Origin of the sequence: Kiloniella sp. EL199 (genome assembly GCF_900313065.1) — a bacterium.
Classification (GTDB): Bacteria; Pseudomonadota; Alphaproteobacteria; order Kiloniellales; family Kiloniellaceae; genus Kiloniella.
Genome location: NZ_OMPU01000004.1, coordinates 230686 through 346028 on the forward strand (window position 1 = coordinate 230686; position 115343 = coordinate 346028).

General features: G+C 43.9%; 92 protein-coding genes (2 of these 92 only partly in view). 35 read left to right on the forward strand and 57 right to left on the reverse strand.

Translation table 11 applies throughout. The features are described from left to right. Both D9A03_RS01740 and phnN read left to right on the forward strand, forming a co-directional pair. Positions 1-877 carry the 3' portion of an alpha-D-ribose 1-methylphosphonate 5-triphosphate diphosphatase gene (locus D9A03_RS01740; protein ID WP_120495513.1) on the forward strand. Its footprint begins 266 nt before the window's first position, so only the last 877 of its 1143 coding nucleotides appear in the window; the start codon falls outside the window, past its left edge; the stop codon is at positions 875-877. Between the two features lies 1 nt (position 878). Further along, on the forward strand, positions 879-1481 hold the full coding sequence (phnN, locus tag D9A03_RS01745; RefSeq protein WP_120495514.1) for a phosphonate metabolism protein/1,5-bisphosphokinase (PRPP-forming) PhnN: 603 nt from the start codon (positions 879-881) through the stop codon (positions 1479-1481). 6 nt (positions 1482-1487) lie between these two features. On the opposite strand, the gene D9A03_RS01750 is transcribed toward phnN, so the two are convergent. The 6 genes from D9A03_RS01750 to ltaE form a co-directional block, all read right to left on the reverse strand. Next, entirely contained in the window at positions 1488-2189 is a 702-nt protein-coding gene (locus D9A03_RS01750; RefSeq protein ID WP_162937919.1) for a DUF1045 domain-containing protein, read from the reverse strand. Between the two features lie 21 nt (positions 2190-2210). Continuing rightward, positions 2211-2855 carry a chloramphenicol acetyltransferase gene (locus D9A03_RS01755; RefSeq protein WP_120495516.1) on the reverse strand — a complete coding sequence of 215 codons (645 nt, stop codon included), beginning with the start codon at positions 2853-2855 and terminating at the stop codon, positions 2211-2213. 1 nt (position 2856) lies between these two features. Next, complete coding sequence (gene phnE, locus D9A03_RS01760) at positions 2857-3663, reverse strand: phosphonate ABC transporter, permease protein PhnE (protein WP_120495517.1); 807 nt, start codon at positions 3661-3663, stop codon at positions 2857-2859. Between the two features lie 94 nt (positions 3664-3757). Beyond that, positions 3758-4774 carry a phosphonate ABC transporter substrate-binding protein gene (gene phnD / locus D9A03_RS01765; protein WP_120495518.1) on the reverse strand — a complete coding sequence of 339 codons (1017 nt, stop codon included), beginning with the start codon at positions 4772-4774 and terminating at the stop codon, positions 3758-3760. 68 nt (positions 4775-4842) lie between these two features. Further along, positions 4843-5670: a phosphonate ABC transporter ATP-binding protein gene (phnC, locus tag D9A03_RS01770; protein WP_120495519.1), complete on the reverse strand. Its 828-nt coding sequence runs from the start codon at positions 5668-5670 to the stop codon at positions 4843-4845. Between the two features lie 171 nt (positions 5671-5841). After that, positions 5842-6915 carry a low-specificity L-threonine aldolase gene (gene ltaE, locus D9A03_RS01775; protein WP_216825352.1) on the reverse strand — a complete coding sequence of 358 codons (1074 nt, stop codon included), beginning with the start codon at positions 6913-6915 and terminating at the stop codon, positions 5842-5844. Between the two features lie 370 nt (positions 6916-7285). Between ltaE and D9A03_RS01780 the strand changes: the two genes are divergently transcribed. After that, on the forward strand, positions 7286-8548 hold the full coding sequence (locus tag D9A03_RS01780; protein ID WP_120495520.1) for an MFS transporter: 1263 nt from the start codon (positions 7286-7288) through the stop codon (positions 8546-8548). A 95-nt stretch (positions 8549-8643) separates the two neighbouring features. Here the strand turns inward: D9A03_RS01780 and D9A03_RS01785 are convergent, their stop codons facing one another. Together D9A03_RS01785 and D9A03_RS01790 are read right to left on the reverse strand one after the other, a co-directional pair. Next, positions 8644-9621 (reverse strand): CoA ester lyase, encoded by a 978-nt coding sequence (locus D9A03_RS01785; RefSeq protein ID WP_120495521.1) that lies wholly within the window; start codon positions 9619-9621, stop codon positions 8644-8646. A gap of 159 nt (positions 9622-9780) precedes the next feature. Next, positions 9781-10437, reverse strand: coding sequence for a response regulator transcription factor (locus tag D9A03_RS01790; RefSeq protein ID WP_216825353.1), 657 nt, complete (start codon positions 10435-10437; stop codon positions 9781-9783). A gap of 245 nt (positions 10438-10682) precedes the next feature. On the opposite strand from D9A03_RS01790, the gene D9A03_RS01795 reads away from it, so the two are divergent. From D9A03_RS01795 to D9A03_RS01805, 3 genes are all read left to right on the forward strand, one after another. Next, positions 10683-11882 (forward strand): malate--CoA ligase subunit beta, encoded by a 1200-nt coding sequence (locus D9A03_RS01795; protein ID WP_120495522.1) that lies wholly within the window; start codon positions 10683-10685, stop codon positions 11880-11882. Further along, positions 11879-12769 carry a succinate--CoA ligase subunit alpha gene (sucD, locus tag D9A03_RS01800; RefSeq protein ID WP_120495523.1) on the forward strand — a complete coding sequence of 297 codons (891 nt, stop codon included), beginning with the start codon at positions 11879-11881 and terminating at the stop codon, positions 12767-12769. Before D9A03_RS01795 ends, sucD begins: the two co-directional genes overlap by 4 nt. A gap of 389 nt (positions 12770-13158) precedes the next feature. Further along, a complete protein-coding gene (locus D9A03_RS01805) occupies positions 13159-19749 on the forward strand; it encodes a DUF5801 repeats-in-toxin domain-containing protein (RefSeq protein WP_120495524.1) in 6591 nt (2196 codons plus the stop codon). A 65-nt stretch (positions 19750-19814) separates the two neighbouring features. Here the strand turns inward: D9A03_RS01805 and D9A03_RS01810 are convergent, their stop codons facing one another. The 8 genes from D9A03_RS01810 to D9A03_RS01845 form a co-directional block, all read right to left on the reverse strand. Then, entirely contained in the window at positions 19815-20609 is a 795-nt protein-coding gene (locus D9A03_RS01810; protein WP_120495525.1) for a nuclear transport factor 2 family protein, read from the reverse strand. A 158-nt stretch (positions 20610-20767) separates the two neighbouring features. Further along, positions 20768-22318 (reverse strand): S8 family serine peptidase, encoded by a 1551-nt coding sequence (locus D9A03_RS01815; RefSeq protein WP_120495526.1) that lies wholly within the window; start codon positions 22316-22318, stop codon positions 20768-20770. Then, positions 22318-22935 (reverse strand): zf-HC2 domain-containing protein, encoded by a 618-nt coding sequence (locus tag D9A03_RS01820; RefSeq protein WP_120495527.1) that lies wholly within the window; start codon positions 22933-22935, stop codon positions 22318-22320. The genes D9A03_RS01815 and D9A03_RS01820 overlap by 1 nt, the downstream gene beginning before the upstream one ends. Positions 22936-22937: 2 nt before the next feature. Beyond that, complete coding sequence (locus tag D9A03_RS01825; protein ID WP_120495528.1) at positions 22938-23489, reverse strand: RNA polymerase sigma factor; 552 nt, start codon at positions 23487-23489, stop codon at positions 22938-22940. A gap of 12 nt (positions 23490-23501) precedes the next feature. Further along, positions 23502-24671: a hypothetical protein gene (locus D9A03_RS01830; protein WP_162937920.1), complete on the reverse strand. Its 1170-nt coding sequence runs from the start codon at positions 24669-24671 to the stop codon at positions 23502-23504. After that, positions 24607-26694 (reverse strand): hypothetical protein, encoded by a 2088-nt coding sequence (locus D9A03_RS01835; RefSeq protein WP_162937921.1) that lies wholly within the window; start codon positions 26692-26694, stop codon positions 24607-24609. Before D9A03_RS01835 ends, D9A03_RS01830 begins: the two co-directional genes overlap by 65 nt. A gap of 180 nt (positions 26695-26874) precedes the next feature. Then, positions 26875-28230 (reverse strand): hypothetical protein, encoded by a 1356-nt coding sequence (locus D9A03_RS01840; protein WP_120495531.1) that lies wholly within the window; start codon positions 28228-28230, stop codon positions 26875-26877. Between the two features lie 269 nt (positions 28231-28499). Then, positions 28500-28901 carry a VOC family protein gene (locus tag D9A03_RS01845; protein WP_120495532.1) on the reverse strand — a complete coding sequence of 134 codons (402 nt, stop codon included), beginning with the start codon at positions 28899-28901 and terminating at the stop codon, positions 28500-28502. A 173-nt stretch (positions 28902-29074) separates the two neighbouring features. On the opposite strand from D9A03_RS01845, the gene D9A03_RS01850 reads away from it, so the two are divergent. Continuing rightward, positions 29075-29281, forward strand: coding sequence for a hypothetical protein (locus D9A03_RS01850; RefSeq protein WP_120495533.1), 207 nt, complete (start codon positions 29075-29077; stop codon positions 29279-29281). A 35-nt stretch (positions 29282-29316) separates the two neighbouring features. Then, a complete protein-coding gene (locus D9A03_RS01855) occupies positions 29317-29850 on the forward strand; it encodes a hypothetical protein (protein WP_162937922.1) in 534 nt (177 codons plus the stop codon). Positions 29851-29880: 30 nt separating this feature from the next. On the opposite strand, the gene D9A03_RS01860 is transcribed toward D9A03_RS01855, so the two are convergent. The 7 genes from D9A03_RS01860 to D9A03_RS01895 form a co-directional block, all read right to left on the reverse strand. Next, positions 29881-30492, reverse strand: coding sequence for a hypothetical protein (locus tag D9A03_RS01860; protein ID WP_120495535.1), 612 nt, complete (start codon positions 30490-30492; stop codon positions 29881-29883). After that, the gene (locus D9A03_RS01865; RefSeq protein ID WP_120495536.1) at positions 30476-31186 is read right to left on the reverse strand and encodes a response regulator; all 711 of its coding nucleotides are present in this window, start codon (positions 31184-31186) and stop codon (positions 30476-30478) included. Before D9A03_RS01865 ends, D9A03_RS01860 begins: the two co-directional genes overlap by 17 nt. Before the next feature lie 7 nt (positions 31187-31193). Continuing rightward, the gene (locus D9A03_RS01870) at positions 31194-33386 is read right to left on the reverse strand and encodes an ATP-binding protein (RefSeq protein ID WP_162937923.1); all 2193 of its coding nucleotides are present in this window, start codon (positions 33384-33386) and stop codon (positions 31194-31196) included. Between the two features lie 1010 nt (positions 33387-34396). Next, positions 34397-34966 (reverse strand): sarcosine oxidase subunit gamma, encoded by a 570-nt coding sequence (locus D9A03_RS01880; protein ID WP_162937924.1) that lies wholly within the window; start codon positions 34964-34966, stop codon positions 34397-34399. Further along, the gene (locus tag D9A03_RS01885) at positions 34959-37910 is read right to left on the reverse strand and encodes a sarcosine oxidase subunit alpha family protein (RefSeq protein ID WP_120495540.1); all 2952 of its coding nucleotides are present in this window, start codon (positions 37908-37910) and stop codon (positions 34959-34961) included. Before D9A03_RS01885 ends, D9A03_RS01880 begins: the two co-directional genes overlap by 8 nt. Then, positions 37907-38212, reverse strand: a complete 306-nt coding sequence (locus D9A03_RS01890) for a sarcosine oxidase subunit delta (protein WP_120495541.1) — start codon at positions 38210-38212, stop codon at positions 37907-37909. The genes D9A03_RS01885 and D9A03_RS01890 overlap by 4 nt, the downstream gene beginning before the upstream one ends. An 11-nt stretch (positions 38213-38223) precedes the next feature. Next, complete coding sequence (locus tag D9A03_RS01895; RefSeq protein ID WP_120495542.1) at positions 38224-39477, reverse strand: sarcosine oxidase subunit beta family protein; 1254 nt, start codon at positions 39475-39477, stop codon at positions 38224-38226. Between the two features lie 87 nt (positions 39478-39564). Between D9A03_RS01895 and D9A03_RS01900 the strand changes: the two genes are divergently transcribed. Beyond that, a complete protein-coding gene (locus tag D9A03_RS01900; protein WP_120495543.1) occupies positions 39565-40554 on the forward strand; it encodes a GlxA family transcriptional regulator in 990 nt (329 codons plus the stop codon). 114 nt (positions 40555-40668) lie between these two features. On the opposite strand, the gene D9A03_RS01905 is transcribed toward D9A03_RS01900, so the two are convergent. The 6 genes from D9A03_RS01905 to D9A03_RS01930 all read right to left on the reverse strand — a co-directional run bounded on the left by D9A03_RS01905 (position 40669) and on the right by D9A03_RS01930 (position 48355). Then, positions 40669-41682, reverse strand: a complete 1014-nt coding sequence (locus tag D9A03_RS01905; RefSeq protein ID WP_120495544.1) for an Ldh family oxidoreductase — start codon at positions 41680-41682, stop codon at positions 40669-40671. A gap of 48 nt (positions 41683-41730) precedes the next feature. After that, positions 41731-42432, reverse strand: a complete 702-nt coding sequence (locus tag D9A03_RS01910) for a DUF3726 domain-containing protein (RefSeq protein ID WP_120495545.1) — start codon at positions 42430-42432, stop codon at positions 41731-41733. Beyond that, entirely contained in the window at positions 42432-44141 is a 1710-nt protein-coding gene (locus D9A03_RS01915; protein ID WP_216825355.1) for a hypothetical protein, read from the reverse strand. Before D9A03_RS01915 ends, D9A03_RS01910 begins: the two co-directional genes overlap by 1 nt. Positions 44142-44210: 69 nt before the next feature. Continuing rightward, the gene (locus D9A03_RS01920; RefSeq protein WP_120495546.1) at positions 44211-45770 is read right to left on the reverse strand and encodes a BCCT family transporter; all 1560 of its coding nucleotides are present in this window, start codon (positions 45768-45770) and stop codon (positions 44211-44213) included. A gap of 112 nt (positions 45771-45882) precedes the next feature. After that, positions 45883-46878 (reverse strand): membrane dipeptidase, encoded by a 996-nt coding sequence (locus tag D9A03_RS01925; protein ID WP_120495547.1) that lies wholly within the window; start codon positions 46876-46878, stop codon positions 45883-45885. A 28-nt stretch (positions 46879-46906) separates the two neighbouring features. After that, the gene (locus D9A03_RS01930; RefSeq protein WP_120495548.1) at positions 46907-48355 is read right to left on the reverse strand and encodes an aldehyde dehydrogenase family protein; all 1449 of its coding nucleotides are present in this window, start codon (positions 48353-48355) and stop codon (positions 46907-46909) included. Positions 48356-48517: 162 nt separating this feature from the next. On the opposite strand from D9A03_RS01930, the gene D9A03_RS01935 reads away from it, so the two are divergent. The 3 genes from D9A03_RS01935 to D9A03_RS01945 all read left to right on the forward strand — a co-directional run bounded on the left by D9A03_RS01935 (position 48518) and on the right by D9A03_RS01945 (position 52127). Next, entirely contained in the window at positions 48518-49456 is a 939-nt protein-coding gene (locus D9A03_RS01935) for a LysR family transcriptional regulator (RefSeq protein WP_120495549.1), read from the forward strand. 39 nt (positions 49457-49495) lie between these two features. Next, positions 49496-50506, forward strand: coding sequence for an Ldh family oxidoreductase (locus tag D9A03_RS01940; protein WP_120495550.1), 1011 nt, complete (start codon positions 49496-49498; stop codon positions 50504-50506). 220 nt (positions 50507-50726) lie between these two features. Then, positions 50727-52127 carry a Xaa-Pro peptidase family protein gene (locus D9A03_RS01945; RefSeq protein WP_120495551.1) on the forward strand — a complete coding sequence of 467 codons (1401 nt, stop codon included), beginning with the start codon at positions 50727-50729 and terminating at the stop codon, positions 52125-52127. Positions 52128-52202: 75 nt separating this feature from the next. Here D9A03_RS01945 and D9A03_RS01950 read toward each other — a convergent pair whose 3' ends face one another. The 5 genes from D9A03_RS01950 to D9A03_RS01970 form a co-directional block, all read right to left on the reverse strand. Further along, on the reverse strand, positions 52203-54623 hold the full coding sequence (locus D9A03_RS01950) for an FAD-dependent oxidoreductase (RefSeq protein WP_120495552.1): 2421 nt from the start codon (positions 54621-54623) through the stop codon (positions 52203-52205). Positions 54624-54628: 5 nt separating this feature from the next. After that, the gene (locus D9A03_RS01955; RefSeq protein WP_120495553.1) at positions 54629-55936 is read right to left on the reverse strand and encodes an FAD-binding oxidoreductase; all 1308 of its coding nucleotides are present in this window, start codon (positions 55934-55936) and stop codon (positions 54629-54631) included. A 109-nt stretch (positions 55937-56045) separates the two neighbouring features. Next, positions 56046-57587 (reverse strand): trimethylamine methyltransferase family protein, encoded by a 1542-nt coding sequence (locus tag D9A03_RS01960; RefSeq protein WP_120495554.1) that lies wholly within the window; start codon positions 57585-57587, stop codon positions 56046-56048. A 56-nt stretch (positions 57588-57643) separates the two neighbouring features. After that, complete coding sequence (locus D9A03_RS01965) at positions 57644-58441, reverse strand: phosphate/phosphite/phosphonate ABC transporter substrate-binding protein (protein WP_120495555.1); 798 nt, start codon at positions 58439-58441, stop codon at positions 57644-57646. 4 nt (positions 58442-58445) lie between these two features. Then, the gene (locus D9A03_RS01970; protein ID WP_162937925.1) at positions 58446-59387 is read right to left on the reverse strand and encodes a fatty acid desaturase; all 942 of its coding nucleotides are present in this window, start codon (positions 59385-59387) and stop codon (positions 58446-58448) included. 117 nt (positions 59388-59504) lie between these two features. Here D9A03_RS01970 and D9A03_RS01975 point away from each other — a divergent pair, with 117 nt between their 5' ends. From D9A03_RS01975 to D9A03_RS02005, 7 genes are all read left to right on the forward strand, one after another. Further along, positions 59505-60392 carry a helix-turn-helix transcriptional regulator gene (locus tag D9A03_RS01975; RefSeq protein WP_120495557.1) on the forward strand — a complete coding sequence of 296 codons (888 nt, stop codon included), beginning with the start codon at positions 59505-59507 and terminating at the stop codon, positions 60390-60392. A gap of 380 nt (positions 60393-60772) precedes the next feature. Next, the gene (locus tag D9A03_RS01980; RefSeq protein ID WP_120495558.1) at positions 60773-62425 is read left to right on the forward strand and encodes an ABC transporter substrate-binding protein; all 1653 of its coding nucleotides are present in this window, start codon (positions 60773-60775) and stop codon (positions 62423-62425) included. A gap of 95 nt (positions 62426-62520) precedes the next feature. Next, the gene (locus D9A03_RS01985; RefSeq protein WP_120495559.1) at positions 62521-63558 is read left to right on the forward strand and encodes an ABC transporter permease; all 1038 of its coding nucleotides are present in this window, start codon (positions 62521-62523) and stop codon (positions 63556-63558) included. A gap of 10 nt (positions 63559-63568) precedes the next feature. Further along, on the forward strand, positions 63569-64720 hold the full coding sequence (locus tag D9A03_RS01990; RefSeq protein ID WP_120495560.1) for an ABC transporter permease: 1152 nt from the start codon (positions 63569-63571) through the stop codon (positions 64718-64720). Between the two features lie 23 nt (positions 64721-64743). Then, positions 64744-66840, forward strand: coding sequence for an ABC transporter ATP-binding protein (locus D9A03_RS01995; protein ID WP_216825356.1), 2097 nt, complete (start codon positions 64744-64746; stop codon positions 66838-66840). A gap of 73 nt (positions 66841-66913) precedes the next feature. Further along, the gene (locus D9A03_RS02000) at positions 66914-67831 is read left to right on the forward strand and encodes a GlxA family transcriptional regulator (RefSeq protein WP_162937926.1); all 918 of its coding nucleotides are present in this window, start codon (positions 66914-66916) and stop codon (positions 67829-67831) included. A 126-nt stretch (positions 67832-67957) separates the two neighbouring features. Next, complete coding sequence (locus D9A03_RS02005; RefSeq protein ID WP_120495563.1) at positions 67958-69301, forward strand: FAD-binding oxidoreductase; 1344 nt, start codon at positions 67958-67960, stop codon at positions 69299-69301. 244 nt (positions 69302-69545) lie between these two features. Here the strand turns inward: D9A03_RS02005 and D9A03_RS02010 are convergent, their stop codons facing one another. Together D9A03_RS02010 and D9A03_RS02015 are read right to left on the reverse strand one after the other, a co-directional pair. Next, entirely contained in the window at positions 69546-70949 is a 1404-nt protein-coding gene (locus D9A03_RS02010; RefSeq protein ID WP_120495564.1) for an MmgE/PrpD family protein, read from the reverse strand. Positions 70950-70968: 19 nt separating this feature from the next. Then, the gene (locus tag D9A03_RS02015) at positions 70969-71820 is read right to left on the reverse strand and encodes a nitrilase-related carbon-nitrogen hydrolase (RefSeq protein WP_120495565.1); all 852 of its coding nucleotides are present in this window, start codon (positions 71818-71820) and stop codon (positions 70969-70971) included. 232 nt (positions 71821-72052) lie between these two features. On the opposite strand from D9A03_RS02015, the gene D9A03_RS02020 reads away from it, so the two are divergent. Both D9A03_RS02020 and D9A03_RS02025 read left to right on the forward strand, forming a co-directional pair. Continuing rightward, positions 72053-73075, forward strand: coding sequence for a GlxA family transcriptional regulator (locus D9A03_RS02020; RefSeq protein WP_120495566.1), 1023 nt, complete (start codon positions 72053-72055; stop codon positions 73073-73075). A gap of 134 nt (positions 73076-73209) precedes the next feature. After that, positions 73210-74766: a trimethylamine methyltransferase family protein gene (locus D9A03_RS02025; protein WP_162937927.1), complete on the forward strand. Its 1557-nt coding sequence runs from the start codon at positions 73210-73212 to the stop codon at positions 74764-74766. A 65-nt stretch (positions 74767-74831) separates the two neighbouring features. Here the strand turns inward: D9A03_RS02025 and D9A03_RS02030 are convergent, their stop codons facing one another. Continuing rightward, entirely contained in the window at positions 74832-75512 is a 681-nt protein-coding gene (locus D9A03_RS02030; protein WP_216825357.1) for an aspartyl/asparaginyl beta-hydroxylase domain-containing protein, read from the reverse strand. Between the two features lie 164 nt (positions 75513-75676). On the opposite strand from D9A03_RS02030, the gene D9A03_RS02035 reads away from it, so the two are divergent. The 5 genes from D9A03_RS02035 to D9A03_RS02055 all read left to right on the forward strand — a co-directional run bounded on the left by D9A03_RS02035 (position 75677) and on the right by D9A03_RS02055 (position 81095). Continuing rightward, on the forward strand, positions 75677-76567 hold the full coding sequence (locus D9A03_RS02035) for a LysR substrate-binding domain-containing protein (protein ID WP_120495568.1): 891 nt from the start codon (positions 75677-75679) through the stop codon (positions 76565-76567). A gap of 283 nt (positions 76568-76850) precedes the next feature. After that, on the forward strand, positions 76851-77078 hold the full coding sequence (locus D9A03_RS02040; RefSeq protein ID WP_120495569.1) for an amphi-Trp domain-containing protein: 228 nt from the start codon (positions 76851-76853) through the stop codon (positions 77076-77078). Between the two features lie 155 nt (positions 77079-77233). Beyond that, a complete protein-coding gene (locus tag D9A03_RS02045; RefSeq protein ID WP_120495570.1) occupies positions 77234-78421 on the forward strand; it encodes an aminotransferase class I/II-fold pyridoxal phosphate-dependent enzyme in 1188 nt (395 codons plus the stop codon). Then, the gene (arnA, locus tag D9A03_RS02050) at positions 78418-80436 is read left to right on the forward strand and encodes a bifunctional UDP-4-amino-4-deoxy-L-arabinose formyltransferase/UDP-glucuronic acid oxidase ArnA (RefSeq protein WP_120495571.1); all 2019 of its coding nucleotides are present in this window, start codon (positions 78418-78420) and stop codon (positions 80434-80436) included. Before D9A03_RS02045 ends, arnA begins: the two co-directional genes overlap by 4 nt. After that, the gene (locus D9A03_RS02055) at positions 80436-81095 is read left to right on the forward strand and encodes a hypothetical protein (RefSeq protein WP_120495572.1); all 660 of its coding nucleotides are present in this window, start codon (positions 80436-80438) and stop codon (positions 81093-81095) included. Before arnA ends, D9A03_RS02055 begins: the two co-directional genes overlap by 1 nt. Here the strand turns inward: D9A03_RS02055 and D9A03_RS02060 are convergent. The 7 genes from D9A03_RS02060 to D9A03_RS02090 all read right to left on the reverse strand — a co-directional run bounded on the left by D9A03_RS02060 (position 81035) and on the right by D9A03_RS02090 (position 89967). Next, the gene (locus D9A03_RS02060) at positions 81035-82051 is read right to left on the reverse strand and encodes a lysylphosphatidylglycerol synthase transmembrane domain-containing protein (RefSeq protein WP_162937928.1); all 1017 of its coding nucleotides are present in this window, start codon (positions 82049-82051) and stop codon (positions 81035-81037) included. The two genes, D9A03_RS02055 and D9A03_RS02060, sit on opposite strands and share 61 nt — an antisense overlap. Positions 82052-82094: 43 nt before the next feature. Continuing rightward, the gene (locus tag D9A03_RS02065) at positions 82095-83372 is read right to left on the reverse strand and encodes an ATP-grasp domain-containing protein (protein ID WP_120495574.1); all 1278 of its coding nucleotides are present in this window, start codon (positions 83370-83372) and stop codon (positions 82095-82097) included. Next, positions 83362-84249 (reverse strand): glycosyltransferase family 2 protein, encoded by an 888-nt coding sequence (locus D9A03_RS02070; RefSeq protein WP_120495575.1) that lies wholly within the window; start codon positions 84247-84249, stop codon positions 83362-83364. Before D9A03_RS02070 ends, D9A03_RS02065 begins: the two co-directional genes overlap by 11 nt. Before the next feature lie 254 nt (positions 84250-84503). Beyond that, positions 84504-86678 carry an OsmC domain/YcaO domain-containing protein gene (locus D9A03_RS02075; protein WP_120495576.1) on the reverse strand — a complete coding sequence of 725 codons (2175 nt, stop codon included), beginning with the start codon at positions 86676-86678 and terminating at the stop codon, positions 84504-84506. 361 nt (positions 86679-87039) lie between these two features. Beyond that, entirely contained in the window at positions 87040-87819 is a 780-nt protein-coding gene (locus D9A03_RS02080; protein ID WP_120495577.1) for an ATP-binding cassette domain-containing protein, read from the reverse strand. Between the two features lies 1 nt (position 87820). After that, entirely contained in the window at positions 87821-88948 is a 1128-nt protein-coding gene (locus tag D9A03_RS02085; protein ID WP_120495578.1) for an ABC transporter permease, read from the reverse strand. A 68-nt stretch (positions 88949-89016) separates the two neighbouring features. Then, positions 89017-89967 (reverse strand): sugar ABC transporter substrate-binding protein, encoded by a 951-nt coding sequence (locus D9A03_RS02090; protein ID WP_120495579.1) that lies wholly within the window; start codon positions 89965-89967, stop codon positions 89017-89019. Between the two features lie 187 nt (positions 89968-90154). Here D9A03_RS02090 and D9A03_RS02095 point away from each other — a divergent pair, with 187 nt between their 5' ends. Continuing rightward, positions 90155-91153, forward strand: a complete 999-nt coding sequence (locus D9A03_RS02095; protein WP_120495580.1) for a LacI family DNA-binding transcriptional regulator — start codon at positions 90155-90157, stop codon at positions 91151-91153. Between the two features lie 40 nt (positions 91154-91193). Here the strand turns inward: D9A03_RS02095 and D9A03_RS02100 are convergent, their stop codons facing one another. The 3 genes from D9A03_RS02100 to D9A03_RS02110 are packed head-to-tail and all read right to left on the reverse strand — an operon-like array spanning position 91194 to position 94432. After that, entirely contained in the window at positions 91194-92351 is a 1158-nt protein-coding gene (locus D9A03_RS02100; RefSeq protein ID WP_120495581.1) for a Gfo/Idh/MocA family protein, read from the reverse strand. An 11-nt stretch (positions 92352-92362) separates the two neighbouring features. Continuing rightward, positions 92363-93256, reverse strand: a complete 894-nt coding sequence (locus D9A03_RS02105) for a sugar phosphate isomerase/epimerase (RefSeq protein WP_120495582.1) — start codon at positions 93254-93256, stop codon at positions 92363-92365. A gap of 30 nt (positions 93257-93286) precedes the next feature. Continuing rightward, positions 93287-94432, reverse strand: coding sequence for a Gfo/Idh/MocA family protein (locus tag D9A03_RS02110; protein WP_120495583.1), 1146 nt, complete (start codon positions 94430-94432; stop codon positions 93287-93289). 90 nt (positions 94433-94522) lie between these two features. On the opposite strand from D9A03_RS02110, the gene iolD reads away from it, so the two are divergent. From iolD to D9A03_RS02130, 4 genes are read left to right on the forward strand one after another with little or no spacing between them, the layout of a single operon-like run. Continuing rightward, positions 94523-96439, forward strand: a complete 1917-nt coding sequence (iolD, locus tag D9A03_RS02115; RefSeq protein ID WP_216825358.1) for a 3D-(3,5/4)-trihydroxycyclohexane-1,2-dione acylhydrolase (decyclizing) — start codon at positions 94523-94525, stop codon at positions 96437-96439. Next, positions 96436-97422: a 5-dehydro-2-deoxygluconokinase gene (gene iolC, locus D9A03_RS02120; protein WP_120495584.1), complete on the forward strand. Its 987-nt coding sequence runs from the start codon at positions 96436-96438 to the stop codon at positions 97420-97422. Before iolD ends, iolC begins: the two co-directional genes overlap by 4 nt. A 42-nt stretch (positions 97423-97464) precedes the next feature. After that, positions 97465-98307: a 5-deoxy-glucuronate isomerase gene (locus D9A03_RS02125; protein WP_120495585.1), complete on the forward strand. Its 843-nt coding sequence runs from the start codon at positions 97465-97467 to the stop codon at positions 98305-98307. Next, positions 98304-99134: a class II fructose-bisphosphate aldolase gene (locus D9A03_RS02130; protein WP_120495586.1), complete on the forward strand. Its 831-nt coding sequence runs from the start codon at positions 98304-98306 to the stop codon at positions 99132-99134. The genes D9A03_RS02125 and D9A03_RS02130 overlap by 4 nt, the downstream gene beginning before the upstream one ends. A gap of 93 nt (positions 99135-99227) precedes the next feature. Here the strand turns inward: D9A03_RS02130 and D9A03_RS02135 are convergent, their stop codons facing one another. Continuing rightward, complete coding sequence (locus D9A03_RS02135; RefSeq protein WP_120495653.1) at positions 99228-100364, reverse strand: phytanoyl-CoA dioxygenase family protein; 1137 nt, start codon at positions 100362-100364, stop codon at positions 99228-99230. Between the two features lie 133 nt (positions 100365-100497). On the opposite strand from D9A03_RS02135, the gene D9A03_RS02140 reads away from it, so the two are divergent. After that, entirely contained in the window at positions 100498-101520 is a 1023-nt protein-coding gene (locus D9A03_RS02140) for a LacI family DNA-binding transcriptional regulator (RefSeq protein WP_120495587.1), read from the forward strand. A 200-nt stretch (positions 101521-101720) separates the two neighbouring features. Here the strand turns inward: D9A03_RS02140 and D9A03_RS02145 are convergent, their stop codons facing one another. The 5 genes from D9A03_RS02145 to D9A03_RS02165 form a co-directional block, all read right to left on the reverse strand. Next, complete coding sequence (locus tag D9A03_RS02145) at positions 101721-104102, reverse strand: DUF1989 domain-containing protein (RefSeq protein WP_120495588.1); 2382 nt, start codon at positions 104100-104102, stop codon at positions 101721-101723. After that, the gene (locus D9A03_RS02150) at positions 104099-104482 is read right to left on the reverse strand and encodes a cupin domain-containing protein (protein ID WP_120495589.1); all 384 of its coding nucleotides are present in this window, start codon (positions 104480-104482) and stop codon (positions 104099-104101) included. The genes D9A03_RS02145 and D9A03_RS02150 overlap by 4 nt, the downstream gene beginning before the upstream one ends. A gap of 4 nt (positions 104483-104486) precedes the next feature. Beyond that, positions 104487-106457 carry a proline/glycine betaine ABC transporter permease gene (locus tag D9A03_RS02155; protein WP_120495590.1) on the reverse strand — a complete coding sequence of 657 codons (1971 nt, stop codon included), beginning with the start codon at positions 106455-106457 and terminating at the stop codon, positions 104487-104489. After that, on the reverse strand, positions 106457-107485 hold the full coding sequence (locus D9A03_RS02160; protein WP_120495591.1) for a glycine betaine/L-proline ABC transporter ATP-binding protein: 1029 nt from the start codon (positions 107483-107485) through the stop codon (positions 106457-106459). The genes D9A03_RS02155 and D9A03_RS02160 overlap by 1 nt, the downstream gene beginning before the upstream one ends. Before the next feature lie 91 nt (positions 107486-107576). Beyond that, positions 107577-108518, reverse strand: coding sequence for an ABC transporter substrate-binding protein (locus D9A03_RS02165; RefSeq protein WP_120495592.1), 942 nt, complete (start codon positions 108516-108518; stop codon positions 107577-107579). 259 nt (positions 108519-108777) lie between these two features. On the opposite strand from D9A03_RS02165, the gene D9A03_RS02170 reads away from it, so the two are divergent. After that, entirely contained in the window at positions 108778-109719 is a 942-nt protein-coding gene (locus tag D9A03_RS02170) for a LysR substrate-binding domain-containing protein (RefSeq protein ID WP_120495593.1), read from the forward strand. A gap of 138 nt (positions 109720-109857) precedes the next feature. Next, on the forward strand, positions 109858-110511 hold the full coding sequence (locus D9A03_RS02175; protein WP_120495594.1) for a helix-turn-helix domain-containing protein: 654 nt from the start codon (positions 109858-109860) through the stop codon (positions 110509-110511). 83 nt (positions 110512-110594) lie between these two features. Here the strand turns inward: D9A03_RS02175 and D9A03_RS02180 are convergent, their stop codons facing one another. The 4 genes from D9A03_RS02180 to D9A03_RS02195 form a co-directional block, all read right to left on the reverse strand. Beyond that, positions 110595-111635: a DUF3445 domain-containing protein gene (locus tag D9A03_RS02180; RefSeq protein WP_120495595.1), complete on the reverse strand. Its 1041-nt coding sequence runs from the start codon at positions 111633-111635 to the stop codon at positions 110595-110597. Between the two features lie 11 nt (positions 111636-111646). Then, a complete protein-coding gene (locus D9A03_RS02185; protein WP_120495596.1) occupies positions 111647-112612 on the reverse strand; it encodes a PDR/VanB family oxidoreductase in 966 nt (321 codons plus the stop codon). Then, positions 112609-113217, reverse strand: a complete 609-nt coding sequence (locus D9A03_RS02190; RefSeq protein ID WP_120495597.1) for a dimethylamine monooxygenase subunit DmmA family protein — start codon at positions 113215-113217, stop codon at positions 112609-112611. The genes D9A03_RS02185 and D9A03_RS02190 overlap by 4 nt, the downstream gene beginning before the upstream one ends. 85 nt (positions 113218-113302) lie before the next feature. After that, the gene (locus D9A03_RS02195) at positions 113303-114436 is read right to left on the reverse strand and encodes an aminomethyltransferase family protein (protein WP_120495598.1); all 1134 of its coding nucleotides are present in this window, start codon (positions 114434-114436) and stop codon (positions 113303-113305) included. A gap of 163 nt (positions 114437-114599) precedes the next feature. Between D9A03_RS02195 and D9A03_RS02200 the strand changes: the two genes are divergently transcribed. Further along, positions 114600-115343: the 5' portion of an ammonium transporter gene (locus D9A03_RS02200; RefSeq protein ID WP_120495599.1), read on the forward strand. The gene runs 615 nt beyond the window's last position; 744 of the gene's 1359 nt are visible here — the first part of the coding sequence; its start codon is at positions 114600-114602; the stop codon falls past the right edge of the window.

Consider the following 115343-nt stretch of genomic DNA (forward strand, 5'->3'; position numbering starts at 1 on the left):
TGCGGGGATAACAACTGTCTTTGATGCCATTGCAGTGGGCGATGTAAACGAAGGAAGTAGCCGGGTTAAACGACTGGAAGAAATGGTCGGTAGTTTAATCCACGCTAATCGCGAGAACCTGTTACGTGCTGACCATCTTATACACTTACGGTGTGAAGTCAGTTACGCCGACATGGCCCCGGCTTTGGACAAGTTGTCTCAGAATAATCTAGTACGCATGTTGTCGGTCATGGATCATACGCCCGGGCAAAGACAGTTTGTTTCCCTTGATGCCTATTATATTTATTATCAGGGAAAATATGGCCTTAGTGACGGAGAAATGGAAAAATTCATATCTGAAAGGCGACTGGACCAGGAAAAATACAGCCAAAAGAACCGTAAACACGTTGTCGGCACAGCCCATGACAAAGGTTTTGCCCTTGCCAGTCATGATGATGCCACTGAAACGCATGTGGAAGAAGCCGTATCTGATGGTATGACGGTTGCAGAATTTCCTACCACACTCGAAGCAGCCAGAAGTTCACATAATTCAGGTTTGGCGGTAATGATGGGCGGCCCCAATGTGGTTCGGGGAAAATCTCATTCAGGTAACGTTTCAGCAGGCGAACTGGCTAAAGAAGGATATCTGGATATAATCTCTAGCGATTACGTTCCTCATAGCCTGTTACACGCCGCTATGTTGCTCTATGAAGATTTTGACGCCTACGATCTTCCCAAATCCATTCAAACAGTCACCAAGACACCAGCTGAACGCGTTGGCTTAACTGATCGAGGCGAGATCGCCTTGGGAAAACGTGCAGATCTTATTCATGTCCATCACTCGCACCACCACCCTGTTGTAAGAGGGGTATGGCGCGAAGGAAACAGGGTTTCTTAAAATGGAAACAGGTTGGCTTTATCTTGTTGTAGGACCAAGCGGTGCGGGCAAGGACACTTTGCTTGATGCCGCGCGTCAACGCTTTGGTAATACTACAAGCGTCATTTTTCCAAGACGATCAATTACCCGCCCCCAAAATGCTGGTGGTGAAAATCATCTGGGTCTCTCGGTCGAAGAGTTTACTCGTAAAAAACGGGCGGGTATCTTTGCCCTTTCGTGGGATGCGCACGACTTAAAATATGGTATTCCCAGATCGATCAATGACGAATTGTCCGAAGGCAAATGCGTCGTTGTCAATGTGTCTCGAAGCGTTTTAAACGAAGCACGTAATGAATATCCAAACCTCAGAATTATCTCGATCACAGTTGATCCCGATATTCTTTCTCAGCGATTACACGCTCGTGGCCGGGAAGGTGCAGCCGATATTCAAAGAAGGCTTGACCGCGCCAAATCATATCGCGTACGAGGCGATGATGTAATTGAAATCGATAATAGCGGTGCGCTTGAAGAGGCCATTACAAACTTTGTTATGGCGATTGAAAATCCCTATTTACAGACCAATCATCCCTATCGCTATACTGAATCGCCAACACTTCAAGGTTAATTCTAGTCAGCTGATAGCTGAAAGTTTGTAACGGGAGATTTCTTCAAATTTCCCACCTTGCCCGGGGTCGCCAAAAAGGGCGATTTCATCAATGACAAAGGGTTCATTACACAAACCTTCGCAGTGCTTTTCAAGTATTGCCTGATATTTGATCAGGTCCATTCCCTCAAGCTTGTCACTCAATGTCAGATGAAAACGGAACTCTTCCATCACAAAAGGGTATCCCCACCTTAGCAGCAGCTGTTCCTGAATCGTTGTCAGGCCAGTTTGCCGCCGTCGATCAAGCTCTTGTTTGTCAGGTGCCAATCTAAAATTGTCTAAAGCTCTCATACATTGTTCTGCTAAATCCGGAACTTGACTTTCCGGGTCATCAGGGACAAGCGCAAGAAAACGACCTATGGACCTTATGGAAAGAGGTCCGCAAATAATCGGCCGAACTTTGGTAACAAAAGACTTAAGAGATTTATCTAAAGAATCTAAATTACGATTTTTCCGTAACTTAAAAGGTGATCTTAATGTTCCATGAAAAGAATATCGTCCAGATCCTTGTGTGATATTCTCAATCTCTTGAGCGTTCATCCCCTCAACATTCGGCCTTGGAATATCTTCGTGAGAAACAGGATTAAAACCAAACCAGGCATTACCAAATTGCCCCAGCTTACTATCAAATCGCGGTGCATAATAAATGGCATATCGTTCGTGGATCATCATTTATCCCTACAATTCTGGTTATAGTTCAGGATCATATTTCAAACAAAATTCATCAATCGTAAGTTTTCTGAAATCGTTTAACCGATCAGTCAAAAGAAAATGATCCCAATCCCACCATTTGATACGCAAGAGTGCTTTTTGGATAGGTAACTCAAACCGTGACCGAATTTCCATCGCCGGAACACCGGCGACAATTGAATAGGGCGCAACATCTTTGGTTACAACCGCCCCTGAACCAATTACAGAACCAGTGCCGATGTGAACGCCACCTTTGACAATTGCGCCATGACCAATCCAGACATCATGATCAATATGGACAAGAGATGAACGGCGCCAATCAAAAAAATTGACATCATCATCCCCCATATCATAGGCATCACTTCGATATTGAAAATGGTGCATGCTTGCCCGGTCCATAGGATGTTGCCCAGGATTAAGCCGGACAAAAGCGGCAATATTTACAAACTTACCTATCTGGCTGTATATAATATCGCTGTTATTCACGACATAGCTATAGTCATCCAGCCTGCTTTCAACAATCTTGGTCCCCTCCCCAACCTCAGTCCATTGCCCCAAATGGCTATCCAATACGACAGCACTATCAGAAATGGTCGGCTGTTCGGAAAGTTGTTTTTTAGTATGAGATTGGGTTTGGAAATACATCTTAGATAACCAGTTTTCTTAAGCGCTGTGACAGAATATCCAACAGGCTAACCGAGATGATAATCAGAATGATAACGGCTGCAGTTTCGGCATAATAAAAACCACGAATGTTTTCCCACAGGACCATACCAATCCCACCAGCACCAACAATACCAAGAACTGTTGCGGAACGAACATTGGATTCAAAACGATACAGTGAGTAAGAAATCCAGAGCGGGAGAACCTGGGGTATAACACCAAATATAACTTCCTGCAGACCTGTTGCACCTGTTGCTCTAATTCCTTCTACAGGACTTGGATCAATCGCTTCTACAGCTTCCGAGAACAGCTTGGCCAAAACACCTGTTGTATGAATCCACAAGGCAAGAACACCCGCAAATGGCCCTAGACCGACAGCAACAACAAACAGCATGGCAAATACCATTTCATTGATCGCACGGGCAGCATCCATAAGACGACGTACAGGCTGAAAAACCCACCATGGAACAATGTTTTCCGAACACAAAATGCCAAACGGTATTGAACAGACAATACTGAGTGCTGTTCCCCAGATAGCGATCTGAATAGTAATCCAGATTTCTTCAAGATACATTTTCCACTGCGACATATCCGGTGGGAAGAAACCAGACGCAAACTGGCTCATGTTTTCTGCATTTTCAATCAGATCCCAAGGCCGCATATCGGCCCCTTCCCATGACAGCGCAAGTAATGCAAAAAAGACAGCCCACATAATTAGGCTACCAATGGACCGCTTCAAATCATGAGCAGGAATTTCGATGGATTTTTGAGTTTCTGAAAGATTAGACATCGGAAAAAAATCTTTTATTAATGAAGGGAATAACTGTTCTTAAGGAACAGAAAAACGGTGCTCAACAAGAGCACCGTTTTTGTATTGTCGTCGCTTATTGTGCAGCAACCAGAACTTTCAGATCAGAAAGTTTGTTGTTAATTGCCAGTAGCTTTTTCTCTTTATCGTCAGCTGCCAGGCCTTCGTTTCCTTCGATCTTCAGCTTGTTTTTGAACAGAGCCAACTGACGTACAGGATATAGCTGTGTGTTGTTACTTTCCATAAACAGTCCCTGACCATCAGAGATACCACCCAGAACTTCTCTGGCGCGGGCTGTATCGCCAATACGACCATAACCCAGGAAGAATGCTTTAATACGAGACTTTAGTTCTTTGGACATATCTTTGCGATAGACCATTGGATCTGACGGGATCAACGGAGATGTCCAGATGACTTTGATTTTTGCAGCAGCATCCGGTGCTTTTTTCATAGAGCGGCCAATTTGCTCTGAATTGTTTGCGGCAACATGAACCTGCTTATTGGCAGTCGCCATCAGGTTGGTTTCGTGGTTTGCATTACGAACAGTCTTGAAACATTCTTTTGGATCCACACCATTCTGGGCAAAGACATAGTATGAAGGAACCAGAAAACCGGATGTAGAGTTTGGATCGCCGATACCAAAGTTCAATGACTGATCACATTTAAAGATATCTTCAAGACTGTTAATATCTTTGTTATCTACATGCGTAATGATGTGAGAGTAATAACCTTGGCTTCCGTCAGCTTTGGATGTCTGTACGAAAACCTCGCCACCGGAACGATCAACTGCTTCCATACCGGATTTGTTACCAAACCAGGCCAGATGAACTTTACCAAAGCGCATGGCTTCGATAACACCCGCATAGTCGGGGGCAAAGAAAGGCTTCACCTTCATACCAAGTGCAGCTTCCATGTCCTTCATCAAAGGAACCCACTGCTCTTTCAGGTTAGAAGTTGATTCTGTTGAAATAATCCCGAAGTTAAGTTCCGTAGGATCTTTTTCAAGAGGCTTGTAGTTAGTCTCAGCCTGAGCAACACCACCAACAAGTGCTGTTACTGCAACGGCAGCAGAAGCGATTAGTTTGCGAACCATTTTACCTGTTCTCCTAGTTTAAAAAGTACGTAAATGCCAGATACATGAGGACCTTCAGGTCGTAGCTTTCAAGCCACTGCCTGTTCTGGAAGTGATGTCACAACAGGCTCTTCCTGTTGCTTGGAACCTAGCAATTCCAAACTGTCATCACCGTAAAGTTGTTCGAGAAGTTTCGGCGTCAATCGTTTTGAATCGCCGTCAAAAATAATTTCACCGTTCCGCATGGCAATTGTGCGTGGGCAATAGCGAAGCGCATAGTCAACCTGATGCAAAGAAACAAGAACAGTCACTCCGTCTTCCCTGTTCACATTTTCCAATGTATCCATTACTTTGCGTGCAGATGACGGATCAAGAGAAGCAATTGGCTCATCCGCCAAGATAACCTGTGCGCCCTGTGTAATAGCACGGGCGATAGCGGCACGTTGTTGTTGTCCTCCGGACAAGGTGGATGATCGCTGTTCAGCAAGATTATCAATGCCCACTCGTGCCAAAGCCTTCATGGCAACCATTTTCTCTGCACGTGTAAACAAACCCAAGGTGCCCCGCCACCTTGGAATTTGCCCTAAAAGGCCAATAAGTACATTTGTCAGAACAGAAAGGCGGTTTACCAGATTAAACTGTTGGAAAACGACCCCTACATCAGAGCGCGCAGAACGGACACCGCGTCCTAGTTTCCCGTTCTCCTGAATGGTTTGATCAAGGACTTCGATTTTACTGTTATCACTATCGCTTTTCATCAAGCCCGAGATATGTCGGATCAGGGTAGATTTACCGGACCCAGAAGCCCCGATCAGGGCAACCATCTCACCCTTATCAATCTGTAAATCCAGTGAATTCAGAGCTTTCTTGCCCTTTGTGAAGGTCTTATTAAGACCTGATACCTTGATCGCAACCATGTAACTTGCACCATAAACGCTTGAATGTTTGTTGATGCAACTCTGCCGCCTTTCAAAGACTCTTGCGTGATGGTTGTTTTAAGATTCTGTTAACGTCCTTCTTTTTTCCTGCACAAGAAGGGGATCTTGTCTAGATGAATTTCGACTGTATCAATCACGCGTAAAGAAAGATCATATCTTCATCTGATAAAAAAATCGGGTTTTTTCAATAAAGAGTTCTATTGCTTCATTTGAAATATCCATGTGAGTAACCAAGCGTATTTCAGGAACTTGTGCACCGATTAGAATACCTTCTTCGAAGAGATAATCACACAGGGGTTGATGTTGCTCCTTACCCGGGTTCATAAAGACCATGTTTGTTTCAACTGTTGATAAATCAACTGTCACTTCTGGAATAGATTGTAATCCCCGCGCTAACTTCATAGCTTTGTTGTGATCATTTTCAAGTAAGGGAACATGATGTTCCAGAGCATAAAGACCACAGGCAGCTAGCACGCCAACCTGTCGCATCCCACCACCCAATAGCTTTCGCATTCGTTTTGCACGTTTAATTAGATACTCAGATCCGCAAAGAACAGATCCAATCGGTACTCCCAACCCTTTGGAAAGGCATATAGAGATAGAATCAACAGGTTCACACAACGTTTTCAATGACAGATTCAAGGCCGTAGCAGCATTGAATATACGTGCTCCATCAAGATGAACCGATAAGTTATTCTCGTGAGCAACCTTAGCCAGAGCAGCGATACGTTCTGGATTTTGCACACGTCCAGACACTGTATTTTCAAGACATAGTAAACGACTGATTGGACAGTGGAAATCATCTGGCTTTATCGCATCTTTAACCTGTTGAGGATCTAAACCACCCGAATTATCGGTCGGCAAGGGAAAGGGAGAAATTCCACCGAGTACGGCAGCTCCACCGGCCTCGTCAATAAAGATGTGGTATTCGTCCCCTGCTATATATTCATCACCACGCCCGCAATAACTCAAAAGAGCTGCGAGATTGCTTTGGGTTCCAGTAGGAAAAAACAGAGCATTTTCCATGCCAGCCATTTCAGCAAGTTTACGCTCAAGCTCTGCCACAGTTGGATCATCATCATAGACATCATCACCCACTTTGGCCTTCGCCATAGCCTCAAGCATTCCTTTACTCGGTCTCGTGACGGTGTCACTACGAAAGTCAGCAATCAGACCTGAATTCGAACCGATCTGATCTTTGCGATCCAGCATACTTGAGTACATACAAACACTCCTACAACATTTAAGATCAGCCAATTTTATCTATGGAATCTTGAGACACTCAAATGAGCTCTTTGAACGCTTAAGATACGGCCTTTTCGGGACAACTATCAAGATAACAACCAAGAGCCTTAAATGCTCCTGAGTCATATGCCTTAAGAAGAACGAGGGAAAACGATAAACAGAGCTATAAACTTTGTCACGGCAGGAAGTCACGATTGAGGTAATTTTTTTTGTTCTCCAACATTCAAGTGATAACCTTGAATTAAAATCCAAAAATCAAATAAACAATTAGGCAGAATCACCCAAACTGATATTAGATAGATACTCAGAACACTCCTCTTCTGTTCCTATTCAGCGGTAAAGACATAGTATGTGGCAAACAATCAGGTCAATTTCCTCACTCCTTTTTAGTTTTGCCATGCTCATGCTTGGCCAAGGTATGATCAACACATTGCTAGGTCTTCGAAGCCGAATTGAAGGTTTCTCAACCGAGACCACAGGCCTGATTATGACTGGTCAGTTTGTAGGTATGTTGATCGGTGCTGTTTTTGCCATACGCGTTATCGCCGCTGTTGGGCATATTCGTTCCTTTGCCGCCTTTGCTTCAATCCTATCTGTAGCTGTCCTTGCCCATGTTCTTTTTGCCGATCCGATTTTCTGGTTTTTCCTGCGAATTGTGACTGGCTTTTGTATGGCTGGAATGATTATGGTGGTCGAAAGCTGGGTGAATGAAAAATCCAGCAATGAAAACAGAGGAAAAATTCTCTCCCTCTATATGATAACGAACTATATAGGGTCTGGTTCAGGGCAATTTATGATGCTCTTGGGGGATCCCGCCCAATTCCAGCTCTTCGTTATTGCCTCCATGGTTTATTCTTTTGCGTTGGTTCCACTTCTCCTAACCAGAGCAACAGCCCCGACACCAAGTTCTCCAAAACGCATGGCTTTCAAAAAACTATTTCTGGTCTCACCAGTTGGTGTATTTGGAACAGTGTGTGCTGGTATGTCCAACTCTTCCCTGAACAGTATGGGGGCCGTTTTTGGCAAGGATGTTGGCCTTACTATACCTCAGATTTCAACCTTTATGGCTGCCGCGATTTTTGGCGGTATGCTGTTACAATTCCCTATAGGACGAATATCAGATCGTTTTGACAGACGAACAGTTCTCATCGTTTCATCGCTTTTAACAATCGGATCATGTTTTGCCGTTATCTGGGCCACAGGACAGAGCTTTATTATCTTAATTGCAGCCATTGCGATCTATGGGGGCATGTCCTTTACCATATACCCGATTTCTGCGTCACAGGTTAACGACATGGCAGATAGAAAAGAGTTGGTTCAAGTCTCTGCCGGACTATTGATCGCCTATGGCGTTGGCGCGAGTTTGGGGCCAACAGTCGCCGCACAGTTTATGGCTTTTACGGGCCCCGAAGGTATATTTATGTTCTTTGTTCTAAACAACAGCCTGTTGGTAATCTTTACCATTATCCGTATTTTCCAACGCCAAAGACATGTAGAGAATAAAGCACCGTTCTTACCCTTGGGCGGTAACGGCATGAGCAGTAAACAGCTTTATACCGCCGCGATCAAAGCCGAGACATCTGTGAAAAAAGAAACCAATACAGAGAATTAATCAAATTGAAATCGACCAACAACTGACAGAAACAAGATATCAATCCGGGAAACAATGGTGGCACTGTTCGCTCAAACAGCGCCACCAAAAAAATACTACCTTGACGCGATTTGTTGCGATTTTCCGACCAAGACTTCTGCTTGACGAATAGATGCGTAATCAATCAGTCTCCCATCAAGAGAAACAGCCCCTTTCCCTTGGCGTTCGGCTTCGGCCATAGCATCGAGAATACGCTTGGCACGGGTTACTTCTTCATCACTCGGGCTCATTACTTCGTTTGCCAGATCAATTTGTGACGGATGAATAGCCCATTTGCCTTCGCATCCAAGAACTGCTGCGCGTCTTGCCGCTGCCTTGAAACCTTCCGGATCTGAAAAATCCCCAAATGGCCCATCGACAGGTCGCAATCCATTGGCCCGAGCAGCGACAACCATTCTGCTAATTGCGTAGTGCCACATGTCCCCCCAATGCGTAAGACGATCCCCAGACAAATCAGGATCCGTTAAAACGGCATAATCTTTATTTACACCACCTATCATTGTAGTTCTTGCGCGTGTCGATGCAGCATAATCAGCCACTCCAAAGTGAAGAGATTCATTTCGGCGACTTGCAGAGGCAATTTCGTTCACATTCTGCATGCCGAGAGCTGTTTCAATGATATGTTCAAAACCGATGCGCTTTTGATACCCTTTTGCATCTTCGATCTGGGTAACAAGCATGTCTATTGCATAAACATCGGCCGCGGTTCCTACCTTGGGTATCATAATTAAATCAAGGTGTTGGCCAGCCTGTTCAACAACATCGACAACATCACGATACATGTAATGGGTATCAAGCCCATTAATACGAATGGACATGGATTTTCCTGTCCAGTCGAGATCATTTAAAGCTTGAATAATATTTTTCCTGGCTTGCTCTTTTTCATCAGGAGCAACAGCATCTTCCAAATCAAGAAAAATAACATCGGCATCTGATTTTGATGCTTTTTCAAAAAGTTGCGGTTGACTTCCGGGTACGGCAAGCTCACTTCTGTTTAGCCTTGCTGGGGCTTGATCTATTATTTGAAAACTCATTTTTGGGACTTCCTATTCCAATTATTACAGGTCTAGGAGCGGAATTAACCGGGCAAAATATCTTTGCTGTCAACCATGATTTTTTCCTTCACTACGTGAAGGATTTTTTTGAGAAATTCAATTTCTGGATTCTCTGGAAAATTCCAACTTTAAAAACAATTATTCCTCTTGCTCATTCTGAAGAGAAACACGCGTCGAATAATAATAGGCAATAGCCTGTGATCTATTAGTTACAGAAAGTTTGTCGAACAAGTTTCTCAAGTGGAACTTTACCGTATTCAAAGAAATATCATGATCACGGGCAAGCTCCTTGTTGGTTCGACCTTGGGCAAGAGAAACCAATAATGTTCGCTCTCGTTTTGTCAGAGATCTCATAGGGTCCTGGCGTAGATCACGCACATCGACAAAGGGGAACACCATACCTCCTTTGGCAATATCTTCAACAATATCCAATAGATATTCCGGCGGCTGAGAACGCGAGCAATATCCCGCTGCTCCTGCTGCCATAGCTTGTTTTGGAATATCCTGATGATCTCCCTGAGCATAAACGACAATACGAGGAGGTTTTTCCTGATTTCGAATAATTTCAATTAACCGTTCCCCCCCCAACATTGGCAATGACCAGTCAACAATACCAACGGTGAAAGTTGAAAGTAACGTGATCTCAAGAAAGTTCTCGGCTGATCCGACAGAAGCCACAAGACTAAAACGAGAATCACGATCAAAAAACTCTGACAAGGCAGAAAGCATCAATGGGTTACTATCCGCCAAAGCAACTTTGATCGGTTCTATATCGACTTTCCCTACATTCGGCAAAATCCTGACCTTTCATACAAAAACCACCCATAAGAATAGTATATTAAATTAGATTTTGATCAAAACCAATTATTAAGTATTGTTTTTTACCTACTCATATAGATGCTCAAAAGCAGTATTTTAGAGTGTTGTATCAATTTCAAAATCATCGTTTCATGTTTGAAACTTATCGGTTTGCTAATACCCAGCTCCCGGTTTGTAAAGATACTAGGCAAGTTGAACAGAAAATTTGAAAAGGAAAATTCATGGATATCCATGAGTATCAAGCAAAAAGTATCCTTGCGAACTTTGGCGTCACCATTCCACGTGGAGGTCTCGCCTATAGTCCCGAACAAGCAGCTTACCGCGCCCGAGAAATTGGTGGAAACAAATGGGTCGTCAAGGCCCAGGTCCACACTGGTGGTCGTGGCAAGGCTGGTGGTGTTACCTTGTGTGAAAATGAAGAACAGGTGTTTGATGCGGCAGACAAAATGTTCGGAAAACGCCTGGTAACAAATCAAACAGGTCCTGACGGAAAATTCATTTATCGTGTTTATGTAGAGGGCGGTGTCCAAATAGAACGTGAGATTTATCTCGGTTTTGTCCTAGATCGCAAATCTGAAAGAATTATGATTGTCGCCTCTGCTTCTGGCGGTATGGAAATTGAGGAAATATCTGAAAGCCATCCAGACAGTATCATTAGATCCATTGTTGAACCTGCAGTTGGCATGCTTGACTTTCAGGCTCGAGAAATAGCCTTTAAGCTAGGTGTGGATCCAGCACAAATTCCACAAATAATTGAGACGATCATCGGTTGTTATAAGGCTTTTCGTGAACTTGATGCTACAATGGTTGAAATCAATCCATTGGTTGTGACAAGTGAAGGTGCAATTATAGCTCTTGATGCTAAGATGACCTTTGATGACAATGCTCTCTTTCGCCATCCAGACATTTCAGAGTTGCGTGATAAATCCCAAGAAGATCAAAGAGAGTCAAAAGCGTCTGACAGAGGTTTGAATTATGTTGCGCTAGATGGTGAAATTGGCTGCATCGTAAACGGTGCAGGGCTTGCCATGGCAACAATGGATATTATTGAAGTATCCGGCGGTCGCCCGGCAAACTTTCTGGATATTGGTGGCGGAGCATCACCGGAACGCGTTGCCAAAGCCTTTAACCTCGTCATGGCTGATGGTAATGTCAAAGCCATTCTTGTCAATATTTTTGCTGGTATCAATCGTTGCGACTGGGTTGCAGAGGGTATTGTACAAGCCTTACAAAACACTTCGATTGATGTTCCTGTTATTGTTCGTCTGGCAGGCACCAAAGTTGAAGAAGGTCGCAAGATATTGGCCAGTAGTGGTTTACCCATCATTCGAGCAAGTACCTTAGCCGAAGCAGCAGAGCGTTCTGTGGAAGCATGGAAAAATACTGACAATGTTCAAGTTCTTAATGAGGTAGTATCATGAGCATTCTATTAAACCGTGAGACAAAAGTTCTCGTACACGGAATTAGTGGTAAGATTGCCAGATTCCATACAAAAGAGATGATAGAATACGGTACGAATGTTGTTGGTGGGGTAGTTCCAGGAAAAGGCGGAGAAAGTGTAAATGGTGTTCCTGTTTTTGATACCGTAAAGGACGCTGTCAAAGAGACAGGAGGTTCAGCTTCTATAGTATTTGTGCCCCCTCCCTTTGCAGCAGATTCTATAATGGAAGCAGCTGACGCCGGTATTGAATTCTGCGTCTCCGTGACTGACGGTATTCCTGCGCAAGATATGATGAGCGTAAAGCGTTACATGCGTCGTTATCCAAAAACAGAGCGCATGCGTTTAACTGGCCCCAATTGTGCTGGGACAATCACGCCAGGCGAAGCCTTGCTCGGCATCATGCCAGGACACATCTATATACCAGGTTCTGTTGGTATTGTTGGTCGTTCGGGAACATTAGGTTACGAAGCAGCATCACAAATGAAAGCACTGGGTATTGGAGTTTCCACAAGTGTAGGTATTGGTGGTGATCCTATCAATGGTAGCTCATTCAAGGATATTCTGGAACTGTTTGAACAGGATCCAAAAACAGAAGCTGTTGTCATGATCGGTGAAATTGGCGGACCACAAGAAGCAGAAGCTGCTGATTTCATCAGAGATCACATGACCAAACCCGTTATCGCTTATGTTGCGGGACTAAGTGCCCCCAAAGGACGGACAATGGGCCACGCAGGTGCAATCATTACGGCCTTTGGTGAAAGTGCCAATGAAAAGGTGGGTATCTTGCGCGAAGTCGGAGCTTCGATTGCCCCAGATCCATCCTTGATAGGAACTACGGTTGCTCAATCCCTATCCAAAGCTTCTTAAAGTCAATATAAGTTAAGAACAATGCTGTGCGTACCCTTTTGAGTTACGCACAGCTTTTAATTGAAAAATATAAATAAATTTAACTAATAAATAAAATGCACTACAAAAACATCACCTAATAACAATCAACTTTAATAATTAAACAAACATTCAAAAACAAAACATATAAATAATTACACATAAAATCATTATTACGAACATTTTCTTATAATTTTTAAAATAATACGTAATATAACGAAAAAATCATACACTTGTATGTAGTATTTTTAATATTAAATCTATCTAAAATTTTAAATACTGTTATTATATTCGAGTCATTTTCCTCAACCGTGGCCTGACTGATTTGCCTGAGGGGGCAGCGCCAGTACCAAGAGCCCGAGGAGGCTAGAATGTCAGATTCAAACACACCCCGTAATTCCGGTGACACTACCCCTGAAATCGAAGTGTTAGAGCAAGAACCTATTCTTGCTGTTGGCCAAGAGGCTACAGAGCTTTCGATTGATTTACCCGCGGTAGGTACTTCTCAATCTATTACGGCACAAGCAGGGCAACGTTTACAGTTAAACTTTGATGCCACCCAAGCTGCCGCCGTAGTTGATGGACAAAATCTTGTTTTGAATTTTGACCTTAATGGAGACGGTACACCGGAAAGTAGTATCGTCTTTGAAAATCTGGCCGGTGATTTTGGTGATGGAGAGGCCCCTCTTCTAGTCATTGACGGTACTGAAGTGGCCGCCAGTCAGCTAATAGGACTTGTCCTTGCTCAGGCCGGAGATCTACCACTTGAAACTGCGGCAGGAGCCGGGGCAGCTGGTGCAACTGGCGGTGGCGGTAGCGTCTATAGCGAGGACACCGGTAGTGTTATCGATTTGTTGATTGCTCAAGGTGTTATAGGACCAACTGAACTTGATTTTGGCCTACTTGGTGCCGGAGATGATATCACAGACCCTGCAGAAGGAGCTTTTGACGTAACCTTTATTACAACGATTACTGAAATTCCGGACAACGAGCTTGGCGGTATATCCGGCACTTTTGCCGGCGGATTTGAAGATTGGTTACCCAATCAGAATTTACCTTGGGGTGATTTAAATAAAGACGATAATCCCTTTGGCGGTGAAGGTGGAGAAGACTCCCTTGAAATTGCAGCAGCTCCGATGCAGGTCGTGTTTACCTTTACTCCCGCTGATAATGAAACCTTGGACTTTGTCGTTCTTGATGCCTTACCAGATGGCGCCCGCTTGTTCATTGGTGGGTCAGAATTAGGCGATGAATATACAGGCACATTCCCTGCTGTTATCTCTCCTGATGATTTAGGAGATGTTTTTATTCTGCCTCCACCAGATTCAGATGAAGATATAATTGTATCTGGCACAGCAGTTATTACCGATCCAGATTCAGGTTTATCAGCTGTGCTTCCTTATTCTGTCGAGGCCATTATTGATGCCGCAGCAGACATGCCACTACTATCGCTAGGGCGTGATGATGGCGGCGAAGGTGGTGAAGGCGGTGAACAAGACTACCCTGATATCCAGATTAGAGATCAAATCAAAGATATACCGGATGATAACGATAATGAAGTCTTCTTGGATGGCGGTAAAAATGGTGTCATTAGCGAAGAAAGTATCATCAAGCTTCCTATTAATGCAGAACTTTGTGATAAAGACGGCTCAGAAACACTAACACTAGTTCTTTCTGGTATTCCTGCCGGGTTTACAATCAACGAAGATTGCACAAAATTACCTGAAGGTTGGGAAATATTCGGACCAATTTCCACTGATGTATCCGATCCGACCAATGAAGAAGAAGACGATGAAAACCCCAATGGGACAGTTCAATACATCGTTCGTTATACAGAGGATCTTCCCGACCCGGATGATCCGGATCTTGATCCATCTGAAACAATTGACTTCACAATGTTTAGCGGTTTGGTCGCTTTCAACACCAACGACTACACAACAACAGGTGTTGATGTTGAAGGAGGTGAAGGTGGTGAAATTCCGACAATCCCAACATTGCTAACGGACGAACAATACCCTTATCCATCCCCTGACACAGAAGATGGCGGCCGTTATGTAGAAGGTCCTACGCATACAAATGGCCCTGTTGTCATTACCGTACAGGCAATTGCTGAAGAACAAGAAACTGATATTGGTACGGATGAATTAACGCTGGAAAATAATACTGCCTTTGCAGAAAGCAGCTTTATCTTTGATATCCAGGAAGATATCCCCGAAATCGATACGAAAATTGCCATTAGTATTGATGAAACAGATGGTGATCAAACCAATGCCGAAAAACGTGTAACAAATGATGTCGCCGGCGTTTCGGAAGCGCAAAGTCATCTTGCAACAATAATGAGCAACGATGGTGTCACGCCACCAGATGCAATCAGCCAAGGATTCAGACCAATTAAAGATGCCCTGAATCTATTTACTGATGGATCAAACGACGAAGTTGATGGTTCTGACGGTGCGTCCGATACAGATAGCCCTTCAAGCCCCAGTCTTTCGCCACCTGACGATCTTGAAGATATTCGCTTTATTGATTATTACGGCCAATACAGCGGTGTTAATACTACTGATGGATCACCTATTTACCTCTATTCCTCTTCCTCTGATCCATCGGTCGTCTATGGTCGGACTTCAGGTGTCAGCGGTGATCTTGCTTTTGTCGTAACCATCGGATCAGACCTGCTCAATGGTGAAAATGATATTGATATCTATATTGAGCAATATGAGTCGTTACAGCATCCCAATACAAAAGATCACGACGAAACAATCAGCTTTAATCTCAAATACTACGCTACAGACGATGAAGGAGATCAAAGTGAAATTGGACGTTTAAAAATCAAAGTGGATGACGATGGCCCGGAAATTAGCGGCCACGAATTTCTCTGCGTTGATGAAACTGACTTTGATAACGGATCAGTCATTTCCGACTTTGGACAGTTTGATACTTTTGATTTTGGTGCGGATGGCCCGGCAGTCGATGATATCCACATTGATATGTTTTCTCTTGGCACAATCAGAACAACGCAAGGGAACTATCCGGTTAGCACAAACCAGACTGACGACACCTTGATTGGTACCGCTAATGGTGAAGTAGTTTTCAAATTTACAGTCAACCCGGATGGAACCTATAACTACGAACAATACGAAGCTTTGGAACACTGGAATCCCTATAGCCATAATGAACCTCTTGGAATGTTATTTACTGTTAAGATTAAAGACGGTGATGGCGATAGAGATTATGGTAAGGTTCTGCTGAAAGTTCTGGATGACGGTCCTGATATTGGTGGTCAGGAAATGGTGATGGTTGATGAGACTGACCTGAATACCAGTGCATCAATAAAGGATGGCGGTACTTTTGATATCTTTAATTTTGGGGCAGACGGACCGCAAACAGACTATCCCTGGACACCTCATAATGATGCCATCAGAATTTACGCCAACACCAGTGGCATAACGACCTCGGAAACCGACACGCCAATTACAACATCACAAAGTGGCAATGTTCTCACCGGATGGGCTGCAGGTGATGTGGCTTTCACCTTTACGGTTAACCCTGATGGAACTTATGAATACGAGCAATTTATAGCGTTAGAACATCCGGATACAGAGGATCACAATGATCCGCTACCAATGAAATTCCACGTCAAACTTGTTGATGGCGATTGGGACTTTGATTGGGGCTCAGTAGATGTCATTGTTAAGGATGATGGCCCCTCTATATCCGTTAATCCGCCAGATGAATTTGTTCTTAATGGCAGCTTTGAGGATGGCCATACTTTAAGTGGTGCAAATTGGGATGTATTCCAAAATCTAAGCGACGGGTCTTGGAGTAATGGTGGCGATGGTCAACCAGGTTTTGAAATTCAGCATGGTGGCGTCGCAGGACCAGCCCAGCATGGAGATGCCTTGCTCGAACTCGACGCACATCAAAACTCAATTGCGCAGCAAGATATCTCGGGCATGACAACAGGCGAAGATTACGTCCTGACTTTCCACTATCGCCCACGGGTTAATAACGGCACCGATACCGATGATGTGATTATCAACTGGAATGGTGTCCCCGTTAAGGATGTTACCTCTACTGACGCCCCTGGCGGCTGGACGAAATTTACTGTTGTCGTAACGGCAGGTGCAGGCAGCAATAATCTCGCCTTTGAAGGTACAGGAAAGAATGAAAGTCTGGGTGGATATATTGATAACGTCTCAATTACCCATGCCCTTTGCGTTGATGAAACAAACCTTGATCAGGACGATAGTTTTGACTTCTCTGGACGTTTTACCAGTAGTTTCGGTGCCGATGGTCCTGGTAGCCTGACATATACTGTTTCTGCCACAAACGGAACAGATTCTGGGCTGGTAGATACTGAAACCGGCAGTCCTGTACTTCTTTATACCCAAGGCGGTAATGTTCATGGTCGTGTTGGCGGCTCAGATGGTGATGTAGTTTTCAAGGTATCCGTTGATGGTAACGGAGTTGTTTTGCTAGATCAGCAACGCGCACTTGAACACCCTGATGCTGACAATCCAAATGATGCAATAAGTTTGGCATCAGGCCTGATCAACCTGACTGGCAAGATTGCCGATAGTGATGGAGACCATGATGAAGCAGTTCTTGATCTTGGGGCATCACTTTATTTCAAGGATGATGGACCTGTCGCAATTGAAGACAAGGTTAACCTTGTGGCTCTGCCAGAGAAAACACCACCACTCAATATCGGATTTGTCATTGATGAAAGCGGATCCATCGGTCAGTCAAACTACCAGACACAAGTCAATGGCGTTCGCGGCTTTATTGACAAATTGGTAACAGAAAGCACTGCGCTGGAAACATTAGCCTTCTCGCTGGTAACTTTCGGTACAAATGCCGAAGATTATGGCACCTTTGTTTTTGATGGCTTTGCTGGTGGAACCCTTGATCTGGATGATTTCAAGCGTCTCAACAATGACGGTACTTTGTCATCAACAACGCTCGATGATCAGCTTACAGTCATTCACGGTGCTTATGACGGTTCAGGTTCAACAAACTATGATGCCGGTATGGTATCCATGTTCGGAACAAGTTCAGAATATCTGGACAATCCTGTGATGGCCTTACCATCTTTTGAAAATCATCTCTATTTCATCAGCGATGGTGCACCAAACTATACCAGCACAAGTAATATTGATGAAATCGATAGTAATATTGCAACTGCAATTGTCGACAATAACATTCAGGTTACGGGTATTGGAATTGGTCAGAACTCTTCGATTGAGGACGGTCTGGAAGATTATTTCCTCAACACAGGTGGTGGCGATGCTGTTAATCCTTCTATCCCGTCTAGTCTCTATAGCTTTGTCAGCGTTCCCGATTTCAAGGATCTGGCGAATGCTCTGGGGGGGACTCTTGGCGGTGTAAATGCCAGTGGCAATCTGCTTGCCAATGATCAACCGGGTGCAGATGGGCTTGGTGCAGTTGCCATTACCGAAGTTCTCCATAATGGTATCCCCTATACTGATGCCGGGGACGGTAGCAGCGATGGTATAATCACCATTGCCTCAACTAAAGAAGGCGGCAAGCTTGTGGTTAATACAACCACAGGCGATTACACCTATACCGCACCAGAATCTGCCAGCAGTGATTTTGAAGAAACCTTTACCTACACAATGGTTGATGGTGACGGAGACTCTTCTTCTGCTGATCTGAAAGTCTGTGTAACTCTGCCAGAACCAGTTGATGCAATTGATGATATCATTCTGACAAATATCACATCCGGCGATATCCACATCCCGGATTCAGCCTTGCTGTTTAATGATAAGACCAATTCGGATACATCCCTAATCGATGTTGATAATCCAGTAAACGGAACGGTTAGTGAAAGCGGTGAAATTGTTACCTTTGTACCGGACGGCATGGATATCTCAAGTCTAGGATTTGGATCTGGCAGTACGGTTCAAACTATTTCTGAAAGGAATTATGGATCTGATGGATATTTCTACCATGATCCTCCTGGACCATTTAATGATCACATAGATAATTATGAAAGTAATAGTGATCGGGATACATCAGGCTCTAATCGCTCAACACAGCTGAATCGTTCAAACTGGATCAGAGATGACAGTACGCCAGCCGATGAAGTAGTTCACCTGCTTAATATCAATGGACGTATTAGAGACGCCAGTGACAGAGGTTGGCGTTCAACAACAAGGCGCTATGATCGAGATAGCTATCAGATAGCTCTTTTAAGCGGGGAAACATTCTCTCTCGAGAGCTTTACCGGACATCCAAACCTTAAAGTCGTTCTCTTTAGCCCTGGTGGATCGGTTATAGATTATGATTTTAACCCAGGTGAGAGTTATACAGCTATAAGCTCTGGAGACTACTATATCCGTGTCCAATCAACAGACAGTAAAAATGGTAATTCAACCCGTACTCGAGATTATGAAGCAGAGCTTTCTATTGAAAGTACTGATCTCGTTCAAGTACAAGATGGTGCTTTTGACTACACAATATCAGATTTAATTACATCTGATACGGCAGATGTATCCGTTGAATATCAAGATGGTAATACCATTACCGGAACTGATGATGGTGAAATTCTTGTCGGTGGTGATAGCGATGATACCCTTATCGCTGGCGGCGGAAACGATACTCTGATTGGTGGAGCAGGATCAGATACACTAACAGGTGATGCCGGAGCCGATACCTTCCTCTTCTTTGGTCAGATCGTCGGTGTTGATGTTGATACAATCACAGACTACGACAAAGCCGAGGGTGACATTCTTGATATCAGTGACCTGATTATTTTTGATGACAATACAGATGTCGTTGCAAGCTTTGTTCGGGCCACAGATACCGGACCAAGTACATCACTGGAAATTTCCAGCGATGGTGTGACCTATACAGAAATTGCTGTCATGGAAAATGTTGTAGCAACTGACATCCTGACAGTCGTTCTGGATACTGACGAACATGTTATTGTCGTTGGATAAACCGCAACACTATCAAAACAAGAACCCCCGCAGTTAATGCGGGGGCTTCTGCTTTTTATGAAAGTTTATGGCCTGAAAACTTTCCAGCCATCATCTGTTTTTAACCAGAAAGCGCCCTGCCAAATTGAAGAACGTCCAGTGGCAACATCGGTTTTCTCTTCGAACTCAATGGGTCCATGACCTTTACTATTCGCAACCTGATACGCACGACCACCCAGAATTTTATTTACTTGAATATTTTTGGATGATTTGACCGTGTACTTGCCACTCAATAATTCAGCAACCATCCCCTTGATCATTTCTGGCGGTGGGCCATCCGCTAGCTTCAAGTCAGTCATCATTGGCTCAAAGAAAGCAATATAAGCTTCTGTATCTTGATCAACGGCTGCTTGATACATCACTTCAATCGCTTCAAGTAATCCATCATCAGTGGTTATTTCGCCCGTCAAATAACTGAATGCCGGTTGAGGACCGGCTTGAAAAACGGCACTTTGTTCCCCAGCCCCTTTTTGATGTAATTCAGCCAATACATTTTGATTTTTGCCCGGCTCTTCAGGAAAATCGCCCTGGCAAGCAACAAAAACTTCTGCACGTCCAGTAGCCTCTGGATCATCCGTAACCAATTCAATTTTGACATCGTTATCCCCTTCGAACAAAAAGTTAGCGGGGATGGCATTAAAGTGTGACCCCTTATGATTTATAAGGATTACATCGTTAACCCGGACAGTTAAAGTTGCTGCATCACTGCCTTGCAGTGCAACAGTTGTAATTTCTTTACAGGCGTGCGCAGGCATTGCTGTTATCCCTATTGATCCCATTGTTACCAAAGCCAAACAAACAGGTTTTATGCTTTTAAACATGATATTTCCTTCTCATTCCTGACATCAGAGCCAAACTAAATCTGATGTCAGCATTTGATGTTTTGTTCACAACTAGGTCGAAACAATAAAAGTAACGGTTCAAATAAAAATAATTTTCTTCTATCTCATTGTTTTATATTCAATAAATAATTCAAATCTTAACATGTCCCTTTCAAAAGTCCTTCACCGTATACAGGATCTTTTCCGGGATCACCGAGGTCGGTTAAGGAAAAAGACAAAGCCCGCGACAAAACTTGGCGGGAAATTTTTGGATTGTTTTTCAGAATAAGAGCCGCGACAGCCAAAGCATGGGGCGTTGCGAAGGATGTGCCTGATACATAGGCCCCTTTGTTATCAGGAATCGCAGACCAGATATCAACACCCGGCGCAGAAAAATCAATAAAGTCACCCTGATTGGCATCGCGATAGATTTTTCGCCGGGAGTCAATCGCAGTAATGGTGAAAACACCGTCCAAGGCAGCAGGATAATTTTCCGGGGCTTCCGGACCTTGATTGCCAGCACTTGAAAAGACAATTGCCCCCTTCTCAAGCGAAAGAACAAACCCTTTGTTCAGAACTCTGTTCGCTATGGCTGTACTGAGAGAAACATTAATCAATCGCACCTGATTGGAAAGCAGCCAATCCAGACCCTGTAACACAGCAACAGTACTGGCCAACTGGTCACCTGAATGTGATAGCCTCAAAACCACCGCATTATATAATGTTGTCCCAGGGATCAAACCTTGATAGCCTCGTTCCGGATCATTGCCGATAAGAATAGATCCGATTGAAGTTGCATGGCTGAGATCAATAGTTTGAGTACCCAAAAAACTGCGAGATACAATCGATTGCTCAACGAATGCAGTATGATGCTGATCAATTCCACCATCCAGCAATCCAACGGGGAAGCCAAGCTGCGTATTCTGACACCCACTTTCATGCCCCCAACCAATTGTCTTTTGCGCATATAAACGCGGTTTGGCAGAGGAAGTAAGATCATTATTAAAATCGATCTCGGCATCCGGGAAAACGGCTCTGAGTTCTTGAATAACAGTTGTCGCATTTGCCGTACGAGTCTGAATAAGAACAGACTGCAAGGCATTTAGATTGTACACATCAACAACAGGTAAACCGCGTCTTTGCAGTTCTGATCTTACCGGGTTTTCCTGTGTATTCTCCACCAGAATAATAACATCCTGCACAACAGAATTATCGGCAGAGGTAGTATTATTCGACGGGCAAATGCGAACACTCAACCCGGTTTTATCAAACATATGCCCTTTATTCTTTTGATAAAATACAAGGTCGTAAGCTGTATTGAACGCAATATTTTTCTTAGGCAGATAACCGGAAATTCTCGTCTGGTTTTTATTCAATATTTCTAGCTCAATCAACATACCAGCATTATTCAATCCAAGACGGCTGTCCTTTGGAATTTGATCCAGGTTCTTTCCCTGAATAGTAAGTATTGTTCCCGGGCGAACACAACTTGCCCTGAGCTCTGAGAAAATGATCTCGCCCGGCTGCACGTTATGTGGCAGTACAAGAGGTGAGCGATCAGCAGGATTGGCCGTACCCGTCGCCCTTGAACCCTCTAATACCGGAGTTGTTTTTCCCGCAGGATCAACCGTGGTTTGAGCAGGAAGGTCTTTTGGCAATCCGACTGAAAGCAGAAGGAAGCCAAGGAAAGTCATAGAATGGCGCAACATCACTTCCCACCGCTTTCTCCGACATCACGTTGTACGGTTTCCACCAAATTTTTATGGGCCAGAAGTTTCGAGATAACGGCTTCCGGATCTTTGGGAACAGAGAGCTTGTAAATACCAAGTGCAGAAGGTCCGTCAACAATGCGGGCATCAACAGCCAACAGCAGTTCACGGATATTTTCTTCCTGTGCCTCGGGCACAAAAGTAACCGAGAGTACAGGCCCGCGAACAGGCGCAACATTACCACCACTTGCAGCAATCAGATCATTGTTCTGTTGCCAGAGCGGTACGACATAAGCAGTTTGAACAAGCAACATAATACAGGCTGCAAATGCTGCGATCCGCCAAACACTACTTTTGACGTTATCGTTTTGTGGGATTTTTTGTGTCTGAGCGGTTTTTTCTTTCGCAAGATCCCGCTGTAAACGTTTCAGCCCAAACCCACCCGGAGATATGCCAAGATCCTGATTGTGTACTTCATCTCTCATGCTTTCGAGAAAAGTACATTCCTCACGAAGGGCCTCATCTTCAGCCAAGGCTTTTTTGACGACTTCAAGCTCTTCGCCCTCAAGGGTCCCATTGACATAGAACGGTAAGAGCTCTTCAATTTCCTTTTTCATGTTCAGCCTCCCATACGGTTGGACAGGCAGCGTTTCATCGCCTGTTTGGCATGGAACATACGGGTCTTAACGGTGTTTTCCGGGCAATCCACAATCAGTGCAATCTCTGAATAGGGAAGATCTTCGAAAAATGCCAGTTGCATCACAGCACGTTGAACTGCTTTTAGAGTATCAAGGCAAAACTTGATATGGTCACTTTTTTCAGCAGTCAAAAGACACGCCATTGCGTCAGGACTATCATCCGCAGTTTCCGGAAAGTTGTCACTATCCATTGGTATGTCTGTTCTTTTACGCATCCGATCCACCGTCTTGTAGTACGCTATTCCAAATAGCCAGGTTGATACTTTAGAACGACCCTCAAAGGTTTCGGCTTTGCGCCAAACCTCTAAAAAGGTTTCGTTTAGTATGTCGGCTGCTTCGAATGAATCGTTCAATTTTGATTTAATAAAATGATACAGGCGTTTTTCAAACAGATTATAAAAATCAGCAAAGGCGGTTTCATCGCCTTTGCTGATACCTTTTAGTAGAGAAAATGCTGTATCGTTTTCTGTCATCAAAAAAGATCTCTATGGCATATATATCAATTGACGGGGCGAAGACCCAATAACGCGTCCCTCTTTATCAAAAGCACGCAATCGCCAGTCATAACTTTCACCAGATGTCAGATTATCCAGTGAAAAAGCGGAAAGCTTAAGTTTTAAATCTTTCGCGGATACAACTTTCCCTGAAATCATTTTACTGTGGCCCGGATTAAATATTTCTACCTGATAGGCAAGAGCACCAGGAACATTTTCCCACGCAAAAACCGTATCCTGACTAACCCTTGCACCATTTCCGGGGCTTAGGGTTATCAGATTATCTTCTGGTCTGTTGGTTGTGCCTTCTAGAACAAAATACCTCAATACAGGAAGTTCAGCGATACCATCTGCATCTTCAACACTGAAGGTTAGTAAATAGAGACCGTTCTTTGCTGTTGGCAAGGCCGGACTTACTATTCTGGTCCTGCCCTGTCCTGAGCTAACAACCTGTTGGCGGACAACTTGCAGGATACGCCCACGCGCATTGCCAAGACTTGCAGTGGGATCAATTATTCGCCACTCCCCTTTCAAAAGGCCGCTGCTGCGAAAATTGATCTCTGCAATAGCCCTTCTGGTATCGCCCTTTGCGATTACGTCTGTTCTGGCGTCATTATCAAAACGCAAATCAATACGATTAATGCTGAGCGCACCGCCTTGGCCCGTACCGGCAAAAACCGAAAGCCTTGCTAAACCAGTTGTTTGAGTATCCGTAAAGGTTCTGGAAATTAAAACAGATCCTGCAGGAGCTTCAGCTATTTTTCTGGCCAAAGCCGGAGAAATAGAGAGAACTTCGCTAAAACGTAGTGTTTCACTTTGCGGAGGGCTCAGGGTTGACTGCTTAAGCAAAGTACCGCCAAGTGTGGCGACATTCGTACCGTTAATTTGCAAAACGGCATTTGCTGAGCTAACAGGAACAGTTGACGGGCCGGTGGGCTCGAACCTTGTAACATTCCAGGTCAGCGACAAAGCAGACGCGCCTTTGACATTAACATTTGCACGTTGAGGCGTCACAGTAACCGAGCTCACATTGGCTTCGGCAACCATTGGCGCAGTTAGTCCTGCCCCGGATATGACACCCGTGACCAGAACGGCCTTAATAGCGAAGCGAAAATGGTGCTTTAACACGCAAAACCATGTAGGCTTGATACTCTGTTTCATTTTGAGCACTGTCTGTGTTTCCATTGAATTCCTCCATTGATCCTCTCAAGGCCAATGCCAAACCTGGGCGATTGGTGCGAGGTTGAAGGAAGGTCCATTCTACCTCGCTATTAACGATATGACTATCAGATGAGTCGCCGCTACCGTTCGCAAGGTTCAAATTATAATCAAAATTCAAGTCAACTTTATCCGGAACAAGCTCTGCTGTTGCCCCCAGATAAAGGTTTGTACTAAAGCTGTTTTTATCTGTATCAAGATCCTCAAACACACCGAATTGCGTACCGCCATTAACATCCAGCCGATCAGAAACAATCCAACCTACGTTAAAACCTGTCAGGTTGTTAACCGTATCACTTGATACATTGGTATAATCATCAAAACGGGAATAGCTATGGGATGCGGACCAGTACCAGTCATCATAGTTAGCCCCACCGCCCAGTGTAATAGAAGAAGACAGATTATCCGTATCCCCTCCTCCGTAACCAGCTGGCGTTTTCACACGCCCCAGACTGGCAAGATAACTGTTCATAAAAATATAGGGTGTCCCCAGCCATTCCGTCGATCCAGTTTGCTGATCAAAGGAATAATTCAGACCAAAATCAATACTCTTCAAACGATCTGTTGGAACGTTGGCGAGATCATCAACATTGTTGGTTTCATGAAGCGCGTATATATTCGCCGATAAAGCCCCCCAATAAAGGTTGGTATAGGCAGAATAAGCGTCACGATCAGAAACCAGTCCCGGATTTGCCAAGCTTTCAAAGAAAGTATCAACGCGATCATACCCAAAACCGACATCAATATTCAATACGTCATCCCATATAACGGGAGCTTCTTCAAACAAGCCGTGTTCTACCAATAAAGAAACAGCATCACTACCATCTTTTGGGGCATCGCCATTATCACCGTCCAGATCAAACAGAGCGTGCGCATACTGTGCTTTTAAACGGGTTCTGTTTTGCCCAAAGCTTTTCTCCAGGCCTACCCCCCAACCAGAACCGGAAGCGACACTATCCAGATCGGAAAGGCCAATACCGCTGCCCTCGCCCTGACCATCATAATAGGTGCCGGTTAGTTTCAACGCATCCACATCTGTTGAAAAAGGCTTTACCGCCAAACTAACGCCTTTCAGACGGTTGTCTGTGTTGTTAAGGCCTGACAGATCCGCAGCACCAGAAACGGATTCAGTCCCAAAAGCAAAACCTTGTGCTTCGATCCTGCTGTCACTTGTACCAAGCCGTGCGGAAGCCCCACGACGATAAAAATCAGAAACAAGAAGTGTTTCCAACCCGGTATCATGATGGCCGAGTGAAAAACCACCGGCTAGGGTATCGCCCTGATATTCGGCGTTTATATCGTATTCGCCTAAATCAACAGCACGTTCGGTCTGGGCAAAATCAACATCACTTTGCACAAGGTAATTTGCATGACCATCAACGGTCCACTTCCCGGCAGCAAAGCCCGTGTTGATATCACCACTTCCCGATAGCGTTGAACGATTGGTGTCATGCCCAATATTTTGTTGTACAACACGCCGACTGAATTCGGTTAAGGTATCAGCGCGAAAATAAGCAGAGCGAAGCAAACGTTCTGCCATTTCAATTTCCGGGGTATTTTCATTCAGATCAGAAACATTACCAACAGGCGCCGCGCCGTTACCATTAATGCGAAAAGTCCATTGTTGCCGAACCTCTGATGTACCATCAGGGTTTAGTGTTACCAATTTCAGTGTGTGCTCGTTTCCATCAAGGGCTTGAAGAGGCCTATAGATAAAATCCACCCCATCAAGCGAAAGCAATGATGTAATATCAATACCATCCAGCTCTACACCAAGTTGGGTTAAGGTTATGACATCTAGGTCATCAGGAAGATCGATTACTATTTCTGCATCAGGCGCATCAGGCGGTGTAAAATTTGCGGTCCAATCAGCCAGACTTGGTGCAACAGATAAAAACGGCAAAACCATTGCCGCTATCAGAGTACCAAAACCGTACCGCATCTTTTTTCTCGTCTTCAAATGCACGCCCAAACATTCCCCCAAGGCAGACTTCGTACAATTTACACCAAAATACTATAGAAATCAGTATTTTGAACAATCATCCAAAGTGTATCAATTGTATCAATTAAAGATGAACTGTTTCTTTAAACAAAAAAGTATAGCAGAGCCATGTCTCAGACTCTGCCATACTCAATCCATTTACATTTATTGTGGTGTCTGAATTTTCAGACGTTTCGGTCTTTCTGTTTCTTGTGTTGCCTTACCAAGGGGCGCTCTTTGTGGTTTTTTCTGCAGAGTACCGCGTGCATCCGGCATCGTATCACCGCCCTGATTTTGATAACCGCCAAGTTTGGCGCCACTACCATTCACAGCTACCTGAGGCGTACAGCGATGCTTGAATGTTGCAGAACCAAACTCTTTCCAGGGACCGTAACTATCACTGTTCTGATTTTTGACCTGCGCTTGAATAGTCAGTGCATGTTCGTAGGTTTTATTAATCATTTTCCACCACTTGAATTGGTGATGATTATACATTTTATCAATCAGGGGATAATCGAAATCGAAGTGCCTGTTAATCTGGCTTTCAGAATCATAGCTGCCTAGATACACATTAGGAAGCACGAAGTTTCCTTCACTGTTTTTTACACCAATTTTAAAACGGACAGTTCCTTTACCTGCTCCCTTATAGTTCACACGGATTTTAGGATCAGGCGTGCCTTCGGTACATTTCCCGATGTGATGCGGCATGTTGGGTTGGAATGTTGCCTGATTCAAAAGCAAAGACTGATTATTATTGTATTGTGGGTTATTACCCATCTGTCCCACTTGTGCATTTAAAAGAGGCTTATCCGTAAGCGTGGGATCTCCCTTATACTTCACTTGTATGGTGAAGTTTTTCGTTTCAAAGCCTGCTTTATATGTGTACTGACCAAAATTCTTTAATTCTTTATTACACCACCCAGCAAGAGAGACAGGCCTTTGCAACACGACTTCCTGATCATTTTTATAAAAATCAACCTTGGACCCTCCTCCTTGTAGATGAGATTGTAATTTTTTATTGATCTCTTCCAATGGATTAACACGAATGGCCGGGTGACCATTTTTTATTTGATTTAAAGGGACAGTAAAGATTTGTTTACCACCACCAGCGCTTTCCGTAAGCCATTTCCCTAAACCAATTCTGTATTTATAACTAACTAGTATATCACTTTTATAAAGACTTGATCCTTCATTGATTTTATCAGCGGCCATACCGAGAGGGCCAAAATGAATATTTGCATTACTAAAATTGATCTTTTTATCATCGCCACACTGAACAAAGCCATCAGCTTCGATCTCAATCGATGACTCTTGAACCTGTAAATTAACGTTGTTTACAGACTTACTTCCTGAAGTATTTTTTACATTAATAACTGCTGCATACCCGGGAAAACTTAAATCAACATTCTGTACATACTCAGAATTTCCGCTGGATGCAGCAAAAGCAGCATTAGAAGCCATTGCACTCGCCCCGAGTGCAACTGCACTTGCGCCTAGAAGTATTTTTTTAAATCTATTCATTTTGATCTCCTGCTTTATCAATCTACGTTTTCGAGCAACGCAATGTTGTCGTTACAGGGTCTGACGGTATGAAAACGGGAAAGGTTCAAAATGAATTACAAAAAATTTCAGATAATGATTTTATATGTATCTGATTGTTCCCAAGACAGACGCCCTGACACTCGGGACAAATAATCCAAAGTATCAGGGCGTCATTATCATCGATAACTTTATCAATTATATTTCAGTGAAGGTATCTATTGTATCAAACAGATAGCTTTCAAGACCAATCAAGCCCCCATAGGTGTGCAGATTTCAATAAGTGTCCCGGCTGTATCACGTAAATAGGCGACTGTCTGTCCCCATGGTTTCTCATGCGGAGCTGAAATTGCGACAGCACCAGCCTTTATTGCATCATCCCATTTTTGATGAATTTGATCAGTCACAAAGACCATCGTTTGGCCAAATGGCAGATTGCTGACTGCTAGTTTCTGATAATCTCCCTTGAGGCTATCCTTGCCCATTATATGGGAAGCAACACCAAGAATGGCGCCTTCAGTTTCAAGCTCTCCATAGAGCAAAGCGTCATGCTCTTTGTATTCCATACGAACTTTCAAATCAAAAGCCTGTTGATAAAAATTCAAAATTTCCTGAACGTCATCGACATAAATCACAACAAATCCAAGTTTCATAATAATCCCCTCTGCTCAAATTGATTCACTGAATTCTTACCTGCAAGCCTCTACGTCGTTTAAACATGTTATACGGTTCAAAAAAATAAATCTCTTTTGCAAAAATATTTTTGAACTATTCAAGGTATGCCTACGACGAAACTTTTGTAACAGCAAAAACAGGAGTTCTGAGAATGTATATTCACCACCCAAAAAAAGAAGACCAAAAGAATGGTTTCGTTGATTTTTCAGACTTATTTGACGACATCGTTCCTTTCTATGAAATCAATAAAAACAAACAGCCCTATATAGAAAACAGACATCATCTTCTTGATGGAAAGACACAGCAGTATCTATCAAACAGTATAATTGATATTCACGAGTCACCAATTAAGCTGTAAACTTTCGAACAGAACGCATGAAAAAAGGCTTACCCATGTTGAAGAAAACACTTTTTGGCATTTCATTCTCAGTTTTGGGAGCATTCTTTACTCTTGCCCCCAATGTATTGGCAAACGAACAAAAACCTGCCCTAAAAGATTTCAGTAAAACATGCGAAACCAGCAGATACGTGCAACCGATTGGCGAGTTTTCCGTTGATGTTTATTGTGACGACGCTCTCGGCACAAATATCTCTGTTGTGAAGTTGAAGTTTGACGCCCCTATGGTTGGTCCTTACACCTTAACAAAAAGAACCTGGCAAGGAGGAGACTGGGCTTTCTCTATTACCAGTTTCATGTGGGGAACAGATAAAAAATCTCTTTATGTTGCAACAGAGGGATATAATGGTTCAGGCAAAGCCTATTACCTAAATGTCGAGACACAAACCAGTCATGAGATATGGTCAATGTCGCCCGGAGATTGCGGAAGCATATTAAAGGGGATGGATAAGAAAAACATTATCCTAGAGAATGTTCCTTGCTCAGGAAATAAAGCTCAAGAGATTAAACTACCCATTCCAGCGAATTAATGTATCTGTCTATCTCATTAGCAAACAAAATCACCGATAAAACCCGAATATTCGCCAAAAATTCATCCAGCTATAGATGAAACCGCCCTGGTCTAATGGCCAGGACTTGAGGCGAAGAACAAGTTTGTTTTGTTGTTCACTACCATCAGGAAACAACATCGTTGTAACAACTGAAGCTTTTGCATCTTCATCCTTGGATTGAATGATATACGCTCCCTCGCCGTAGAAATCTGCGACATATCTTTCAGATGAGATTTTATTCAAAACAAGTTTATCAGCTCCATCAGGCAAGATAGCATTAACTTCCCAATCTTTCGTATAAACAGATACGTCACTAATTGTAACCTTTTCGGGGATATCAGGCATACCATCCCCGATACTCACATGGAGCTTAAACACAAGCTTCTGTCCCGTTCCAGTAAGATCAGTGGCACCTGTTTTTTCCGATATCTCCATATCATTCACAGCAATAAAATCTATTGCCAGAGATTTGGCAAAACTAGCGTACTGTTCACCCTTATAGTGATAGCCAGGTTGCTCACTTTCTCCGCAACCAAACAGACTGGTAAAAACCAAAACAGGCACAAGTTTCTTCAAGTATGATTTTTTTGGTACGTAGCTTTTTCTATGATCCGAACACATAACCGATGCCTCTTACTGTGCGAATGATTTCAGGTTTTGTCGGGTTCGTTTCAATCTTTCGACGAAGACGAGAAATACGAAGATCAATAGATCGATCAAACGGTTCCCACCCTCTGTCATGCGCTTGTTCCAATAGCTGATCACGATTTAAAACACGTCCTGCGTTTTCAGAAAAAACACGCAAGAGGCTAAATTCCATAGCTGTTATGGCAATTTCATTATTTTCAACATCAAAAAGCTGTGCACTATCAAGATCAAGTCGGCATAAACCAAATTGCACAGATCCTTTTGTTTTTGGTGACGTTTGCTCTGCGAGCGCGCCAGGCCTTCGTCGTAAAGCTGCCTTTATTCTTGCCTCTAGCTCGCGTAAATCAACTGGCTTGGCAAGGTAATCATCCGCCCCCATTTCCAACCCAACAATTCGATCTACAACTTCTGATGCAGCAGTCAGCATAATGACGGGTACATCAGAGTTATTTCGTAGATTACGAAGAGCAGTCAAACCGTCTTCGCCGGGCATATTAATGTCCAGAATGACTAAATCAGGGGAATGCCTTTCTGACGCTTCGTGCATAGTTTTAGCACCAGCAGATTCAATAATTTCATAGCCACGATCATTTAAATATTCAGCAACCATTTCACGTAAATGTGGTTCATCATCGCAGACAATAATTTTGTAACCATTTGCACTCATGTAAAAACTATTTCCCTGTTTTTTGAATAAGTGATCGCATCATATTGACAAGCTCTTCCGGAGAGACTGGCTTCTCCAAATGTAATTGTCCCGAATTCTCAATAAAATCAGCAACTCCCGGGCTCATTGAATCACCTGTTACAAAAGCTGTTTTTGCTGACATCTCGGGAAATTCAACAGCAATACGTTGCAAGAAAGCCATACCATCCATACCAGGCATTTTAACATCACTTAAAATTGCATCGTATGAATGCACCTTTAGTTCGGAAAGAGCATCTTTGACTGAATTAACTGCTGTCACTTGATAGCCATCTTCCCTCAGAATTTCACTAATAAGATCTGCTACATCGACTTCATCATCAACGATCAAAATACTTTGTTTTAAATGCTTTTCATCATGTGGATCAGGAGCAATTTTATTCTTCCCTACCACTTCAGAAGCTTTCATTCGAACGGAAAAACAAGTGCCGCCTTTTGCAGACGATCGGAAGGATAAATTTCCATTATGGGCATCTACGATGCGATGGCAAAAAGCAAGTCCAACTCCCGTTCCGCTTCCAACATCTTTTGTTGTAAAAAAGGGTTCAAAAATTCTGGCCTGTATCTCTTTCGGAATGCCGATACCATTATCAATGACATCAACGATAACTTCGCCTAATAAATCATCAAAAGAAGATCGAATAACAAGTTTTCCCTCGTCTCCCTTTTCAGACAGGGCGTGTTCTGCATTCACAATCAAATTGGTAAAGACCTGTGCCATTTGATCATGGTCAGCAACAACAAAAGGCAAATCATTCGCCAGAGACAAAGATATCTCTGCACCAGAAACTTTCAATCCATACCCGGCAACGTCCAGAGCAACTTCAACCGCTTCGTTCAAATTACAGTTTTCAATCTGCATTGGACGTTGTCTGGCCATTGCCAAAAAAGTTTTAACAATTTTGGCACAGCGCTCTGCGGCGATAGCAATCCGGTCAACTCTTCTTTTAACTTCGGGATCATCTGTTTTATCCTGAAGCATCAAGGCATAACCCACGACAATAGAGAGCGGATTATTCAATTCATGGGCAACGCCAGCGAGTAATCCACCCAAAGCAGATATTTTTTCATTCTGGTGCGCAATTTCCCGCTGTTCTTCCAACTCTTTTTGCATTTGCAATTGTTCGGTAATATCGCGCGTTGACGAGACAATTACATCTTCGCCTTTATAATCAGTAACACGGGCAGAAGTCAGGCCTTGCATTATTGATCCATCCCTGCGGCGAAACTGAACCCTGTAGTCATCCAGTGTTCCACTCGGCAGCAAAGCCTTGAGATAATCTTCGCGATCCTGCGGTTTGATAAAGAAGCTTTTTGCCGTTTCAATATCGCCAAATCGATCACGCGAAGCAGGCGGACAATATATTATTTTTCCATCAGAAACTCGTGAAACCAAGAAGTTTGCGGGACATGCTTCAACAATTTTGTGGAGCAGCATATCCGCTTCACGACTGGCCTCTTCCATTTCTCTCTGTTTGGTAATGTCTTTTACCGTAACAAGATAACCACCAAATCCTGTTTCATGCGTTGACCCAAGAAACAAACGGCCATCCGGTCGTGGTATTTCAAGGTCTTTCGCATAGCTCGTAATACTTGAGACAATTTTCTCTATCCAGTCTTCTAATGTAAGACCAAGGGGAAGTGTAAACCCATCCGAAGAGGTTAAATCTCTGGTTATATCCCGTATATTTCGCCCGGGACGTAATGGATTATTGTCGGGCATGACCAGATCTACATATTTCTTGTTTGATAAAACAAAACATAGATCTGCATCATAAAGAGCAATACCAACATCCAGGGATTGTATGGCATCCAAGAGAACTTCAGCATTGAGATATGACTGTGTTTTCTTTTCCGTTTCCAATTGGAAAGGAGCTTTCAAATAACAGGTTCCACCTTCGGGCGTTTTATAGTGGGAGAATAAAAACTTGTTGCCGGAAACATTCTGTCTGACAAAGCCAGAATGATCAAAACGCCATTGATGAATAGTACCCTCTATTTCTGGTGTCTTCTGAAAAGAAGCCAACGCCTTCTCAAGGACAAACTTTTCGACTTTAGAGCCTATTAATGATTGTCGTGTTTCTTCGTTTAATGACAGGAAAACATCATTGATCGAAAGCAATCTCCCGGCTTTATCAAAGGTCGCAAACCCAGTCTCCATTTGAGATCCCTTTTGTAATTTTGCCTCAAAAACAGACTTCACTCTACCATTCTCTTTCATTTACGAGCCTAGATGCTGCAACTTATCAAATCACACTAGAAGATGAAGGTATCTGTAAGATGTCTGAGTATTTATTCTTTGTATCAATTGTAACATTACCTGCTAGGAGCTGGAACAAAAGCTAATTAAATTACTTTTCACTCCAGTATCAAAAGGTCACATCTCTCTCCAATAATCACGAATAAAGTAATCACTCAAACAAGACATCAGAATGATACAAACGCGCGATACACTCTACAAAACATTGGATATTTAACCACTAAACATATAATTCAAGACACTAAATTCAGGAGTATTGATATCGTGAAGTCAGAATTTCTGATCCCCATACTTATCATATCAATACATTTAATGGCTATTTATCTAGGGTGGCAAAGTAGTTGGTCAATCACAGTCCCCAAATGGCTTTTACGTATTTCTATGAGCTTTTTGACCATCTACTCTTCTTTTTGGATACTGGAAGAAATTCAATACGATATACGCCCTCATGTACTTTTTATTTTCCTAATAAATATCGTACTTTGCATTTCAGTCTGGGCTTCGTCTTCACAGATTTTAATCTGGAGCATTTTTACGATCCAATTCTTAATACTTGCTCTAGGATCAATCTGGTTCGTTTTTTTCTTCAAAATAACGCGATTATTTTGATACTGATACCTCTGGCAATTTAATAACATCAGAGCGAAACGATGGGTGTACGCCCATAACACCAGTATCACAGGAAGAACAGACAAATTCCGCTTCAGATCCATTGCGCGTTCCTATATGTTCATACCAAGAAACACAATTGGGAATGCCTAGATTTTGATAAATTTCTTTTTGATCAAATCGGCAATTTTCAAACTTTCTGCCAATGAGTTTGATTAACCTGTCGCACTTTCAACGACCAAAGTGTTTAACACTGAGTCTAAAAACAGAAGAGTGATAATCCACAATTAAATCACGAACTTCTAGCTAATGTTCACAGCAGACGTTTCGATTGCGTCAAGGAAAGAATATGTAGAAGAACGGGCTGATAACAGAAGAAAACTATCTTCTGCTTCATGTATGATCGTTGTGCCCAGATGCTCCATAACTGTTCTCGCAACGGAACCAATCGGGAAAACAGATGGATGGATATCCAGAGGGCAAATACGTTCAAGCAAAGATCTACTATTGGTTCCAGATACCCTTATCATGACAAAACTATCAGATTGATCCGTTAAATAAGCCGCATCATTTAAATGACTCCTCACGACTGAAGTTGCGGTATTTCCTGCATAGTCAAACACGAGGAAATATTGATCCTGTGCCATGCTAAAAAGAACAGCATTATCTAGCGAAGCAGCAGATAAAATTCCCGCTTTTGGCAATTCAATTTCATAAGAACTTGCCAGTGCATTGGCCAGTTTTTCTTCTCCGTCTTTGGGAACAGCAACCGACACAATAGCACGTTCATTAACTTCACAGATAGAAACGCCCACGAAATCCCGGCTAAATCCATCCAAAGGTGTATTGGCAGTAAGTGTATAATCAGGCACGGAGACGTTCTCCCTCTGGATCAATAAAGTGTGCGGAAACAATTTCGACTTCGATCTCGCCCCCGCGAAGAGGATCAGCAGCGCGTACGACTTCTCCCATACGTTCACTTCCTTGCTTGATAAAACCAAGGCCAATGGAATGTCCCAAGTTCGGAGAATAGGCAACAGAGGACATCCAACCCTCATCATTTGCCATATTTGCTGTTTTTCCTTTTGCAAGGAAATGTGTCCCAGCTTTGAGTTCATCACTTGGGTTAACAGGGCGGAAACCTACAAGGCTTAAACCATCATTTTTATTAAGACTTTCGCGCTCAGAAAGCGTATTTCCGATGCAATCTTTTTTCTTGGAAACCATGCGTCCCATACCAAGATCTTGCGCCGTTGTTTGGCCATTAAGCTCATTGCCTGCTGCATGACCTTTTTCAATCCGCATGACACCAAGAGCCTCGGTACCATAGGACGTTACATCAAACTCTTCGCCCGCCGCCATCAAAGTGCGCACTAAAGAATCTCCGTATCGGGTCGGCACAGCTATTTCATAGGCTAATTCGCCTGAGAACGATATTCTGAACAAACGAGCTGGAATATCACCGCAAACCGTGATTTCACCACAGGCCATAAAGGGAAAAGCTTCGTTAGAAATATCGTGATCGTTATCAACAACTTTCTGTAACAGCTTACGAGCATTTGGTCCTGCCACAGCAAACTGCGCATACTGTTCAGTACTTGAAATCAGATGCACATCCATTTCCGGCCACAAGCACTGTCGACAAAATTCCATATGCCTAAACACACCGACAGCATTGGCTGTGGTTGTTGTCATAACAAAGTGATTGTCAGAAAATCGTGCTGATGTTCCATCATCCATCATGATGCCGTCTTCGCGTAACATGATGCCATAACGGACCTTGCCAACAGGTAACTTGGCAAAAGCGTTCGCATAAATCTTGTTCAGGAACGCAGCAGCGTCTTTGCCCTGAATATCAATCTTTCCAAGCGTGGTAACGTCGCAAATACCAACAGATGCTCTGGTTTGTGTGACTTCACGGTCAACCGATTGCCGCCAATGGGTTTCACCTGATTTCGGGAACCACTGCGCGCGATACCACATTCCAGTTTCAACAAAGACAGCCCCCTGCTCTTCAGCCCAGGCATGACTAGGAGTTAGTCTTGAAGGACGAAAATCTTTTCCCCTTGCACGTCCAGCAAGGGCACCAATTGCCACAGGCGTATAAGGAGGACGGAAAATTGTTGTGCCTGTTTCAGGGATCGACTTTCCTGTACATTCAGCCATAACCGCCAAAGCAGGAATATTTGCCGTTTTCCCCTGATCCGTTGCCATACCAAGTGTTGTGTAGCGCTTAAGATGCTCAACAGATCGGAAACCTTCTTGATGCGATAGCTTGACGTCTTTTACCGTCACATCATTCTGTAGATCGAGCCAAGCCCGTGCTTTGCTCTCTTTCACATGCCAAAAAGCTGATATTCCAATTGTCTCTTCTTCTGATATGGCGGCATTTTCTTTTGTTAGCTTAAAGCCAAGATCACTTACAGCCATATTGCCCAGATCATGTCCGTCCTGCAGAACAGATGATAGAGAAAAATTACCAGCCGCGGCCCCAGCAACCATCATTCCCTGAGGCAATTCGCCACCAGGTACAAAAGCAGCAATGTCTTCCCGCCACGTTGGGCGACCACGCTGATGACAGGTAAGCTGTACATTCGGGCTCCACCCGCCGGAAACAGCAAGACAATCTGTCGGAATGTTTTGACCATTTGAGAGTGTAATTGATCTAATACCATGTCGCCCGTGCGTATCAACGATGCGACCACCCATAATCACAGTAGCACCGCTGGGTACATCAACAGGCGGCTGTCCATCACGACTATCAATTACAGCTGAAATCTCAACGCCCTTTTCCGCCAAGTCAATTGCGGTACGCCAACCATCGTCATTGTTAGTGAAGACAGCTACTCTTTTGCCCGGAAGCGCCCCCCAACGATTAACATAGGCACGAACAGCCCCCGCCAACATAATACCTGGTCGATCATTGTTACCAAAAGCAATTGGCCGCTCTGTAGATCCAGCACACAAAATAGTGCGTTTCGTATAAACCCGCCACAGGATCTGACGGGGTTTATTATGAGAAGATACCAAATGATCCGTGACACGCTCCAAAGCACCGATAACACCATGATCATAGGCCCCATAGGCTGTCGTACGTGTCATCAAGCGAACATTATCCATTGCAGACAATTCGACAGTCGCCTGTGTTGCCCATTCATGACCGCTCTGATCATTTACCGACAAGGTTTCCGCATTAAGGCGCCCCCCCATACGGAAATCTTCATCCATCAGGATAACACGCGCCCCTGCCCGACCAGCAGAGAGTGCCGCGGACAAACCAGAAGGCCCAGCACCGACAACCAGGACATCACAATGTAAAAAGCCTTTGTCATAAACATCTGGGTCATCTTCACCGGACAAACGACCTAGACCTGCCGCAGCCCGGATAACAGGCTCATAAATCTTTTCCCAGAAAGCTTTCGGCCACATAAAAGTTTTATAATAAAACCCAGCAGACAAAAATGATGAAAAGAGATCATTCACAGCCATAAAGTCATACTTCAACGATCCACGATGGTTCTGACTTGTTGCCTCTAACCCCTGGAACAGCTCGGTAACTGTCGCACGGGTATTCGGTTCCTGATAAGCCCCGGAACGGAGTTGTATCAATGCATTCGGTTCTTCCGATCCTGCAGAGAAAATGCCACGGGGCCTATGATACTTAAACGACCGGCCAACCATTTTATAACCATTGGCCAAAAGAGCGGAAGCCAAAGTATCCCCGGCAAAGCCTTCAAGTGTTTGACCATTGAAAGTAAAATTGAGCTTTTGTGCGCAGTCTATTAACCCGCTATCAATTCTGTTTATCTGGCTCATTTTTCACCTCGGCCTGATTGGTTTGCCTGCTTGGCAAGCGCGACATCGCGGGCCAGTTCTACATTGGTAATATCATGGGTCAGAGTATTTCGGGTTACGATCAACCAGGAACGATCCCCCTGCTCATGATACCAAAGTTCTCGGTGCTCTCCGGCGGGATTATCACGTAGATATAGATAATCATGAAACAGTTCAGCCGCATTATCAGCTTGCCAGTCAGGTCGATCGATAAGAGATACATCGCCTTTGTATACAAATTCCGAAGCATCACGAGGCCCCAGAAGAGGATGATTAATGATCATGTTCTGTGCTCCTAATGCAAGTTCGGTTGGGCACCCATGCCCTTTTCATCAATCATCGCTCCGCGTTTGAAACGATCCAGTCGATATTCCGTCGCCATAGGATGAGGCTCATCTTTTGCCAAGAGGTGCGCATAGCACCAACCACTTGCTGGCGTTGCCTTGAAACCACCGTAACACCAGCCACCATTAAAATAGAGGCCATCAATATGTGTTTTATCGATAAAGGGTGATCCATCCATGGACATATCCATCACACCACCCCACATGCGCAATAATCGGGCGCGACCAATCATTGGCATCAAGGCCATCCCCCCTTCACAGACGTCTTCAACAACTGGTAAATTCCCGCGTTGGGCATAGCTGTTGTAGCCATCAATATCACCACCAAAAACCAAACCACCTTTGTCTGATTGCGAAACATAAAAATGCCCGGCACCAAAAGTCACGACCCCGGGCAATATTGGTTTTAAACCCTCTGAGACAAAAGCCTGCAAAACGTGACTTTCAATTGGAAGCCGCATTCCGGCCATGGACATGACTCGGCTGGATGATCCGGCAACACAAACCGCAATTTTCTTGGCTTTAATTATTCCCTGATTGGTTTCAACACCGCGACAAATACCGTTTTCAATCACCATGCCTGTTACTTCACAGTTCTGGATGATATCAACACCCCGGTTATCCGCGCCACGCGCATAGCCCCAGGCAACAGCATCATGTCGAACGGTGCCACCACGCGGTTGTAGTAATCCGCCTTTGATCGGGAAGCGTGCGTTATCAAAATCAAGACAAGGATACATTTCCCGAACACCATCCTGATCAAGCAACACGGCATCAGCTCCGGCAAGAATCATAGAATTGCCACGACGTGCATAGGCATCCCGCCCTGCATCGTTATGGAAAAGATTTAAAATACCACGTTGAGACACCATGGCGTTGTAATTGAAGTCCTGTTCAAGATTTTCCCAAAGCTTCATGGAAAACTCGTAAAAAGGTTCATTCCCCGGCAAAAGATAGTTGGACCGCACAATCGTTGTATTACGTCCAACATTTCCAGAGCCAATCCACCCTTTCTCGAGAACCGCGACGTTTGTAATGCCAAATTCTTTTGCAAGATAATAGGCCGTTGCTAGGCCATGTCCACCGCCACCGACGATGACAACATCGTACTCTTCCTTAGGTTTCGGGGTTCGCCAGACAGGTTTCCAGCCTTTATGACCTGTCAGTGCTTCTTTTATAACCTTAAAGCCAGAATATTTTAACATCACAAATTCTCAAATTTATTGCCTTTTATTACTAAAACAGTGATATAAAGATTCAGATTTCAAAAAAAGGACATTTTATTACAAATAATGGACAGCCATTCATCACCTAATCAAACATATAAAATTGGTATCTTACTGATCGATGGCTTTGCCCTGATGTCCTATTCATCAGTTATCGAACCATTACGCGCCGGGAATTTGCTTGGTAAAAAAGTCCTTTATCAGGTTGATCATATTGCCGCAGGAAATGAACGCGAAATTTCAAGTTCAAGCAGTGCTGTAATCCCTACCAATGCCACCATGTCTGAAAATAAAGACTATGATCTTATTCTCGTTGTCGCCGGAGGAGATCCCTCCAGTTTTAAAGACGAACAGACATTTCAATGGTTACGCAATAAAGCACGATATGGCGCTAGACTGGGTGGTGTTTCCGCTGGTCCTGTTATCCTAGCCAATGCAGGTGTTATGAAAGGATATAGGATGACAGTACATTGGGAACATGCAGCAGCTCTGTCTGAAAACACCCCAAACCTACTGCTTGAACGAAGTCTTTACATCATGGATCGAGATCGCATTACCTGCGCAGGTGGAGTTGCCCCGTTGGATATGATGCATGCATTACAAAGTGAAATTCACGGACCGGAATTTGCCAGAAAAGTCAGTGACTGGTTCATCCATACGGATGTCAGACCGTCAGGAGACCCCCAGCGGTCTGGAATGATAGAGCGATTTGGTACTCATCATCCCTCTATTATTCAAACACTCGAAATAATGGAAAATCATATTGCTGACCCTTTGAACTTAAGGCAACTCGCCCTATTGTCCTCGATAAGCCCGCGCCAACTCAATAGGATTTTCATCGAGAAAATTGGACGGAGTACCATGTCTGTCTACCGGAATTTGCGATTGGAAAAGGCCCATAATCTTATTCAACAAACAGTGCTTTCATTAACAGAAATTGCCTTGGCAACAGGCTTTTCCAGCTCTGCACATTTTTCCAAAGCCTTTCAGGAAAAATACAGTTCGCCCCCCTCATCGTACAGACAGGATACACGATCAAAGGCACAACAACTCTAACCTGAATAACACAAAACCAAAAAATAAAGGGAATGAATTCAACCATGAAAACACTCCCTTTAAATGCAACATATTCAATAGATTACAAGATATAATCTATTGAATACTTTAACTTTAACGATCAGCCCATTCTTTGACTTTTTCAACGATCGCTGCATTTACAGCAACACCATTTTTATCCGCTTCAGTACGCGCATCAAAGCGTTCGGCACCATGCAGCCGAGCACCATCCTGATCAACAATTGCTTCGATCAAGTGGTCAACACGCTGCGAGAATGCGCCGCCAGAGGAGAGTTCCGGGTCAATAGCAATAAAGAACTGGCCTGTTTTTGGGGGGCCACCAACAGGACCGGAAAATGGGCTCGCATCAATACCAAGCGTTGCCCCTGTCATAGCAGCAGCCATTAACTCAACCATCAAAGCTGTACCAAAACCCTTATAACTGCCACTTGGGATCATTGTTCCTTTGAGGGCAACATCCGGATCTGTCGTTGGTTGACCATCTGGCCCAAGTGCCCATCCTTCAGGGATGGCCTTACCTTCACGAGCATGCTTCATGACTTCACTTTTTGCAATAACTGAAGCACTCTGATCAATCAGGATACGTGTTTCACCCGCAGCACCGGGGACAGCAACAGAGAAAGGATTAGTCCCAACGACAGCTTTTTTCCCACCAACAGGTGCGACAGAAGCAGGTGCATTGGTAAAACCGATACCGAGAAGACCCTGCGAAGCAAGGCGGTCAGTATGATACCCAAGAATACCACAGTTATAGGAATTACGTAATCCCAGTGCAGCAATTCCCTGTTCACGGGCAGCTTTGAGCAACCAATCAAATCCAAGATCGATCGCTGGATGAGCAAAACCTGTTTTAGCATCTGCAATTGCCAAGCCTGAACGAACAACATCCAATTCTGGCACGGCAGCACCATCAACCTTGCCACATTCCACATGCAAGCAATAGGTTGGGACATAGGCCAAACCGTGTGACGCAATGCCGTCTTGTTCGGTGGCCGCAACTGAACGCGCCAAAGAAGCCGCATTTGCCTCTGTTGTTCCTGCAGCAATCAAAGCCTTAAGTGCAAAGGCCTCAATCTCGGATACACTCATCGTTACAGTTTCAACCATGTGTTCTTCCTTTTATTTTTCTTGTTTAGTCATTTGTTGTTTTAAAGCTTAATCATTGTCGCTGAGGCCAGCGCCCGCCCCTTTAAGGCGAGACTCTTCCGTAGCCGGGACATACGTTCTTGCAGCAAAAGCTTGGAGATCAGCCCAGTCTTCTGAACTTAGGGGAACGCCCTGAACAACACGCTCGATAATTGTTCCTGATTTCTCTGCTCTTAAATTCGATAAATCCGACAAAATACCCGATACAGAAACTCGTTCAGCCTGTTCAGTCCCGAGATCATTGATAGTACCTTGTTCTAAATAGAGTACATCGGGTGCAATAATCACTTTCACTGCTCCCCCAGAAACTGAAAACCAGGAGACTGAGAACCCTTTACCAATAGCTTTTGCTGCACGCCCTAATATTGGAAGTATCAATGCTGGAGATATAACTGATTCCAGAATGATCTCATGACGATCCAATAGACGATCAGCTAAATCATTCAACGCGCTTCCACTGATTACAGGACACAGGGGGCCGTTTGGCGTGTTCCAGATGTCAAGATCCAAGGATTGAGGTCTCAACTCATTGTAAGCTTTACCATCATTGGTCTTTAGCAAAGAAAGCAGCAAGCAAACGTTTGGTAAGCCACGTGCAGCCAACCAACGTGTTGCTTTCCCGGCTTCTTCTGCCAAGCCCCAGGACATACCAGCTCCACGCGCGGCCTTACGTGCAGAAGCTTCGATTTCATTCAAGGAATAGCGTTCCATCACAAACTCCCCTCTTCACGAATATCCATAGGATAGGCCCAGTTATCTTCATCCATCGTTGCTAACTCGTGCGGATAGGGAGCATTTTGAAACATGGTAATACGTACCCAACGATCAGAACGTGGATCGAAGCGTGTCGCGCCAAAGAAAGACAATTTACATCGTAAGAGATCAACAGGTAGCAGATCTTCCCCGATCAGGTTGTCCTGAATTTCAGCATAGGGATAACGTTGAGTTAGCTGTACTCTGCGTGCAATCAGACGGTGTTCCGGATAATCAATCAGGAACGCACCAATCTTCTGATCTGTTTGTGCATTCAGTAAATCTTTGTATAGGCACGCAGCATCCCGGCCAATCGATAGCGGTTGTTCCAGATTATCCCCAGGTTCTTCGCCTCTGGACCCCAACCTTGGTTCCAGCTTTTCTTCCGATACATACCAGAAGAAAACAGAATTTGGGTGCGTGTCATAGTCCACGGACAAGGCCCAGCTATAGTGCTCTTCCAGTGCGACCAGAAGATCAGCAACACTTTGAGAGCCATCAATGCGAAAATTATCGTTTTCTTCTGCATACATCACAGATGCATAGGCATCGACAATCTCGGCATGGGGTTCAAGCAGCAAACTGACAAGCAGTTCCTGTCCTTCCAAAGACAGTTCAGACTCCCCCCAACGATAGAGCTTATCCCACGGAAGATCATCACCTGTGAAAGTATCCAGCGATAGAGCGCTCAATTTTTCCAGGTCACGCCGAAGAACGGTTACGCGCTCGGCTTGCCGTTCATCAACTGTAAACCAACGGTCAAGGGATAAATGAGCGCTTTCAAGATACACTTCATAGTGCTTTCTTGCCGCAGCTGTCATTGTAGGTAATGCGCGGATACGGGCTAATGCGCTTTCACGTGCATGTATCCAGCTATGTAATAAGATTGGGTGATTGACTAGAAATGGTGCCATCCCCAGGCCAGTCGAATTACCTACGCCCAAACTGCGTCGAATTTCAGGTTCTAACTTTACAGCAGTTTCTGGTGACCGATAGGTCGCCATTTGTTCAACGTAATCAGATACAAAATTTCTGATGAGCCAAACCGCCAGCATTTCAGCACGGAACGGACCCAACATTTCTGAACGGTTAGCAATTCGGTCTCGATCCGCCATACCAAGCTTGCCGTTCCCATAAACGGCGGTTGTCCGCATCAGGTAACCAACCTTATTCAATTCGGTTTGATCTGGTTGTCTGCCGGCTGCCAGTTCACGAACAACATATTCAAACAAGCGTACGCTTTTATTTGCGCGAGAGAGAACAAGTTCACTTTCCAGACATCGTCCGGCTTCCTGTTTGGGGACATTCAGTGACAAACGCTCGATATCGTCCTCCCCAATAACACCGTCATATAGCGCAAAAGTTGTATCCCACGCTTCTGCAATCACACGATCTGAACGTTTTGCCGGATCCAGATCATGGGCAAAACAAACCATGCTGTAGCTGCGTTCAGGGCCTTTTGCCAAATAAACAGCAATACCTTCGCCTTGTTCATTTATACGCCAGATCGGACATTCGAAGGTCCAGTTATCACGCTTCAAGCGACGCATTACTGCGCGCATAAAACTCAATCTCGTTTGATGGAAAGAGCCCAGACGATCCAGTTTCATGACCTGTTGTGGCGGCCGAAGTGAAATTGAATTTGTGCTATTTAGTTGCGTCGTCACACAAACCTCCAATGAACCAAGTAATTCAGGGAAGAAAGCTTTCTTCCCTGAATTCATGACAAGAACGATCTAGGCTTCTGCTGTAATCGGCACTGTATTTTCCCGATCACGTTTTTCCAGAATACCCGCAATTTGTGGCGCTGCCCACAAAGATGGCAACAACACCAGTGAAACCGGAACTGCCGTTACAACAATAAAGGATTGCAACGCACTAACGCCCCCGGATCCCAACGAGATCAAGATGATCGCCATAACGCCCATCGCAATGCCCCAAAACACACGAACAGGTGTGCTAGGTGTATCGCTATCTGACATCGCAACAGAAATACAATAGGTCATGGAATCACCTGTTGTTGCGACAAAAACAGTTGTCAGAACAAGAAACAGAACAGAGATCAGTAAACCGGCAGGAAGCTGTTTGGTAATTGCCAATAATGCAGCAGGTAAATTAAATCCTTCGAAAGCAGCAGAAACTGAGCCAGGATTAGCAAGTTCAAACGCAATTCCAGACCCGCCAACAATGGTGAACCAGAAACACGTTACGACAGGGGCTACGATTGAAAGCATGATCACAATCTGACGAATTGTGCGTCCACGCGATACACGTGCAATAAACATTGCCATCAATGGACCGTACCCCAGGAACCAGCCCCAGAAGAAGACAGTCCACCAGCCTAGCCATCCACCTTCAGCACGGAACATCGCCATCGGGATAAACTTGTCAACATACACACCGAAGCTATGTACAAAGCTATCAACGATAAAAGCAGTTGGCCCAAACAGGAACATGAATATCAACAACGCACAGGCCAAGATGACATTAAATCGGCTGAGAATTTGAATGCCTTTGTTTACACCCGTAACCGCAGAGGCCGTATAGATCCCGACCAGTACCGCAATAACAACAGCTTGAGAGGCAAAGCCATCCGAAAGGCCAAACAGATCCTGGAGACCATAGCTAACTTGCAAACCAAGAAAACCTATTGGGCCAACAGTTCCAGCAACAACAGCAATTATGCAAGATGCATCAGCAATAAGGCCAATTGGTCCTTTTAACGCACGCTCTTTAAAAACCGGGTAAAGCAACGTACGGGGAGCTAATGGCAAGCCTTTTTCGTAATGATAATACATCAGGACGACAGTGGTCAGCGCGCCAAGAATAGCCCATGCCAGAAAACCCCAATGCATAAAAGCCTGTGCCAATGCAGGATATGCAGCTTCAGCTGTTTTCGCTTCAACACCGAAGAGAGGTGGCGGGGAAAGAAAGTGTGCCATTGGCTCACCCGCGGCCCAAAAAACACCACCGCCGGCTAGCAAGGTACACATGATCATGGCACCCCATTGAAAAACGGTAAATTCAGGCTTATCCAATTTCCCAAGGACGACAGAACCACGCCCACTAAAGGCCATAAAAAGACCAATAACAAACGTTAGTAATAGCAATACCTGCCAATAGGCACCAAAGATCTGAACTGACCAGCCAAAACCCGCATTGACCAGCTCTTTTAGCAAATCAATATCAATCAGTGCCAAGCCGCAAAACGCCGCAATAAAGCCGCCGGTAACGGCAAAAAGAGGAACATTTACCCCTTTGAGAATACCGTCACCAGTTGTTGACGTATACGCCATCTAAGTTACTCCCTAAGTATCATAATCAAGCAGAGCGAACGGTTCCAATGTTGTTCCCATTGGTTATCCCCTTCTCACTGTGTTAATGGTCAAATATTAGACCTGTTGCCTTTTAAGGCTGTTGTGGGCCAAACGAGTTTTCGTAGAATGAAAACCAGTTCATACCCATAATCTGTGCTGTTTCTTCTTGCGAAAATCCAACATCCCGCAACCCTGCAGCAAGGTTGGGAAAATCTCTGTTGTCTCTGAACCAATCAGGCATTTCAGGAAAACCGGGATTTGACGCAGAGCCTTCACCGTAATCGATTGTCTTGGTCCATCGTCCAACGCGCATCCATTCAACGATTGAATCTGGTTGATCCTGACAAAGATCACTGCCAATACCGATGCTTTCAACGCCGATCATTTCAGCAGTTTTAGCGATCATTGTGCAAAACTCTTCAAGCGTGCAGTCACTCTTTCCTTTCAGATGATGAGGGTAGAGTGAAAACCCGACCATACCGCCTGATTGCGCCAAAGCTTTCAAAACGGTATCTGATTTATTACGCAATGCCGGATGCCAAAAACTTGGATTGGCATGGGTAATTGCAATCGGGCGTTCAGAGATTTCAATAGCTTCAAGCGTAGAACGTTCCGCAGAATGAGACATATCAACCACAAGGCCAACACGGTTCATTTCCTTGATCACTTGCTTCCCCATCCGGGTAATTCCCGGATCTTCGGCTTCGTAACATCCTGTCGCCAACAAAGATTGATTGTTATAGGACAACTGCATGAAACGCGCGCCAAGTGTGTGGCAAATCTCGACAAGCCCGATATCATCTTCAATCGGGGAACAGTTCTGAAAGCCAAAGAAAATAGCTGTGCGGCCACTTTCATTGGCACGGCGAATATCATCCGCCGTGCGACCGTGAATAATCAAATGATCATGTTGTTCGAAAAAACGGTTCCACTGTTCAACATTGGTTACAGTTTCGCGAAACATCTCGTGATAACAGATCGTGGCATGAACGGCATCAACACCACCTTCACGCATTTGGGCAAAAGTCTTTTCTGACCAATTACAGTATTGAAGACAGTCAATTACATATGATTTTTTGTCGCTCATGCCTATATCTCCTACTCTGGCCTAATGATTACTCTGGCGAACCAGAACTGATGTAGGATGTTTTAACCTGCGTATAGAACTCGGCTGCATAAGAACCTTGCTCACGAGGACCATAACTTGAATCACCACGGCCACCGAAAGGTACGTGATAGTCAGTGCCTGCAGTTGGCAGGTTAATCATGACACAGCCAGTACGGCTGTTACGGCGATAGTGATTAGCGCGCGCAAGAGAGTTGGTCATGATACCAGATGTCAAACCAAAACCAGTGTTATTAGAAACACTTAAAGCTTCATCATAAGATCCAACTTTAATAACACAGGCAATCGGGGCAAACATTTCTTCGCGGTTGATTTTCATGGAATTGTCACCGTTGATGAACAAAGCCGGGGACATGAAATATCCCTCAGTTGCCATATCCAGACGATCACCACCACAAACCAATTCACAGCCTTCCTCTTTTGCCAATTTCATGTAGGCAAGATTGGAATTAAGCTGTGTTTCGCTAACAACCGGACCAAGTTGAACACCGTCGGTCAAAGCATGTCCGACTTTCATCGCTTTTGTTGCCGCGCTTGCTTTTTCGACAAATGCATCGTGAATTTTTTCATGAACGATCAAGCGTGAAGAAGCCGTACATTTTTGCCCCGTTCCGCCGAAAGCACCACCAACCGCACAAGAAACAGCGAGATCAAGATCTGCATCATCCATAACCACCAATGGGTTCTTGGACCCCATCTCCATTTGAACTTTGGTCATGTTTGCCATCGCAGACGCAGCAATACCACGGCCGACATCAACAGAACCAGTAAATGAGATAGCGTCAACACCAGCACTTTCCACAAGGCGCTGACCAACGGAAGAACCGCCGCCCATTACCAGGTTGAAAAGTCCTTTTGGCAGATCATGACGAGAAAAGATCTCTGCCAATGCCCAAGCGCTTGCCGGAGTCAGGTTCGCAGGCTTCCATACGACCGCGTTTCCATATGCCAATGCCGGGGCAATTTTCCACGTCGCTGTCGCTGTTGGGAAGTTCCAAGGCGAGATAATAGCAACCACACCAACAGGTTCACGGCGAACATCAATTTCTATACCGTCGCGTACAGAATCAGCAGTGTCACCCATCTGACGAAGCACTTCAGCCGCATAGTAGGTGAAAAATTGCCCAGCACGGAAGATCTCACCCTTACCTTCAGCAAGTGGCTTACCTTCTTCACGAGAAAGCAATTCGCCCAACTCCGCAGCGCGGTTTTTCATTTCTTCGCCGATTGACATCAAAACGTTATAGCGTTTTTCCAAGCCTGTTGCGGCCCAAACTTTTTGTGCCTGCCTAGCAGCATCCAGTGCAGTATCCAGTTGCGCACTGCTTGCTTGCGCATACTGACCAATAACGTCTGACAAATCGGATGGGTTTATGTTTTTGATGTAGTCATCAGCGGCAACCCATTCACCAGCGATATAATTGGAAAAATTGGACATGATTACCTTCTCATTTCAATCAACACAGCAGGCGTTTCAAATCAATACAGTCGAAAGAGGCCCAGCAAAAAATTCTGAAAACATTTCCGCAAAATTTGCAACTTTCGTCAAATTCAAATAATTTAGGAAAATTTCAATTTTATTGAATAAAGGAAAATAACAATGGCGATCACCCTTGCCATGCTCAAAACCTTTGTTTCTGTTGCAGAAAACGGTTCCTTAATGGAAGCCGCAAAACAGTTGGGTAGAACACCATCAGCCGTTTCAATGGCCCTTAAACAGCTTGAAATCGAATTTGATGCCCAACTTTTTTCTGGTGAGCGCAAAGGTAACTTAACCCCAACCGGTATTTTTGCATTGGAACAGGCCCGTAATTTAACCGATCAATGTGACGAAGTTTTCTCCGCGATCAGAGCCTACGCGAAAAATGAAATCGGGTATATTTCGCTTGCCTGTGTTCCATCTGTTGCAGAGCATATTTTACCACAGGTGATCAAAGCGTTCCACGCCCAGTGGCCGAAAGTAGAAATTGAAATCCGGGATGCTGATTCACGTAGTGTTATCAACGCAGTTCATAGCGGACGTGTCCAATTTGGCCTAGCAAGTTTGGCAAAAAAATTACCCGGTATCGAGTTCACTCCCCTTTTCGAAGACAGCCTTGGTCTTGTGAGTAGTGCCGAGGATGCCCCACCTCTTCCGAATAAAAACATCAACTCAAAAAAACTGGGATCATTTTTAAAAAACAAAAAGTTGCTACTGAACAGTATAACGCAATCAATCACTCTTCCCGAGATATTAGAAAATCAGGAGAGTAGCCGTATTACAGTACATAACGTGACATCAGTCCTAGCCTTGGTAAAAGCTGGTGCAGGCGTCACGGTACTTCCCAGACTACTGGTTCCAGAAACAGACACTTCCCTAAACTTCATTCCCTTCACAGATGAAAAGTTACGACGCACCGTTGGCCTCTTCCAACGTAATGGTACTCTTCTATCACCCGCCGCTCTTTCTCTGATCGAAAAAGTACATACCCGCATTGCTGAGATCGAACACAACATGGGGGGAAACTTCACGAAACTGGACGTTCCATCTTGCGAATAATTTCATATCGTTCCACTAAATAACCTGGGTACAAAACCTATGTCTGAAAACATTCTATCAATCAAAGAGTTGGAAAAACTTGCGCAAGATGCCCTGATCAATTTTGGTGCAGGAAATGATGCTGCGTATTCAGTCGCAAAGGCTGCTGTTCGTGCAGAGAGCGAAGGAAATTACATTTGTGGGTTACTTTATATCCCCCTTTTATGTGAACAACTAAAAGTTGAAAAAATTAAGGGAAAAGCAAAACCAAGTATAGAAATTAAAGCCTCAGCAGCAATTACCGTTGATGCATCGGATGGACTGGCTCACCCAGCAATCGAACTTGGATTACCACATTTACAAGAAGCGGCCCTTAGCTCTGGGATTGCTGCAATGACTGTAAACAATTCAACTAACTGCTTGGCTCTGTCCCATTTTCTTTTACCATTAGCCCAAAATAGTTTGATTGGATTAGGTTTTGCTAACTGTCCAGCAGTCATGGCTCCTCCCGGTGGGAAAACGCCAATACTTGGTACAAACCCAATTTCTATGGTTGTACCAGGAAAACACGCTCCGAAAATCATCATCGATCAAAGTAGCAGTGCTGTTGCTATGACAGAACTAATTCTTCGTAGAGATTGCGGTCATCAACTCGAAGAAGGCTGGGCGCTGGATCAAGATGGAACCCCAACAGTCGATCCATCAAAAGGACTTGCTGGATCCATGGTTCCTAGTGGTGGATATAAAGGATTTGGTATTGCTTTGATCGTTGAAATACTTAGTGTTGCACTCAGTGGAGCTCAATTAAGTTCCCAGGCAAATCCCTATTTTGGGGATAAAGGTGGTCCTTCTAAAACAGGGCAATGCATTATAGCTATCAATCCAATGACATTTAATCCGAATTTTTTAACTGTTATTGATGATCTATGTTCATCAATTGAAAGTCAGGAAGGTTCGCGTTTGCCCGGGAAAATCAAATCAAAAAATTACAATCACGCAAAAAAGCATGGCCTATCAATTGAAAAAACATTTGTGGAGCAATTAAGAAGTTTGTCGACAAAGAGTAATTAATTCTAGATATAATAACATTCTATCTTGTTGAATTGTTGCTGTACTTTCACAACAAAATCGACAAATAATCGATAATTATCACCTTTGGCATCACATAATCATAATCTTGATTACATTGTATGATTGTTCTTAAAAACGGCCTATCGCATGATTTTTAAAACTCAGGACAAAAATAACAAGAAAAGCTATGTGAATATCATAACAAAATCAGGGGTGAATAATGGATATGAAAAACGTATCAGCTCCGCCAGAACAGCTATTTGGGCGGCATCGTCGAAAGATTGCACCCTATGAAATTCCAGAACATCCCGGTGAGAATGCCAATCCTCAAGAGCTGGAAGAATGGGCGCGTGCCAAAGCTTCCAGTTTAAATCAACATGTTATTGGATATGGTTCTTTGGCTGAAAGCGAATGGCAAATTGCTGAAATACCAGAACCTGATCTTGGTACAATGCGACGCTATCGATTGAACCGTATTCGTGAGCAACTTCAAGCTCGGGACCTTGCCGGTATTTATCTCTATGATCCCCTGAATGTACGCTACGCAACAGATGCCAGTAACATGCAACTCTGGACTTTGCACAATCCTGTACGGGCTTGCTTCGTTGCTATAAATGGCCCTGTTATTCTTTATGATTTTCACAACTGTGAACATCTTTCCGATCATTCTGAAGTGGTCGATGAAGTACATCCCGGTATCGCATGGTTTTATTTTGAAGCAGGTAACCGTATTGAAGAACAGGCCGCCAATTGGGCCAAGCAAACGGCTGATCTCGTGTATCAATATGGTGGTGGCAACAAACGTCTGGCTTTTGATCAAATAGACCCACACGGCATTCCCCATCTCAATCGCGAAGGTATCGAGGTCATCTATGGTGAAGACGCGATGGAAGAAGCCCGCAAAATTAAATCACCAGACGAAATACTTTGCATGCGTCGTGCTATTACGGCTTGCGAATCCGCCATGCATCAAATGGAAACCGCCCTACGTCCGGGAAAGAGCGAGAACGATTTGTGGTCAATCTTGCATGCTGAGAACATTCGTCGCGGTGGAGAGTGGATTGAAACCCGTTTGCTTTCTTCCGGCCCTCGAACCAATCCCTGGTTTCAGGAATCGTCTTCACGAATCATAGAAGATGGCGACCTTGTTGCATTTGATACTGACCTTATTGGTCCTTATGGATTTTGTTGCGATATTTCCAGAACATGGCTGGCTGGTGATGGAATACCAAGTAACGAGCAACGCGCCCTGTATCAAATGGCTCTGGAGCAAATAGATCATAATCGTGAAATGTTGGCACCCGGTATTAGCTTTAGAGAGCTTTCACTAAAGGGAAAAAGCTTGCCTGAAGAGTACCTGGCAAACAGATATTCCGTCTTGTTTCACGGTGTTGGTCTCTGTGATGAATATCCTGCTGTCCGATACCCTTCAGATTGGGATGCCGTAGGCTATGAAGGGCAACTGGAACCCGGCATGGTCGTCTGTGTGGAAAGTTACGTTGGTCGTCATGGCGGACACGAAGGCGTCAAACTTGAAGACCAAATTCTCATTACAGAAACGGGATATGAACAACTTTCAACTTACCCCCTGGATGATCGCCTAATGGGCATTATCGACTAATAGATTAAGTCATAAGCAATTCAATTAGCTAAGGGCAAAGAGTGTTGAAACACCCTTTGCCTTATACGAAGGCTATTACCCCATCATTCTCTCTGCTTTGGGGTCAAAGAGGGTTTCCATAAACATTCTGGCCTTGAGCATCACCCCAAGGACTTCGATTTCCACCTCAAGGCCATCATTGGCAATATCGGTTGGCAAAAATCCATAGGCTACTGATTTCTTGCTGTAATGGGCATAACCACCCGATGTCACAAAACCGACTACATTGCCGCCGTGCCAGATGGGTTCATCCCCCCACACATCAGCATCTATTGCTTCAACAATAAAGGTGCAGAGCTTTCGACTGGCCCCCTCTTCTTTTTCTTTCACTGCCGCAGCTTTACCTATGAAGTCAGCTTTTTTATTGTATGCAGTGAAACGATCCATCCCTGTCTCCACGGGCATATAGTCCGGACGAAACTCTCTTCCCCATGATCCAAAAGATTTTTCAAGTCTCAACGACATCATAGCGCGCATACCAAAAGGTTTTAGACCTAAATCCTTCCCTGTTTCAGAGAGAATATTATAGAGAGAAGTCTGCTCTTCGATCGGTACATAAATTTCATAACCAAGATCCCCCGTATAGGAAACTCTTTGAACCAAAGCACGACAAGTACCTATGTCTGTCTCTTTAACATCCAGAAATTTAAAGCTCTCTGCGGAAACATCTTCGAAAGCAACACGGCTCAGTAATTCGCGTGCATTTGGCCCCGCAATCTGAAAGCCAATGCGTTTAGTCGAGATATTCTCAACAGTAACAAAGCCATCAGACGGCAAATTATCTTCAAACCAGCGCATATGTGCCGCCTGCATTCCAAAAGATGCCGTCACCATAAATTCATGCTCATCCAAACAGGACACGGTGAAATCACCAATCAACTTGCCCTTGTGGCTCAACATAGGATTAAGCGCCAGCCGTCGCGGTTTTGGAATGCGACCAGCCATAATTATATCCAGCCAATCCCGTGCCCCCTTCCCCGTAACACGGTACTTTCCAAAATTATGAACCTCGTTAATCCCAACGGCCTCACGAACCGCACAACATTCAGCAGCAACCGCATCAAAAGCATTACTCCGCCTGAAGCTCGGCGTTTCTTCTAACGGTTCGCCTTCTGGTGCGAAATAGTTCACAGCCTCCATGCCATACGCCGCACCAAACACAGCGCGTTGTTCTTTCCAGATATGATAAGCCGGGGTTGTTTGATGTGGACGTGCAACAGGCAATTCTTCATTTGGATATGAAACAGAAAAGCGCCGTTGATAATTTTCTTTCACCTTCGCTCGTGTATATCCCGGTGTGATCCAATCGCCAAAACGGGCAACATCCATAGCGAAAACATCCCGTGACGGTTCGCCATCAATCATCCATTCCGCCAAGGTTAATCCCACCCCGCCACCTTGTGAAAAACCAGCCATAACCCCACAAGCAGACCAATAGTTTTGTAAACCGGGAACAGGGCCAACAAGTGGGTTTCCATCAGGCGCAAAGGTAAAAGGCCCATTGATAACTGTTTTAACGCCGACCCGTTCCAAAACAGGGAACCGCTTGAAAGCAAATTCCAATGAATCACCAATACGATCCAGATTGTTATTTAAAAGTTCATGACCAAAATCCATCGGTGTTCCGCGTTCAGCCCATGCGTCACAGGCTTGCTCGTAAAATCCGATACAAAGCCCCCTTCCTTCTTGCCGAAGATAACTTTCCCCTTCCGGATCCATGACATGGGGTAATTCACGATCCAGTTCATAAACTTCAGGCGCATCTTCGGTGACCAGATATTGATGTTCCATTGGATGAAGCGGCATATAAACGCCAGCCATTTCACCAACTTCACGCGCCCACAAACCACCTGCATTCACAATGTGTTCGGCTATAACAGTGCCTTCTTTCGTAACAACTTCCCAAAAGCCATCAGCTTGCGGGTTGAGCTCTAACACGGGATTACGCAAAACAATCTCTGCCCCGGCCATCTTCGCCGCTTTGGCATAAGCATGGGTTGTTCCCGAAGGATCAAGATGCCCGTCAAGAGGATCGTAAAGCGCCCCTATAATACCCTCAATATTGGTAATTGGTGACAATTTCTTGATTTCTTCTGGGCTGACAATCTCGGTATCCAGTCCCATATAGCGATGTTTTGCACGCTCGGCCTTGAGAAAATCCATACGTTCCGGTGTAGAAGCCAGAGTAACCCCGCCAACATGATGCAGACCACAGGACATCCCGGTGATTTCTTCAAGTTCCTTGTAAAGCCGGATCGTATAACCTTGAAGCGCGGCCATGTTCGTATCTGCGTTCAAAGTATGAAAACCGCCGGCTGCGTGCCATGTTGAACCAGATGTAAGCTCTGACCTTTCAATCAACATAACATCGCTCCACCCGAGCTTTGTCAGGTGATAGAGAACGGAACAACCAACAACACCGCCACCTATGACGGCTACACGAGTATGTGATTTCATAAGACCTATCCGATTACTGAGAAGCTGGAATTTTGATTGATTTCACGATTACGGGCAAACACACCAAGCGAAATGGTTTTGTCGATGTGCTCCAGATGGAATTGCAATGGTATAGCATCATGGTCATGGCCGTTCTCACATGCCTCTACAATTGCCATCATCATCTTCCCGGCGACAGGCGCGTTCTTGTACTGGTTTCCACTAGTACCCACAGCCATATAAAAACCGGGCAAACAGCTTTTATCGTATATCGGCATCCAGTCTTCCGTCACATCATAAAGGGCAACAACACCCTTGGTTTTAGAGGGAATGCCAAGTTCAGGGAAACGTTGCGCCATGCGCATCACAAGAACTTTCCACTGCTCGGAAAAATTTTCATCGTAATTATCGGGATCATCCACCCATTCTTTTTCATCACAGGCAGGATCTTCAGATCCAATCAGAATATTGTTTCCTGTCTCGGGGCGACAGTAGGTATGGATATCACTATCAGAATAAACCATTCCCTCTTTTTCAAAATCAAATCCTGCCGGCGACGGTACATGAGCAACCTCATGACGAAGAGCTCGCGTGCTCATTTTCATATCCCCACATACGCCCGCCATTTCATTGACTTTGGATGAATGCGGACCGGCAACATTAATCACAACAGGCGCGTTAATCTCAGTCCCATCAGCTAATTTAACGCCACTTACCCGTCCATTTTGTTTCAGGATCTCACTGACTTCTGTTTTAAACAAAAACTCTGCCCCATTGGCTTCAGCAGCGCGTTGAGCATTATGGGCCGACAATTTGGGATCATTCACATAACCGCCACGCGGGAAGAAAACAGCACCTTCGACAGCTGGTCCCGTCGGCAATCCAAATTCAGGATCTTCCGGGCGGCGAGCAGGCTCAAATTGTTGTGTATCAGCTATCGGTAAATATTTTTTAATCTCAGATGTCTGAATATCTTGATAGGGGCACCCAATTTCATCCATTGTTGCGCAGACCTTACTGAGCGAATGATTGTGAGGTGTTTTAATAACGAGGCATCCGGTTTCTTTATATTCAATCATGCCATGATCATCTTGAACGCCTATGTATTCGTCCCAATTTTTCCAGTAATGCCAGCCTTCATAAGCAAGCGCACAGGTTTCCAAAGCAGAATAGTAAGTTCGAATAATCGCGCAGGAACCTGATGTCGAGCCATATCCAGATTCAGGCAACTTATCGATGGATAGAGTTTTCCACCCTTTCTTGGCCATTTCAAAAGCTGTACAGGCCCCGATGACCCCTGCACCAATGATGATTGCGTCGTATGATTTACTCATTCTTCTCTTCGTCCCTGTTGTTTCCTGATGTCTGGGTTTTGTTCCAGATTCATGGAATCCGTTCTTGGTTATTGATTTTTTTTGCTTTTATCTGACATAATTTTTCAAACTAGAAATCCCCTGACACACCCCCCTCAGAGGTTCTGCGTGCCACAAAATCAGCTATTTCATCCTGTCTACTGATATCGAGATCTGGTTGCTGGTAGTCATTGATAATGTTTTTATAAATTGAATGCGCCCGCTCTGTTGTTGTCTTTGATCCATTTTCTTCCCAGTTTTCGAAATTATTCCAATCAGACAAAATCGGAGAATAAAACGCTGTTTCATAACGCTCGAGTGTATGTGGCGTACCAAAGAAATGCCCGCCTGGACCGACATCCTTAACAGCATCTAACCCTAAGCTACTTTCTGTTATTTCAGGTGGTTGCAGAAACTTTGTCATCATTTGCAACATCTCGGCATCGATGATTACCTTCTCGAAAGAGGCACATAACCCGCCTTCAATCCATCCTGCACCATGCATCAGCATATTGGCCTGTCCCATAACCGCAGACCATATAGACATCTGACTTTCGTAAGTTGCCTGTGCATCGACACAATTCGATGCATTGGCATTAGATGAACGATAAGGGACACCAATCCGCCGGGCCAGTTGCCCACCAATCATTGCCGCTTGTGCATTCTCAGGCGTTCCAAAAGCAGGCGATCCACTTTTCATGTCAACATTAGAAGTAAAGCCCCCATAAGCAACGGGGCATCCCGGGGCAACCAACTGTAACAATGTCATCCCGGCAAGTGCTTCAGCATGTTGTTGAGCCAAAGCCCCTGCAATGGTAATCGGTGCCATGGCACCTGAGAGGGTAAAGGGTGTAATGACACATAGCTGGTTGTGACGTGCCATTTCCATAGCACCATCAATCATCACCCCGTCCAAACGAAGGGGCGAAGATGTGTTGATAATCGTGAATAATCGGGTTTTTTCCTTGAAGTCGTCCCAGTTTTCACACTCATGCGCTATACGGGTAATTTCCAAAGCATCAGTAATACGTTCTTTCCCCAACGCGTAGGCGTGGTAAACCTTGTCCGTAAGCAAAGCCATATCCGCAATACATTCGAGGTGCCGTATGCGTGGCAGGATATCAACTGGCTCTACCGGATACCCTGCAATAAAATGTACAATATTCAACGACTGGCACAGCTTTAAAAGGTTACGATAATCTTCCTGATTTCCGGGACGTCGACCACGTTCTATGTCGCTAACATTTGGCGCCGATGCTACAGACCCAAAAGAGATGTTCCCAGGTGACAAGCTTAAATTATGTACCGGATTACGGGCGTGTAAAACCACATCCGATGGAGCATTTGACATGGCCTCTTTGATCAACCCCCGGTCCATAAAAACCCGGTCACTTCCAACCTCTATCTTTGCGCCGACTTTATGAAAAATGTCTTTTGCTTCTTTATGCAGAATATCAATACCAACTTCTTCGAGAATACGGTAAGCCGTATCACAAATAGCATCGATTTGACCTTCATCGAGTATCTCAACAGGTTGATAAGGTGTCCGAACCTTGGACCAAGGTAACTGCTGAAACGCAAATGCAGCAATATGCGGCCTTTTATTCCTTTTACGCCCAGATCTTTGCATCATGATCGCGTCTCCCAATACAGTACAAAACACCTAAAACAAAACAAACGTAATCATTCTTAAATTTCACAACTCATACCAAAGGTACGTTTCACAATATTCAATCGCGTTTCTATCACGTCATAATCACGCTCTTTTAAAGGGGAAAAACCTATAAGTAACAGGGCTTCACGTGTCTCTTCATCAAGGGAAACCATTGCATCAACAACAGCCATATGAAGTTGATCAATCTCTTTTCGAGAACGTCGTGCCGTGATAAAAGGGAGCGTTGGCGTTGGTTCGCTTGTGGCTATAACTTTTAGTTTTTGTGCCGCGGGTTCATGACGCAAAGCCAGTTCCCAACTGAGCGCATCAATCGATGCAAAGTCTGCACGGCCTGCTGCCACGGTCTGAATAGATGCCCGATGACTACCACTTTCGAAAGAAGATCGAAAATCCTTGGTATTTCCGATGTGGCTTAAAGTAAATAAAAGGGCCGCATAACCAGATTGAGATCTTTTATCATTATAGGTAAAGGTCAACCCTTTTAAGTCATCCAATGTATCTATCGACGTATCTTGATGAACAACAATGACGCTAAAATAAGAACCTGCCCCGCAGTTTATGCCATAAGCAGGTGTTCCCACTAAAGACACCTTGTCTTTCAGTACCGTTTTAAAAGGCAAACCACAGGTTTGGGATAGAAGCAAATTATCACCTAACCACTGATCCATAGTCGCAATTGTCCTATTCAGAGCTGTGGGAGCAATAAATCCTTGATCAGCAAGGCTTGTACGAAGCTCTTTAAAAAATCGATCATTATAAATTTGAACTTCTGGCCAGTCATACATGGGAAGAGAGACAATGGCTTCACTCATCTCATCAACCTTGATTTGCGTTTACTGTTTTAGAAGCTGATTTCGCTTTTCCAGCATTTGGCCTTTTTGGTGTGAAAGGATATGCCACAGGTTCTTTTTGTGAAAAGGTAAAAAGCTTAAATATTTCGGCGTAGTTTTTGAAGCTGTAACCTTTGTTCATTTCCAAAAAGCGCTGTCGATTTTTTTGAAAAATATCTGGTAATTTATACCAGGCAACAGTTGGATAAGCATGATGAACAACATGCAAGTTGTTGTTCAAAAACAGAAAGCTGAAAAAACCTTTATCTTCAACAATAACTGTTCTGGCCCGCATAGACTCATGAGCCTGGTGTTCTAAAAACGTACGAACCATCAACAGAGAATAGGCAAAATAGCCGCAGATAAGATAAGCCCAGACAGGCATATCGCTTACAACATAAATAAAGGTGATAACCAATCCAGACATCACAAAATGCATCAACCAAATTAAAATGGTCTTCTGCTCACCATTCTTATACTCGTATAAGGCGAAACCAATAACACTTAGGGTTGGCCCAATAAGCATCCGGCCAAACAATGAGTTATTAAAATTGAAAATCGTTTTTACCCACTCAGGACGCTTTTCCCAGATTTCCAATTCCTGATAGCCACTTTCGGGATCTTCGTAAGGGTCGCTTATACTAGCATTTTGATGGTGCTTGATATGGGTTTCTTTAAACCGGAGATAAGGAACCAAAAGCCCAATCGGCATTATAACGATTGCATCGTTTAACTTTTCTGACACAAAGGGATGACCATGAATACATTCATGCTGGAGAGAGGAATGCAAAGTAATCAGAGGAATAATGATAAGTATTTGTATACTTAACGGTACACCAAAAGGATTGAGAAGCATTAATCCCCAAAAAAAATAGCAACATATAATTAGTAATACTGTCCGCCACTCAGCACTGTCACGTAGCCACACTTCAAAACCTCCGTTATTTAACTTAATAACGATGCGGCAGAAAAAGACTATCGACAATAATACAATTCAACCATTATAATAATAATTAGATGATAATCGTTCATTTTGTAACTAAAAATGGATAATGATGTGAACTCACAACAATCTAATTTAAATAGTTCTGACAAACGGGATGTAGCCCATATTTTTCGTGAACGAATGGCACTACTAATTTCGCAGAGCGGCAACAATCTAAGTCAGTTCTCCAAATCAATTGGTATAGACCGTTCCGCCTTGAGCCAGTTTCTGGCGCCAGATTCAACCAGGCTTCCAAGAGCAGAGACTTTGTGTGCGATTTCAAGAGCCTGTGGGGTTTCTTTAGACTGGCTTATGGGCTTGATTGCAAATGATGGACACAGTGACGATATCGTCCCGTCCATCGAAATCATGCAAATGAATGAAGAAGAAGCAACGCGTAAGCTGGAAGAATGGCACAGGGAAGCCATTGGTTACAAAATCAGGTACGTCCCCAATACACTACCAGATACCATGAGGATCGACGAAGTCAGCAAATTTGAATTTAAGTATAATCATCTTTTTATTCGTAAGGCCCAGGATCAACAAGCAAAGCAACACCTTATTAAAACTGCGAAGCCAGACACAGATATGGAAGTCTGTATGCCTTTACAAACCCTGGAGTTATTCGCGAAAGGGGAAGGTGTGTGGAATGAACTGTCAATAGATGTGCGAAGAAAACAATTGGAACACATGTTGAAACTTGTTGGCGAATTTTACCCAACTTTCCGCTTGTTTTTCTTTGATCAACAAGCGGTTTATTCCGCCCCCTACACTCTCTTCGGGCCTTTGCGCGCGGCAGTTTATCTGGGAAATATGTATCTGCTGGTAAACTCTGTGGATCACATCAAAGCGCTGACTCAACACTTCGATAGATTAATTCGCCTAGCTACAATTGGACCCGACAAAGCGGAAGAGCAAATTAAAAAATTTATTAACGAAATAAAATAACGTTATCCCTTTATTCAAATAGCGACACTTGCTAGAGTCGCTATCAAGCAACAAAATGTCGCTCAAAGTCACGACCTTGAGTGCCATACGGTTAAGAAAAATAGTAGGGAGATAAAAGCGTTCAAAAAACAACAATCTAATGCAGCAATAACAATGAGCAGAATAACAATAAAACGCTCCATGCCTGCTTGGATGTAATTGGCGTGCATATTGTAGCTGATCATCATAAATTCGCACTATTGATGTTTATGCACAAAAACACGATGATTTATATGTTTTTTGATCGCAACGGTTTGACAAAAAAAACGATACAATAAACACTTAAGAAAATAACAACAAAAACAAACAGATAAAAATACGCAACCGGGAGGCACTATTAAATGAAATTCTTTAGACGTAATGGCAAGCCAATGCCATCTCATACAGTCAAAATGGCCGAAGAAGCAAAATCCGGCACTATGGACCGCCGAGAGTTCCTTGCTATTGCCAGCGTTTTTGGCGCAACGGCTGCTACCGCGTACGGTATGCTTGGTATGGTCGCACCATCCAAGGCAATTGCTGCTGAAGGTAAAAAAGGTGGTATCCTGAAAGTATCAACCAGTGTACGTGAGCTCAAAGACCCGCGCACATTTGACTGGTCTGAAATGGGTAACCTCGCGCGCCAATTCTTAGAACCGCTTGTCCGTTATAACCGCGACTTTACTTTCGAAGGGCGTCTTCTTGAAGGCTGGGAAATCAACGATGATGCGACTGTATATAACCTGAAAGTCCGTAAGGGTGTTAAGTGGAATAATGGTGATGATTTCAATGCCGACGATGTGATATTTAATATGACGCGCTGGTGTGACAAGGCTGTAGAAGGTAACTCTATGGCTGGTCGAATGGCGACCCTTATCGACGAAAAAACAGGCAAAGCCATCGAAGGCGCGATTGAAAAGGTAGATGACCACACCGTACGATTAAACTTGCCTAAATCCGACATCACTATCATTCCGGGAATGAGCGATTATCCGGCCCTTATCGTACACCGTGATTACGAAAAAATGGGTAGCGATCTACCATCTAATCCAATTGGTACAGGCCCGTTTGAACTGGAATCATACGAAGTTGGCACTTCTGCGTCCGTTAAACGCCGCACGAATGGCAAATGGTGGGACGGCGACGTTTATCTGGATGGTGTCGAGTTTATTGATTACGGAACGGATCCTTCTGCCGAAGTTGCTGCGTTTGAATCTGGTGAAATCCATACAAACTACCAAACAACCGCTGACTTTATCGAAATTATGGATAGCCTTGGCCTAACCAGATCAGAAGTTGTCACATCAGCAACTGTTGTTCTTAGAACCAATGCAACCCACAAACCATATGATGATCAGCGTGTTCGTAAAGCCTTGCAGATGGCTGTGGATAACGAGACGGTTCTTCAACTTGGATATGGCGGCGCAGGTACTGTTGCCGAAAACCACCATGTGGCGCCTCTTCATCCTGAATATTATGAACTTCCAAAACAAGAACGGGATATTGAAGGCGCTCAGAAGTTAATGGCAGAAGCTGGTCAGAGTGAATACGAGCACGAACTCATCTCAATTGATGATGATTACCGCAAAAATACTGCCGATGCAGTTGCGGCTCAAATTCGTGAAGCAGGATTCAAAGTAAAACGTACTGTCTTGCCGGGATCAACTTTCTGGAACGACTGGACCAAGTATCCTTTCTCTATCACCAACTGGAATATGCGCCCTCTGGGTGTACAAATTTTAGCACTTGCTTACAGATCAGGTGAAGCCTGGAATGAAACTGCGCACAGCAACCCTGATTTTGATGCAAAGATGAAACAGGCTCTTGCAATCGCAGATGCTGATAAACGTCGGGAAATCATGAAAGATCTGGAACAAATTCTACAAGATTCCGGACATATCATTCAGCCATACTGGCGTTACCTGTTTAACCATTCAACACATAACGTTCGTAATCACGGTATGCACCCGCTTTTCGAATTTCATTTCGAAAAGGTTTGGCTCGACGACGCCTAGTTGTTTTGTTGGAACAATCACAGGAGTTTCATGACCGAAACTCCTGTGATTTACCCAAAAACACTGGGATTTAGCGTCAGACCAACGGGGCCAATATGTTCACATTTTTCTTAAAACGCTTGGGCGTCATGGCTTTGACCATGTTATGCTTGACGATTGTTGTTTTTTCACTGGTCAATCTGGATCCAAACCTTCGAAAGCTTTCTATTTCGCAAACAAATATGAGAGCAACAGATGTTGAGATTGAATCCTGGCTGGTTAATAACGGTTACAGAGATCCCTTTCTTGAACGTTATGGATCTTGGCTAGGGCTCTGGCCCAGACAACCTAATATTGATCAAAAAACAGGCGAAGCCGTCTCACGTTTTAAGTATTGTGACGACCCGACAGTTCCTACCTTTTCCGGAGTTTTCCAAGGCGATTTTGGGTGCTCAACCAAATTTAAGAAAAAAGTCGCAGATAAACTGGTCCCTGCCCTGCAATCAACAGGTTGGTTAATGTTTTGGGTCATGGCTGTCATGATCCCTTCTGCTTTGCTGATAGGTATTCTTGCCGGTATGCGCGAAGGTTCGCGCACGGACCGTAGCTTGTCCATTGTGTCCATTACATCCACGGCAACACCTGAATACGTGTCAGGCATATTTTTCACTGTAATTTTTGCTTCCTGGCTTGGGTGGTTAAACGGCTCCGCCGCAACAGCAACTTCCAAAGGCATTACTTTTTACAACTTTGCCCTTCCCGTAATGACGATGGCCATTTACGGCATGGGTTATATCGCCCGCATGACACGTGCCTCTATGGTAGAGGTTATGACGGCACAGTATATCCGGACTGCTCGCCTCAAAGGTATGGGCTTTTACGCCGTCATCATCAAACACGCCCTGCGCAATGCACTTATCGCACCCTTTACCGTTATCATGCTTCAATTTCCATGGCTGCTGACTGGTGTTGTGATTGTTGAGATCATGTTCAGGTATCAGGGTTTTGGTTTTACTCTCGTTCAAGCGGCCGGTAATAACGATATCGATCTCTTGTTGGCCTGTTCACTTGTTTCTGTGGTTGTCGTGCTGGTTACCCAGCTCATATCAGATGTAGGCTACGCCTATCTCAACCCTCGAATTCGTGTGAAATAAGGGGGCTGACATGGAATTCTTATCAACATTCGACATTATTACGACAACACTCATCCAGTTATGGCCAACATGGCTTGCGCTTATCATATTGGTCGCTGCAAGTTTTGCCTTTCAAAATCAACTCGGTCTATACGGCAGGTTATTTGACAGTGGGGTTGGTATCGTCGGCGTTCTCATCGTCGCGTTTTGGATTTTCACGGCGATCTTTGCGAATATCATTGCCCCCTTTGATCCGCTTGAACAAATTGTGGTCATGAAAAACAAACTCCCCGGTGCGATAGAACCGGGAAGTGGGGAAGCCTTTCTGTTTGGCGGAGACAAGCTTGCACGAGATGTATTCAGTCGTGTTGTTTATGGCAGCCAGATTGTTTTAATTATCGCCCCTGCCGCAACAATTTTTGCTTTGATGGTTGGCATTTCCCTCGGACTACCTGCGGGATATTACGGCGGAAAGACAGATACGGTTCTGTCATTTCTTGCAAATCTGGTTCTGGCTTTCCCTGTTATATTGCTCTTCTATCTTTTGGTTACACCGGGAATTACAGAGACACCAATTCCTTACGCTATGGCAGGGTTGTTCTTTCTTTTTCCCATCGTCTTTTTTGTGGCCCTGTTCTATTCACGGTACAAAAAAAGAACCGAAGTTTTATGGATACAGTTGGCGATCACCCTGATCCTCGGTGGCTGGATCTATGCCGGACTTGTTTTTAATGCTGATCCACTTGGCATCATTTCCATTGATCCGAACGAGCTTAATATTTTTGTCGCTGTGGTCTTCGCAACCAGTCCGGCTGTATTCCGAATAGTTCGTGGTTTGGTCATGGATATCAAAACCCGAGACTATATCGCAGCGGCACAAACAAGGGGTGAAACACCATGGTATATAATGCTTTGGGAAATCCTCCCCAATGCCAGAGGGCCTTTGATTGTTGATGCCTGTTTACGTATTGGTTACACGACCATTCTCCTCGGCACCCTAGGCTATTTCGGATTGGGTATGGCGCCTGAGAGTCCCGATTGGGGCACAGCGATTAAAGAAGGCTCGCGCCTGCTTCGCCTTTATGTACACCCTGCACTCTTTCCTGCTGCGGCTCTGATGTCGTTTGTTCTTGGCTTGAACCTATTGGCTGATTCACTCCGTGAAGAGTCCCTGAAAGACTAAAGGAAGGATTAAGGGAGATGACAATGACTGAAGACACACCAATTCTTGAAATTAAGAACCTTTCTATATCCTTCTTTGTCCGTACGGGTGAAATTCCAGCGGTTATGGATTTCTCTTGCAAGGTAATGCCCGGCGAAGCCATGGGACTGGTGGGTGAATCAGGCTGTGGAAAATCTACTGTCGCCTTGGGGATCATGCGGGATCTTTCCAATATCGGTAAGATTACTGAAGGTACGATTAAATTCATGGGCAAGGACATGGGTGAAATGTCCGAGGCTGAATTGCAAGACATTCGTGGATCAAAGATCTCGATGGTTTATCAAGAGCCAATGGCCAGCCTTAACCCCGCCATGAAAATCGGAAAACAGCTTATGGAAGTTCCGATTATTCATGAAAAGGTTTCAAAGGATGCTGCCTACGCACGATCATTGGAAATGCTGGAAGCTGTCAAACTACCTGATCCGGAACGCATGATGCGCTCTTACCCGCATCAGTTATCTGGTGGGCAACAACAACGTATTGTCATTGCAATGGCCTTGCTTTCAAAACCAAAGTTACTTCTTCTTGATGAACCAACAACAGCTTTGGATGTCACCGTAGAAGCAGGTATCATTGATTTGGTTAAAGATCTGGGAAAACGGTTTGGAACCTCCATTCTCTTTATATCTCATAATCTGGGACTGATTTTGGAGACTTGTGACCGCATCACAATTATGTATTCAGGTGAGGCCGTCGAAAGCGGCACCGTAAACGATGTCTTTGATCGTATGCAGCACCCCTATACCCAAGGACTTTTCCGATCAATTCCTCTGCCTGGTGCAGATAAAAACACCCACCCTCTTGTGGCTATTCCCGGGCAATTACCACTACCGAATCAACGTCCGCACGGCTGTAATTTCGGGCCTCGCTGCCATCACTATGTCGAAGAGGTATGTAATGCGGGCCACATAAATATGATGCCCGTGGCCAATGAAGAAGGGCATACAAGCCGCTGTTTACGGTTTGAGGAAATCGACTGGAAAGCATTACCGGAAAACTCACAACAACATGAAGCGATTCAACCCGGCCGTGAAGTCCTTAAAGTTGAGAACCTGAAAAAATACTACCATGTAGCCGCAAATGCTATATTCGGTGGATCTGATACACGTACAGTCAAAGCCAACGAAACCTTGTCTTTTACAGCTAGAGAGTCCGAAACAACAGCCATCGTTGGAGAATCAGGTTGTGGTAAATCAACTCTTGCGAAAGTTCTATTAGGGCTGGAAACAGCGACAGACGGAACCGTCACGATTGATGGCCTGAATATAGAAGCAGTTGAAGTTGATAATCGTACGCCAGAAACCATTGCTTCCCTTCAAATGGTTTTCCAAAACCCGTTCGATACCCTGAACCCAAGCCATTCAATCGGATCACAAATTATCCGGACCCTTGAAAAATTTAACATCGGCGCCAATCAGAAAGAACGCGAAAGCCGTATGCTCGAGCTACTTGATCTGGTCAAGCTACCCAGAGCATTTGCGTCGCGTATGCCGCGACAACTTTCCGGCGGGCAAAAACAGCGTATCGGCGTTGCACGCTGTTTTGCCGGGCATCCCAAAATAGTTGTTGCAGATGAGCCTGTCTCTGCACTGGATGTTTCTGTTCAAGCTGCTGTTACAGAACTTCTTATGGATATCCAACGAGAAGCAAAAACAACGATGTTATTTATTTCGCATGATCTCTCTGTTGTGCGATACATAGCAGACCGTGTGATCGTTATGTATCTGGGTCATATCGTCGAACAAGGAACGACAGATCAAATCTTTGCGCCGCCTTATCATCCCTATACCGAAGCCCTTCTCTCGGCTATTCCGATTGCGGATACATCAGTTGAGAAAAAACACATCGTACTTGATGGAGACATTCCTTCGGCGATGAGGCCGCCTTCTGGCTGCCCATTCCATACCCGGTGCCCACATGTTTCCGAAGTTCCGGGCGATCTCTGCGCCAAAGAAGTGCCCGAAATCAAAAATCTGAGCGACGGACATCAAATAAAATGTCATCTCGCTAATGATATTCTCGAACGCATGGAACCAGTCATCAGTTTTGACAAAAGGGAAAAAGACCATACGGCAGCCTAACGCGTTTCAGAAAAGTGAGAGCCGTACTGAGGGCGATAGAGGATTATTACCTGACAAAGGTTCATTTGTATTCTTGTTGCTTCCAAATTATTCCTTGCTTGCCCTCAGTTCAGCCGTAGAGGTTCTGCGCGCAGCCAACAGACTATCCAGATCAGAAATATATTCATGGCAACTCGTCTCTGCTGATGGCGGGTTATATCCGTCATCAGGGGGGCTGGCCCTACCAACAAAAACACTTGATAGGCCAATAACTGATGTAACACATCTCGTGATTTGCGGTGGGGATGGCTCAGACAGCCTTAGGGATAACAAAACACTTTCTTTTGTTAGAGAGCACGCAAGGCACGCAAAGTTATCCGGCGCTATATCCGATGGCTCTTATCTCGCAGCTCGTGCCGGGTTGTTTAACGGATATAAATCAACAATCCACTGGCAGTGTTATGATGGCTATGTCGAGCAAAACCCGGATCTAGATATTACACGCCAAATTTATGAGATCGATAGAGACCGTTTTTCCTGTGCAGGTGGAAATGCAGCTTTTGATTTGTTTCTTCAACTTGTTGAACGGGACTATGGTCGCCACTTAAGTTTGGAAATTGCCGAAAATTTTGTTCATAGCGATATCCGGCCACAGGTAAGCCCTCAGCGCCTTAATCCGTCCTTCAAATTCGCAGCTTCAAGCCCGCGACTAAGTGGTGTAATCCAACATATGGAACAAAACCTTGAAGATCCCTTATCCTTACCAGAGCTTGCTAAACTTGTTGGCATTACGGCCCGACAAATGAATCGTATTTTCCAGCAATATGTGGGAGAAAGCCCCAGCAAATTTTATATAGGCCTTCGAGTAAGGCGCGCAGCTTACCTTTTACGGCAAACCACCCTTTCGATCAGTGAAATTGCAGTTGCGTGTGGATTTTCATCATCATCTCACTTGGCAAAACATTTCCAGAAAATATGGAGGATGTCTCCGCGGGAGTATCGAATATTTTAGATTTTTCTGAATTTCATTGACCAAATTGTGCTTATAAACGTCTTAAATGTTGTTTTCTGATTACCTATTCTCCCTAAACTGAGAGAGAATTTTATATAAGCGCTCTCTAACAAAGGTCTGGGATCAATGGCTTTTCCAACAAAGGCAAAATACATCATTATCGGAGCTGGCATTCATGGGTTGTCAACGGCATGGCATCTGGCCGAAAAGCTGGAAGCAAAAGGGCAAGGTAACGGGAAAGACATCCTCGTTATAGATAAAGAAGGCATTGCATCCGGCGCCAGTGGTATTGCATGTGGCGTTGTTAGGAATAATTATTTTCAGCCCGCCATGCGCGAATTGATGGCGCATTCTGTCGATGTTTGGGAAAATGATCAGGAATCTTTCAGTTATAACCCCGTCGGCTATTTACAAATAAGCCCAGATTCAATGCATGAAGATTGTGCTAATATTCATCGCCAGCAAACAGAGATCGGTTATTCATCTGATTTCATAGAAGGCAGTGATAAGTGCATGTCTTATATGAAAAATATTTTCAATGATTGGCAGGCAAAAGGCATCACAAACATCCTTCACGAAAAGCGCGGAGGATATGCAAACAATACCAAAGCGATCTATGGATTGGCTAAAAAAGCCGAAGATAACGGCGTTCGTATTTTATCAGGCGTTGAGGTCAAAGGTTTTAGCTTTGCTAATGGATCTTCCGCTGTCACAGCCGTTGAAACCAACAAAGGTAACATTGAATGTGATCATGTCATTGTAGGTGTTGGCCCTTGGGTAAAAACCATCTGGGACATGCTTGAACTTCCCAAGTCTGTCGATATAAAGGGTAGAGACGGTCAAATCCACCCCGACATTCCCATGTGGCGATACTGGGCATTAGAAGAAGGTGTTCTTGATGTAGAACCCGGTTTCTTAATGGATAACAACGGCAATATGCCCCCTGTTATTCATGTAGATACGGATGAACCTCTCTATTCCGACGTCGATGGCTCTCTGATTACCGATGAAATGTGGGGGATTTACTATAAGCCTGATTTCCATTTCAACGGCGTGCAAGGTGGCGCTATGCCCTACAAGATAGATAAAGCCGCCGACGACGTGAATATTGACCCCTATGGGCCAAAATCACCAGAGTTCATTGTCAACGATCACTTTGCTCATATGTGGACGTCTGCCCTCGCCTTTTGTCAGAAACGTTTCGAAGGACAAATCATCAAATATAGAAATGAACCTTCAGGTGGCCTCGGTTGCTTTACACCGGACAGCTTCCCCGTCTTTGATCATTTCAGAGAGAATGTGACAATTATTGCTGACTCAAATCACGGTTATAAGATGATCGGCGTCGGAGCCCTGATCGCTCAAGAAGTCTTGGGCGAGAAATCTGCACTCTTGGAACCTTTCCGCTTTAATCGTTATGCAGAAGGTAAATTGCATCCGGTAAGTAATAGCCCCTTCCCCTGGAGCTGATTCCTCTGGAGTTGATTCCTCTGGAGTTGATTATAGACAAATAAAGAGAACTCATTCTGGAGTTCTCTTTATTTTTTGAAATCTTCTTATAAGAGACCTCAGCAAAACTCTATAGCGATTACGTTCATTATAAAACTATGAGTTAATTTGCATAATTTTTGCCCGTTGGCTCCCATTTGTTCTCTTTTTGATCTTGATATGTTTGCGTGAATTAATTCGTGCCAAATACTATTTCGGTTTTTTCTCAGTGTGGATCGTTTTGCTGAGGTCTCTTTAACTTATAACGGCATCCATTTTGTGAAATTGGATGTTTTAAGAAATTCAATAAATCTGTTATTGAAGCATCATCTCGTTTCAAATCGCCAACAGATTTTACAATTCCCTCTATTGTACTTTGATGCAACGATCCTTCGCACAGACTGTGAAATTTACGGAGGATATGATCATCTGTTAACGGATTTTCCGGATCACCGTTCGGGCAAGTTGCAGGTGTCTTCAAAACCTCACCATTATTGAGTGTTATCGTAACATCGGCCCAACGCTCGCCCGGAAATTTTGCATTATATTTTTCTCCTTCATTCAAAGAGATTTTTTCACTTAAGGCCAAGATTAAAGGATCTCTCAAAGAGTTTGGCGACACCTCATTTGCCCCTAAGGTGCCACGGACAATTAATGCAGCAACTGGAAATGCAATTGCATATTGTGCTTCTTCTGTTGTTGTCGGGGCGTACCCACCAAGACAAATACCTTCATGAAATGTTCGAATTTCTATCGCTTGAATTTCATGATGATTTATTAATTGCTGTTCCATTAAATCTGACACAGCCTGTATGGCTGGTTGCGCCCATCGACAAACAGGATATGGTTTGAAATATTGCGCCAAAAACTCCCACCTTTCATAAAGATCGTCCCAATAAGAGATGACATCTTCATGTTCGAGGGTAATGGCCGGAGCACCGGTAAAACCTGACCTGGCAAGATATGCTGCACTTACCCCTGTCATTGCCCCCCATCCAGAACCATCCTTAAGCATCGTCGGATGATCAATACAACGCATCATCTGGCTTCTGGGACCATGGTATTCTGCAATTCCCAATGCATGCCGGGTTTGTTCTTTATTCAGCTTAAGCAGACGCGCGCCCATAGCGGCTGCTCCAATAGCATTCCACGCACCTGATGTATGATAATCACAAGCCGTGGAATGTAATGCTATACCAGCACGCAAACTGACTTCATACCCAATGACCAAGGTCGTTATAAACTCTTTGCCGCTTATCGTACTTTGTGCTTCTGACTGACTATAAACAAAAGCCAATAAGGCAGGTAAAATGGCTGCTCCAGCATGTCCTTTTGTTAAACGATGGCCATCGTGCGCATCAAAGGCATCAATAGTCATCCCCATGGCAAGTGCACTTCCAGCCGGACTGGCGATTTGCCCCGTAAAAGGAATGGGGGCAATCTCTTGACCAGCTCCAAAAAGAGAAACCGCATGTTCAGTAATGATCTGAGAAAGTTCCGTTTGCCTGCCAGCCACAGCAACACCCAGTAGATCAAGACAGCAGCGTTCAGCCATTTTAACGACATCAGAGGATAAATCATCAAACGTTGTGTCATGGATAAATGATAAGATTGCGCCTTGAGAAGACATGGAACTTCACCCTGTTGTTTTATTGTTTAAGGATGCGATTAAATTCACGAACAAAGTGATGTGGATTCAGATCTCGTAATGTTGGTAAAAGATATCGTGCTTTTTTCACCTGCGCATAATCCGCTTCGGCAGAGATTAAACACTCTCCCTCTTCGGCTTGAGAAATAACAAGACCTTGGGGAGAGACAATTGAACTTCCCCCCCAAAAACTCACATCATTCTGGGGCCCGATCCAGTTACTCATCAGGATATAACTGCCAAAGGTAAGTGTTGTATTCCCAATATTTTGTTTCCAGCCTTTTGGATTAGAAAAATTTCCGCCTACCGCCTCTGAAGCCGAGGCAATAGGTGCTATAAGAATATTCGAACCACGAAGCGCGGAAAGACTAAGAAGCAATGGATTCCAGTGATCTGCGCAAATCAGTGCGCCAGCACACCAGGGATCTTCTTCATCGACAGGCACAAAGCTGTTTACCTCTTCCCCTGCAGTAAAATGTTTTCCCTCTTCCAATAGTCCATAAGTTGCTAGATTAATCTTCCTGTGCACATTCAGGATTCTTCCATCCCGAACCGTCATTGCCGAGTTATAGAAAAGCGCACTATCCCCTTCTTCAACGAACCCGAAAGTGACTGTTATACCTATGGCCTTATCAGCAATTTGAGAAATAATATCATCATTAATCCGAAGAGCAATTTCCGGAATAGGCTGATTAAAAGAATACCCTGTAAGTGAGAGCTCTGGAAAGACAAGGATATCTGTACCAAGTTCTCTTGCTTGATTGATAAACTTGATATGTCGCAACAGACCATCCTGAAACGAAGTCGAGCCCGCTGTTAACTGCGCCACAGCAAGGATTAATTTGTTTGTCATCTACCCGCCTTCTTACATCATAACCTTGTACATTTTATAGAACTTATAATGTGCTGATGCCTCAAAGCGACCAAGATATGATCCCAAGCGGCCTCTTAAAATATATCTGGAATAAAGTCAGTTTTTCTTTGCTGTCGCATTTTATTACGTCACTATTACATTATTGAAGTATGATATTGTTGAATAATTATACAAACGATCAGGATCAAAGAATTCATTCCATAGGGCACGAATGACAGAGTATCATAATCAAATTCGTTTTGAAGAAGATGAAGAGCAGAAAATGACAATTGCGTTTCTTCTTGTTCCTGATTTTTCCATGATGTGTTTTTCCAGCCTGGTAGAACCCCTACGCGCCTTGAACAGACTGGTAGGACACGAATATTTCAAATGGGTATTTCTTTCACAGGATGGTGCACCGGTTTTTGCCAGTAATGGTGCGTCACTCAATGTTCATTATCCAATGGATCAGCTGACGAGTTGTGACGCTATTTGTGTCTGCACCGGGATAGATGTCGGTCACCATGTCAATGATGCAATCCTCGGTTGGTTGAGACAGGAAGCCCGTAAAGGCAGGATAATGGGGGCAATATCAACTGGCACCTATTTTCTGGCTAAAGCGGGGTTGTTGGAAGGAACAAAATGCACTCTACATTGGGAAAATCAGGATAGTTTTCGTGAACTTTTTCCAACTCTGGAAGTTACCGATCGTCTCTATGAAGTCAGTGAAAGGCATTTTAGCTGTGCTGGTGGTACCGCAGCATTTGATCTGGCTCTATCATGGATTTGCAGTAAATTTGGCAACAGTGCAAAAACGGCCGTAGCAGATCAATTCCTGCATGGAACGGGCAGATCCCCAGAAGAACCACAAAGAAACGATTGGGTTGAACGCTATGGCATCCACAACCCCAAACTGCTCGACGTTATTCGTTTGATGGAAGACAACCTTGAAGAACCAATGTCCCGTCAAGAGCTTGCAGATACAGCCAATGTATCTGTACGTCAGCTGGAAAGACTCTTTGGGAAATATTTACAGAGTTCTCCCTCCTTATTTTACCTTCAACTCCGATTGGAACGTGCGAGCTATTTTCTTAGGCAGACGGCAATGCCCGTTTCTGAAATTGCAGTCGCTTGTGGTTTTATTTCCTTTTCACACTTTTCACGCAGTTATCGAAAACAATTTGGTTGTTCGCCAAGCGAAGAAAGAGTGCCCGAGCACGAACGTACTAACGTAAAAACAATCGATACTTTATAGAAAAATACCCTTCAAAGACCTGACGCGATAAGACAAATAGATGTCGCTTCAGGCATTTTTTCTCTCATTACTTCACATAGGCTCAAGATAAATCAGCACTAACGTTGATCAACAAAGATGTGCAGGAGAGCAAGGTGGCAAGAAGACCCGGACGCCGAAACCGTGAAAATCAAAAAACGTCAGATAATAAAACATCCGTTGCACCAGCCGGAGCAATGGGAGGTCGATATAAGCCTCTCCTTGATCAAGAAGTTAATCGTATTTTTGAAGCAGCACTCGTCGTTCTGGAACGTACTGGCATTGAGGTCACAGAAAGCCCCTGTCGCGAAACGTTCCGAAAAGCAGGTTGCCGGATTGATAGTAATATCAATCGTGTATTTATTCCGCCAAAACTTGTTGAGAAAGCCATGAATTCTATGGCGCACGAAGTTTTATTGGCCGGGAGAACACCGGAACATGACTTAAATCTCGGTAGTGCTCGTGTATACATGGGAACTGGCGGACAAGCCGTGAAGATGTTGGACCTCAACGGTAACGTCCGGGAAACTATTACCAGTGATAATTACCATATTGGTCGCCTCGTGGATAAACTTGATAATATCCATTTTTATATGCGTCCTGTGGTCTGCCGTGACCTTGAAAATGAAGACATTGATGTAAACCAGTTTTATGCCTGCCTAGCCGCTACCAATAAACATGTCATGGCAAATTCCTACCTTCCCGAACGGGTTAAAGATTTACGAGCCATGGCCAACATGATTTCCGGTAGCGCCGAAGCTTTCAATAAACGGCCGATCATTTCGTTTACCGCTTGCTGGACTGTAAGCCCCCTACGCTATGCAATGGAAACGGTAGAAGTTCTTGATCAGGCTATTGAACATGATATTCCCGTTGTCATATCCTCGGCCCCTCAGGCTGGAGCAACATCCCCCGCGGCACTTGCCGGAACATTGGTTCAATTACTCGCGGAACAGCTTTCCGGTATTGTCTATGTCAACCTGATAAAACCGGGCTTCCCCTTGATTATGGGCTGTGTTCCGGCACAGGCAGATTTACGTACCGGTGCTTTTACAGGTGGCTCAGGAGAGTTTTCACTATTGAATGCCGCCTGTGCCCAGATATCGCAGCATCTGCGTATTCCTATTTATAATTCATCCGGTATCTCTGATTCAAAAATCCCGGATGCACAGGCTGGCGCTGAAAAAAGTTTGACTGGCCTCGCCGCAGCACTCGCTGGCTCTAATTATATACATCATTCTGCCGGTTTTCTCGAAAGCCTTTTGACCGTTGCTTATGAACAATACGTAATAGATAACGATATTAACGGCGCCATTATGCGTATGGTACGTGGTATCGAAGTAAATGACCAAACTCTCTCAGTAGATGTCATACATGATGTTTGTACAGAAGGCCCCAATCACTTCCTTGGGCATGAACAGACGCTTGATCTTATGAACACCGAATATCTTTACCCGCAATTGATGGACAGAGCGACGAGAGACGATTGGGAAGCATCCGGTGAGTTTGACCTACGGCAGACAGCGATCGTTCAAGCCAAGGAACTTCTGGGCAATCATTGGCCAAAAATCTTCACCGATGAGTTAGACAACGATTTACGGAAGCATTTCAATATTTTGCTATCCAAATCTGAAATGCGACCAGATGGTTTCTGGAACCGCTTTCTATCTTAATTTACGGATGGCTATTAGAACCACGTCGAAAAAAGAACCAAAAACGGGCTCTTTTCATTTTGGCCTTAATAAGCCAATGCTGCCACGAGATGGACACGGTGATGTTCGCCCCCATTTAATGCTGTGTGATACCCACGTGTATCAGTAAAATACACGGACCCATCAGCGGGTAAGTGCGTAACATGATGATTAACAATAAAAAGCGCACCCGGGTTCGTAACCAGGGGAATATGCAATCTTGGTTCCGGATCACGGTGCCATGAATTACAATTATACAGCCCCTTGGAAAGAATGCGCATTCTCCCTATGGGGAAACGGCGTGTCAGTTCCTTGTGAACATATTCGAAATAGGTACCCTTGAACTGAGGATTGAACTCTGAGAAAGCTCCTTCATCTACAAGATCTTCCCGGGACTCTTCAACATAACGATCATCTGCCCTAAGCCAATACCGCCCGGATAAATCATTTGCCGTTGCGACTTCTTCACCCGGACGGCGGTTCAAAGGAATGGCTGCAAACCCCTGATCCTGCATGTCACCTTCAAAAGAAGTAACTTTTAAAACCTCGTCCAATGCCTTGCGTAATTTTTTAAGATCAAAACAAAGAGAAAGTTTTTCAATACCATGACCGGGAACAAAATGTGCAACAGAATCTGTTATCCGATCTTCAGCCATCCAGGCTTTCATTTGTATCACATCTGGGTCATTTTCCAGTATATTTGGTGAGGTCAGAGTTTCAATAATCATGATCAATATCCCATGGGGTAAATTAACCTATAACCTCGCACGATATACAAAACCGAGTACAACGCCTTTTCTTCATTAGTTGATGCAAAAAACTGATCATTATATGATGTTTAATGAAGATGTTATGAAGAAGAATATCAACAAGCTTAGGGGCAACATTAACAATGCGCCGAACCATTCCTTCGACCATGGCACTTATATGTTTTGAAGCAGCGGCCAGACACCAAAATTTCACGCAAGCAGCACAGGATATCAATTTGACACAAAGTGCCGTAAGTCGACAAATCAACCTCTTGGAAGAACTTCTTGAACAAAGGTTATTCGAACGTGTTCGACAACGTGTAAGACTTACTTCAGCGGGACAGCACTATCTACTACAAGTTCAACCACTTTTAGAAACTCTGGAAATTGCAACAATAAGAATGCCGGAATTCCAGACCATGAGGGGAGGTATAAATATTGGTACTTACCCCACTCTAGGTTCGAGATGGTTACTTAAGCATTTAATGAATTTTTCTATTGAATTTTCAGACATTAATACAAATACCATTACCTACCTAGACAACAAGCAGTTCGATCAAAATATGATCGACATAGGTATTGTTCAAGGAAATCCTCCCTGGCCCGGATGTCGATACGATTATCTAATGCCTGAAGAACTCGCAGTTGTTATCAGCCCAAAACTGCTAGATTACCAGGATACCTCAAACAACACTCTTTTATCTCATCGATTTCTTCAACACACAACGCGCCCTCAAAGTTGGGATATCTGGTGTCAAAGTGCTAATATTAAAAGGCCAAACCCGCAAAACTCGTTGTATTTTTCGCAATTCGAAATGATCATTGAAGCAACAATCTCAGGCCATGGTATCGCAATATTACCCACTATCCTCATAGAACGTGAGCTAGAAGACAAACGGCTTGTTCTTGCTCATCCTCATATCGCAAAACCTGAAAGCGCCTATTATCTCATTTCACCAAGTACAAAAGCCAATACGAAGAAAGTGCAAGTCCTTCGTGATTGGTTATTAAATCAGTCACGACCATCTCATTGATCTTCCAGACATAAAATTACGAAGGCTTGGCTTTTCTTTGCCATTTATTACACACAAAAAGGTTCTTTTTCAAATAAGAGTGAGTAACGATAAATCTTGCAATTAATAAACAAGTTAAGTGCTTATATTCAATGACAGTTCGTTACCAGAGAAATTAAATAAAACATCCTTATGCCACATAAAGCTTTTCCATTATAATGCTGTCAGGAAACACTTTCTCCACTTTCAATGCTTAAATGAATCTGTCTTATAGAACGATTAAAAAAAAACAAAGGATTTATACATGACTACGAAATCAGAAAGAGATATAGAGAAAACTTATCCAATAGAGGATTTCATCGCAAAACTACGCCGCCTTGCTGATTCACTGGAACAAAAGAAGAGTTTTGAAATCCAAATTGCAGGTGAGCGTATCTACGTCCCGGTTCGAGCAACTTATAATATTGAACATGAACGGGGTGACAGTGAAGAAGAGATTGAATTCCAGATTAAATGGGATCTGGAAAAGTAACAAATTAATACCCCCCTGACATCTAATACTCCACCCCCCCCTCCTTGATTGTATGTAACAAAAAAACACTTCTATTCAAAATGGTATCATGTTATATATACAACAACTAATAAGCACAAATAATGTGCAAAATATCAACTGGGGGTTAAAATAAAATGCAGAACGCGAAAGCGGGTGAATCTCAAGACGAGTTTCTCCCCTTTAGTAAACCTTGCCTGCTTAAAGAAGACATTGATGCCGTTACAGAGGTTCTTCAGTCCGGGTGGATCACAACCGGTAGGAAATGCCAAGAACTAGAAGATATTTTCCGCACCACAGTCGGATGTAAACACGCTGTTGCCCTAACATCGGCAACAGCTGGAATGCATCTTGCTGTGCAAGCACTGGAAATCGGTACAGGTGATGAGGTCATAACACCTTCAATGACCTGGGTTTCTACAGCCAATATGATTGTAACATCTGGTGCAAAACCCGTATTTGTAGATGTCGATCGTGATACATTAACCACAACGGCAGAACAGATAGAGCCTCTTATTACAGAACGGACAAAGTTGATTGTACCTGTTCATTTTGCAGGAGCTTCAGTAAATCTTGACCCTATTCTGGAACTGGGTAAACACCATAATATTCCTGTCATAGAAGATGCAGCCCATGCCCTGGGAACCTATTATAAAAATAGGCATGTAGGTAAAAGAGGCACTTCAATCTTTTCACTACACCCGATCAAAAATATCACAACAGGTGAAGGTGGAATTTTCTGCACCAATGATGACAACCTCGCAGAACGAATAAGGCGTCTTAAATTTCACGGGTTAGCCGTTGATGCATTTGACCGAAAATCACAAGGACGCTCACCGCAAGCCGAAGTACAAGAACCTGGATTCAAATACAATATGCCAGACCTTAATGCTGTTTTAGGCTTGGGACAAATGCGTCGGCTATCACAAATAAACGAACAACGGGCCCGAATAGCGGCACTTTACCAGGAACACCTTCGCGACATTGATGGAATTGTACCATTGGGCGTGCCTCCTCACACAAGCCTGCATTCATGGCATTTGTTCATCGTTAGGATAATGCCTGAAATTACGGGCCTATGCCGCGATGATTTTATGGAATCCTTAAAAAACAAAGGTATTGGAACCGGGATTCATTTTAAAGCTATTCATAAACAGCGCTATTATCGAAAGGTATTTCCAGGCCTTAATCATCTTGGCAATACAGAATGGAATTCAGAACGAATATGCTCCTTACCGCTGTTTCCCGATATGTCCGATCAGGACACAGATCGAGTAATTAACGCAATCAGAGAAACTCTAAAGCAAAAGGTATCGATAGTATGAAGTCCGTAATATTCGCAGATGGGAAGCTAGGTTGTGTTGGCCTTCAAAGTCTGTTGGAAAGCAAATTTCAAGTCGAGGCTTTGTTTACCCTGGCAGGTGAAAGTGAAGACAGTAGCGGAACAAGGAAACTCCACCAAATTGCCGCTGAACATAATATTCCGGTTTATGCGCCTGATGATATAAATCATCCGCTTTGGATCGCACAAATTGCTGATATGAAACCGGATTATCTGTTTACCCTTAATTTCCCGGTCCTGCCATCAAACAAACTTGTGAAAGTCGCGCGTGATGGTTTTTTCAATCTACATGCCTCTTTATTACCTAAATACAAAGGCCTGTCACCTATTCATTGGGCAATTTTATCTGGGGAAAATGAAATTGGTGTCTCTTTGCAAAGGGTTGAATACAAACCATATTTTGGAGAAATCCTTGGTCAATGCAAGATAGAAAATCGACCTGATGATGATTTTGATGCTATTATTGAAAAGCTTACTCATGAAGTTAGAGGATTTCTGGGAGATATACTTTCACAACTTATAGAAGGGAACATTTCCCCCATCCACTCTGCCCCCGGTGCTGTAGAAGAAATTCGCCCACATATAAAGTCATTTTCCGCCGCTATTCCCTGGCAAAAAAGTGCACGTTCTGTCAATGATCACATACGTGCTCTCACATCACTTAATAATCTTCCATATACCTATTTTCGCCAAACAGAAATCCAGGTACTCAAAGCACAGGAAAGTCAATTCATCGTTCCGACAGGTATCACCCCAGGAACTGTTCTTGCCACAAACCCTTTAACAATTGCCTGCGGTAGTGGTGCTGTTGAAATTCGCTTTGCCAAAGAAAAAGATAAAATACCTGTCGGTGGGAAACAATTATCTCGCCAACTTAATCTGCGCACAGATTCTCAATTACAGACGGTTGCAGACACACCAGCAAGCCAACGCAGAAAAAAAAGGGTACTTATACTCGGTATAAACGGTTTTATCGGAAATGCATTATCCGGACGCTTGCTTGCAGATGGTAACTATGAAGTTCACGGTATGGACATTAATTCTGACGCCATTGAACGCTTTTTGGATCACCCGGACTTCTATTATCACGAGGGTGACATAGCAATTAATTCCGAATGGATCGAATACCATGTTAAAAAATGCGATATTGTTCTGCCATTAGTTGCCATTGCTACACCGATTGAATATACCCGAAACCCACTAAAAGTTTTTGAACTGGATTTTGAGGAAAACCTGAAGATCGTTCGTGCCTGTGTGAAATACAAAAAACGGGTTATCTTTCCATCTACCTCAGAAGTTTATGGAATGTGTGACGACAGCTCTTTTGATGAAGATAACTCCAACCTTGTTCTGGGACCGATAAACAAACAACGCTGGATCTATTCCTGTAGTAAACAGCTTCTGGATCGGGTTATATGGGCATACGGTATTAAGCACAATCTAGACTTCACCTTGTTCCGCCCCTTCAATTGGATGGGTCCAAGATTGGATACTCTTGATTCCGCTCGCATCGGGAATTCACGTGCAATAACCCAACTTATTCTGAATCTAGTAGAAGGCACCCCAATTCTGTTGATAGATGGTGGTGAGCAAAAACGGTGTTTCACAGATGTCAGGGATGGTGTTGAATGTCTGTTCAGAATAATTGAAAATAAAGAGCGAATTAGCAGCGGAGAAATTATCAATATTGGCAATCCTGAAAATGAATACAGTATTAAAGAATTAGCCGAGATGCTTTATGACAAGTTCGAACAACATCCTCTGCGCCGTCACTTCCCTGCATTTGCCGGTTTCAAGCTAATCGAAAGTCGTATCTATTACGGTGATGGCTATGAAGATGTCCAGCGACGACGCCCGAGTATCCAAAATGCACAAAGACTTCTTGATTGGTCCCCCACAGTATCAATGTCAGACACAATGAGTAGAACATTGGATTATTTTTTAAGAGATCACCTTTCAACAGATCAACAATTCGAAAGTAAACAGGGAGTTCTATAATGTGGTCCCGTCAGATGATGTTCTGCTACAGTTTCGGTATTCTTGCTCTTCTCTGGGGTGGTTATGCTCTTATGTATCTGCCCGCTGATAACGAAGTTAAAAGCCTTGGTGTCTTTCTGTTTAAATTAGGACCTTTTGTCTGTGCTGCATTGTCTGTCAGTTTACTTGACCCAGATATAGTAAAACGACTACGCCTTAATATTTTAGCGATATTTCTATGCTTTGGCGTATTTTTCTTTCTTTACGTCCCTCGTATGTTTTTCGACGTGTTTTACAATCAAGGGGAAGAGCTCTACTACCAAACCCTTGTGATCGTCCCCTTTCTTATCTTATCCTTTACTCTGGCATTTCGATTGGGAGGAGGCTCAACCGGAGATAGCTTACGAGTTGCATTTGGCCTGCTTATACTGATGTTATCTGGGCTGGAAGACCTGGCTTATCTTGTTATTAATCCTCATGAAGCCGGGAAATGGTCGCCAATACCTGAATATTGGGATTGGCCATCCCATATGATTGTTCGCTTAGGGCATATCCCTTCCAAATACGAAGCGTACGGCTTTATAGCGTTTCATTTAGGACTCGCCTTGTTTGTTGCAATTTACCCTTTCAAATTCTTGTCCAGATATGCTTCTTTCTTTGGAGTATCTGGCCAAAAATAGGGAAAAATACCAATTACGCTAAACAAGGTAATCACAATAAAAAAGACATTAAAAATGTCGGCACCATTGGGAACACCTTGCGTCTCAAAAAGCACAAGGAACATTAGATGGCCCACCCCCAGCCCCCCAGGTGCCAGAGAGAGAATAGTAACAATCAAACTAATGGCAAAAACACCGGAAACAGCAATAAATGAAACCGGCAAGCCTGTAACATACTGTGCAATCAACATCAGAAAGAACACATTCGCAGCCTGTAGTACAAATGAAATCAAAAGGCTATAAATCAAACTCGTCTTATTTTCACGGATGCTATTTAAATGTTGAAACAACACATCAAGAAAGTTCGTTTTTTGTCTCAGGCCAGAAATAATTTTAACTATAAAAACTGGTAACGAGATGGGAAAAATAAAGATGAACAAACCCATCAGCGACAAAAGAACAGCAAGAACGATAAGAGCATCAGCCAAGATACTGTAATCAGATTGCCCCCAGACGTCATAGTTCCAAAGAATACAAACCGCTCCCCAGACAATCAAAGCATATAAACCCATTGCCCGATCCAGAAAGACACTCAGATATGCAGGCCCTCTTCTTTCAGATGAAAGTTTTCTGAATTGACCAAACCTGTATGCCTTCCAGACATCCCCGCCAATACTACCAGGCAACCAGCTGCTCAAAAAAACACCCGCCATATGAGTATGAAGTGCAAACCTGACAGGCAAAGTCAAACCCAGTATCCGCGCAATCATTACCCATCTCAAGGCAACCAGCAGAACAAAGCTAAAAAACCAAACAATAAATAGAGTGAAAAAGATACCCGGTGTATCAAGTAAACCTAGCTGCAATGCGAGGTCAAATTTATCCTCTTGCAACAGCAGATAGATCGGGACCGTGACAATGACAATCTTGAACAAGAAAATCATATAGGTTCGATACTTTATTTTAAAATTATCCACGCTTTCCACTAAACATCATTCATTTACAAGCAAACATTATAAATCAAAGCAAATCCAGATCCCGTTCAACGCCATCAATCGAAAGGGTAATCTTCAGCAACTCATGAACATAGGTCAAACGCTCTTTCAATCCCTGTTCTGTCTCGTCACTCACAATCACATACCCCAACTTATCAGCGCCATTGTTAAACTTTTTAACAGGGGTTTCCGGCTTATAGAAAACTTCGTAGCGATCAATTAAGCGATCTTTTTCCACTTCATGAAGATTCTTAATTCCCATAAATATCCCCGCTTGTGAGCTGGCAAAAGTTAACAATCCTGCATAGCGTCTTGTACTTGCCTGTACAGGAATGGTTTCGCCAACAGCCAACGCAACACCTGACATAACGAAAGTTACACCATATGCCTGCTCCATAAGAAGACTTATGCCATTTCCACCTGCCCTGGCCCCCATTTCAATAAAATAAATATCCTCTTTTTCGTCGACAACAACATCACAGGTAATGGGACCAGCCTCAATCTTAAGGGCTCTGCATATTGTAATGACGCAGTCTCTCATTCTGTCTTGAAGATCCTTGGATACGCCAGCAGGCATCACATAATGTAAAGGCACCATTAAGGGCGATTCTGTCAGGGTCTTTTGAGATACGGCCATAAATTCCGGTTCATAATCCCGAACAAAGGTATCAAGAGAATAATGCGTTCCTATAATTAATTCCTCCCCTAGCACGGTATTGCTTGGGGAGTGGGAAATTGCATCGGCGACAGACGTTTTCAATTCATCACGAGATGTAAGGACTACAACCCCTTTACTACCAGAGCTATCATTCGGCTTAATCACAAAAGGCAATGACCAATCGCTTGTCGCTTGCTCTATGTCATTCAAGTTCGAACCAATAGCCTGTCGTGGTGTAGGTAAACCAGCCTTTCGCAAGACTTCCGCAAAATAAGCCTTATCAGAGGATGCATTAACAGATTCAATAGAAACCGTTTTTTTACATCCATATCTGCGGGTTAGATGATACTCACTCAAGCGGGCGGTATCACTGGCTTGACTATAAAATCCGTCAATCTTCCGATTTCCCAGACACGCTTCTATTGCATTATGATCGCGAATTGATATCACATGGGTTTCATCTGCCAGTGACATCGCATAAGCTGCTTCATTTGCATCAATACCAATAGAATACATCCCCATTGCACGTGCTTCCCGATAAGGAAATGCCTGATCAGTTGATGCGCCTAAAAAAACGATACTTTTTCCCGTAAGGGAAGCCGCAACATTTCCGGTTTCTTTCCGGATGGTTGACTTAGCTGTCATAGAGACGATCCTCAGCTTGAACTTCCAGATTTGATTCCCGAACCAGAAACGCACGGTGGAACATTTGTTCCCGAACCAATCGGCGAATATAGCCGGCTTGAACCCAGAAACCGGTCAGCATCAACAAAAGGATTATTGATATTGTGAAATTACCCGGTGCCCCAAATAGTAGTGGAGTAGAAATGATCAGGGAAAAGGCAAAAAATCCTAGTGGAACAGTGGAATGTCCGATAAAAAGCTTCATGGTTGCCCGTAAAGACTTACCAAAAGTAAATTTTGAAACACCGGCATGACGCGGGGCATGTTCATAGTCAATAAAACTATGTTTAAGCCCCAATCTCATACACTCAGCCAGAAAATAAGGATATGCAGTCTGGCGAGATATAACACGTTTGGCAACATCTCTTCTGACAATACGAAATGTTGAAGCACCAACGGGAAAATCTATACGAAAAACAGTTCTGGCCAAAAAGTGCTGTAACCTTGATCCCGCTTTTTTAAGGAAGCTATCTTGCCGATTCAATCGTCTAGCAAAAACAATATCGTACCCTTCATTGGCCTTGGAAATCAGTTTAGGAATTTCCTCTGGAGGGGATTGTAAATCTGCGTCCATCTGGATAATCCAGTCACTGGCACAATATTTAAATCCACAGGCAAATGCAGCATCAAGTCCAAAATTTTTGGTAAGAGATAAATAAAATACACGTTTATCTTTTTCGGCAAGTTCTTTTATAAGCTCTAAACTATTGTCAGAACTGCCATCATTGACAAACAGGATGCTGGCCTCTGATAGTTGTGCCTTCAAACGCTCAAAAAGCGGGCCTATATTCTCTGCTTCATTAAAACAGGGAATAACTACCGTATAACTTTCAACCACCCCATACCCCCTTCCCCTTAAGCAGGTTTATAATTCTTATTTCTAAGGGAAAATTTCAATATTTTTATCGAATTAGTTGTACACACTATAATAATGCATTTTTAATCCGTCGAGAATTATTATTCTTGAAAAACCTGTTAAGCTTACTCTCTGTTTTTACTCGTATTTTTAAATTAATTCCCCCCGCTAACGACATCAACAGGAATAACATCAATACTTTTTAAATTCTCACAATCAAATATGATCATGACAAACTATGATTTTTGTAATTCTCGTGCTTTGTGTAGTTTTTTATAGCTTTCTAACAGTTTCAGATGCTTCTCTAATCCTTCAAGCTTCATACTTGTCTTTGTCAATCCATAAAATTTGACATCCCCTGTTACAGACCCCACAGCATTATCCATAACTTCAGAGCCATACATTCGGGTGAGATTTGGGAGAAAGTCATCAATACTTAATTTACCATTGAGTGTGATATCCAGAACAGCATCCAGTGCCCGATAAAATAAAACCCGCTCCACAGTATTTTCAGTAAAATTAAGGAGGTCGCCAATGCCGTCTTTTGCTTCTTCGTATTCTTTCAGAGCTAAAGAAATCAGTATTTTCAGTTCACGAATATCCAACTTTCCCCAAACTGTATTTTCATCAAACTCTATGCCAATCAAACCTGAAATAACTGTATGGGGATCCAGTTCAGACTCTTCCAAACGCTCAAGCAAATTCTCTAATTCTGCATCAGCCAAAGAATGAATATTTAAAATATCTTCTCTGAAGATCAAAGCTTTATTGGTGTTGTCCCAAATCAGATCTTCTGCCGGATATACTTCTGAATAACCCGGTACCAATATCCTGCAAGCTGTTGCCCCAAAATCATCATAGGTCGCGATATAAACTTCTTTACCGAGATCATCGAGCATATTCATCAGACATTCGTTTTCTTCTTCTGTCGTGCCACTAAAATCCCATTCACAAAACTCATAATCTTGTTTAGAGCTAAAAAATTTCCACGAAATAACGCCCGTAGAATCAATAAAATGTTCGACAAAGTTACCAGGCTCTTTTACCGCATGACTGCTGAAGGTCGGAAGCGGGACATCGTTCAACCCCTCAAAACTACGCCCTTGCATAAGTTCTGTAAGGGAACGCTCCAATGCCACTTCAAAACTGGGATGCGCCCCAAAAGAAGCAAAGACTCCCCCGGTTTTCGGGTTCATCAAGGTCACACACATAACCGGAAACTTGCCACCCAGAGAGGCATCTTTAACCAGGATAGGGAAACCTTTATCTTCTAGTTCCTCAATACCAACTAAAATATGAGGGTATTTTTCAAGAACGTCTTTTGGTACATCGGGAAGAACAATTTCTTCTTCAATAATTTCGCGCTTAACTGCGCGTTCAAAGATTTCAGACAAACACTGCACCTGTGCTTCGTACAAAGTGTTGCCAGCACTCATACCGTTGCTCACAAACAAATTTTCAATCAGGTTTGATGGAAAATAGACCGTTTTCTGATCAGAACTCCGTGTGAATGGCAGGGCACAAATACCACGTTCAACAAGCCCTGAATTTGTATCAATTAAATGAGATGCTCTTAATTCATGATCAGGATTATAGAGTTGCAGGCAGTATTCATCCAGCATCCCCTCGGGCAAGGCATCATCAGGTCCGGCCTTGAACCATTTTTCATTGGGGTAATGTACAAATTCGCTATAAGCAATCTCTTCACCAAAGTAATAATCGTTATAAAAGAAATTACAGCTAATTCGCTCGATATATTCGCCTAAAGCAGAACACAGGGCACTTTCTTTAGTTGCACCTTTCCCGTTGGTATAACACATCGGAGACGCAGCTTCGCGGATATGAAGTGACCAGACGTTCGGTACAATATTACGCCAGGAAGCAGCCTCAATTTTAATACCAATATCAGATAAAATCGCCGTCATATTGGCAATTGTCTGTTCCAGGGGAAGATCTTTGCCCGGAATAACCGTATGGCCATCGCCCACATAGCATTGTAACAGTGATGAATCATTCAGATTTTCCACAGGATCAATTTTAAATTCCGGGCCTTCCTGAATAACTTTTTTCACTGTGCAACGATCAGCTGCCCTTAAAATTCCTGCCCGATCTCGTTCAGAAATACCGTCCGGTAGTTCAACCTGAATTTGAAAGGTTTGATTGTATCTGTTTTCCGGATCGATAATATTATTTTGCGAAACCCTGATATCATCTGTGGGGATGTCGCGTGAAACACAATAAAGTTTGATAAAATAAGCGGCACACAAAGCAGAAGATGCCAGGAAATAATCAAATGGACTTGGCGCAGTTCCATCACCTTTATACCGGACAGGTTGATCAGTCGTCACCGTAAAATCGTCAAATTTAGCCTCAAGCCGAAGGTTGTCCAAAAAGTTTACAATAATTTCCATTTGACGATATCTTTCTAAAACCCTTCCTTAAAGAAACGGCTATACATAAATACAAACACTACGCAAATTCTGTACTAAAAAAAATCTATTGGTTACGAGTAACTTATACTAATCTTTCAGCTTCATACAGGCCTGACAAAACAAAAACCCCCTGACATTAATGCGTGGAAAGCTTTTATAACTGTTCCTGCACTAAAGTCTTGTACTTGGCAAAGTCATTTTTCATTAATGGTAAAAGGTTTTTAAAAACAACTAATAGTGTCTTTTCTCTTCCTGTACGCCGATTTTCAAATGTCGAAAAAAAAAGAGAGAGCCAAAACTCTCTCTTATAAGGCGCGGCAGGGTTAGTTATATTTAGAATTTAAACTGTCCCCTCCAGAGATCCTTCCAGAGTTGCAAGTTCCTGACCACCAGCCATCATATCTTGTAACTCTTCTGGCGAGACTTCGCCCCGACTCGCGGTTCCATATGTTTTGCCTCTGTTAAGAACCGTAAAACGATCCCCGACTGCCATAGCATGACGAACGTTATGGGTAATAAAAACCACCGCAACACCAAGTTTTCGCACCATATTGATTGTCGCGAGAACATTTGATGTCTGACGCACGCCCAGAGCAGACGTTGGTTCATCAAGAATAAGAACCTTCGCCCCGAAATATACAGCACGGGCAATAGCAACCGTTTGGCGCTCTCCCCCCGATAAAGTACCCACGGCCTGATCCGGCCCACGGAGGTTGATGCCCATTTTGCTCATTTCAGCCATGGTAATTTCGTTGGCACGTTTATGATCGAAGAGCTTCAGAGGGCCAATATTACGGGTTGGCTCATTTCCCATAAAAAAGTTACGACTGACAGACATCAAGGGGATCATCGCCAAATCCTGGTAAACCGTTGCAATACCAGCAGAGATTGCATCCCGAGGACGTTGAAAATCCATAGGCTTCCCTTCAAAGAGGATTTCTCCCTTTGTAGGTTTGTGAACACCGGACATGGTTTTAATAAATGTAGATTTACCAGCCCCGTTATCACCCAATAGGCAATGGCATTCTCCTTGATGCACATCTACAGATACGCCGGCGAGTGCAATCACAGGACCAAAGTGCTTTTCGATATCTTTCATCTGAAGAATAGGTGATGACATCTTATCTCTCCCCCGTAATCATACGGCGGATGTAAGTATTAAGAACCACAGCCAGAAGCAGGATAATACCAAGGAAAACCCGAAACAGAGAACTCTCGACACCGGCAAAGAATAAACCTTGCTGAACAACACCAAAGATCAAAGCACCAAGTGCAGCACCCAAGACTGAGCCATATCCTCCAGTTAGAAGTGCCCCCCCAATCACCACTGAAATAATCGCTTCAAATTCCTTCAAGACGCCTCTGTCAGCGCCAGCAGAACCAAATTCCATCACCTGGCAGGTTGCAAAAACAGTGGCACAGAAAGCGGTAAACATGAACATGAGTATTTTGACACGGCTCACGGGGACACCAACATAACGCGCGGCCTGAGCATCCCCCCCCGCTGCAAAGATCCAGTTTCCGAAACGGGTTTTTGTCAACAGAATATGGCCAAATATAATCAAGCCAATTGCCCAGACCACAAGCATGGGAACACCGTCAACAATCGGCTGGCCAGCTTTAACGCCACGCTCAAAAGTGGCAATTACGCCTATATCTCCGAGCCATTGGAAAAAACCGGTTAGTATTTTCCCGCCAAAAAGGCTTGCAATCCAATCCCCCTCTGCAACATCACGAATACCGCCAATAATGGTTTTACGTTCAATTGTCTGCGGTAAGAAAATCGTAAAGCCACGCAGAATGAACAACAGCGCCAAGGTCACAATAAAACTCGGTAACCCGGTTTTGATGACGATGTAGCCGTTCAAGGCCCCGATGCCGATACAAAGAACAAAAGTAACAATGATTGCAAACCAGATAGGCCACCCTAGCGTGACACCAAATATTGCAATCATCATGCCTGCAAACCCGATCATCGATCCCATTGAAAGGTCAAATTCACCGGAAATCATTAACAGACATGCCCCAACGGCAATAATGGCAAACTGTGCCGAAACAAGTGTCCAGTTCAGGATACCTTGCGATGTAAACATCCCGGAATCAAAAGCCGTCAGCAGGAAGAATGTAAACACAAGAACGGTTCCGCACATTCCCCCCAATTCGGGGCGAACCAGTGCTTTCCGTAGAGAAGATCTCTCTTTTATTCTTTCATCAGCGACAGGTGTGGGAGAAGGATTGCTCGCGACCATAAAGAGCCTCATCAATAAAAAATACGCAGAAACGGCCACACAAAGGTGGCCGTTTCTGATTTAGCGTTTTAGCGATATTCGCCTGCGAATTTTTCAACAAGTTCCAGACCATCAGCAGTTACAAAGCCCGGGCCAGAGTTGATGTTATTCCCCGGTAACACGCCATAACGGTCATAGTTGGTCAGAATAACAACAGGCAGATAAGCCTGTAGGAATGGTTGCTGATCAATACCCCATTTGATGATGCCAGACTTAATGCCTTTGACAATTTCATCACCTAAATCAAAGGTACCGAAGTAAATGTCACCCGCCATACCATTTTCTTGTAGCGCCAAAATTGTTGGATCGGCAGAGGTTGGACCAAGTGTTAGAACTGCATCTGTATCCGGATTTGCGGCAAGATAAGCCAAGACACGGTTTTTGATTTCAGCTGGATCCTGACCACTATCAATCATGGAACTACCAAGCGGAACGCCCAGACCATCAGCAAAGCCACGGCAACGTTCCGCAACAACAGTATTGGAAATTACGTGATTTACACAAACAAATGATTTTACGCCATCTGATTTGGCACGAAGTCCCGCAGCATACCCCGCATCATATTCAGGTTGCCCGACAAACATCAGTGCACCCACTTCACGAGTTTGTTCTGCCGTACCGGAATTCATGATTATAACATTAATACCCTGGTCCACGGCAGCGCGGATTGGACCGCTGAGAACATCGTAATCTGCAAGGGTTGTAATAATGCCATTCGGATTAGAAGCAGCAGCCTGTTCAATGATACGTGCCATATCGGCAAGATCACCGGTCGGGGGATTACGATATTCAACAGAAACATTCATCTGCTTACCGGCAAGTGCGATTCCGTTTTTAATGGTATTCCACCAACTGTCACTGTCTGGTGCATGGCTGACCAAAATATACTTTTCTCCTTCGGCCGAAGCCGTTGTTACTCCCAATAATGGTGCAACGGCAAATACTGTAGCCAAGATCAAACTTTTGAAGAGTGGTTTCATTGTTTACTCCCTTTTCAATACATTTTAACTGTGGACGGTTCATACCGTTTCTTGTTCTTTGTTCATCCTATTCATAGTTTTTTAATTTTTGCAACCGGTTGCAAAAATTAAAAAACTTTCGTACTGTTATTTTCAGCTTTTTAAGTTACACATACGGCAATTACAGACCATTGGAGAACGAAATTATATGGCTGCAACGTTAAAGGAAGTTGCCAAACACGCGGGTGTGTCCACATCTGCTGTGTCCCGAACCTTTACGCCAGGAGCTTCCATTTCTGATAAAATGCGCCGCCGGGTTGAAAAAGCCGCCCGAGAACTTGGTTACAGCCCGAATCTACTTGCCAGAAGCCTAACAACACGACGTACAAAATTAATCGGGTTGGTCTCGAACAACTTTCACAACCCGATCTTCCTTCAAGTTTTTGAACTATTCACGCGAGGCCTGCAAGCCCGTGGCCTAAGACCCCTGCTTGTTAATCTGTCGGATGAGACTAATCCCGCAGGCTCCATCCGTATGTTGAGACAATATTCCGTCGATGGCGTAATAGTTGCGTCATCAACATTATTACCGGGCTTTGCAAAAGCCTTCAGAGATGCCGGGGTTCCAGTTGTTCATTCTTTTGGACGTTATTCAAGTTCACCCGAGATTCACGTCGTCGGAATCGACAACGTCGAATGTGGCCGAATGGCTGCTCGGGAACTGGTCAAACGAGGTTATAAAAAAGTCGGCTTTCTCGGCGGACCTGATACAGCAACATCAACTCAAGATCGCTTTACCGGTTTTAAAGAAGAGATAAGCCTTCACCCTCAAATCAATTTTAAATACAGTTTTGCTGAGGCTTATTCATTTGACGCCGGTCGCGATGAGATGAAGTGCCTTTTAAAAAAATCACCTCAGGAAGCTTATTTCTGCGGAGATGACATTCTGTCAATCGGCGCATTAACCGCTTTAAAGCTTGCGGGGCTTTCTGCGCCGGAAGACATTGGAATTATTGGTCTTAATGATATGGAAATGGCCAGATGGGAGAACATCGATCTGACAACCATCCGCCAACCAATCAACGAGATCATTAACTCCTCTATCGAATTGATCACCGCGATGTTAGATGATCCGGAACGCTACCCAGAATCACGCCTGTTCCCTTGTCGTGTTATTGAACGAGGGACACTAAGGCCCCTCGTATAGTTCACACTTAATCAAACACTGGCTAATGGAACATGGGCGGCTAACGGAACATGGGCGGACGAGCATCAACCCACTGCCCTTCTTCTTTACCTGATTGCGCCACAGCGGCAACAGCAGCCATGGAACGCAAACCGTCTTCTGATTTCGGATAAAGGTTTGCAGTCGGGTCAGCTGGCCGTCCTTCTTTCTCAGCACCAATAATTTCAGCCAAATCTGTATAGATATTGGCAAAAGCAAGCGGCATACCCTCTGCGTGACCAATGGTCACTCGTGTTGCCCTATCAGCTTCTGGCGAAAGATTTGCTTCCCCACGTTCAATTGTTTGTAAACGTCCATTCAGTGGCATGTAATAGAGTTGATTGGGGTGTTCTTGCGTCCACTTAAGGCCACCTTTTCCACCAAATACCTGGATAGACAAGCCATGTTGACGGCCAATAGCAACAGAAGACGTCCATAAACGCCCAACCGTTCCACCATCCATACGAAAGTTTACCATAGCATCGTCTTCCAGAATCCTGCTCTCAATAAGGGATGCGCAATCAGCTGATAACTTGGTAACTTCCTGCCCGGTAACGAAGCTTGCCATATGCAGTGCATGTATACCACAGTCAGCAAATTGTGCTGAAACACCAGCCTGTGCAGGATCGTAACGCCATCGCACACGGGGATTATCGGCATCAGCTGCGTCAGCATGGTGTCCATGAGCAAATTCTGTCACCACCAGTCTGATTTTACCCAGATCACCACGGGCAATCATCGCCTTCATATGACGCACCAGCGAATAGCCGGTGTATCCATAGTTCACTGCACAAATTTTTCCGGATTTCCGTGCGACACGAACAATATCTTCGCCTTCTTCAACGGTCATGGTCATCGGCTTTTCACAAAGAACATGATACCCGGCCTCAAGAAAGGCTTTTGTAATTTCAAAATGTGTTGAATTCGGCGTCGCGACTGTGACGAGATCCACTCGATCTTCTCGTGCATTTTCGCCCTGAAGCATTTCCCGCCAGTCACCATAGGCACGATCAGAAGCAACGCCAAGTTTTTGTGCATAGCGGCGTCCCTCTTCCGGATTATGATCAAGCGCACCAGCCACAAAAGAAAACAGCCCATCAAGCCCCGCACTCAAACGGTGTGCCGGGCCAATTTGACTACCTTCACCACCACCAATCATTCCCCAATTAAGTTTTGTCATATCCCTACTCCTTAATTAAAGCCGATGGACTGTAGATATTTACGATTTAGTATTGCATCATCGATGGGACGTACCGGCAAGGCTGGATCGCAATCCTGCTCTACAGTGCACCAACCTTCAAAACCTGCCTGGATCAAGAGCTGATGAACAGCCGGAAAATCAACATCACCGTCACCTAGATTACAGAAAATCCCCTGCCCGCAAGCCTTATAAAAATCAGTTCTGTTTTCTATAACATCTGCTTTAACAGTCGGCGATATATCTTTGAAATGCATATAAGAAATGCGTTTCATATAACGCTTCATAAAGGCGACAGGATCAAAGCCAGCATAGGAATGATGCCCTGTATCAAAACAGATCTTCAGAATACTCTCGTCAATCTCAGACAACAGGCGTTCCAATTCTGGTTCAAAGTCCATGAATCCTGCGGCATGGGCATGAATGCCTGTTGTTAAGCCGTACTCTTCAGTACCAATTTTGGCAACCGTCTTAAAACGATCCCTGTAAGCATTCCATTCCAGCTCATCCATCTTTTCTGCTTCATTCGCACGCCCTGCTGTTGGGGCACGACGTGGTGAAATTGAATCAATCAATACCAGATTATCCGCCCCATGTGCCACCAAGGCTTTACAGGTACGGTGTACCCCATCCAGAACATCTTCCCATTGAATTGGGTCATGAAAAGACCTAAAAACAACACCACCAATAAGAACAAGGTTATGTTCATCCAATGCTTCTGCAAGTTGGCTCGGGTCTTCGGGCATAAAACCAACAGGACCTAATTCGATACCAGTATATCCTGCGTCAGCACATTCTTTCAGGACTGTTTTCCAATCTGGATTACGTGGATCCTGAGCGAACTCCACCCCCCATGAACAGGGTGCGTTACCAATCTTTATAGACATCACTGTCTGCCTTTCACATTTAAGAGTAATTTATACGTTCAGCCACGTTTTTGATTCACTTGAATCGTGAGCAAGTTCAACAATACGGTTCACTTCCATCCCGTCACGAAAGGTTGGCCAAACCGCTTTTTGGGTTTCAATAGCCCGTAGGAAATCCCGTGCTTCAATAATAATTTGATCCTGATAACCTGTACCGTGTCCCGGCCCCTGACAAAAAGCCAAATAATCCGGATGACTGGGTCCCGTCAGAATTTTGCGAAACCCGCGCAGGTTTTCCGGCCCTTCTGCTTTATATAGCCACAAGGCATTTTGATCTTCCTGATCAAACCTGATAGCCCCTTTGGTACCTGTTATCTCAAAAGCATATCCCATTTTTCGCCCTGTCGCGATCCGGCTAAAAAACAAATGCCCCATTGCGCCATTTTCAAAACGGCACATAATCTGCCCCTGATCATCATTGGTGACATCTTCATAGACAGACAAATCTCTGGTAACGGATTCAGAAGGTTTTGCGGGACATTTTGCCGGGCGTTTTAAATGAACCGTTTCAACTTCGGCGACAAGTGTTGTAATTGGCCCAACAAGTGCCAAGGCACCATTGATCATGTGTGGAGCCAAGTCGCCCATAGTGCCATTACTTTTCCCACTTGTACGCCAACTTGCTGAGAGTTCCGGGTCAGCATAAAAATCTTCTGTATGCTCGCCTCTGAACCACGTGATATCCCCTATCTCTCCATCGGCGATAAGGGATCGGGCAAATTGAGCAGCAGGAGTACGTATATAATTAAACCCAATCATATTAACGACACCACTGCTTTCCGCGGCAGCAACCATTGCCACACTATCTTCCAGTGACGCGCCAAGCGGTTTCTCGCAAAATACCGGCTTGCCACAAAGGAAAGCGGCTTCCGCAATCTCGCGGTGAGTTTCTTGGGGGGAGGCAATAATTATTGCTTCGACCTTGGAGTCATTAACTAACTGCTTCCAATCAGACGTACAGCGATTAAAACCAAGGGACTTCCTGTATTTTGCTGCAGATTGATCCGTCGTGGCGCAAACCATTTCCAAGCGAGGCCGCAAGTTAGTGCTAAAGACAGCACCAACAGACTGCATCGCCACAGCATGCGCCTTGCCCATATAGCCCCCACCAACGATGCCAATACCAATTTCTTTCATTGGTAGAGCCTCCTCATGTAAAATAAATTTGCAACCGGTTGCAAAATTAGTATCCTCAGAATCGATAACACGTCAACTGGCAATCGAACAATGACGAAAATTGACGTAATTAACCATTCGACTGCAGAGGCAGATATGAAGACTTCGGAACAGATAATTCGCTTGACCACAGCACAGGCTATCGTGCGCTACTTCGCCAACCAGTACATTGACATAAATGGGCAAGAAATGCGTTTATGTGGTGGTGGCTTTGGTATCTTTGGGCATGGAAACGTCACCTGCCTGGGCGAAGCATTAAACAATTACAAGGCAAAATTGCCCCTCTATCGAGGTCAAAACGAACAAAGTATGGGTTTTGCAGCTACTGCCTATGCAAAACAACATCTTCGTCGACGTTTTATGTTTTGTACAGCTTCTGCCGGGCCAGGAACAACAAACCTGCTAACTTCGGCAGCACTCGCCCATGCAAACAGACTACCCATGTTAATGTTGTGCGGCGATACCTTTTTAACACGTCTGCCTGACCCGGTCTTGCAACAGCTTGAACACTTCGATAATCCGACACTGGGCGTCAACGATGCCTTCAAGGCCGTTACCCGATACTGGGACCGGATTACCCACCCAGCTCAAGTTATTCAGTCTTTGCCTAATGCCTTGGCAACGCTTATTGACCCCGCAGATTGTGGTCCTGCATTTATCGGGTTGCCCCAGGATGTTCAAGGGTGGGTTTATGATTTTCCATTATCATTCTTCACAAAAAAAGTTCACCGTATTCGCAGAATTTCCCCTGATAAAATAGAAATTCAGGAAGCTGCGGAATTACTCAAGAGTGCCAAGCACCCTATGATCATTGCAGGTGGCGGCGTTCAATACTCTGGCGCAGTTGCTGAACTTACGTCCTTTGCCGAACAATTCAATATTCCTGTGGTGGAAACCATCGCTGGCAGAGCAAATATGCTCGACACACACCCGCTGAATATTGGCCCTATCGGCGTCACAGGATCCAACTCTGCAAATGCAATTGCAGAACAAGCAGACATTATCCTCGCTGTTGGCACCCGCCTTCAGGATTTCACAACGGGATCCTGGACCGCCTTTGCTCCTTCTGCGCGTTTTGTATCGGTTAATGCCGCACGTCACGATGCTGGTAAACATCAATCTCTACCTGTCGTCGGTGATGCCAAGATCTCATTGTCCCTGCTTCAAGGAGAATGCGGTGATTACAAAGCGCCGGAAAGCTGGACAAAGCTAGCGCAGGAAGAACGCAAAAATTGGAATGACTATGTGAAATTGAATGTCAAACCGGATAATGGCCCCAATTCTTATGCCCAGGCTATTGGCACCATTAACGCGCTTTGCGATCCACGAGACAGAATTGTCGCAGCAGCAGGTGGACTACCCGCCGAGGTCGCTGCAAACTGGCGGACATTAAGTACGGGAACAGTTGATATCGAGTTCGGCTTTTCTTGTATGGGCTATGAAATTGCTGGTGGTTGGGGCGCACGAATTGCACAGGCAGAAAGTGAACCGGCTTCTGATACGATTGTCTTTGTCGGGGATGGATCATACCTTTTGATGAATTCTGACATTTATTCATCAGTCCTGAGTCAGAAAAAACTTATCATCATAACCCTCGATAACGGTGGCTTTGCGGTTATTAACAAACTGCAAAACAACACAGGAAACCAGAGCTTTAACAACCTTCTTTCCGATTGCCCAACAATTCAAGAACCTTTCGCCGTTGATTTTGAAGCTCATGCCGCCTCTATGGGGGCAGTGGCTGAAACAGTTGAAACACAAAAAGAGTTAGGGGAAGCCTTTGCCCGCGCCAAAGCAAGCGATAAAACCTATGTCATTTGCATGAAAGTTGACGCTTACGAAGGTTGGACAAAGGAAGGACATACCTGGTGGGAGGTCGGAACACCCCACATCAGTGATGATCCAAATGTCGCCAAAGCACACAACGATTGGGAATCCAGTCGTGAAAAGCAAAGGAAAGGCGTATGATCCCCTTCCTTGAGAAAATCAAAGGAAATAACTTTGTCGTACTTGGACGTGCTGGTATGGATCTCTATCCTGATCCGCCCGGCACCAAAACAGAAGATGCGACACAGTTTGTTGCTGCCCTTGGAGGGTCGTCAGCCAATATTGCCGCTGCATTGGTTAAACATGGTAGCCAGGCATCACTGGTGACTTCTGTTTCAGACGATGCAGTTGGGCGATTTGCCCTAAACCAACTTGATAAATATGGCATTGATCGTCGTTACGTAAGACAAGTTAGTGGTGAATTCAGAAACTCTTTGGCATTGGCAGAAACTTGTCTCGAAGACCATCAATCCGTTATTTATCGCAATGGCGCAGCAGACTTTCAAATGACGGTTGATTGTGTGGAAAAGGTAGATTACGCGACATTTACCGCCCTTATTACCACGGGGACTGTTTTTGCCGCGGAACCATCACGTTCCGCTGCGCTTCATGCTATCAACCTCGCCAAACAAGCTGGATTACCCGTTATTTTTGACGTTGACTATCGCCCCTATTCCTGGCCTTCGCGCGAAGTCGCATCCAAAGTATATTCAAAGGTGGCTGCCCTCAGCGACATTATCATTGGGAATGACGAAGAGTTTGATTTTATGGCTGGGGGTAAAGGCCTTGGGCTTGAAAAAGCCAAAAACCTTGCCACTGAAACAAAGCGAGTTGTTGTCTATAAGATGGGTGAAAAAGGCGCGATTACCTTTACTGATAACAATGAAATACACACCGGAATTTACCCTGTAAAAGCCCTTAAGCCCACCGGTGCCGGTGATGCTTTTATGGGCGGTTTTATCGCAGCACTGGCCAACGGGTTACAAATAAAGGAATGCATACTACGCGGGTCTGCCTCTGCAGCAATTGTGGTCACAAAAGCTGGCTGTGCCCCGGCAATGCCAACACCACAAGAACTGGACGAATTTTTACAAAAACATCCGGGTCCTCAAAAACCAGATTGAAACACAAATAGAAGTACTAAAAGAGCAATAAAAGGACAGACCATGCATATTGCCCCCTATGATAACCAGAATAAGCCGATCGTCGATGTTGAGAACAGCTGTGTTCCGCTCAACTATTTCAACATTATCAAGTTAAAAAAAGGTGAGGCTTTCTCCTATCAAGTCCCCGGCTATGAAACCTGTATTGTCCCCGCAACAGGAACGATCGACATTGAAATAGAGGGCTTGAACTACATTGACTTGGGTAATCGCGGCATTGATGTCTGGGATGGTGAGCCGGAAGGCGTCTATGTTCCAACCGGCGCTAAAGCAACAATGGTCTGTAAGTCTGATACGACAGAAGTCTTTGTAGCAGGAGCAAAATACGACAAAATCCTGGATCCTTTCGACGTAAGATCAGCACAAATAGATCTGGTGCAATACGGGTCTGATGACACCAAAACACACCGGAAAATCAAACATATCCTTGGGCAAAAACAACATGGTCAGGTTGGTCGCCTGCTCGTTAGTGAACTCTTTACCGTTGGTCAAGGTGGGTGGTCCGGTTTCCCGTCACACAAGCACGATACAGATCGATTGCCAGATGAAACCCGGCACGATGAAACCTATAATTTCAGGTTCCGTCCCAATCATGGTTCCGGCGTTCAAATGCTTCAACGGGAAGATAATAAACCCGGTGATGCCTATCATATCGTTGACGGGTCGACCATCTGCCTGGACAAAGGCTATCACCCCTGCGCGGCCCTGCCCGGTTATGAAATGTACTATTTCACCATTCTGGGGGGGCTAAGCCAGCGCTCATTGATTCAATATTTTCAACCAACACACGCCTACCAGATTGAAACAATCCCCGGCATCAAGGACATGATTGCGAAATTCAAATGACATTAGCTACTCTTTCCGATGTTTTGCAACCAGCTTACAATAATGGATATGCTGTTGCCGGATTAGTCGTCTTGGGCTGGGAAGATGCCCGTGCCTTTGTTGCCGCTGCGGAACAGGAAAATGCAGCTCTTATCCTGCAAGCTGGCCCAGGTTGTCGTGCACATACACCACTCCCCGTTCTGGGAACAATGTTTCGCACCTTGGCAGAAGAAGCAAACGTTCCTGTTGTTGCTCATCTTGATCATGGATACACGATCGATGAATGCAGAGAAGCGATTGATTACGGTTTTACCTCTGTTATGTTTGATGGCTCCCGCATGTCTTTGGCACAGAATATTACAGAAACAAAAGCTATTGCAGAACTCGCGCACAAAGCGGGGATATCCTGTGAAGGCGAGATTGGTTTCGTTGGTTATGACAATGGTGAAGCCTCTGCAAGTACCTCTGCTCAAGATGCAAAACGCTTTGCCGAAGAAACCAACGTTGATGCCATGGCAATTTCTGTCGGCAATGTGCACCTGCAACAAGATAAAGCCGCAGAAATTGATCTTAATGCCGTAAAAGAGATCGATGCCTGCACTGATGTGCCTCTGGTTATTCACGGGGGATCAGGTGTGCCTACAGAAACACGCCGTTTCCTTGCTCATAATACAGCTATATGCAAGTTCAATATCGGTACAGAACTCCGTATGGCTTTTGGCCAATCTCTTCGATCAACTCTTGCATTGGACCGGGAGCTCTTTGACCGTATTTCAATTTTGAAACAAACCGAAGAACCTCTGACCAAAACCGCCAGAAACATCATTCAGAATTTATTGGCAGAATAATCGATTAAGGCTGTAAAATCATTCAAGTATTAACTAATTACATTAAACAAACCTTGAAACTAACTGTTTTATATAAAATATCTCGACATCGTATTATTTATTAAAAACAGCTTCTTGAATTTTTTGAGCTTGTGTCTTTGGCGCAAGCCCTCCTATCGGGGGATCAATATCAAGATTAGCAGGAAAAGAATATCCCTCTGCGGCGGCGGCAATAGCACTTTTCAACATCTCATCACACAAACTTCCTGATTGTTTGGCAGATTGCAATACAGGCAAGAGTACAGACAACATTCGATTGCGATCAATCAGCTCCATTGCGCGCCCGAATGCTGACGAAACCTGTAACAGATTTGCCAAACGATAAATATCACTGGTTTTATTCTCCCCCGCAGCATGCATAAGGGCAGGATTAAAGAATACAGCATCCCCTTTTTCCAAGGAGAGTTGCACATAATTATTTTCGAAATAATCCTGAAATTCCTGGCGGGTAAATGCCAGATATCCTTCAAGAAACAATTGGGAATAGGGCAAAAATTTTGTTGGCCCACTTTCAACAGGCATATCACAGTGGGCCACAGCCCCCTGAAGGGTTAACAAAGGTGAAAGCTTGTGAATATGGCTTGGATAGCTAGACATCTGTTCATTTGTCATAAACCCGAGGTGATAATCCCGATGAGCAGCTTGTGCACTACCACCCGGGTTTACCCTGTTGACCTGTGCTGTCATTTGATAGCCAACCCCAAGCCAAGCCTCACTCACCATAGCAAGGGTAATATTCCCATAATAATGGGCGAAGTTCACCGGATCAGTGATACAATGTTTTTCCAAAGCGTTCCAGATACGATCATTTGATCCTGCTTTTGCAAAATGGTCACCAGCAGCAAGATTTGTTTCTTTTTCCGAGACAATGATACTTTCAAAGACTTCTGACGCCCGATCGACAACATCTAAATCAATCATAGCCCTTTTGATGACTAGCACACCGGGGCCTTTTGATAAGGCTATCGTCCATTCAGCCATCAGTTGTCGTTTAGCGTTTGTTTTTTGAGACAGATCTCTTACTTTTTTCCCATCATAAATCAGTACATTATGAACAACTTCTTGAGCAAATGGCCAATCTTCTAATTTTGTCATTTGCGACACTTGTTCTTTAAAGACTTCTAAACAACCGCAATCAGCGGATATCCAAACTTCGCGATCACGCTGTTCTCTTATTGAACTATCATTCATATTCGGGGCTTTCATCTCACAACGGACCTCAAAGTTTACATTTGGCGGCCACAAAACTGTTTTATTCTTTAAAACACAGTAACTGTGATATTCTCTGTGCGAGATAAAAAACACCTCAAAAAGACCTCAATTAATGAAACAAAAATTCCTCCTTAAAAGTATTGCCTATCAAGCCGGACTTAGCCTGGCCACTGTTGATCGTGTCGTTCATAAACGTGGTAATGTAAAACCGGAAACGGCATTGCGTGTTCAAGATGCAATCAATGAACTAGAAAAACAGCGCCAAAACACACAGCAGGCGGGAAAGAGCTTCACACTTGACGTTATTATGGAAGCACCTGAAAGATTTTCAAAAGAGGTCAAAAAGGCCTTTGAAAAAGAAATGCCCGGCATGCGACCTGCCAGTTTTCGTTGCCGCTTTCATCTTAACGAAATCATGTCGGTCTCACAGATCATAGCACTATTAAACAAAATTCGCCGACGCGGAAGCCATGGCTTAATTTTGAAACTACCTAATGTACCTGAAATAAATCAAGTCGTGCAAAAGATTGTCGCGTCAGGCATTCCGGTTGTAAGCTTTGTTACCGATATCGCCCGATCTAACCGACTTGCCTATATCGGCATGGATAATTATAGAGCAGGTCAAACCGCTGGTTATATGTTGAAGAATTGTCTTGGTAATCAATCTGGCCAAATCCTACTTACGCTCTCTCGAGATGTTTTCCAAGGAGAAGAAGAGAGGGAAATCGGCTTTAGATCAATCTTCTCAGATACACCTGACCAAGTTAAGATTCTCAAATTAACAGAGGGTCGCGGAGATAATAAAACAACAAAGAATTTGGCTTTTGAACTTTTAAGTCATGAAAAAAATATCCTTGCAGTCTATTCAGCAGGTGGCGGAAACAAAGCAATTTTGGAAAGCTTAAACAAGACTGAGCAACCTTACCAATTTTTCATTGCACACGACCTCGACAGAGATAATGTGCAACTCCTTCGACAGGGCAAGATATCACTCGTTATATATCACAACTTGCGACAGGATGCCCGCCGTGCCTGTCAGCTAATACTTCAGCACCACCGCTTGCTGCCGAGCGATTTCACCATTTCACCTTCAGAAATAGGTATCGCAACACCCTATAACATCCCCACAATATAAACAGAACCTCCTTTGGTTTTAGTCAAAGGAGGTTCTGTTTAGACAAGTGACTTCGCTATAAAGTTATATTTCTATCTGATTAAAGCCGGGGGATTTAATCAGTTTGTGGAAATAGAAATCAAAAACAGTTGCCATTATCATTCAAAGAACACTGTTTGAGTTTCTCCGCAACGAAGGGACTAAAATATCCTTTATGATTTTCAGTAATTACCCTTCACTCTCTCTTTTTTCGGATCAAAATGAGGGAACGGAACTACAGTAGCTTTTAATCGCTTTTGTTCACCATCCAGCTGCCCTACCTCAAGTTCCGTTCCTGATTCAGAATGCAGCACTTCTACTCGGGCCAAGGCTATAACTTTCCCCAAAACAGGCGACTTCATTGCAGATGTTATGACACCTACTTGCGCTTTGCCAATACGAACACAATCATCTGGTATCGGTACTATCCCACCTTCCAAATCAAGGCCAACCAATTTCTTTTGAGGATGTGCTTTTCGCTGCTCCAAAGCCGAGCGTCCAATGAAGTCATCACTCTTTGATTTTAGCGGCACAGTAAAACCGATACCTGCTTCCATCGGGTCAGTTTGATCATCAAATTCTGAACCAGCAAAAATAAGGCCTGCTTCAATTCGCAACATATCCAATGCCGACAATCCTAACGGAATCATCCCCAAAGGTTCTCCAGCAGCCCATATTGCATCAAAAACCTGTTCTGCATCTTTTGGATGACAAAATACCTCGTACCCCAACTCTCCCGAATAGCCTGTTCTGCTAATAACAACTGACGGGCCATGAAAGTCGCCAATCCGTCCAATCGTCAAACGAAACCAAGGTAATTCTTCGACGGTTGCTTGCTGAGGCGGCGACCAGATAACCTGTTTTAGAATATCTCTGGATAAAGGACCTTGTATTGCAATATTACAATGATGATCAGTAGAACTTCGAACCCAAACGTTCAGATTATGTTCTTCTGCCTGTTTTCTCAGCCATAAACCCGATTGATCATTTCCACCAATCCAGCGAAAATTGGTTTCGCCCAGACGGTAGACAGTACCATCATCAATCATCCCTCCGTGGTCGTAACACATTGCAGTATAGACAATACCGCCAACAGCCAGTTTCTTGATATTACGAGTAACGCAAAGTTGCATCAATTCTTCTGCATCAGGACCTGTTACTTCATATTTCCTCAAAGGTGATAAATCCATCACCACAGCTTTTTCACGTGCAGCCCAATATTCAGCAATCGCCCCATGATTTGTCATCTGATTGGGTAACCAATAGCCCGCATACTCAACAAAATCGCGCGTATGGCGAGCGAAGCAATCATGAAATCCAGTTTTTTTTGTTTCTTCCAAATCAGCCCCCGGGGTTTTGCGCCAGCCAATAGAGCGCTTGAAATATTCTTTTTGATCATAAACGCGAACCTGAATATCGGTTGGGTTCCAACCATTTGCAGGATCAATATCACACGGGCAAGCCGTTGAAATACAAACGATGTCAGTCAAAGCACGTAACAAAACATAATCACCAGGACGTGAATATGGATCATCCATTCCAATTGCGTTAGTCTCATCAAGCATCGTATTGAAAAAGAAGTTAATCGCGGGCCACCCCCCTCTTGGGCGGATGTCGTACCTCAATAGTTCCCTGTTGATATTATCTGAACAATTCACATGTCCCGGATAACCTAAATCCTCATAGTACCGTGCAGTACAAGCCAGCCCAAAAGTATCATGTCGTCCGACTGTGTCCTGAATAACCTCGACAAGAGGTTCTTGATCAATTGAGAAAAACTTGGACATAATCCCTGGCATGGGATAGAGAGACCCCATAAGGGATCGGGTCGTTGTCGGGTCAATTTCTCTTTCAATCCCGCGGTCCAACGCTCTCAGGGAAAATGCCTGAAAATCAGAGCACTCTCGCCCCTGTACATCAAGAACCTGAATGAACTGTCCAGCTTTGACAACGTATGGTTTCGCTTCACCTGGTTGAATGTTGATATCCCGTAACGGGTCTGCAAGAGGATCAGGAGGAAGTAAAATATTTTTTGGTTCCCCCGGATTTGCCCGTCTGACATAGAGCACCACTTCAGTAGGAGGACACTGTTCATAGGGTTCCATAGCCCCCCCGATCGCACAAGCGATCAACAATCCGTCACAGGATGCAAAAAAGCTTTCATAATCACCAGCGCAAGAACCCGCTGCAAAAATTAACGAGCCATCGGCCTTGCCTAAATCAAAGCCAGAAACATCAAGTGCTTGTAGTACCTTACGGCCAGACACATCATTTGCCAGAGCTGCTTTAAGTCCTTTGGGATCATGTCCGCCTTTTGCCCCGATCATACTCGCATCGGAAACCCCGTCAGGTGCAAAAAAGATCAATTCAACAGGTTGTAAACCTTCGCGATCCTGAATCGTAATCTCATCACCTTTATTGATTTTCAATGCACGACTTCCCCCACCGGGAATCGGATGGCGCTCTACTCCTTCGGGCAAAATAGGTAAGCCTGGTACAACTACACCAGCTCTTTCATAAGGTTTTGGAAAAGAAGGCTTGGTTTTTACAGATTGAATGTTCATGACGAAGCATCCTTTTCCCTAGATGAAAGATCTTTGGTTTTACCCCAATGAATTACAACCAATTTACATCCTGAAGAAGATACAGAGCTATGGGCAGACCCTTTTGACAGGCGAACAAAATCACCCGACCTGTATGTGTGTCCGTCACAATCTTCCAGATCCCCGCAAAGAACAAAAAATTCTTCAGCACCTTCGTGCCTGTGAAGGTTACTGCGAGCGCCTGGGGCCATAATCATTAAATAGCTGCCGTATCCTGTCTCTTCATCAAAAGACACATTGTGCCATTGGATCTTTGCATCCGGTTCGGCAAATATGCCCATGGGCTCAAACTTGGTGTTATCAAAGTTTGCAACATTTCTATATTCTGAAAGCTTTGTCATATTATCATCCCACGCCTAATGCTTTACGACGTTCGTTTGACCAACGCATGATGATATGATCAAACGTTAACGCCATCAGGGCGACACACATACCCAAAACAAAGTTCTTTCCAAGATTGTTACCCGCCAGTGTTTTTTGCAGTTCTTGACCCAAATCCTGAGTGCCAATAAAAGCTGCAATAATGACCATAAAAAATGCAAACATGATTGCCTGATTAAACCCTACAGCCATGGTTGGTAAAGCCAGGGGAAGCTGTACATTGATCAACTTTTGATTTCTGGTTGCGCCAGCCATATCTGCAGCTTCCAGTAATTCACTTGGTACAGCCCGTATTCCTTCAATCGTGTATCGCATCAAAGGAACAGTCGCAAAGATCAGTATCGCAAAAACAACAGCGACATCATTTACACTAAACAGCATGATCGCCGGTATCAGATAGATAAAGCTTGGAAATGTCTGAGCCGTATCACAAATTAAAAGAATAGGTTCCGACCATTTAGGATTACGAGCAGCAGCAATACCCAGAGGGATGCCGATTAATGTTGCAAGTATTACTGATGAAATGACGGCATATAATGTGATCATTGAACGATCCCACCAACCTGTCATTGCAATGGCACCGAAGAAGAGGACGACTATAAAGGCCGACTTTCGACCGCCAACAAAATATCCAAACGCAGCTATTCCCAATATAACACTTCCGGTTGGCAACCACAGCAGTGCATCCCGGAATGGAATCAAGATCCACGTTATTAAAAACCATCGCAACCAATCAGTAACACCAGTAACTATGTCATTGGCCAAAACAGTGCGGATCACATTATCTATATCCTTGCCCATAGAAAGATCCTGTTTACGGGTAATGTGATCAGCAACTTGCACAAACTGGGCGAGAATAATTGAGGCAACAAAGACAATAATTCCAAGAATCAAAATCTTGTGCCGAGCAAACCAGGAAGTCCCACGTTCAAAATGTTCCGGTTGCTTGACAACCCACGCCTTTGACAATCGGTCAAGCATAACGGCAATCAGAACGATTGTAATACCGATTTCAAAGCTTCTTCCGAGCTTTAATGAATTCATCAAAGACAATAGTTTTGCGCCGAGGCCCGGCATTCCAATAAATGCCGTTAACACAACCATAGCCAGACACAACATAATGACCTGATTTACACCGACAAGTATTTCGGTCCGTGCTGCAGGCAAATACACATAACGCAACATTTGCCACCTTGTTGAACCGCTCATGTGTCCTGCTTCGATAACTTCAGCAGAGACTTTTTTCAGTCCTAAAGATGTCATTAGAACCATAGGCGGAATTGCGTAAACGATGGTAGCAATGCACCCTGCCGTGGGACCTACTTTGAAGAAAATTACCGCAGGTAAAAGATATGTAAAAAAGGGCAAGGTCTGAAGAATACTGAGTACAGGCATTATAATGCGTTCAAAACGCTTATATTTCCACGCACAAATCCCGAGTAACAATCCAATGAAAAAAGCCATCGGCGCAGCAACAGCAATCACCGACATCGTTTGCATCGCCAGTTTCCATTGCCCAATTAAAGCAACCCAGACAAATGTTCCTCCAGCCAAAAGGGCCATTTTCCACCCTTTTAGCCAGTACCCTATAACAGCAGCAACAGCGGCAACAGCAATCCAGGGAACAGGTCCAATATTCGGCCACCTTCTTTTCCCGTACAAAAGATTGGCTGTAATATCTAACAGCCACTCTAAAACCGACGAAATACCGCGAGTTAAAGTTAAAAGACCCAGATCATCTTTTATAAAATCAAATACAGTTTGCAGCCAGATGTCATAAGGCAGGATAAGATCAACAGGAATACGAACAAAAATATTCGGTAACATAGGCTTTATAATAGCGGTAAAAACAGCCAGTATAAAAAGAATCTGTGCTATTTGAGTGCGTGTAAGAGGGCCAGCTTTTCCGGCTAATTGTGACTCAGCAATCGCCATCAACTATCCCCCAGTAAAATGTTGAGGGCTTCCTGCCTGTTCATGCCACCTATTAAAACACCATCCTTGTTTGCAACAGGCAGAACATCTCGTTCATCACTTATAAGTTGGCGAGAAAGTTGCAAAATAGTAGAATCAGAAGCAATCGAGCTACCTTCAAGTTTGTAACCATTAATGGGTTTTGTTAAAACACCAGCATGAATTACACGAGATTTTTCAATATCTTCTGTAAACTTTGCAACATATTCTGTTGCCGGGCTCAATACTATTTTGTCAGGGGTATCGCACTGTTCAACAGCACCATCTTTCATTATAGCAATACGATCAGCCAAGCGTAGTGCTTCATCAAAATCATGTGTAATAAACACAATCGTCTTGCCCAGCATTTCCTGTAATCTTAGGAACTCGTCCTGCATTTCTCTGCGAATTAATGGATCCAGTGCCGAAAAAGGCTCATCAAGGAACCAGATATCAGGTTCAATAGCCAAACTCCGGGCAATCCCTACCCTCTGTTGTTGCCCCCCTGATAATTCTCTCGGGAAATATTCTTCACGTCCCTCCAGACCAACGAGCTTGATAACTTCCATCGCACGTTCTCGTCGGTCGTGACGATCTTGTCCACGCATTTCCAAAGGAAAAGCCACATTTTCGAGTACAGTTCTGTGAGGTAACAATCCAAAGCTTTGAAAAACCATCCCCATCTTTTTCCGGCGGAGGTCTATCAACTCTTTTTCACTTAAATCCATAATATTCTGGCCATCAACATTCACTTCACCGCCAGTAATATCAATCAAACGGGACAAACATCGGACTAATGTGGACTTCCCAGACCCCGACAGTCCCATAATTACAAGCATTTCACCGCGGGCAATATCCAAAGAGACATTCCGTACAGCAGCTATATATCCGGCCTGGCGTATCTGTTCGAACGATTGCCCTTCTTGTATAGAGGCAAGGTATTTTTCGGCATTTCCACCAAAAAGTTTCCAGACATTTTTGCAGGAAATCACCGGATTTATATCGCTCATACTCAATCTCTAAATTTTATTTCCCCTGCCTGTGTATAGTCAGGCAGGGGATTATAGTTGGCCAATAATAAAGAAAATTTGTAAAACTGAGTTATTGAATCCAGCTTTCCCAAACATCTTTGTTCTCATCAAGCCAAGCTGCTGCTGCGTCTTCTGGCTCCATCTCATCCACATCAACAAGTTTTGCCATTTCAGCAATCTGCGGATTGGTAAAAGAAACTTGTGTCAGAGTATGGTAAGCATCAGGCCATTTTTCTTTCATTCCATCCCAAGCCGCAATTTTAAGATATCCATTTGCAGGATTTCCACAGTCATATGCCGCATCAGGATTTGGTCCGACACTTGGGTCATCGTTACATGAGTCCACCCATGTCGGGAATTCAACAAACTCACCTTCCCATACTGCTTCTGCAAAATTTGGCGTCCAGTTGAATAAAACAATTGGTTTTTTCGTTTTTTCAGCAGCCTCTATTTCTGCCCACAAAGCAGCTGCAGATCCTGCATTTACAACGATAAAGTCCATACCAAGAGCATTAACGCGTTCCTGATCATGTTTGAGCCAATCAACTGGTCCACCCAAAAATCTTCCTTTATCACCTGTTTCAGGTGTCGCAAAAACAGCTGCGCAAGCATTTAGAGCTTCCCAGTTTGGCAATCCTGGACATGCTTCTTTTGTCCATAGTGGATACCACCAGTCTTCTCGTGTTACTGCGCTGTGTTTAGAGGCAGCATGGATACCCCCCTTTTCTTTTGCAGCTTCATAAGAAGCACCGAATGCGCCTTCCCATACTTCAACTTCTAGAGAAACATCTCCCAATCGAACTGATTCATATACTGCCTGACTATCAGTCGTTACAAACTCAACATTATTTCCCATGCCCTCAAAGATTTGCCCAACTACGTGACTCATCACAATCTGAGAAGACCAGTTATGGATCGGAATAATAATAGGATCACTACTGTCATCAGCATAAGCACCTGATGCTATAGCCATAGTCATTGCAGTAGCAGGCAACATATATTTAAATTTCATGATAACTCCCGGTTAATTGCTGTTATTGATTCTTCACCCTGGAATTCTATGTCCAGTATTGGAAACCATTTTGACTACAAAGTTGTAATTTTCTGCATATATTTTTAATTGGCTATGACTCAAAAAATTAGTGTCTAAGCTAATTATTCGTGTATAAATAAAAGCATAACAAAAATGAATTGCTATACAGGTTTCACAAAAATATTACTGTTATGAAATAAATATTACTAATTTTAACAAGGTTGAATTTAAATAGTCGATGCAAAACAAAAAGAATCCCCTACCACCTCTTGATTATATTCTAGCTTTTGAAGCTACAGCAAACTGTGAAAGTTTTGTAGGGGCTTCTAAACTGTTGAATATCAGTGAAACTGCCATTAGTCGGAAAGTAAATTTACTGGAATTGCACTATAACACTTCATTTTTTTTGCGCCGTCATAAATCTATTAGATTGACGTCACAGGGACAGTCATTTCTTGCAAAAATTTCACCCGCTTTGGAAATGCTGCGCGATGTCTCGGCACAGACAATTGAAAAGTCAGAGGATCAAACAGTAACTCTTGCCGCAACCAATTCAGTTGCCTCGTTATGGTTGATGCCAAGACTGCGTATTTTTAACAATGCTAATAAACATCTGAAAATTATGCTCGTTGCTTCTGACAGTGACAAAGAGTGCCTTGCTGAAACAGTTGACTTATCTATATTACGGGGTGATGGAGATTGGCCGGGTTATCAATCTCGACTTTTATTTGGCGAAACAGTTTTTCCAGTTTGCTCGCCTGAATTCTTAAAGGCTAACCCTCAAGCTTCAAAAATATCAAACTTAAAAAAGTTGGCACTCATTGAAGTTTCCAGTAATCATTCCGAATGGATGAACTGGGCTACTTGGCTAGCCCACAAGAAAGTTGATAGCGCTGAATATCATCAAGTAGCGCTCTTCAATACATATCCTCTTTCAATTCAGGCCGCGGTTGATGGCCTTGGAATAGCACTCGGATGGGGCCATCTCGTAGATCATTTGCTGGAAGAAGGCAAATTGGTGCGCCCGCTTGGTTCAGCAGATATACGTACAGAATATGGCTATTATCTATTAACACCAGAGAAGAATTTTAAATTTCCAGCATGCAAAAATGTTGAGCAGTGGTTGTTAAATATCAGTGCCAGACGAAAAAGATATAGCAGACCGGAAACCTCTGTTTAATGCTTTTTCTTTTAAATCATAATTTCATTTTAATATATTTTTTACACTAACAGGAAACAAAGTTGGTGTTTGATGCAGATACTATTATACTGTCGTTGATGGATAACGCACACAAACAAACTTAAAAGGGTTGATAAAATGGACGCTAAAACGTCAGAAAATGAATCTTCTATGATCGTGTTATCGCAAAACCCCCATCGTGTTAGAGATGAACGAGAAAAAATCCTTGAAGTTGCCATCGGACGCGAAGTTCGTGTTTTCCGCCGTCAAAAAGGTATTACCGTTGCAGATCTTTCGAAATTAACGGGCCTTTCCATAGGAATGCTTTCAAAAATCGAAAACGGGAACACTTCTCCCTCCTTGACGACTCTTCAAACTCTATCAAATGTTCTGAGTGTCCCTTTGACATCCTTTTTCAGACGATTTGAAGAAACCCGTGATGCGGTCCATACCAAATCTGGCGAAGGTGTTGAAATGGAACGGGATGGGACACGAGCCGGACATCAATACAATCTGTTGGGACATATAGGTTCCAATGCCAGCGGTGTTATAGTTGAACCATACTTAATTACTTTAACAGAGAAATCAGATATTTTCCCTACTTTTCAGCACGAAGGTATAGAAATGCTTTATATGCTGGAAGGTCAAGTGGATTACAGACACGGCAACAAAATTTATACACTAGAACCGGGAGACACTCTCTTTTTTGATGCCGATGCTCCTCACGGACCAGAAGTTTTAAAAAAATTACCTGCTCGTTACCTGTCGATTATTTCTTATTCGCAAGCATAATTATCAAACTTGTCATTCAAGCAAGCAGGGTGCCCGATAATAAAACACCCTTGTTTGCGAATGTAGTAATTAATCACCGCCGATTAGTCGGGCCAAATCCCGTCTGAGGTAGGTTGTCCATCATCAAATGCAGATAGATATTCGACAATCATCGGACGGTTATTGATGAAGCCTTTATAAGTTGCAAGCTCTTCAGGTAAATCTCTGATAACTCTATGGAACCGCCGTCCCCACTTGGGAACAGTAACCAGTTCTTCTAATTTAATTAGATAGCAGCGTATGGGAAACACCAGGGCATTTGATCTTGGTAATCTGAAAAAAGTCTGCAATTCAACTCTAAGATGTTGTTTTTCACCGACGTTTTCTTTAGCTAATGTAGATTTTTCAACGCCCCATTTATGATAGTTTTCCGGGCTTGTATCCAGTAAAGGATTTACGGTCATCGTCCAGTTTAATCGACGGGCTGGTGAACCTTGTTGAATATTCAAAAGGAATTTCAAAGCACGAACAAAGATACCCATCTCGTGTGCTTTTGGTACAGGGGCATGCCATTCAAAAAAATTCATACCAATGTCAAAGTCCAATGACCAGTCAGCTTGTGTTGTAACCATACCCGCATCCATCCAGAGATTATCATCTCGTTGATCCAGGACAGCAAAATCACCTTGTGTTTGACGTGTGATATATTCCATTGGCCCATAAGGCAAGGTTGTTTCATCCATAAAAACAAACTGATCATCAATATTCATAGGCTTATTGACCCAACGCCAATTATTACCTTCACGATGCAACTCAAATAAATCAGGATAATCTTCTGATTTACTCACCATAATCAATTCCAGCAAATCCCAACCGGCAAGTGTCATATGTGGTAAGGACTGGCAGCGAAGAGGATCCTCGGCCAGAACAATTGCTCGATCTTCCATCTCAGACAGATAATGTTCATCAACATCAAATCTTTTTTCGAAAACGGAACCTTTTGGCCCACCCTGATGCTGCTCCATATTTACCGAGTACATATAGCTGTCTTCATGAAAGGGAAAAGGGAAACGATCAATTGCCCATTGAGAGTTTCTAAAAGTATAATCATTGCGAAAAGTTTCTTTTTTGAACTGTATACTCATCTTCTCTCTCCTTAACGATCAAGAACGAGAGATTTTCCCTCGAATCTACTGACACATGGCATTATTTTTTTCCCACTGGCTTTTTGGCTATCATCCAGCCAATGATCTCTGTGAAAGAAATTTCCATCGAAGCTAATAACGTTGGTTTCACATTGTCCGCATGCTCCTCCACGGCACAAATAAGGCGCATCAACATCAGCAGCTTCCATTGCTTCCAGAAGACTTTGGTGTTCACCGACACAGATAGTTTTGTTTGATTGTTTCAACTCGACTTCAAAGGGTTTACCGGATTGTGGAGCAAGAAATTCCTCATAGTGGATAGCCTCGCGAGGCCACCCAATTGATGCCGCAGTTTCACGAACCCAGGCTATCATGCTTTTTGGGCCACAAATATAAAGATGAGTACCCAAAGGCTGACCATCTAATAATTGCACAAGCTTAATCAATTGCCCGTGATCACTGTAATAGATATGTGTGTTCCGGGGATAAATTTCAGTTAATTCATCAACATAAGATCCAACGGTTTTATTTCGCACAGAATAATGCAGTTCAAAGTGGCCTTGTAACGCTGAAAGCTGTTTTATTTGTGCCAAAAAAGGCGTAATCCCGATACCACCCGCAATCATCAGATGTTTTTTTGCTCTGAGATCAAGAGCAAAAAGGTTAACAGGATAGCTGATTGTTAATTCATCACCCACTTTAACCTGCTGATGCATAAACAACGATCCACCACGTCCCTCATCGTCACGTCGTACAGATATTGTATAAGCATCTTGATTCATCGGGTCCGACATTAACGAGTAGGGATTAAGACGTGTTACCCCTCTATCCAGCATTTCAACAACAGTATGTGCTCCGCCTGAAAACACTGGTAACTGTCCCCGGTCAGCGCGTTCAAATTTGAACCGTTTAACAAGCTTATTGATTTCTACGATGTCTGTTACCGTTACAACTATTTTATTAGTTCCTGCACTCATGAATATAACTCCACTGGATCAGGTATATCACCAGGGTTTTCCGCATCAACACACACACCCTGAAAAGCAGCATGTCGCCGCGAGTAATGATCACGAACAAATAAATTCAACCCACAATGAGAACAAACAAAGGGATCATAAATCACATCTTCAGTGATACCTTTGCAATGGACACATTGCATTCTTCTCGCAACAGAACCTCTATGTTCAGTCTGTACCTCAGTATGAGGAATTCCAGCAGCAGCAACTTCTTGCATTCCTTGCCCTATCAGACTTTCAGTGCCTGTCAAATAAATTTGTAGGCCAACCTTTGCATCATTTAGTATCTTTCGTAACCGGGAAACAGATGCTTCGTAGCTTGGGCCAATATACAATTGGGCGGCACCAAGTTCCTCAAGTTTTCCAATGTATGATTGACCGGTATTTTTTGGAAAATACATGATATGGCTTTTGGCCATAATTTCGGGATCAGCCAGTGCAACGTCAAAAAGGGCTTCTGCCCCTTCAGCATCAGCAATCATCAGATGAAATTTACCCTGTCTTGGTTTAAGGACACCGTAAAGAGGGCGGCTGATAATCGACTTTGGGAATTGAAATCTGGACATGTTATCAACATCTCCCTAAATATACAGTTATTAATCAAAGAGATACATGCCCGATGAAAATTTAGGGCATGTATCTCTTGTACGATTAGCCTTTCGCCGTACGACGCTTCTTATCAACATCATAAAACGGCATCGAATGGGCCGTGCATCTTATTTCATTATTCCCGTTTTTAACGGACATAACTGTGCCATCAACTGCACAATCAACCGGCATTCGTGCTATACCGACATTATGTTTGTTTAAAGAAGAATACATTCCAATAGTTACAACACCAACCTGCTGACCATCTTTCAATAATGCGGCACCTTCTTCGGCAGGTTCTGTACCATCCAGCTTGACGCCGTAAATTTTGAATCGCTCTTTGCCTTTAAGACGATAATGTTCTTCGGCACCTCTAAACCCTGTTTTTCCGGGAGACACTGTAAAGTCCAGGCCTAGCTCCCATAAAGTATCGCCATGTTTCTCGTTCTCAAACGGGTACATTTCTGAATTATCATATGGAAAGAACAAAAGATAACTTTCGGCGCGCAACCAGTCCAGCGTTGTAAAGCGTGTCGGGATAATCCCCAAAGGCGCACCTTTTTGAACCAGCGTATCCCAGATGTCAGGTGCATCCTGCCCGCGACAGAAAATTTCGTATCCACGTTCGCCAGTATACCCGGTACGGGAAATTGTTACGGGTTTGTCGAAAAGAGTAGTATGGATATGACTAAAATAAACAACATCACGAATACCAGGCACATAATCTTGCAAAAAATCGACAGCAAGCGGTCCCTGTAATGAAATATCATGCAAATTATCGTCAAACCGGATGTCGACATCTCGCCCGATGGCAGCTTGGGTCAGCTGCTCATGCCCCTGTCCGGAACCATGCACAACCATAAAGCTGTTTGGTCCCATTCGATAGATCACACAGTCATCAACAAACTTGCCATCATCATTTAACATACAAGCATAAGTCGACCTGCCTGGTTTTATTTTTTCAACATTGCGTGTCGTTGCCCTGTCGATAACATGACTCGCATGCGGCCCTATAACATGAACTTTTTTCAAGCCGGATACATCCATGAATCCGGCTTTAGTTCTGATTGCCAAATATTCTTCTTCTTGATCTTTATCATAAGACCAAGCGGTTCCCATACCGCTCCAGTCTTCAAGTTGAGACCCCATTGCTCTATGTCGATCAGCTAATGTTGAAAATCTCCAAGATGCAGTCATTTCCTTCTCCCTGATACTTTTTAGCCAAATAATTAGAATCGATTTTTAACCAATTTCAATAGACAGGTTGACAGAATGTCCCCTTTGAACGCAATACTAAAAGAAAAAAATTTCACTACCAGGCAACTTTTCACAAGTAAAAAAGTAAACGGGGAGTTTGAAAATGGATGGAAATCTAAATGCACTGACAACTATTTTCACTGAATTCTATTACTGGGTAACAGTAGTATTCATGTTCTTAATTCATGTAGGTTTTTGTATGTACGAAGTCGGCGTAAGCCGACGGCGTAATCACATGCACACATTAATGAAGAACGTTATGATCATTCCTTTGGTAACCGTAACGTTCTTCTTTTTCGGCTGGTGGATATATTGGGCCTTCCCGGATTTCCCCCTTTTTGGCGGGTTGAATCACGAGATGGGCAATCCTAATTTACCATGGTCAGAAACGATGGGAACCAACCTGAGCGACAGAATAACCGGCGTATTCTGGGCAGCTTTCCTACTCTTTTCATGGACTGCAGCATCTATAGTATCTGGCTCAGTCATAGAGAGAATTCGTTCAAGTGCACTATGGGTGCACGCTGTATTGATTGGGTCGGTTTTCTGGATAATAGATGCCGCCTGGGGATGGCACTATGCAGGCTGGATGGTAAAGTATCTTGGTTATCATGATGCATACGCTTCCGGTGTAATCCATGCTATTGCTGGTGGCTATGCGCTGGGCGTGCTAATGGTTTTGGGCCCTCGGCTTGGCAAATTTACGAAAAGTGGAACACCACGCGATATTCCTCCGCATAATACCTGGATGGTTACAATCGGAATATTCCTGATTTATACAGGTTTTTGGGGGTTCTACGCCGCCTGTAACGTGCCAGCTATTTCTCCGGAAGCCATTGGTGGCGAA

Excerpts from the sequence above, each read along its gene's own strand:
- D9A03_RS01925 (WP_120495547.1), bottom strand. The coding sequence starts at position 46,878 with ATGAGCGACAAAAAATCATATGTAATTGACTGTCTTCAATACTGTAAT.
- phnN (WP_120495514.1), top strand. The coding sequence starts at position 879 with ATGGAAACAGGTTGGCTTTATCTTGTTGTAGGACCAAGCGGTGCGGGC.
- D9A03_RS02090 (WP_120495579.1), bottom strand. The coding sequence starts at position 89,967 with ATGAAACCACTCTTCAAAAGTTTGATCTTGGCTACAGTATTTGCCGTT.
- D9A03_RS02015 (WP_120495565.1), bottom strand. The coding sequence starts at position 71,820 with ATGACAAACAAATTAATCCTTGCTGTGGCGCAGTTAACAGCGGGCTCG.
- D9A03_RS01830 (WP_162937920.1), bottom strand. The coding sequence starts at position 24,671 with ATGAAACAGAGTATCAAGCCTACATGGTTTTGCGTGTTAAAGCACCAT.
- D9A03_RS01975 (WP_120495557.1), top strand. The coding sequence starts at position 59,505 with ATGGATAATGATGTGAACTCACAACAATCTAATTTAAATAGTTCTGAC.
- D9A03_RS02145 (WP_120495588.1), bottom strand. The coding sequence starts at position 104,102 with ATGAACATTCAATCTGTAAAAACCAAGCCTTCTTTTCCAAAACCTTAT.
- D9A03_RS01810 (WP_120495525.1), bottom strand. The coding sequence starts at position 20,609 with ATGTTTAAAAGCATAAAACCTGTTTGTTTGGCTTTGGTAACAATGGGA.
- D9A03_RS01840 (WP_120495531.1), bottom strand. The coding sequence starts at position 28,230 with ATGAATAGATTTAAAAAAATACTTCTAGGCGCAAGTGCAGTTGCACTC.
- D9A03_RS01850 (WP_120495533.1), top strand. The coding sequence starts at position 29,075 with ATGTATATTCACCACCCAAAAAAAGAAGACCAAAAGAATGGTTTCGTT.
- D9A03_RS01890 (WP_120495541.1), bottom strand. The coding sequence starts at position 38,212 with ATGATCATTAATCATCCTCTTCTGGGGCCTCGTGATGCTTCGGAATTT.
- D9A03_RS02170 (WP_120495593.1), top strand. The coding sequence starts at position 108,778 with ATGCAAAACAAAAAGAATCCCCTACCACCTCTTGATTATATTCTAGCT.
- D9A03_RS01980 (WP_120495558.1), top strand. The coding sequence starts at position 60,773 with ATGAAATTCTTTAGACGTAATGGCAAGCCAATGCCATCTCATACAGTC.
- D9A03_RS02005 (WP_120495563.1), top strand. The coding sequence starts at position 67,958 with ATGGCTTTTCCAACAAAGGCAAAATACATCATTATCGGAGCTGGCATT.
- sucD (WP_120495523.1), top strand. The coding sequence starts at position 11,879 with ATGAGCATTCTATTAAACCGTGAGACAAAAGTTCTCGTACACGGAATT.
- D9A03_RS02160 (WP_120495591.1), bottom strand. The coding sequence starts at position 107,485 with ATGAGCGATATAAATCCGGTGATTTCCTGCAAAAATGTCTGGAAACTT.
- D9A03_RS01965 (WP_120495555.1), bottom strand. The coding sequence starts at position 58,441 with ATGAGTGAAGCCATTGTCTCTCTTCCCATGTATGACTGGCCAGAAGTT.
- D9A03_RS02130 (WP_120495586.1), top strand. The coding sequence starts at position 98,304 with ATGACATTAGCTACTCTTTCCGATGTTTTGCAACCAGCTTACAATAAT.
- phnD (WP_120495518.1), bottom strand. The coding sequence starts at position 4,774 with ATGGTTCGCAAACTAATCGCTTCTGCTGCCGTTGCAGTAACAGCACTT.
- D9A03_RS02185 (WP_120495596.1), bottom strand. The coding sequence starts at position 112,612 with ATGAGTGCAGGAACTAATAAAATAGTTGTAACGGTAACAGACATCGTA.
- D9A03_RS01910 (WP_120495545.1), bottom strand. The coding sequence starts at position 42,432 with ATGGAACGCTATTCCTTGAATGAAATCGAAGCTTCTGCACGTAAGGCC.
- D9A03_RS02030 (WP_216825357.1), bottom strand. The coding sequence starts at position 75,512 with ATGATTATTGAAACTCTGACCTCACCAAATATACTGGAAAATGACCCA.
- D9A03_RS01815 (WP_120495526.1), bottom strand. The coding sequence starts at position 22,318 with ATGTTGCGCCATTCTATGACTTTCCTTGGCTTCCTTCTGCTTTCAGTC.
- D9A03_RS02055 (WP_120495572.1), top strand. The coding sequence starts at position 80,436 with ATGTGGTCCCGTCAGATGATGTTCTGCTACAGTTTCGGTATTCTTGCT.
- arnA (WP_120495571.1), top strand. The coding sequence starts at position 78,418 with ATGAAGTCCGTAATATTCGCAGATGGGAAGCTAGGTTGTGTTGGCCTT.
- D9A03_RS02040 (WP_120495569.1), top strand. The coding sequence starts at position 76,851 with ATGACTACGAAATCAGAAAGAGATATAGAGAAAACTTATCCAATAGAG.
- D9A03_RS01900 (WP_120495543.1), top strand. The coding sequence starts at position 39,565 with ATGGACAGCCATTCATCACCTAATCAAACATATAAAATTGGTATCTTA.
- D9A03_RS01825 (WP_120495528.1), bottom strand. The coding sequence starts at position 23,489 with ATGACAGAAAACGATACAGCATTTTCTCTACTAAAAGGTATCAGCAAA.
- D9A03_RS02155 (WP_120495590.1), bottom strand. The coding sequence starts at position 106,457 with ATGGCGATTGCTGAGTCACAATTAGCCGGAAAAGCTGGCCCTCTTACA.
- D9A03_RS01920 (WP_120495546.1), bottom strand. The coding sequence starts at position 45,770 with ATGGCGTATACGTCAACAACTGGTGACGGTATTCTCAAAGGGGTAAAT.
- phnC (WP_120495519.1), bottom strand. The coding sequence starts at position 5,670 with ATGGTTGCGATCAAGGTATCAGGTCTTAATAAGACCTTCACAAAGGGC.
- D9A03_RS01860 (WP_120495535.1), bottom strand. The coding sequence starts at position 30,492 with ATGTGTTCGGATCATAGAAAAAGCTACGTACCAAAAAAATCATACTTG.
- D9A03_RS01755 (WP_120495516.1), bottom strand. The coding sequence starts at position 2,855 with ATGTATTTCCAAACCCAATCTCATACTAAAAAACAACTTTCCGAACAG.
- iolD (WP_216825358.1), top strand. The coding sequence starts at position 94,523 with ATGACGAAAATTGACGTAATTAACCATTCGACTGCAGAGGCAGATATG.
- iolC (WP_120495584.1), top strand. The coding sequence starts at position 96,436 with ATGATCCCCTTCCTTGAGAAAATCAAAGGAAATAACTTTGTCGTACTT.
- D9A03_RS02065 (WP_120495574.1), bottom strand. The coding sequence starts at position 83,372 with ATGACAGCTAAGTCAACCATCCGGAAAGAAACCGGAAATGTTGCGGCT.
- D9A03_RS02045 (WP_120495570.1), top strand. The coding sequence starts at position 77,234 with ATGCAGAACGCGAAAGCGGGTGAATCTCAAGACGAGTTTCTCCCCTTT.
- D9A03_RS02190 (WP_120495597.1), bottom strand. The coding sequence starts at position 113,217 with ATGTCCAGATTTCAATTCCCAAAGTCGATTATCAGCCGCCCTCTTTAC.
- D9A03_RS01795 (WP_120495522.1), top strand. The coding sequence starts at position 10,683 with ATGGATATCCATGAGTATCAAGCAAAAAGTATCCTTGCGAACTTTGGC.
- D9A03_RS02020 (WP_120495566.1), top strand. The coding sequence starts at position 72,053 with ATGACAGAGTATCATAATCAAATTCGTTTTGAAGAAGATGAAGAGCAG.
- D9A03_RS01905 (WP_120495544.1), bottom strand. The coding sequence starts at position 41,682 with ATGGTTGAAACTGTAACGATGAGTGTATCCGAGATTGAGGCCTTTGCA.
- D9A03_RS02010 (WP_120495564.1), bottom strand. The coding sequence starts at position 70,949 with ATGTCTTCTCAAGGCGCAATCTTATCATTTATCCATGACACAACGTTT.
- D9A03_RS01995 (WP_216825356.1), top strand. The coding sequence starts at position 64,744 with ATGACTGAAGACACACCAATTCTTGAAATTAAGAACCTTTCTATATCC.
- D9A03_RS01870 (WP_162937923.1), bottom strand. The coding sequence starts at position 33,386 with ATGGAGACTGGGTTTGCGACCTTTGATAAAGCCGGGAGATTGCTTTCG.
- D9A03_RS02085 (WP_120495578.1), bottom strand. The coding sequence starts at position 88,948 with ATGGTCGCGAGCAATCCTTCTCCCACACCTGTCGCTGATGAAAGAATA.
- D9A03_RS02140 (WP_120495587.1), top strand. The coding sequence starts at position 100,498 with ATGAAACAAAAATTCCTCCTTAAAAGTATTGCCTATCAAGCCGGACTT.
- D9A03_RS01990 (WP_120495560.1), top strand. The coding sequence starts at position 63,569 with ATGGAATTCTTATCAACATTCGACATTATTACGACAACACTCATCCAG.
- D9A03_RS01750 (WP_162937919.1), bottom strand. The coding sequence starts at position 2,189 with ATGATCCACGAACGATATGCCATTTATTATGCACCGCGATTTGATAGT.
- D9A03_RS02100 (WP_120495581.1), bottom strand. The coding sequence starts at position 92,351 with ATGACAAAACTTAATTGGGGAATGATTGGTGGTGGTGAAGGTAGTCAA.
- D9A03_RS02180 (WP_120495595.1), bottom strand. The coding sequence starts at position 111,635 with ATGAGTATACAGTTCAAAAAAGAAACTTTTCGCAATGATTATACTTTT.
- D9A03_RS01950 (WP_120495552.1), bottom strand. The coding sequence starts at position 54,623 with ATGAAATCACATACTCGTGTAGCCGTCATAGGTGGCGGTGTTGTTGGT.
- D9A03_RS02125 (WP_120495585.1), top strand. The coding sequence starts at position 97,465 with ATGCATATTGCCCCCTATGATAACCAGAATAAGCCGATCGTCGATGTT.
- D9A03_RS01845 (WP_120495532.1), bottom strand. The coding sequence starts at position 28,901 with ATGAAACTTGGATTTGTTGTGATTTATGTCGATGACGTTCAGGAAATT.
- D9A03_RS01945 (WP_120495551.1), top strand. The coding sequence starts at position 50,727 with ATGGATATGAAAAACGTATCAGCTCCGCCAGAACAGCTATTTGGGCGG.
- D9A03_RS02135 (WP_120495653.1), bottom strand. The coding sequence starts at position 100,364 with ATGAATGATAGTTCAATAAGAGAACAGCGTGATCGCGAAGTTTGGATA.
- phnE (WP_120495517.1), bottom strand. The coding sequence starts at position 3,663 with ATGTCTAATCTTTCAGAAACTCAAAAATCCATCGAAATTCCTGCTCAT.
- D9A03_RS02165 (WP_120495592.1), bottom strand. The coding sequence starts at position 108,518 with ATGAAATTTAAATATATGTTGCCTGCTACTGCAATGACTATGGCTATA.
- D9A03_RS01865 (WP_120495536.1), bottom strand. The coding sequence starts at position 31,186 with ATGAGTGCAAATGGTTACAAAATTATTGTCTGCGATGATGAACCACAT.
- D9A03_RS02095 (WP_120495580.1), top strand. The coding sequence starts at position 90,155 with ATGGCTGCAACGTTAAAGGAAGTTGCCAAACACGCGGGTGTGTCCACA.
- D9A03_RS01820 (WP_120495527.1), bottom strand. The coding sequence starts at position 22,935 with ATGAAAAAGGAAATTGAAGAGCTCTTACCGTTCTATGTCAATGGGACC.
- D9A03_RS02080 (WP_120495577.1), bottom strand. The coding sequence starts at position 87,819 with ATGTCATCACCTATTCTTCAGATGAAAGATATCGAAAAGCACTTTGGT.
- D9A03_RS01805 (WP_120495524.1), top strand. The coding sequence starts at position 13,159 with ATGTCAGATTCAAACACACCCCGTAATTCCGGTGACACTACCCCTGAA.
- D9A03_RS01855 (WP_162937922.1), top strand. The coding sequence starts at position 29,317 with ATGTTGAAGAAAACACTTTTTGGCATTTCATTCTCAGTTTTGGGAGCA.
- D9A03_RS01780 (WP_120495520.1), top strand. The coding sequence starts at position 7,286 with ATGTGGCAAACAATCAGGTCAATTTCCTCACTCCTTTTTAGTTTTGCC.
- D9A03_RS01940 (WP_120495550.1), top strand. The coding sequence starts at position 49,496 with ATGTCTGAAAACATTCTATCAATCAAAGAGTTGGAAAAACTTGCGCAA.
- D9A03_RS02175 (WP_120495594.1), top strand. The coding sequence starts at position 109,858 with ATGGACGCTAAAACGTCAGAAAATGAATCTTCTATGATCGTGTTATCG.
- D9A03_RS01960 (WP_120495554.1), bottom strand. The coding sequence starts at position 57,587 with ATGATGCAAAGATCTGGGCGTAAAAGGAATAAAAGGCCGCATATTGCT.
- D9A03_RS02075 (WP_120495576.1), bottom strand. The coding sequence starts at position 86,678 with ATGGAAATTATTGTAAACTTTTTGGACAACCTTCGGCTTGAGGCTAAA.
- D9A03_RS02150 (WP_120495589.1), bottom strand. The coding sequence starts at position 104,482 with ATGACAAAGCTTTCAGAATATAGAAATGTTGCAAACTTTGATAACACC.
- D9A03_RS02035 (WP_120495568.1), top strand. The coding sequence starts at position 75,677 with ATGCGCCGAACCATTCCTTCGACCATGGCACTTATATGTTTTGAAGCA.
- D9A03_RS01985 (WP_120495559.1), top strand. The coding sequence starts at position 62,521 with ATGTTCACATTTTTCTTAAAACGCTTGGGCGTCATGGCTTTGACCATG.
- D9A03_RS01930 (WP_120495548.1), bottom strand. The coding sequence starts at position 48,355 with ATGTCCAATTTTTCCAATTATATCGCTGGTGAATGGGTTGCCGCTGAT.
- D9A03_RS01885 (WP_120495540.1), bottom strand. The coding sequence starts at position 37,910 with ATGAGCCAGATAAACAGAATTGATAGCGGGTTAATAGACTGCGCACAA.
- D9A03_RS02195 (WP_120495598.1), bottom strand. The coding sequence starts at position 114,436 with ATGACTGCATCTTGGAGATTTTCAACATTAGCTGATCGACATAGAGCA.
- D9A03_RS01895 (WP_120495542.1), bottom strand. The coding sequence starts at position 39,477 with ATGTTAAAATATTCTGGCTTTAAGGTTATAAAAGAAGCACTGACAGGT.
- D9A03_RS02105 (WP_120495582.1), bottom strand. The coding sequence starts at position 93,256 with ATGTCTATAAAGATTGGTAACGCACCCTGTTCATGGGGGGTGGAGTTC.
- D9A03_RS02110 (WP_120495583.1), bottom strand. The coding sequence starts at position 94,432 with ATGAAAGAAATTGGTATTGGCATCGTTGGTGGGGGCTATATGGGCAAG.
- D9A03_RS01935 (WP_120495549.1), top strand. The coding sequence starts at position 48,518 with ATGGCGATCACCCTTGCCATGCTCAAAACCTTTGTTTCTGTTGCAGAA.
- D9A03_RS01955 (WP_120495553.1), bottom strand. The coding sequence starts at position 55,936 with ATGAGTAAATCATACGACGCAATCATCATTGGTGCAGGGGTCATCGGG.
- ltaE (WP_216825352.1), bottom strand. The coding sequence starts at position 6,915 with ATGTACTCAAGTATGCTGGATCGCAAAGATCAGATCGGTTCGAATTCA.
- D9A03_RS01785 (WP_120495521.1), bottom strand. The coding sequence starts at position 9,621 with ATGAGTTTTCAAATAATAGATCAAGCCCCAGCAAGGCTAAACAGAAGT.